96 protein-coding genes, 1 tRNA gene and 1 riboswitch (2 of these 98 running past the window's edge) are annotated in these 112,892 nt (G+C 71.8%); of the genes, 38 read left to right on the top strand and 59 right to left on the bottom strand.

What is annotated here, in order from left to right:
• Nucleotides 1–704 carry the 5' portion of an acyl-CoA dehydrogenase family protein gene (locus ACFYNU_RS09595; protein WP_356584533.1) on the bottom strand. Its footprint begins 469 nt before the window's first position, so the window shows 704 of its 1,173 coding nt (coding positions 1–704); it begins with the start codon at nucleotides 702–704; its stop codon lies off the left edge, out of view.
• A 218-nt stretch (nucleotides 705–922) separates the two neighbouring features.
• Between ACFYNU_RS09595 and ACFYNU_RS09590 the strand changes: the two genes are divergently transcribed.
• Nucleotides 923–2,269, top strand: coding sequence for a UDP-glucose/GDP-mannose dehydrogenase family protein (locus ACFYNU_RS09590; RefSeq protein ID WP_356584532.1), 1,347 nt, complete (start codon nucleotides 923–925; stop codon nucleotides 2,267–2,269).
• 15 nt (nucleotides 2,270–2,284) lie between these two features.
• On the opposite strand, the gene ACFYNU_RS09585 is transcribed toward ACFYNU_RS09590, so the two are convergent.
• The 4 genes from ACFYNU_RS09585 to ACFYNU_RS09570 form a co-directional block, all read right to left on the bottom strand.
• A complete protein-coding gene (locus ACFYNU_RS09585; protein ID WP_356584531.1) occupies nucleotides 2,285–3,478 on the bottom strand; it encodes a dipeptidase in 1,194 nt (397 codons plus the stop codon).
• Nucleotides 3,479–3,880: 402 nt separating this feature from the next.
• Nucleotides 3,881–5,083 carry a dipeptidase gene (locus ACFYNU_RS09580; RefSeq protein ID WP_356584530.1) on the bottom strand — a complete coding sequence of 401 codons (1,203 nt, stop codon included), beginning with the start codon at nucleotides 5,081–5,083 and terminating at the stop codon, nucleotides 3,881–3,883.
• Nucleotides 5,084–5,094: 11 nt separating this feature from the next.
• Nucleotides 5,095–5,619 carry a 5-(carboxyamino)imidazole ribonucleotide mutase gene (gene purE, locus ACFYNU_RS09575; protein WP_356584529.1) on the bottom strand — a complete coding sequence of 175 codons (525 nt, stop codon included), beginning with the start codon at nucleotides 5,617–5,619 and terminating at the stop codon, nucleotides 5,095–5,097.
• Entirely contained in the window at nucleotides 5,616–6,734 is a 1,119-nt protein-coding gene (locus tag ACFYNU_RS09570) for a 5-(carboxyamino)imidazole ribonucleotide synthase (RefSeq protein ID WP_388765721.1), read from the bottom strand. Before ACFYNU_RS09570 ends, purE begins: the two co-directional genes overlap by 4 nt.
• Before the next feature lie 172 nt (nucleotides 6,735–6,906).
• Between ACFYNU_RS09570 and ACFYNU_RS09565 the strand changes: the two genes are divergently transcribed.
• Complete coding sequence (locus ACFYNU_RS09565; RefSeq protein ID WP_356584527.1) at nucleotides 6,907–7,404, top strand: GtrA family protein; 498 nt, start codon at nucleotides 6,907–6,909, stop codon at nucleotides 7,402–7,404.
• A gap of 59 nt (nucleotides 7,405–7,463) precedes the next feature.
• On the opposite strand, the gene ACFYNU_RS09560 is transcribed toward ACFYNU_RS09565, so the two are convergent.
• Both ACFYNU_RS09560 and ACFYNU_RS09555 read right to left on the bottom strand, forming a co-directional pair.
• Nucleotides 7,464–8,729: an ATP-binding protein gene (locus ACFYNU_RS09560; RefSeq protein WP_356584526.1), complete on the bottom strand. Its 1,266-nt coding sequence runs from the start codon at nucleotides 8,727–8,729 to the stop codon at nucleotides 7,464–7,466.
• Nucleotides 8,730–8,785: 56 nt separating this feature from the next.
• Complete coding sequence (locus tag ACFYNU_RS09555) at nucleotides 8,786–9,463, bottom strand: response regulator transcription factor (RefSeq protein WP_189109494.1); 678 nt, start codon at nucleotides 9,461–9,463, stop codon at nucleotides 8,786–8,788.
• Between the two features lie 281 nt (nucleotides 9,464–9,744).
• Here ACFYNU_RS09555 and ACFYNU_RS09550 point away from each other — a divergent pair, with 281 nt between their 5' ends.
• Nucleotides 9,745–11,298 carry an oligopeptide:H+ symporter gene (locus ACFYNU_RS09550; RefSeq protein ID WP_356584525.1) on the top strand — a complete coding sequence of 518 codons (1,554 nt, stop codon included), beginning with the start codon at nucleotides 9,745–9,747 and terminating at the stop codon, nucleotides 11,296–11,298.
• Nucleotides 11,299–11,418: 120 nt separating this feature from the next.
• On the opposite strand, the gene ACFYNU_RS09545 is transcribed toward ACFYNU_RS09550, so the two are convergent.
• Together ACFYNU_RS09545 and ACFYNU_RS09540 are read right to left on the bottom strand one after the other, a co-directional pair.
• The gene (locus ACFYNU_RS09545) at nucleotides 11,419–11,910 is read right to left on the bottom strand and encodes an ATP-binding protein (RefSeq protein WP_356584524.1); all 492 of its coding nucleotides are present in this window, start codon (nucleotides 11,908–11,910) and stop codon (nucleotides 11,419–11,421) included.
• Between the two features lie 234 nt (nucleotides 11,911–12,144).
• The gene (locus tag ACFYNU_RS09540; protein WP_356584523.1) at nucleotides 12,145–12,513 is read right to left on the bottom strand and encodes an STAS domain-containing protein; all 369 of its coding nucleotides are present in this window, start codon (nucleotides 12,511–12,513) and stop codon (nucleotides 12,145–12,147) included.
• Nucleotides 12,514–12,855: 342 nt separating this feature from the next.
• Between ACFYNU_RS09540 and ACFYNU_RS09535 the strand changes: the two genes are divergently transcribed.
• A complete protein-coding gene (locus tag ACFYNU_RS09535) occupies nucleotides 12,856–13,761 on the top strand; it encodes an RNA polymerase sigma factor SigF (RefSeq protein ID WP_356584522.1) in 906 nt (301 codons plus the stop codon).
• Nucleotides 13,762–13,894: 133 nt separating this feature from the next.
• Here the strand turns inward: ACFYNU_RS09535 and ACFYNU_RS09530 are convergent, their stop codons facing one another.
• Both ACFYNU_RS09530 and ACFYNU_RS09525 read right to left on the bottom strand, forming a co-directional pair.
• Nucleotides 13,895–14,755, bottom strand: a complete 861-nt coding sequence (locus tag ACFYNU_RS09530; RefSeq protein ID WP_356584521.1) for an ABC transporter permease — start codon at nucleotides 14,753–14,755, stop codon at nucleotides 13,895–13,897.
• A complete protein-coding gene (locus tag ACFYNU_RS09525) occupies nucleotides 14,752–15,600 on the bottom strand; it encodes an ABC transporter ATP-binding protein (RefSeq protein ID WP_356584592.1) in 849 nt (282 codons plus the stop codon). Before ACFYNU_RS09525 ends, ACFYNU_RS09530 begins: the two co-directional genes overlap by 4 nt.
• A 236-nt stretch (nucleotides 15,601–15,836) precedes the next feature.
• On the opposite strand from ACFYNU_RS09525, the gene ACFYNU_RS09520 reads away from it, so the two are divergent.
• The 8 genes from ACFYNU_RS09520 (at nucleotide 15,837) to ACFYNU_RS09485 (ending at nucleotide 24,122) form a co-directional block, all read left to right on the top strand.
• Nucleotides 15,837–16,682, top strand: a complete 846-nt coding sequence (locus ACFYNU_RS09520; protein WP_356584520.1) for a helix-turn-helix domain-containing protein — start codon at nucleotides 15,837–15,839, stop codon at nucleotides 16,680–16,682.
• A 148-nt stretch (nucleotides 16,683–16,830) separates the two neighbouring features.
• A complete protein-coding gene (locus ACFYNU_RS09515) occupies nucleotides 16,831–17,976 on the top strand; it encodes a DegT/DnrJ/EryC1/StrS family aminotransferase (protein WP_356584591.1) in 1,146 nt (381 codons plus the stop codon).
• Between the two features lie 52 nt (nucleotides 17,977–18,028).
• Nucleotides 18,029–20,143, top strand: a complete 2,115-nt coding sequence (locus ACFYNU_RS09510; protein WP_356584590.1) for a lipopolysaccharide biosynthesis protein — start codon at nucleotides 18,029–18,031, stop codon at nucleotides 20,141–20,143.
• 76 nt (nucleotides 20,144–20,219) lie between these two features.
• On the top strand, nucleotides 20,220–20,396 hold the full coding sequence (locus ACFYNU_RS09505) for a hypothetical protein (protein WP_356584519.1): 177 nt from the start codon (nucleotides 20,220–20,222) through the stop codon (nucleotides 20,394–20,396).
• A gap of 12 nt (nucleotides 20,397–20,408) precedes the next feature.
• Nucleotides 20,409–21,101 (top strand): hypothetical protein, encoded by a 693-nt coding sequence (locus tag ACFYNU_RS09500; protein ID WP_356584518.1) that lies wholly within the window; start codon nucleotides 20,409–20,411, stop codon nucleotides 21,099–21,101.
• Nucleotides 21,098–22,087 carry a DUF6895 family protein gene (locus ACFYNU_RS09495; RefSeq protein WP_356584517.1) on the top strand — a complete coding sequence of 330 codons (990 nt, stop codon included), beginning with the start codon at nucleotides 21,098–21,100 and terminating at the stop codon, nucleotides 22,085–22,087. Before ACFYNU_RS09500 ends, ACFYNU_RS09495 begins: the two co-directional genes overlap by 4 nt.
• On the top strand, nucleotides 22,084–23,088 hold the full coding sequence (locus ACFYNU_RS09490) for a DUF6895 family protein (RefSeq protein ID WP_356584516.1): 1,005 nt from the start codon (nucleotides 22,084–22,086) through the stop codon (nucleotides 23,086–23,088). The genes ACFYNU_RS09495 and ACFYNU_RS09490 overlap by 4 nt, the downstream gene beginning before the upstream one ends.
• Nucleotides 23,085–24,122 (top strand): serine hydrolase domain-containing protein, encoded by a 1,038-nt coding sequence (locus ACFYNU_RS09485; RefSeq protein ID WP_388765677.1) that lies wholly within the window; start codon nucleotides 23,085–23,087, stop codon nucleotides 24,120–24,122. The genes ACFYNU_RS09490 and ACFYNU_RS09485 overlap by 4 nt, the downstream gene beginning before the upstream one ends.
• Before the next feature lie 35 nt (nucleotides 24,123–24,157).
• Here the strand turns inward: ACFYNU_RS09485 and ACFYNU_RS09480 are convergent, their stop codons facing one another.
• The 6 genes from ACFYNU_RS09480 to ACFYNU_RS09455 all read right to left on the bottom strand — a co-directional run bounded on the left by ACFYNU_RS09480 (nucleotide 24,158) and on the right by ACFYNU_RS09455 (nucleotide 30,970).
• Nucleotides 24,158–25,246: a glycosyl hydrolase gene (locus tag ACFYNU_RS09480; protein WP_356584515.1), complete on the bottom strand. Its 1,089-nt coding sequence runs from the start codon at nucleotides 25,244–25,246 to the stop codon at nucleotides 24,158–24,160.
• Nucleotides 25,246–25,626 (bottom strand): hypothetical protein, encoded by a 381-nt coding sequence (locus ACFYNU_RS09475; RefSeq protein ID WP_356584514.1) that lies wholly within the window; start codon nucleotides 25,624–25,626, stop codon nucleotides 25,246–25,248. Before ACFYNU_RS09475 ends, ACFYNU_RS09480 begins: the two co-directional genes overlap by 1 nt.
• Nucleotides 25,623–27,512, bottom strand: coding sequence for a hypothetical protein (locus tag ACFYNU_RS09470; protein WP_356584513.1), 1,890 nt, complete (start codon nucleotides 27,510–27,512; stop codon nucleotides 25,623–25,625). Before ACFYNU_RS09470 ends, ACFYNU_RS09475 begins: the two co-directional genes overlap by 4 nt.
• 167 nt (nucleotides 27,513–27,679) lie before the next feature.
• Nucleotides 27,680–28,489 carry a polysaccharide deacetylase family protein gene (locus tag ACFYNU_RS09465; RefSeq protein ID WP_356584512.1) on the bottom strand — a complete coding sequence of 270 codons (810 nt, stop codon included), beginning with the start codon at nucleotides 28,487–28,489 and terminating at the stop codon, nucleotides 27,680–27,682.
• Nucleotides 28,486–29,865, bottom strand: a complete 1,380-nt coding sequence (locus ACFYNU_RS09460; RefSeq protein ID WP_388765672.1) for a glycosyltransferase — start codon at nucleotides 29,863–29,865, stop codon at nucleotides 28,486–28,488. Before ACFYNU_RS09460 ends, ACFYNU_RS09465 begins: the two co-directional genes overlap by 4 nt.
• A gap of 31 nt (nucleotides 29,866–29,896) precedes the next feature.
• A complete protein-coding gene (locus tag ACFYNU_RS09455) occupies nucleotides 29,897–30,970 on the bottom strand; it encodes a GNAT family N-acetyltransferase (RefSeq protein WP_356584587.1) in 1,074 nt (357 codons plus the stop codon).
• 435 nt (nucleotides 30,971–31,405) lie between these two features.
• Here ACFYNU_RS09455 and ACFYNU_RS09450 point away from each other — a divergent pair, with 435 nt between their 5' ends.
• From ACFYNU_RS09450 to ACFYNU_RS09420, 7 genes are all read left to right on the top strand, one after another.
• Entirely contained in the window at nucleotides 31,406–32,905 is a 1,500-nt protein-coding gene (locus tag ACFYNU_RS09450; protein ID WP_388765669.1) for an ATP-binding protein, read from the top strand.
• A gap of 8 nt (nucleotides 32,906–32,913) precedes the next feature.
• Complete coding sequence (locus tag ACFYNU_RS09445; RefSeq protein ID WP_356584585.1) at nucleotides 32,914–33,360, top strand: roadblock/LC7 domain-containing protein; 447 nt, start codon at nucleotides 32,914–32,916, stop codon at nucleotides 33,358–33,360.
• Complete coding sequence (locus tag ACFYNU_RS09440; RefSeq protein WP_356584511.1) at nucleotides 33,357–33,716, top strand: DUF742 domain-containing protein; 360 nt, start codon at nucleotides 33,357–33,359, stop codon at nucleotides 33,714–33,716. Before ACFYNU_RS09445 ends, ACFYNU_RS09440 begins: the two co-directional genes overlap by 4 nt.
• Nucleotides 33,694–34,296 carry an ATP/GTP-binding protein gene (locus tag ACFYNU_RS09435; RefSeq protein WP_356584510.1) on the top strand — a complete coding sequence of 201 codons (603 nt, stop codon included), beginning with the start codon at nucleotides 33,694–33,696 and terminating at the stop codon, nucleotides 34,294–34,296. The genes ACFYNU_RS09440 and ACFYNU_RS09435 overlap by 23 nt, the downstream gene beginning before the upstream one ends.
• A gap of 16 nt (nucleotides 34,297–34,312) precedes the next feature.
• Entirely contained in the window at nucleotides 34,313–35,575 is a 1,263-nt protein-coding gene (locus tag ACFYNU_RS09430) for a cytochrome P450 (protein WP_356584509.1), read from the top strand.
• Nucleotides 35,576–35,694: 119 nt separating this feature from the next.
• Complete coding sequence (locus ACFYNU_RS09425) at nucleotides 35,695–36,915, top strand: cytochrome P450 (RefSeq protein ID WP_356584584.1); 1,221 nt, start codon at nucleotides 35,695–35,697, stop codon at nucleotides 36,913–36,915.
• Between the two features lie 193 nt (nucleotides 36,916–37,108).
• Nucleotides 37,109–38,380 (top strand): family 16 glycosylhydrolase, encoded by a 1,272-nt coding sequence (locus ACFYNU_RS09420; RefSeq protein ID WP_356584508.1) that lies wholly within the window; start codon nucleotides 37,109–37,111, stop codon nucleotides 38,378–38,380.
• Nucleotides 38,381–38,462: 82 nt separating this feature from the next.
• Here ACFYNU_RS09420 and hutI read toward each other — a convergent pair whose 3' ends face one another.
• The 4 genes from hutI to hutU all read right to left on the bottom strand — a co-directional run bounded on the left by hutI (nucleotide 38,463) and on the right by hutU (nucleotide 44,579).
• Entirely contained in the window at nucleotides 38,463–39,728 is a 1,266-nt protein-coding gene (gene hutI, locus ACFYNU_RS09415) for an imidazolonepropionase (protein WP_356584507.1), read from the bottom strand.
• Nucleotides 39,729–39,742: 14 nt separating this feature from the next.
• A complete protein-coding gene (locus ACFYNU_RS09410; RefSeq protein ID WP_356584583.1) occupies nucleotides 39,743–41,098 on the bottom strand; it encodes a formimidoylglutamate deiminase in 1,356 nt (451 codons plus the stop codon).
• A 2-nt stretch (nucleotides 41,099–41,100) separates the two neighbouring features.
• On the bottom strand, nucleotides 41,101–42,291 hold the full coding sequence (locus tag ACFYNU_RS09405) for an allantoate amidohydrolase (protein WP_356584506.1): 1,191 nt from the start codon (nucleotides 42,289–42,291) through the stop codon (nucleotides 41,101–41,103).
• 614 nt (nucleotides 42,292–42,905) lie between these two features.
• On the bottom strand, nucleotides 42,906–44,579 hold the full coding sequence (hutU, locus tag ACFYNU_RS09400; RefSeq protein ID WP_356584505.1) for a urocanate hydratase: 1,674 nt from the start codon (nucleotides 44,577–44,579) through the stop codon (nucleotides 42,906–42,908).
• Nucleotides 44,580–44,695: 116 nt separating this feature from the next.
• Between hutU and ACFYNU_RS09395 the strand changes: the two genes are divergently transcribed.
• From ACFYNU_RS09395 to ACFYNU_RS09370, 6 genes are all read left to right on the top strand, one after another.
• Nucleotides 44,696–46,066, top strand: coding sequence for a diaminopimelate decarboxylase (locus ACFYNU_RS09395; protein WP_356584504.1), 1,371 nt, complete (start codon nucleotides 44,696–44,698; stop codon nucleotides 46,064–46,066).
• Between the two features lie 87 nt (nucleotides 46,067–46,153).
• Nucleotides 46,154–47,554: an APC family permease gene (locus ACFYNU_RS09390; RefSeq protein WP_356584503.1), complete on the top strand. Its 1,401-nt coding sequence runs from the start codon at nucleotides 46,154–46,156 to the stop codon at nucleotides 47,552–47,554.
• A 322-nt stretch (nucleotides 47,555–47,876) separates the two neighbouring features.
• Nucleotides 47,877–48,266: a hypothetical protein gene (locus ACFYNU_RS09385; protein ID WP_356584502.1), complete on the top strand. Its 390-nt coding sequence runs from the start codon at nucleotides 47,877–47,879 to the stop codon at nucleotides 48,264–48,266.
• Nucleotides 48,263–49,087, top strand: coding sequence for a transcriptional regulator (locus ACFYNU_RS09380; protein ID WP_388765661.1), 825 nt, complete (start codon nucleotides 48,263–48,265; stop codon nucleotides 49,085–49,087). The genes ACFYNU_RS09385 and ACFYNU_RS09380 overlap by 4 nt, the downstream gene beginning before the upstream one ends.
• A complete protein-coding gene (locus ACFYNU_RS09375) occupies nucleotides 49,084–49,530 on the top strand; it encodes a roadblock/LC7 domain-containing protein (protein ID WP_356584501.1) in 447 nt (148 codons plus the stop codon). The genes ACFYNU_RS09380 and ACFYNU_RS09375 overlap by 4 nt, the downstream gene beginning before the upstream one ends.
• Nucleotides 49,531–49,596: 66 nt before the next feature.
• Nucleotides 49,597–49,971, top strand: a complete 375-nt coding sequence (locus ACFYNU_RS09370) for a hypothetical protein (protein ID WP_356584500.1) — start codon at nucleotides 49,597–49,599, stop codon at nucleotides 49,969–49,971.
• Here ACFYNU_RS09370 and ACFYNU_RS09365 read toward each other — a convergent pair.
• From ACFYNU_RS09365 to ACFYNU_RS09355, 3 genes are all read right to left on the bottom strand, one after another.
• A complete protein-coding gene (locus ACFYNU_RS09365; RefSeq protein WP_356584499.1) occupies nucleotides 49,940–50,587 on the bottom strand; it encodes a hypothetical protein in 648 nt (215 codons plus the stop codon). The genes ACFYNU_RS09370 and ACFYNU_RS09365 overlap by 32 nt on opposite strands.
• Before the next feature lie 140 nt (nucleotides 50,588–50,727).
• A complete protein-coding gene (locus ACFYNU_RS09360; RefSeq protein ID WP_356584498.1) occupies nucleotides 50,728–51,564 on the bottom strand; it encodes a MurR/RpiR family transcriptional regulator in 837 nt (278 codons plus the stop codon).
• Nucleotides 51,561–53,243, bottom strand: a complete 1,683-nt coding sequence (locus ACFYNU_RS09355; RefSeq protein WP_388765656.1) for an aromatic amino acid ammonia-lyase — start codon at nucleotides 53,241–53,243, stop codon at nucleotides 51,561–51,563. The genes ACFYNU_RS09360 and ACFYNU_RS09355 overlap by 4 nt, the downstream gene beginning before the upstream one ends.
• A gap of 171 nt (nucleotides 53,244–53,414) precedes the next feature.
• Between ACFYNU_RS09355 and ACFYNU_RS09350 the strand changes: the two genes are divergently transcribed.
• A complete protein-coding gene (locus tag ACFYNU_RS09350) occupies nucleotides 53,415–53,840 on the top strand; it encodes a hypothetical protein (protein WP_356584496.1) in 426 nt (141 codons plus the stop codon).
• Between the two features lie 343 nt (nucleotides 53,841–54,183).
• Here ACFYNU_RS09350 and ACFYNU_RS09345 read toward each other — a convergent pair whose 3' ends face one another.
• Nucleotides 54,184–55,587 (bottom strand): cystathionine beta-synthase, encoded by a 1,404-nt coding sequence (locus tag ACFYNU_RS09345; RefSeq protein ID WP_356584495.1) that lies wholly within the window; start codon nucleotides 55,585–55,587, stop codon nucleotides 54,184–54,186.
• 172 nt (nucleotides 55,588–55,759) lie between these two features.
• On the opposite strand from ACFYNU_RS09345, the gene ACFYNU_RS09340 reads away from it, so the two are divergent.
• The 3 genes from ACFYNU_RS09340 (at nucleotide 55,760) to ACFYNU_RS09330 (ending at nucleotide 59,502) form a co-directional block, all read left to right on the top strand.
• Entirely contained in the window at nucleotides 55,760–56,770 is a 1,011-nt protein-coding gene (locus ACFYNU_RS09340; RefSeq protein ID WP_356584581.1) for an SGNH/GDSL hydrolase family protein, read from the top strand.
• A gap of 158 nt (nucleotides 56,771–56,928) precedes the next feature.
• Nucleotides 56,929–58,149 (top strand): acetyl-CoA C-acetyltransferase, encoded by a 1,221-nt coding sequence (locus ACFYNU_RS09335; RefSeq protein ID WP_356584494.1) that lies wholly within the window; start codon nucleotides 56,929–56,931, stop codon nucleotides 58,147–58,149.
• Between the two features lie 273 nt (nucleotides 58,150–58,422).
• Nucleotides 58,423–59,502: a hypothetical protein gene (locus tag ACFYNU_RS09330; protein ID WP_356584493.1), complete on the top strand. Its 1,080-nt coding sequence runs from the start codon at nucleotides 58,423–58,425 to the stop codon at nucleotides 59,500–59,502.
• Here ACFYNU_RS09330 and ACFYNU_RS09325 read toward each other — a convergent pair.
• Nucleotides 59,486–59,818, bottom strand: coding sequence for a hypothetical protein (locus tag ACFYNU_RS09325; protein WP_356584492.1), 333 nt, complete (start codon nucleotides 59,816–59,818; stop codon nucleotides 59,486–59,488). The genes ACFYNU_RS09330 and ACFYNU_RS09325 overlap by 17 nt on opposite strands.
• Before the next feature lie 126 nt (nucleotides 59,819–59,944).
• On the opposite strand from ACFYNU_RS09325, the gene ACFYNU_RS09320 reads away from it, so the two are divergent.
• On the top strand, nucleotides 59,945–60,175 hold the full coding sequence (locus tag ACFYNU_RS09320) for a DUF4287 domain-containing protein (protein ID WP_356584580.1): 231 nt from the start codon (nucleotides 59,945–59,947) through the stop codon (nucleotides 60,173–60,175).
• A 124-nt stretch (nucleotides 60,176–60,299) separates the two neighbouring features.
• On the opposite strand, the gene ACFYNU_RS09315 is transcribed toward ACFYNU_RS09320, so the two are convergent.
• Both ACFYNU_RS09315 and ACFYNU_RS09310 read right to left on the bottom strand, forming a co-directional pair.
• The gene (locus ACFYNU_RS09315) at nucleotides 60,300–61,184 is read right to left on the bottom strand and encodes a Bax inhibitor-1/YccA family protein (RefSeq protein ID WP_356584491.1); all 885 of its coding nucleotides are present in this window, start codon (nucleotides 61,182–61,184) and stop codon (nucleotides 60,300–60,302) included.
• 424 nt (nucleotides 61,185–61,608) lie between these two features.
• Nucleotides 61,609–61,692 (bottom strand) — tRNA-Leu (locus ACFYNU_RS09310).
• Nucleotides 61,693–62,149: 457 nt separating this feature from the next.
• Here ACFYNU_RS09310 and ACFYNU_RS09305 point away from each other — a divergent pair.
• Together ACFYNU_RS09305 and ACFYNU_RS09300 are read left to right on the top strand one after the other, a co-directional pair.
• Nucleotides 62,150–62,911 carry an ABC transporter ATP-binding protein gene (locus ACFYNU_RS09305; RefSeq protein WP_388765715.1) on the top strand — a complete coding sequence of 254 codons (762 nt, stop codon included), beginning with the start codon at nucleotides 62,150–62,152 and terminating at the stop codon, nucleotides 62,909–62,911.
• 208 nt (nucleotides 62,912–63,119) lie between these two features.
• On the top strand, nucleotides 63,120–65,663 hold the full coding sequence (locus ACFYNU_RS09300) for an FtsX-like permease family protein (RefSeq protein WP_356584489.1): 2,544 nt from the start codon (nucleotides 63,120–63,122) through the stop codon (nucleotides 65,661–65,663).
• Nucleotides 65,664–65,766: 103 nt separating this feature from the next.
• Here ACFYNU_RS09300 and ACFYNU_RS09295 read toward each other — a convergent pair whose 3' ends face one another.
• The 11 genes from ACFYNU_RS09295 to ACFYNU_RS09245 all read right to left on the bottom strand — a co-directional run bounded on the left by ACFYNU_RS09295 (nucleotide 65,767) and on the right by ACFYNU_RS09245 (nucleotide 78,347).
• Entirely contained in the window at nucleotides 65,767–67,059 is a 1,293-nt protein-coding gene (locus ACFYNU_RS09295; protein WP_356584488.1) for a cyclopropane-fatty-acyl-phospholipid synthase family protein, read from the bottom strand.
• Between the two features lie 273 nt (nucleotides 67,060–67,332).
• On the bottom strand, nucleotides 67,333–68,769 hold the full coding sequence (locus ACFYNU_RS09290) for an NAD(P)/FAD-dependent oxidoreductase (RefSeq protein ID WP_356584487.1): 1,437 nt from the start codon (nucleotides 68,767–68,769) through the stop codon (nucleotides 67,333–67,335).
• A 387-nt stretch (nucleotides 68,770–69,156) separates the two neighbouring features.
• The gene (locus ACFYNU_RS09285; RefSeq protein WP_356584486.1) at nucleotides 69,157–70,083 is read right to left on the bottom strand and encodes a Ppx/GppA phosphatase family protein; all 927 of its coding nucleotides are present in this window, start codon (nucleotides 70,081–70,083) and stop codon (nucleotides 69,157–69,159) included.
• Nucleotides 70,080–70,628, bottom strand: a complete 549-nt coding sequence (locus ACFYNU_RS09280; RefSeq protein ID WP_356584485.1) for a DUF501 domain-containing protein — start codon at nucleotides 70,626–70,628, stop codon at nucleotides 70,080–70,082. The genes ACFYNU_RS09285 and ACFYNU_RS09280 overlap by 4 nt, the downstream gene beginning before the upstream one ends.
• Nucleotides 70,629–70,651: 23 nt before the next feature.
• Complete coding sequence (locus ACFYNU_RS09275; protein ID WP_356584484.1) at nucleotides 70,652–71,125, bottom strand: septum formation initiator family protein; 474 nt, start codon at nucleotides 71,123–71,125, stop codon at nucleotides 70,652–70,654.
• Between the two features lie 158 nt (nucleotides 71,126–71,283).
• The gene (gene eno, locus ACFYNU_RS09270) at nucleotides 71,284–72,570 is read right to left on the bottom strand and encodes a phosphopyruvate hydratase (protein WP_356584483.1); all 1,287 of its coding nucleotides are present in this window, start codon (nucleotides 72,568–72,570) and stop codon (nucleotides 71,284–71,286) included.
• Nucleotides 72,571–72,844: 274 nt separating this feature from the next.
• Nucleotides 72,845–73,522 (bottom strand): transglycosylase family protein, encoded by a 678-nt coding sequence (locus ACFYNU_RS09265; RefSeq protein ID WP_356584482.1) that lies wholly within the window; start codon nucleotides 73,520–73,522, stop codon nucleotides 72,845–72,847.
• 3 nt (nucleotides 73,523–73,525) lie between these two features.
• Nucleotides 73,526–73,700: riboswitch (cyclic di-AMP (ydaO/yuaA leader) on the bottom strand.
• A 264-nt stretch (nucleotides 73,701–73,964) separates the two neighbouring features.
• A complete protein-coding gene (locus ACFYNU_RS09260) occupies nucleotides 73,965–74,909 on the bottom strand; it encodes a transglycosylase family protein (RefSeq protein ID WP_356584481.1) in 945 nt (314 codons plus the stop codon).
• 141 nt (nucleotides 74,910–75,050) lie between these two features.
• A complete protein-coding gene (locus tag ACFYNU_RS09255; protein ID WP_356584480.1) occupies nucleotides 75,051–76,307 on the bottom strand; it encodes a cytochrome P450 in 1,257 nt (418 codons plus the stop codon).
• A 135-nt stretch (nucleotides 76,308–76,442) separates the two neighbouring features.
• Entirely contained in the window at nucleotides 76,443–77,465 is a 1,023-nt protein-coding gene (locus tag ACFYNU_RS09250; RefSeq protein ID WP_356584479.1) for an ArsR family transcriptional regulator, read from the bottom strand.
• A gap of 204 nt (nucleotides 77,466–77,669) precedes the next feature.
• Nucleotides 77,670–78,347, bottom strand: a complete 678-nt coding sequence (locus tag ACFYNU_RS09245) for a TetR/AcrR family transcriptional regulator (RefSeq protein ID WP_388765646.1) — start codon at nucleotides 78,345–78,347, stop codon at nucleotides 77,670–77,672.
• A 130-nt stretch (nucleotides 78,348–78,477) separates the two neighbouring features.
• Between ACFYNU_RS09245 and ACFYNU_RS09240 the strand changes: the two genes are divergently transcribed.
• The gene (locus ACFYNU_RS09240) at nucleotides 78,478–79,014 is read left to right on the top strand and encodes a hypothetical protein (protein ID WP_356584477.1); all 537 of its coding nucleotides are present in this window, start codon (nucleotides 78,478–78,480) and stop codon (nucleotides 79,012–79,014) included.
• Nucleotides 79,015–79,048: 34 nt separating this feature from the next.
• On the opposite strand, the gene ACFYNU_RS09235 is transcribed toward ACFYNU_RS09240, so the two are convergent.
• A complete protein-coding gene (locus tag ACFYNU_RS09235; protein WP_356584476.1) occupies nucleotides 79,049–80,035 on the bottom strand; it encodes a nucleoside triphosphate pyrophosphohydrolase in 987 nt (328 codons plus the stop codon).
• A gap of 33 nt (nucleotides 80,036–80,068) precedes the next feature.
• The gene (locus tag ACFYNU_RS09230) at nucleotides 80,069–80,728 is read right to left on the bottom strand and encodes a SurA N-terminal domain-containing protein (RefSeq protein ID WP_356584475.1); all 660 of its coding nucleotides are present in this window, start codon (nucleotides 80,726–80,728) and stop codon (nucleotides 80,069–80,071) included.
• A gap of 188 nt (nucleotides 80,729–80,916) precedes the next feature.
• Here ACFYNU_RS09230 and ACFYNU_RS09225 point away from each other — a divergent pair, with 188 nt between their 5' ends.
• Nucleotides 80,917–81,318 carry a YciI family protein gene (locus ACFYNU_RS09225; protein ID WP_356584474.1) on the top strand — a complete coding sequence of 134 codons (402 nt, stop codon included), beginning with the start codon at nucleotides 80,917–80,919 and terminating at the stop codon, nucleotides 81,316–81,318.
• Between the two features lie 11 nt (nucleotides 81,319–81,329).
• Nucleotides 81,330–82,634, top strand: a complete 1,305-nt coding sequence (locus ACFYNU_RS09220) for a sigma-70 family RNA polymerase sigma factor (protein ID WP_356584473.1) — start codon at nucleotides 81,330–81,332, stop codon at nucleotides 82,632–82,634.
• On the opposite strand, the gene ACFYNU_RS09215 is transcribed toward ACFYNU_RS09220, so the two are convergent.
• Nucleotides 82,547–83,029 (bottom strand): GtrA family protein, encoded by a 483-nt coding sequence (locus ACFYNU_RS09215; protein ID WP_356584472.1) that lies wholly within the window; start codon nucleotides 83,027–83,029, stop codon nucleotides 82,547–82,549. The two genes, ACFYNU_RS09220 and ACFYNU_RS09215, sit on opposite strands and share 88 nt — an antisense overlap.
• A complete protein-coding gene (locus ACFYNU_RS09210) occupies nucleotides 83,026–84,030 on the bottom strand; it encodes a glycosyltransferase family 2 protein (RefSeq protein ID WP_356584471.1) in 1,005 nt (334 codons plus the stop codon). Before ACFYNU_RS09210 ends, ACFYNU_RS09215 begins: the two co-directional genes overlap by 4 nt.
• 124 nt (nucleotides 84,031–84,154) lie before the next feature.
• Here ACFYNU_RS09210 and ACFYNU_RS09205 point away from each other — a divergent pair, with 124 nt between their 5' ends.
• The gene (locus tag ACFYNU_RS09205; protein WP_356584470.1) at nucleotides 84,155–86,635 is read left to right on the top strand and encodes a YfhO family protein; all 2,481 of its coding nucleotides are present in this window, start codon (nucleotides 84,155–84,157) and stop codon (nucleotides 86,633–86,635) included.
• On the opposite strand, the gene ACFYNU_RS09200 is transcribed toward ACFYNU_RS09205, so the two are convergent.
• The 5 genes from ACFYNU_RS09200 to mfd form a co-directional block, all read right to left on the bottom strand.
• Entirely contained in the window at nucleotides 86,579–88,192 is a 1,614-nt protein-coding gene (locus ACFYNU_RS09200) for a serine/threonine-protein kinase (RefSeq protein ID WP_356584469.1), read from the bottom strand. The two genes, ACFYNU_RS09205 and ACFYNU_RS09200, sit on opposite strands and share 57 nt — an antisense overlap.
• Nucleotides 88,193–88,196: 4 nt before the next feature.
• Nucleotides 88,197–88,856 (bottom strand): hypothetical protein, encoded by a 660-nt coding sequence (locus tag ACFYNU_RS09195; protein WP_356584468.1) that lies wholly within the window; start codon nucleotides 88,854–88,856, stop codon nucleotides 88,197–88,199.
• 116 nt (nucleotides 88,857–88,972) lie between these two features.
• Complete coding sequence (locus ACFYNU_RS09190) at nucleotides 88,973–89,719, bottom strand: N-acetyltransferase (protein WP_356584467.1); 747 nt, start codon at nucleotides 89,717–89,719, stop codon at nucleotides 88,973–88,975.
• A 145-nt stretch (nucleotides 89,720–89,864) separates the two neighbouring features.
• A complete protein-coding gene (locus ACFYNU_RS09185) occupies nucleotides 89,865–90,680 on the bottom strand; it encodes an HNH endonuclease family protein (protein WP_388765636.1) in 816 nt (271 codons plus the stop codon).
• Nucleotides 90,677–94,228, bottom strand: a complete 3,552-nt coding sequence (mfd, locus tag ACFYNU_RS09180; protein ID WP_356584466.1) for a transcription-repair coupling factor — start codon at nucleotides 94,226–94,228, stop codon at nucleotides 90,677–90,679. The genes ACFYNU_RS09185 and mfd overlap by 4 nt, the downstream gene beginning before the upstream one ends.
• Nucleotides 94,229–94,839: 611 nt before the next feature.
• Here mfd and ACFYNU_RS09175 point away from each other — a divergent pair.
• Nucleotides 94,840–95,820, top strand: a complete 981-nt coding sequence (locus ACFYNU_RS09175) for a helix-turn-helix transcriptional regulator (protein WP_356584578.1) — start codon at nucleotides 94,840–94,842, stop codon at nucleotides 95,818–95,820.
• A gap of 22 nt (nucleotides 95,821–95,842) precedes the next feature.
• On the opposite strand, the gene ACFYNU_RS09170 is transcribed toward ACFYNU_RS09175, so the two are convergent.
• Both ACFYNU_RS09170 and ACFYNU_RS09165 read right to left on the bottom strand, forming a co-directional pair.
• A complete protein-coding gene (locus ACFYNU_RS09170) occupies nucleotides 95,843–96,136 on the bottom strand; it encodes a hypothetical protein (protein WP_356584465.1) in 294 nt (97 codons plus the stop codon).
• A complete protein-coding gene (locus ACFYNU_RS09165; RefSeq protein ID WP_356584464.1) occupies nucleotides 96,136–97,365 on the bottom strand; it encodes an amidohydrolase in 1,230 nt (409 codons plus the stop codon). The genes ACFYNU_RS09170 and ACFYNU_RS09165 overlap by 1 nt, the downstream gene beginning before the upstream one ends.
• Before the next feature lie 302 nt (nucleotides 97,366–97,667).
• Between ACFYNU_RS09165 and ACFYNU_RS09160 the strand changes: the two genes are divergently transcribed.
• Nucleotides 97,668–97,844, top strand: coding sequence for a thiazolylpeptide-type bacteriocin (locus ACFYNU_RS09160; RefSeq protein ID WP_069628355.1), 177 nt, complete (start codon nucleotides 97,668–97,670; stop codon nucleotides 97,842–97,844).
• Nucleotides 97,845–97,961: 117 nt separating this feature from the next.
• Here ACFYNU_RS09160 and ACFYNU_RS09155 read toward each other — a convergent pair whose 3' ends face one another.
• The 9 genes from ACFYNU_RS09155 to ACFYNU_RS09115 all read right to left on the bottom strand — a co-directional run.
• Entirely contained in the window at nucleotides 97,962–99,986 is a 2,025-nt protein-coding gene (locus ACFYNU_RS09155; protein ID WP_356584463.1) for a TOMM precursor leader peptide-binding protein, read from the bottom strand.
• Nucleotides 99,983–100,738 (bottom strand): ABC transporter permease, encoded by a 756-nt coding sequence (locus tag ACFYNU_RS09150; protein ID WP_356584577.1) that lies wholly within the window; start codon nucleotides 100,736–100,738, stop codon nucleotides 99,983–99,985. Before ACFYNU_RS09150 ends, ACFYNU_RS09155 begins: the two co-directional genes overlap by 4 nt.
• 130 nt (nucleotides 100,739–100,868) lie before the next feature.
• Nucleotides 100,869–101,810: an ABC transporter ATP-binding protein gene (locus tag ACFYNU_RS09145; RefSeq protein WP_356584462.1), complete on the bottom strand. Its 942-nt coding sequence runs from the start codon at nucleotides 101,808–101,810 to the stop codon at nucleotides 100,869–100,871.
• Between the two features lie 68 nt (nucleotides 101,811–101,878).
• Nucleotides 101,879–103,000 carry a M50 family metallopeptidase gene (locus ACFYNU_RS09140; protein WP_356584461.1) on the bottom strand — a complete coding sequence of 374 codons (1,122 nt, stop codon included), beginning with the start codon at nucleotides 102,998–103,000 and terminating at the stop codon, nucleotides 101,879–101,881.
• The gene (locus tag ACFYNU_RS09135) at nucleotides 102,997–104,115 is read right to left on the bottom strand and encodes a lantibiotic dehydratase C-terminal domain-containing protein (RefSeq protein ID WP_356584460.1); all 1,119 of its coding nucleotides are present in this window, start codon (nucleotides 104,113–104,115) and stop codon (nucleotides 102,997–102,999) included. The genes ACFYNU_RS09140 and ACFYNU_RS09135 overlap by 4 nt, the downstream gene beginning before the upstream one ends.
• The gene (locus tag ACFYNU_RS09130) at nucleotides 104,112–106,874 is read right to left on the bottom strand and encodes a lantibiotic dehydratase (RefSeq protein ID WP_356584576.1); all 2,763 of its coding nucleotides are present in this window, start codon (nucleotides 106,872–106,874) and stop codon (nucleotides 104,112–104,114) included. The genes ACFYNU_RS09135 and ACFYNU_RS09130 overlap by 4 nt, the downstream gene beginning before the upstream one ends.
• A 121-nt stretch (nucleotides 106,875–106,995) precedes the next feature.
• Nucleotides 106,996–108,633, bottom strand: coding sequence for a nitroreductase family protein (locus ACFYNU_RS09125; RefSeq protein WP_356584459.1), 1,638 nt, complete (start codon nucleotides 108,631–108,633; stop codon nucleotides 106,996–106,998).
• A 13-nt stretch (nucleotides 108,634–108,646) separates the two neighbouring features.
• Complete coding sequence (locus ACFYNU_RS09120) at nucleotides 108,647–110,647, bottom strand: TOMM precursor leader peptide-binding protein (RefSeq protein WP_356584458.1); 2,001 nt, start codon at nucleotides 110,645–110,647, stop codon at nucleotides 108,647–108,649.
• Nucleotides 110,637–112,892, bottom strand: partial view of a TOMM precursor leader peptide-binding protein gene (locus ACFYNU_RS09115; RefSeq protein WP_356584457.1) — the 3' portion only. The gene runs 246 nt beyond the window's last position; only the last 2,256 of its 2,502 coding nucleotides appear in the window; its start codon lies beyond the right edge, outside the window — the gene reads right to left on this strand; its stop codon occupies nucleotides 110,637–110,639. Before ACFYNU_RS09115 ends, ACFYNU_RS09120 begins: the two co-directional genes overlap by 11 nt.

The raw sequence follows: 112,892 nt of genomic DNA, 5'->3' as shown, positions 1-112,892 counted from the left end.
CCCTCGGCGCCGATCAGGCGGTCGGCCGGGATGCGGACGTTGTCGAGGTAGACCTCGCGGGTCGGGGAGCCCTTGATGCCGAGCTTCTTCTCCGGGGCGCCGAAGGAGACGCCCTCGTCGCCCTTCTCGACGACGAACGCCGAGATGCCCTTCGTACGGAGGTCGGGGTCGGTGACGGCCATCACCGTGTAGTACTCGGAGACGCCGGCGTTGGTGATCCAGCGCTTCACGCCGTTGAGCACGTAGCTGTCGCCGTCCCGTACGGCCTTGGTCTTCATGCCGCCGGCGTCCGAGCCCGCGTCCGGCTCGGAGAGGCAGTACGAGAACATCCCGTCGCCCTTGGCCAGCGGGCCGAGGTACTTCTTCTTGAGGTCCGCGCCGCCGGAGAGGATCACGGGCAGCGAGCCGAGCTTGTTCACGGCCGGGATCAGGGAGGACGAGGCGCAGACGCGGGCGACCTCCTCGATGACGATCACCGTGGCGAGGGCGTCGGCCCCGGCGCCGCCGTACTCCTCGGGGACATGGACCGCGTGCAGATCGGCGGCGACCAGCGCGTCGAGCGCCTCCTGCGGGAAGCGGGCCTCCTCGTCCACCTCGGCGGCGAACGGCGCGATCTTCGCCTCGGAGAGAGCGCGTACGGCGTCCCGGAGCATGTCGTGCTCCTCGGACGGGCGGTACAGGTCGAAATCAGCCGATCCGGCCACGGTCTTTCACTCCCCTGAATGCTAACTACCGTTAAGTAACCCTAATTTTAGAGGGCTGGAGCGCCGACGGCCTACGTGAGTTTGCCGACAGCTCCCGGGCCTTGCGGCACAGGCTCCCGAAAGGGCGTCCGGGGCGCGCGGCTATGCTCGGGCGCACTCTCGGCGCACTCGCGCGGAGAGTGCGCACCGCATCCCGACCGCGTCCCCCAGGAGCACCCATGGCCCTCAAGATCACCGTGATCGGCACCGGCTACCTCGGCGCCACCCACGCCGCGGCCATGGCTGAACTGGGCTTCGAGGTGCTGGGCCTCGACGTCGTCCCCGAGAAGATCGAGATGCTGACGGCGGGCAGGGCGCCGATGTACGAGCCCGGCCTCGAAGACCTGCTGCGCAAGCACGTCGCCGGCTTCGAGGGCTCGACCGGCCGGCTGCGCTTCACCTCCTCCTGGGAGGAGATCGGCGAGTTCGGCGACGTCCACTTCGTCTGCGTGAACACCCCGCAGAAGCACGGCGAGTACGCGTGCGACATGAGCTATGTGGACAGCGCCTTCGAGTCGCTGGCCCCGCAGCTGGGCCGGGCGGCGCTGGTGGTCGGCAAGTCGACCGTGCCCGTCGGCAGCGCGGAGCGCCTCGCGCGGCGGCTGACCGAGCTGGCGCCCGCGGGCGGGGACGTCGAGCTGGCCTGGAATCCGGAATTCCTGCGGGAGGGCTTCGCCGTACAGGACACGCTCCACCCGGACCGGATCGTCGTCGGTACGGAGAGCGAGCGTTCGGAGAAGCTGCTGCGCGAGGTGTACGCGACTCCTCTTGGGGAGGGGACACCGTTCGTCGTGACGGACTTCCCGACCGCCGAGCTGGTGAAGACGGCCGCGAACTCGTTCCTCGCCACCAAGATCTCCTTCATCAACGCGATGGCCGAGGTCTGCGAGGCGGCCGGCGGTGACGTCGTGAAGCTGGCGGAGGCCATCGGCTACGACGAGCGCATCGGGAAGAAGTTCCTGCGCGCCGGGATCGGCTTCGGCGGCGGCTGTCTGCCCAAGGACATCCGGGCGTTCATGGCGCGGGCGGGCGAGCTGGGCGCGGACCAGGCGCTGACCTTCCTGCGCGAGGTCGACTCGATCAACATGCGGCGGCGCGGGCACATGGTGGAGCTGGCGCGCGAGGCCGTCGGCGGCGACTCATCGTTCCTCGGCAAGCGGGTCGCGGTCCTGGGCGCGACGTTCAAGCCGGACTCGGACGACGTACGGGACTCCCCCGCGCTGAACGTCGCGGGCCAGATCCATCTCCAGGGCGGTCAGGTGACCGTGTACGACCCGAAGGGCATGGACAACGCGCGGCGGCTCTTCCCGACGCTCGGCTACGCGGAGTCCGCCCTGGAGGCGGTGCGCGGCGCCGACGTCGTCCTGCACCTCACCGAATGGCGCGAGTTCCGTGAGCTGGACCCGGCGGAGCTGGGCGCGGCCGTGACGCGGCGGCTGATCCTCGACGGGCGCAACGCGCTGGACCCGGCGGTGTGGCGCGGGGCGGGCTGGACGTACCGGGCGATGGGGCGGCCCAGGGCCTGACCCCCGGGCGCTCAACTACCGGCCGGCGCCGTCCAGTTCCTCGATCGTCGCCGTCGACGCGGCACGGCGCTGCTGGGCGGCGCGTGCGATGAACTCGGTGTCGCGCAGCACGCGGGCCGCGTTGCCCCAGGTGAGATCGGTGATCGCGGTGTCGTCCCAGCCCCGGTCGAGCAGCTCGGTGATCAACCGCGGGTAGCACGACGTGTCTTCGAGGCCGGTGGTGTGGGGGGCGTCGCTCTCGCGGCCGTACGTCCCCGACAGACCCACGCACTCCTGGCCCGCGACGTCCCGTACCCGCTCCACATGGTCCGCGACGGTGGACACGGACGGGGCGGCGCCGTCGCGGGTGGTCTGCTCGGGAGCGAAACTCACCATGCAGATACCGCTGTTGGCGCCGAGCAGGCTCAGGATCTCGTCGGGGACGTTGCCGTCGGCGGGGCGGTCGGTGAGGGCTCGGGCGGCGGAACGGGAGAACATCGCCGGGGCCTTGGTGACGGCGAAGGTGGCGCGCGCCGTCTCGTCGGACGCGCCGGACAGGTCGATGATCACGCCGAGGCGGTTCATCTCGCGTACGACCTCCTGACCGAAGCGGGTCAGACCGTCGTCGGCCCAGCGCGCGCCGGCGAGCGCGAGCGCGCGGACACCGAGGAAGTGGAACGCGCGGAGCGTGGCGAGCGAGTCGCCCATGGCGGGGCCCGAGACGGGCCCGAGGAGCGAGGCGACGCGCCCGCAGTTGCGGGCGTCGGCCAGGTCCCCGGCGCCGAGCGCCATGCGCAGATGCTCCGGGCTGGAGGCGACCAGATCCCTCGCCAGGTCGATCAGCTCCAGCGTGGTGCTCACCGCCCGGCCCTCGCGGACCGCGTCGGCATCCACATGGAGCGCCCAGAACTGCGCGCCGAGCGCGCCCGCCCTGATGCGCGGCATGTCGGTGTCGAGGAAGGTCTCGCCCTGGTCGAGATCGTGCGTGTGGTTGGCACCACGCCGGCGCAGCAGGGTGGGGGCAAGGCTGTTGTGGCCGTCGACGACGGGGTGCCCGGCCAGCAGCACACGGGCCCGCTCGGCGGACGACGCGGGGGGTTCGGCCACGGTGGGGACGGGTCCGGTGGCCGTCTCGGTGGCAGTGCGCGCGGGCGGCTCCGGCGGCGCGTCGAGATCGCCGACCGCGGCTGTCGAATCCGTGTCGTAGGGGTCGTCCTGAAGGTCGGCCATGACAAGGCTCCGTGGGGTGCGAAGGCAGTAGAGCCACCGTCCCACGGGCGCACGGAGGGGTCGCGGCGGGCGGGCCGTTCGGGGGTACGGGGGTATGGGCGACGGGGCAGCGGGGTGGCCCAAGGCCGGCGCCGCCTTTAGCCGCACGGCTCGCTCGACGTACGGCCGGGAACGGCCCAAAGCCGAGCCGATCAGCAGCGCCTCAGCCTTCGGCGCACCGCACGATCCACCCATGGCCGCGAACAGGCGAGCCACGCCGGGTACCCCGGCCGGTAGGCACGGGCATGCAGCCGAGAACAGGGCACCCCGCACCCGCTGGTGAGTGAGCGCCCCCGTACCCGCCCCTCCGACGACGCTCGCAAGCCCCTACCGGGCCAGGCCCCTCGCCCCGCGCCGACGGCCTCAGGCCTTGACGCCGTCCAGGTCCTCGATCGTCGCCGTCGACGGGCCACGCTCCGTGCGGAGTTCCCGGGCCACGTCCTCCGCCGCGCGCAGTGCCCGTACCGCGTTGTGCCACGTCAGCTTCGAGAGGTCCTCGGGGGACCAGCGGCGGGCGAAGAGTTCCGCGATCAGGTTCGGGTAGCCCGACACGTCGTCGAGGCCCTGCGGTGTGAACGCCGTGCCGTCGAAGTCGCCGCCGATGCCGATGTGGTCGATGCCCGCGACCTCGCGCATGTGGTCCAAGTGGTCGGCGACCGTCGCCGCCGTGGCCGCGGGGCGCGGGTTGGCCTCCTCGTACGCCCGCTGGATCCGCATCCCCGACTCGGTCGTGTCCAGCGGGTGCGCGCCGTGCGCGCGCATGTTCTCGTCGGCCGCCTTCGTCCAGGCGATCGCCTCGGGAAGGATGAACTTCGGTACGAAGGTGGCCATCGCCACACCGCCGTTGAGCGTCAGCAGCTCCAGCACGTCGTCCGGGACGTTGCGCGGGTGGTCGCAGACCGCACGCGCGGAGGAGTGCGAGAACAGGACCGGCGCCGCGCTCGTCGCGAGTGCGTCGCGCATCGTCGTGGCGGCGACGTGCGAGAGGTCGACCAGCATGCCGAGGCGGTTCATCTCGCGTACGACCTCGTGGCCGAAGGGCGACAGGCCGCCGACGCCCGGCTCGTCGGTCGCCGAGTCCGCCCACGCGAGGTTGTCGTTGTGCGTGAGTGTCATGTAGCGCACGCCGAGGGCGTACAGGGCGCGCAGCGTGGCGAGGGAGTTGTTGATGGAGTGGCCGCCCTCGGCGCCCATCAGCGAGGCGATCCGGCCCGTGCGGCGGGCGTTCTCCATGTCGTCGGCGGTGCGCGCGGCGGCGAGGTCGTCGGGGTAGCGGGTGATCATGCGCCCGACGACGTCGATCTGTTCCAGGGTCGCGCTGACGGCCGTGTCGCCGGCCATGTCGGAGCGTACGTACACCGACCAGAACTGCGCCCCCACACCACCCGCCCGCAGCCGCGGGATGTCGGTGTGCAGATGGGCCGACTGGTCGTCGGCGATGTCCCGGCGGTCGAGGTCGTAGCGGACCTGCTCGCGCAGCGCCCACGGGAGGTCGTTGTGCCCGTCGACCACGGGGAAGTCCTCGAGCAGCTCGCGGGCCTGCTCCAGATAGTCGTCGGCGCCCATGGTGGTCCCCCTCACTTTCCGAAGCCGAAGGAGTCGTGTCCGGCGACCTTCGTACGGAGGCGTTTGCCCTTGTCCGTGGCCTGTTCGTTGAGCTGCTGCTGGAAGTCCTTCATACGGACGAGCAGCTCCGGGTCGTGCAAGGCGAGGATCCGCGCGGCCAGCAGGCCGGCGTTCCGGGCTCCTCCTACGGAGACGGTGGCGACCGGCACGCCCGCGGGCATCTGGACGATCGACAGGAGCGAGTCCATGCCGTCCAGGTACTTCAGCGGTACGGGGACCCCGATGACCGGCAGCGGTGTGACGGAGGCCAGCATGCCCGGCAGGTGGGCCGCGCCGCCCGCGCCCGCGATGATCGCCCTGAGCCCGCGTCCGGCGGCCTGCTCGCCGTACGCGATCATCTCGCGCGGCATCCGGTGCGCGGAGACGACGTCGACCTCGTAGGCGATCTCGAACTCGTCCAGCGCCTGGGCGGCGGCCTCCATGACGGGCCAGTCGGAGTCCGAACCCATGACGACGCCGATGAGGGGAGAGCTCATGTGGTGATCGTTCCTCGGAGGTATCCGGCGGCGTGGCGGGCGCGCTCCAGCACGTCGGCCAGGTCGTCGCCGTAGGTGTTGACGTGGCCGACCTTACGGCCGGGCTTCACGTCCTTGCCGTACATGTGGATCTTGAGCTGCGGGTCGTGCGCCATGCAGTGCAGATACGCCGCGTACATGTCGGGGTAGTCGCCGCCCAGCACGTTGCACATGACCGTCCACGGGGCGCGCGGGCGCGGGTCGCCGAGCGGCAGGTCGAGCACGGCCCGCACATGGTTGGCGAACTGCGAGGTGATCGCGCCGTCCTGGGTCCAGTGGCCGGAGTTGTGCGGGCGCATGGCCAGCTCGTTGACGAGGATCCGGCCGTCGGCCGTCTCGAACAGCTCGACCGCGAGATGCCCCACGACGCCCAGCTCGGCGGCGATCCGCAGCGCGAGCTGCTGGGCCTGGCCGGACAGCTCCTCCGAGAGACCGGGCGCGGGCGCGATGACGGTGTCGCACACGCCGTCGACCTGGCGGGACTCCACGACGGGGTACGCGACGGCCTGGCCGTGCGGCGAGCGCACGATGTTCGCGGCCAGCTCCCGGACGAAGTCGACCTTCTCCTCGGCGAGGACGGGGACACCGGCGCGGAAGGGCTGCTCGGCGTCGTCCTCCGATCGGACGAACCAGACGCCCTTGCCGTCGTACCCGCCGCGCACCGTCTTGAGGATGACGGGGAAGCCGCCCACCTCGGCGGCGAAGGCCGACACGTCGGCCGCGTCGCTGACGATGCGGTGGCGCGGGGACGGCGCGCCCAGCTCGGTGAGCCTGGCGCGCATCACACCCTTGTCCTGCGCGTGCACGAGCGCGTCGGGGCCGGGGCGTACGGCGACACCGTCCGCCTCCAGCGCGCGCAGATGCTCGATCGGGACATGCTCGTGGTCGAAGGTGATCACGTCGCAGCCGCGTGCGAAGGCGCGCAGCGTCGCCAGATCGCGGTGGTCACCGACGACCACGTCGCCCACCACCTGCGCCGCGGAGTCCTGTGGGGTCTCGCTGAGGAGCTTGAATCTGAGGCCGAGGGGGATGCCCGCCTCGTGGGTCATACGGGCGAGCTGACCGCCGCCGACCATGCCGACTACCGGGAACGTCACACACCCAGGGTATCCGTCGCCGGGTCTGGGCCGGTCCGGTGGTTACAGTGGGTCGGTCGGCGCCGTCGTCGGGACGCCGGCCACTTCGGCGACGAGACTGCCTCGTCGACCGAGCACACCGCACTCCGACCGGACGGGGCTGAGCGACCAGATGACTGCCGCGCCTTCGCAGCGACAAGCCCTGCGGGAGCGGCTGTCCCTGCTCGCCCGTGAGATCGCCAAGTTCGGCGCGGTCGGCGGGGTGGGGCTGCTGGTCAATCTGTTGGTCTTCAACCTCGTACGGCACACCACCGAGCTGCCGGTGGTGCGGGCCAGCATCCTGGCGACCGTCGTCGCGATCGCCTGCAACTACGTGGGCTTCCGCTACTTCGCCTACCGGGACCGCGACAAGAGCCGCCGTACGAAGGAGCTGACGCTCTTCCTGCTGTTCAGCGCGGTCGGGCTGGTCATCGAGAATGGTGTGCTCTACACGGCGACGTACGGATTCGGCTGGGACGGGCCGCTCCAGAGCAACGTGTTCAAGTTCCTCGGGATCGGCGTGGCGACGCTCTTCCGCTTCTGGTCGTACCGCACCTGGGTGTTCCGCAGGCTTCAGCCCGAGGCGGTGCCCGCGCCCGAGCGGGTCCCGGAGCCCGGCCGGGTCAGCTGACGGTCTTCGTCAGCCGCCTGTCTTGATCCGCCGACCGCCTTCGTGAGCTGACGGCCTCGTCATCTGACCGTCTTCTTCGGCTCCTCGCGTACGCGCACCTCGCGGCTCAGGAACAGCGCGAACACCGGCGGCTGCTGCTGGAGCAGTTCGAGCCGCCCGCCGTCCGCCTCCGCCAGGTCGCGGGCGACCGCCAGGCCGATGCCCGTCGAGTTGTGCCCGCTGATGGCGCGCTCGAAGATCCGCGAACCGAGGTCCGCCGGTACGCCCGGCCCCTCGTCCGTCACCTCGATCACGGCCTGGTTCCCGGTGATACGGCTGCGCAGGGCGACCGTACCGCCGCCGTGCATCAGGGAGTTCTCGATCAGCGCGGCGAGGACCTGGGCGACGGCCCCGGGGGTGCCGACGGCCCGCATGTGCTGGGTGCCGGAGCAGACGATCGCGCGGCCGGCGCTGCGGTAGGCCGGGCGCCACTCCTCGATCTGCTGCTGCACGACGTCGTCGAGGTCGAAGACGATCGCCGAACCGGTGCGCGCGTCACGCGAGTTGGTGAGCAGCCGCTCCACCACGTCGGTCAGCCGCTCGACCTGCGTGAGCGCGATCGTGGCCTCCTCCTTGACGGTGTCCGGGTCGTCGGTGGTGGAGATCTCCTCCAGCCGCATGGAGAGCGCGGTGAGGGGCGTACGGAGCTGGTGCGACGCGTCGGCGGCCAGTCGGCGCTCGGCGGTCAGCATGCGCGCGATCCGTTCGGCGCTGGAGTCGAGCACGTCGGCGACCCGGTCCAGTTCGGGCACGCCGTACCGCCGGTGGCGGGGGCGCGGGTCACCGGAGCCGAGGCGTTCGGCGGTCTCGGCGAGGTCGGTGAGCGGGGAGGCGAGCTTGTCGGCCTGGCGTACGGCGAGCAGCACGGCGGCGATGACGGCGAGCAGCGCCACCGCGCCGATGATCATCAAGGTGTTGCCGAGTTCGCGGGTGACGGACGCGCGGGACTCCTCGATCGTGACCGTCTCGCCCTGTTCGCCCTCGGCCTTGCCCCGGAGGGCGCCGTCGTCGGGGCGGGTGCCGATCTCGACGGTCGGGCGGCCGGGGATCTCGACCTTGGCGTACCGCCCGTCGTCGATCTGCTCCCGCAGGATCGCCTCGGTGACGCGCTCGCCGCCGAGGAGCCGGCTGTCGACGATGCTGACCAGCCGTTGGGCCTCCAGGTCCACTCTCTCCTGGGCGCTGCTGGTGATCGTGCGGGTCTCGACGATGACGAGCGAGACCCCGAAGACGGCGATGACGACGAGCACCACGGCGAGCGTGGAGTTGATCAGACGACGGCGCACTGTGCCCTACTTCTGTTCGGCCGGACTTCTGTACGGCCGGCTCCGCTTCGCGCCGTTCAGCTCTTCTCGAAGCGGAAACCGACGCCCCGTACCGTCGCGATGTAGCGCGGGTTCGCCGCGTCGTCGCCCAGCTTCTTGCGCAGCCACGAGATGTGCATGTCCAGGGTCTTCGTGGAGGACCACCAGGTGGTGTCCCAGACCTCGCGCATCAGCTGGTCGCGGGTCACGACCCGGCCCGCGTCCCTGACCAGGACCCGCAGCAGGTCGAACTCCTTCGCGGTCAGCTGGAGCTCCTCCTCACCCATCCAGGCCCGGTGCGACTCGACGTCGATGCGGACGCCGTGGGTGGTGGGCGAGGCGGCCGGCTCGCTCGCGCCGCGCCGGAGCAGGGCCCGTACCCGGGCGAGCAGTTCGGCCAGCCGGAAGGGCTTGGTCACATAGTCGTCGGCGCCCGCGTCGAGGCCGACCACCGTGTCCACCTCGTCGGCGCGGGCCGTCAGCACGAGCAGCGGTACGGAGTGGCCCTCGGAGCGCAGCCTCCGGGCCACTTCGAGGCCGTCCATGCCGGGGAGTCCCAGGTCGAGTACGACCAGGTCCACGCCGCCCTGGAGGCCGGCTTCGAGCGCGGTGGGACCGTCTTCGCGTACCTCCACCTCGTAGCCCTCCCTGCGCAGGGCGCGGGCCAGCGGCTCCGAGATGGACGCGTCGTCCTCGGCGAGCAGTACACGGGTCATGAGGTGATGGTAGTCCGCGCGAGGGAGCGGCCGGGCAGTGATCGCCAATGCCTGTGGCTCTGGGATGCGATTGGGGCGACTGCCTTCGAATGTGGTCGGTGGTGTGGACACGAACCTGTGATTCACCCCTCACTTCCGTGCATATACCGCTCTGTCGTCCTCTATCTCACTCTGTCGTGCCGTAGGGTGGCGTCGCGCTTCGTAGGACCAATTGGGGATCTTTGGCAGCTTGAGGGCCGAAGGTCCCCTTTTCATGAACCCGACCGAGCAAGGATCCCCCCATGGCGTCCAGCCTCACCAAGGACTCCCCCGACCCGACCGGTGGCCGCCCCACAGGCCCCGGCCCCCACCACACCCCCGAGAAGACCTTCTTCGGCCACCCGCGCGGGCTGGCCACGCTCTTCATGACGGAGATGTGGGAGCGCTTCAGCTTCTACGGCATGAGGGCTCTGCTCACGATCTATCTGCTGTCCGGCGGGCCCGACGCCTCGAAGGGGCTCCAGGAGGGCGGTCTGGGGCTGACCCTGGCCACCACGACGGCGATCTACTCGATCTATCTGTCGATGGTCTATCTGCTGGCCATGCCCGGCGGCTGGCTCGGCGACCGGGTCTGGGGCCCGCGCAGGACCGTGACGATCGCCGCCTGCACGATCATGGTGGGCCATCTGACGCTCGCCCTGCCGGGCTCGGGCAGCTTCTTCGCCGGTCTGGCGCTCGTGGCGCTCGGCTCCGGTCTGCTGAAGTCCAACATCTCCACGATGGTCGGCCATCTCTACGACGGCCCCAACGACCCGCGCCGCGACGGCGGATTCACCATCTTCTACATGGGCATCAACATCGGTGCCTTCTTCGCGCCGCTGATCATCGGCACCGTCGGTGAGAAGTACAGCTGGCACCTCGGCTTCGCGCTCGCCGCCGTCGGCATGGGCATCGGACTGATCGTGTTCCTGCTCGGCACGAAGCATCTGTCGCCGCGGAGCAGCCGCGTCCCGACGCCGCTGTCGCGCGAGGAGCGGGCGAACTGGCTGACGAAGGGGCTGACCTGGCTGCTGATCGGCTCTGCCTTCTACGGAATCGTCGTCTTCACCGGTCATTTCACCCTGAACTGGGCGATGGTGCCGCTGACGCTCGCGGGCATCGTCATCCCCGCCGGGGTGCTGATCCGGATAAAGCGCGACAAGGATCTGACGGCGGCCGAGCAGACGAAGATGTCCGGGTACATCTGGTTCTTCGTCGCCGCCGCGGTGTTCTGGATGATCTACGACCAGGGCGGGTCGACGATCCAGGCGTTCGGTACGACGAAGGCCGCCGACCAGGTCTTCGGCATCGGCTTCCCGACGTCCTGGTACCAGTCGCTGAACCCCGTGTTCATCATGGCGCTGGCCCCGGTGATCGCCTGGCTCTGGCTCTGGCTGAACCGGCGCGGCAAGGAGCCGAGCACGGTGGTGAAGTTCGCCGCCGGCCTGGCCTTCGTCGGCGTCTCGTTCTTCTTCTTCCTGATCCCGCTGGTCCTGGCGGCGGACGGCACCCTGGTCAGTCCGGTGTGGCTGGTCGGCATCTATCTGATCCAGACCGTCGGCGAGCTGTGCGTCTCGCCGGTGGGACTGTCGGTGACGACGAAGATGGCGCCGACGAAGTACGCCAGTCAGATGATGGGCGTCTGGTTCCTCGCGGTCACGGCGGGCGACTCGGTGACGGGGATGCTCTCCATCGCCGGTGTCGATCTGAGCCGTACGGGGGTGGTCGCCCTGGAGGCGGCGCTGGCCACGCTCGCGGGCTTCGCGGTGTTCATGTACCGCAAGAAGGTGCGGGCTCTGATGGGCGACGTGCGCTGACAGGCGCGCCGTACGCCGGGGGGGCGGGCGTACGGCGAGGAGCGGGCGTACGCCGGGGGGCGTACGGCGAGGCGGGCGGGCGCCGACGGGGGGCGTGTCGGCGCGCGGCGCCCGGCCGGCTTACGCCGGAGGCGCCGCCAGGACCGCCCAGACCGTCTTGCCGGGCGCTCCCGGCGTACGGGACACGCCCCAGTCCAGGCAGAGCCGCTGCACGATGAACATCCCGTGCCCGCCGGGCCGGCCGGCGCGGTGCGGGGTGCGGGGCGCGGGCTGGCCGGTGCCCCGGTCGGTGACTTCGAGGCGCAGCGCCTTGGCGTCGGAGGAGACCCGCAACTGCTCGGGGCCCTCGGCGTGCAGACAGGCGTTGGTGACCAGTTCGGAGACGACGAGCAGGACGTCCTCGGCGGCGGCGCGGCGGTCCGCGCTCTCGGCCGGCAGCCAGCCCCAGTCGTAGAGCGCCTGACGGGTGAAGTCGCGTGCCATCGGAACGATGCCGCTGGCGTTGCCCAACGCCAGGGTGCGTACCCGGCTTTCAGGCCCGGCGTGGGTGGTACCCGCGCCGTCCGGCTCGGAGCCGAATTCGCCCGGCGGAAACTGCCGGGTGGTGCTCATCAGCGCTTCACCTCACCGATTCACCGCTTCGCCGTGTGGTCGATACGTCATACGTTGTGTCCTCGCGCGTCATGCCGCGCCACTTCTTCGATACAGAGAGTGCCCGGCCTGTCCCGAACGACCCGGGGTGTCTTCTGCCCGGCGTAATCGTGACAACACCCACAAGACCTACGCGGGTGACGTGACACTTGCAACATCTTGATCCCGCCGGGCCTTTTCGCAGGGCCCCCGGGGTCACTCGACAAGAGCCTCTTCCAGCGTTTCGTGCACGGTGAAGACCGCGTCGGCGCCGGTGATCTCGAAGACCCTGGCGACCACCGGGAGCATCGCGGCCAGATGGACCGCGCCACCCTCGGCCTCGGCCTTCAGCCGGGCTCCGAGCAGTACGTTCAGCCCGGTCGAGTCGCAGAACTCAAGCTGCGAGCAGTCGACCACGAGGCGTACCCGCCCCTGGTCGACCGCTTCTTCCAGCGGCACGCGCAACAGTTCGGCGGTGTGGTGATCCAGCTCACCCGCCACTGTCACGACCTCGCTTCGGCCCTCGGTCCGAACTTCGACCCGAAGCCGGCCCCGGTTCGCGCTGCCGACCGTCTGGCGGTCCATGCCCGTCTGTCCCTCTTCTGCCGTGTTGTGCGCCGTCATCAGATGATTCAGAACTTCCCGCCCGGGGCGCTGTGACCATGCCCGCGATGGCGTTCCTCGTCGCGTCACTCGCCGTTGACGTTCACCGAAACATTACGCCTTTCATGCGTTCTCCGGTAGCCAATCTCCCACGCAATACGGACATATGTACGAAATGACACTTGCACGTGTCCACGCTCAACCGATAGGGCTAGTACGGACACAACTCACCAGACCGAAAACGACCGGCCATGGAGGCGCCGCAAACCGCAGCAGCGCGTATTGGCATCGGCAGCCATATGCCGAGAACGTATGGAGGAGACCATGTCACCCCGGCTCGACGAACCGCGTACCCAGGACGCGGCGTCGACAATCCCGTCCCAACCTGACGAGACCGGCGCCACATCCGCGGCCGGTTTCCCGGGCCTCGATGACATGCCAGAGATCCCGCCCTTCGACGAGGTGGGCGCGGTGGATGCCCGGTCTCTGTCGAAGACCCTCTTCGGGCGCCTCGAGGGCCTGGAAGAAGGCACGCACGAGCATGCTTATGTACGGAACACCCTGGTCGAACTGAATCTCGCCCTGGTCAAGTTCGCCGCCTCCCGGTTCCGCTCCCGCAGCGAGCCGATGGAGGACATCATCCAGGTCGGCACGATCGGGCTGATCAAGGCGATCGACCGCTTCGAGCTCAGCAGGGGCGTCGAGTTTCCCACCTTCGCGATGCCGACGATCGTCGGCGAGATCAAGCGCTTCTTCCGCGACACGTCGTGGTCGGTGCGGGTGCCGCGCAGGCTTCAGGAACTCCGTCTCGAACTGGCCAAGGCCGGCGACGAGTTGTCCCAGCAGCTGGACCGCGCGCCGACGGTCGCCGAACTCGCCGACCGGCTCGGCATCACCAACGACGAGGTTGTCGAGGGGATGGCGGCGAGCAACGCGTACACGGCGAGTTCGCTGGACGCGCAGCCCGAGGACGACGACACCGAGGGGGCGCTGTCCGACCGCATCGGCTACGAGGACCACGGGCTCGAAGGCATCGAGTACGTCGAGTCGTTGAAGCCGCTGATCGCCGGGCTTCCGGCGCGGGACCGCACGATCCTGTCGCTGCGGTTCGTCGCCAACATGACGCAGTCGGAGATCGGTGAGGAACTCGGCATCTCGCAGATGCACGTGTCCCGGCTGCTGTCGCGCACGCTCGTCAGACTGCGGAAGGGCCTGACGCTGGAGGAGTGACGGCGACTCCTTCGAGGGCGCGTTCTCCGTCGCGGCCCGGTGACCGTTTCCGACGGTCACCGGGCCGTTGTCGTCGGTGGAATCCGCCGAGCAGCGGACTCCGGTCAGCGGCTGCGGAACGGCTCCACGGTGCTCAGCCGACGCGGCGCAGTGCCTTCTCGCGGCGTTCCGACACGCTCGAACCCGACTCGCGGCGGGCCATCCGGCGCAGTACGAGGGGGGCGAGCGCCAGGCCGAGTGCCGCCCAGAGACCGAGCACCCCGGCCGTCTCCCACGGCCGCCAGGACGCGCCGATCTCGACGGCGACCGCGGCGTCCGGGAGAAGGGCGGAGCGCATGCCCAGGCCGAGCCAGTAGATGGGGGTCGCCTGGCCAAGCCACTGCACCCACTCCGGCAGCGCGGTGAGCGGGTAGAAGATGCCGGAGATGGCGATCATGCCCAACACCGGGAGCTGGATGAGGCCTTGGCCGCGCGCGCTGGTGAAGACCGAGCCCAGGATCGCGCCGATGGGCAGGGTCGCCGCCATGCCGAGGAGCAGGACCCAGGTCACGGTGAGCCAGGAGCCGGCGCCGCCGGCGCGGAGGCCGTCGATGACGAGCAGGCCGGGGACCAGCAGGATCGCGAGGTCGGCGAGCAGGCCGCCACCGACGGTGACGACCTTGCCGATCAGATAGGCGGGCATGCCGTCGGGGGTCGCCTTGGCGCGCAGCAGGGTGCCGTCCTCGCGTTCGGCGGTGAGTGTCTGGCTCATGGCGACCATGCCCATCGCGGCGTTCATGCCGAGGATGCTCGGCAGGGCCAGGGTGCCGAGCATGAGCCCGCCGGAGCCGAAGGCCGTGTCCCGCAGGAAGTACATCACCGTGAGCATCAGGGTGGGCCAGAGCAGATGGGAGAGCAGTTCGGCGCGGTTGGTGAAGGACTGGCGCAGTTCGATCAGACCTCGGGAGCAGCCCACCCGTACCGTGCCGGGCGTCGGGGTCATGGTGGTGTTCATCGGGCCGCCGTCTCTTCCTGGCGTACGAGTGCCAGATAGGTGTCCTCCAACGAGGCCCGGCGGACCTCCAGTTGGCCTATCGCCGCCCCGTGCCGGGCGAAGAGTTCACGTACGAAGCCGGTCGAGTCGGCGGTCGTACGGGTGTGGTGATCCCCGTCGAGCGTCCAGCGCACCTCGTCCTCGCCGGCGACCTGGCGCGCCAGTTCGTCCTCCGTGCCGTCGGCGATGATCCGGCCGCCGACGAGGACCACGATGCGGTCGGCGAGCTTTCCGGCCTCGTCCAGGTCGTGGGTGGTGAGCAGGACGGTGGTCGCTTGGTCGCGGGCCAGCCGGTGGACGAGGTCGTGGAACTCGTTGCGGGCGCGCGGGTCGAAGCCGGCGGTCGGCTCGTCCAGGAAGAGGAGTTCGGGGCGGCCGACGATGCCGATCGCGACGTCGAGCCTGCGCCGCTGCCCGCCGGAGAGTGTCCTGATCTTCTTGGCCGCGTGCGCCGTGAGGCCGACCGCCTCGACCAACTCATCTGTTTCCCAGGGGCGTTGGATGTGGTCGGTCGTGTAGGGGGCGTAGTACGAGCCGAGATGGGCGAGCAGTTCGCGTACCCGCCAGTTGCCGTGGTCGCGCCAGGACTGGAGGACCACTCCGATCCTGGCCCGCCAGTGTTCGTCGCCGTGCGCCGGATCGGCGCCGAGTACGTCGACGCGGCCCGCCGACCGCATCCGGAAGCCCTCCAGGATCTCGATCGTGGTGGTCTTGCCCGCCCCGTTCGGCCCCAGCAGAGCCAGCACCTCCCCCTGGTGGGCCCGGAACCGCACATCGCGCAGGACGTCGTTCGCGCCGTACCGCATACGCAGTCCCTCGACGTCGAGCACGACTCCGCCGCTGGTCGTCACCTCGGACTCCCTTCGCCTTGGTTGTTCAACAATCTCGAAAGCTACGTTGCGTTTCATAAGTCGTCAAACACGATTGCAATGGTCATGACGGTGAATGCAACAGGAATCATCGACAGATCGTTGCAATGAGATGACGGTGAACGCATACTGGACCGACCATTCGCCAACGAGTTGTCAGGAGGCGGGCGCGGATGCCCGGAGGCAGGCTGACGCACGAGGAGCGCCGCAACATCGGCGCGGGGCTGGCCGAGGGGCTCGGATACGCGGAGATCGCCAGACGCCTCGGCAGGCCCACCTCCACCGTCAGCCGGGAGGTGGCGCGCAACGGCGGCAGCGACGGCTACCGGGCCGATCGCGCGCTGCGGGCCACCGAGCGCCGGGCCCGGCGGCGCGGGGCCGCACCCACGACGCCGCGCCCGGGGGACGGAGCCGACCGGGACGACGAACTCCGGCACTTCGCCGAGCAGTTCGTGGCGATGCTGGTGACGACCGGGCTGCCCCGCATGGCCTCCCGCGTCCTCGTCCGGCTGTTCCTCACCGACTCCGGCAGCCTCACCGCCGCCGACCTGGTGGGGCAGTTGCGCGTCAGCCCCGCGTCGGTCTCCAAGGCCGTCGGCTACCTCGAACGGCTGGAGGTGGTCCGGCGCGAGCGCGACCCCCGTGGGCGCCGCGAGCGGTACGTCGTGGACGACGACGTCTGGGTTCGGGCCTGGAAGCGCGACACGCGTTCCACCGAGAACTGGGCGGAGACCGCCCGGCGAGGCGCCGGTGTCGTCGGCGCCGAAAGTCCCGCCGGGGTCCGGCTGGAGCGCATGGGCGACTTCTTCGCGACCCTCGGCGCCGACATGGCGAGCGGACCCGCCGGTGTCGAGGACGCGCTGACGCTCCTCGCGGCGCTCGTGCACGCGAAGGCGCCGGCCGATGTGGAGCGGCTGGCCGCCGGGCTCGGCTGGTCCGTCGAGCGCGTCACCGGCGCCCTGCGGCACGCCGGGCCGGGACGGGTCACCCCGGCTCAACGGGCGGCCCTGGCACGGTGATCCGACGCGTCCGCCCGGCCCCGGGACCGTATTGACGGGAGCGTCCCCAAAGGCCACATTGATCCGGGGGCCGGGGGGAGACGGGATGGCTGTGGGGCAGGCTCTGGAGGCGGGCAGCCCGATGTCGTACGCCGCGCTGGAGTCGTTCATGGGGCGGCGTCTGGGCAGGGAGTGTCTGTACGTGCCGTCCTGCCGGCTCGGGCTCTATGTGGCGCTGCGCCACTGGTGCCCGCCCGGCGGCCGGGTGCTGATGTCGCCGGTCAACGACGACGTGATCATGTTCGTGGTGCTGGCGGCCGGACTGCGCCCCGTCCTGGCCCCGTTGAACGCGCTGGACGGCTCGATCGACCCGGCGGCCCTGCCCGAGTCCGACTGGCGGGGGCTGGCCGCCGTACTGACCACGAATCTGTACGGGAATCCCGATCCGGCGCCCGAACTGCGCGCCCGCTGCGACGCGTTGGGGATTCCGTTGATCGAGGACGCGGCCCACGCCATCGGCAGCGTGGTGGCGGGCCGGGCCGTCGGGACCTTCGGGGACGCCGCCGTGTTCAGCCTCTCCAAGCATGTGGGCGCCAGGACCGGCGGGTTCGTCGCCGTGGCCGACCCCGCGCTCCGTGACGAACTGGCGGCGGCCCGCGACGCGCTCCTCGCACCGGCCGGCCTCCGCGCCGAACTCGCCTACGCCCTGCGGCCGTACGCGGAGGCCGGGGTGCGCGGGCTGCGGCTGGTGCGCGCGGCGCGTGGTCTGCTGCGCGCGGTCGGCGCCGAGGAACGCCGGGGCATCCGGATGGAGTTGCGCCCGGGTGAGCTGAAGGAGGCGCTGGCCGACGGGCGGGGTCTGGACGGCTTCGACTCGTGGGTACGGGTGGACATGCACCCGTACCGCCGCACGCCCGGCCGGGTGCGGCTGCGCCGTACCGAACGGCTGCTGTCCGGGCTCGATCCGCTGCTCGCCGCCCACCGGGCGGGCACGGAACGGCTGTTGGCGAGCCCGTGGGCGGCGCCGGGGGGCGTGGTCCGGCCGCTGTTCCGGGTGCCGTTGCTGGTCGCCGACCGGGACGCCGCCGTCGCCGCGCTCGCCCGGCACCGGATCACCACCGGCTATCTGTACGACCCGCCGCTCGACGTGTACGCGGGCGATGTCTTCACCGACGCCTCGCCGCGCCCCGAGCCGGCCGCCTGGTTCGCGCGGCACGCCCTGCCCGCCGACCCGTTACGGGCCCGCCGAGTCATCGCCGTACTGGACGAGTCGGGGGCCGAGCCCGCCTTGCCTCCGGGGCACGGTGGTGACTGACACCGCGCGGCGTACGGCCACGAGAAAGGGTCGGCCGGACAGCGGCGAGTCGATGTTCCGCAACGCGTACGCGCTGATGCTCTCCACCGGCGTCTCCGCCGCCCTCGGACTCGGCTTCTGGCTGGTCGCCGCCCGCTACTACACCGAGGAGGCCGTCGGCCAGGGCTCCGCCGCCATCGCCGCCATGCGGCTGCTGGCCTCCCTCACCGCGACCACCATGATCGGCGCGGTGGTGCGCTACGTGCCCCGCGCCGGGCGGGCGACCGGAGCACTCGTCTGGCGCGCGTACGCGGTCAGTTCGGCCGTCGTGTGCGCCGCCTGTGTGGTCTTTCTGCTGACGCTCGACCTGTGGGGCCCCTCGTACGCGCCGCTCGACGGCGTCACCGCCGGGCTGCTCTTCACCGCCGCCTGCGTCGCCTGGGCGCTGCTCACCCTCCAGGACGGGGTGCTGACCGGGCTCCGCAGGGCCTTCTGGGTGCCGGTCGGCAACGCCGTCTTCTCGCTCGGCAAGCTGCTGCTGCTCGTCGTGTTCGCCACCGTCCTGCCGGTCCTCGGCGTCTTCGTGTCCTGGGCGGCGGCCATCGCGCTGTCCGTACTGCCGCTGGGCTGGCTGGTGTTCCGCCGGCTCATCCCCCGGCAGGCCGCCGACGACCGGGACCGTGAGCCGCCGCGTCCGGCCGACATCGGGCGGTTCCTGGCCGGTGACTCGGTGGGCGCGCTGTTCAGCCTGGCGATGATCAACCTGCTGCCGGTGATGGTCGCCGTCCGCTTCGACGCCGCGCACAACGCGTTCTTCTACACCGCCTACACCGTCGGCGGGACGATGGAGTTCATGGCCATCAACATGGCCTCCTCGCTGACCGCGCACGCCTCCCACTCCCCCGAGCGGCTGGCCGAGGGCGTACGCGGGGCGCTGCGCCGGATGACGGTGCTGCTGGTGCCCGTGGTGCTGGTGCTGGTGGTCTTCGCCCCGCAGCTCCTCGCCCCCTTCGGCGCCGACTACGCCGAGCACGGCTCGACGGTGCTGCGCCTGCTGGCCGCCGCCGCGCTGCCGCGCGTGGTCGTGGAGCTGTACATCGGGGTGCTGCGCGTCCAGGGACGTACGGGCATGCTCGCCGCCCTCCAGGGCGCCATGTGCGTGTCGGTCCTCGGCAGCGCGGTGTTTCTGCTCGGGCCCGCCGGGATCTCCGGCGCCGGGCTGGCGATGCTGCTGTCCATGACGCTGATCGCGCTGGTGGCGGCGCCGGGGCTGCGGTCGGCGCTGCGCAGGCACGGCGGCGGGGCGGCGGAGGGGTACGGGACGACCTGGGCGCGCGAGGCCGCCGAGCGGCGGCGGCTCGGGGGAGGCGGCCCGCTCGACGCGGCGGAGGAGGCCGCGTACCGGGCGGCGTGGGCGCGGCAGACCACCTATCCGCAGGGCGGGTACGACACGGCGACCCCGGCCTTCGGGCTGCCCGTGCACGTACCGAGGCCCGCGCCGCCCCGCAGGGCCGAGCCGGCGCCGCCACCGCCGCGCCCCCCGCGGGGGAATCTGTCGGCCACGGTGCTGTGGCTGCTGCTGGCCGGTGCCACCGGGCTGTTCTGGCTGCCGCTGCGGGACGCGGCCGGGTTCGGCACCGGCTCCGCGTCGGGGACCCAACTCCTCGCCGCGCTGCCGCCGTTGACCCTCGGCGCCGGAATCCTGCTGGTCGTCGTCCAGTGCGCGGCCGTGGCGCTCGTACGGTCGCGTCCGCTCCTGCTCACGGCGGGCGTGCTGGCCCTGTTCGGCGCGCTGCACGGCGTGCCGCCGCTCCTCGGGGTCCGGCCCGAGGCGGCGGCCGGCCCCTGGCACCGGCCGCTCGTCGACGCGACCGCCCGGCTGATGGACCTGGAACGGGCCGCGCAGATCCTGCCCGTCGCCCTGCAACTGCTCTGTCTGGGGCTGGCCGCCGTGGCGCTGCGCGCGTCGCGCGCGAACGGGTGGCTGGACGGGCGGATCGTCGCCGCGGCGGTCTGGGTGCTGGCGGTGGCGGGCTGGGCGGCGCAGCGCGTCTTCGCGGAGTTCGCGGTCCCGGTGTCCGGGGTGCTGCTGGCGATCTCGGTATTGGCCGTACTGGTGCGTACGGCCCGCCGTAGAGCCGATCGCGCGGCCCGCGCCTCCGGGGAAACACCCCGGTCAGGACGCTGAGCGTTTGCGGGTGTCCGATATGTACGTTCCACTGAGTGGGTACGTGGAATCAGTTTCCTTCTGAGGGGATGATGGTATGTCCAACGAGACCAACATCACGAGGGACTTGGACGTCGACATCGACGCGGTCCTGAGCCCGAGCGAGGCCGAAGGCACCTACCGCGACAGCCGCGAGTGCGCGTCGCTCGCCCTGATCGGTGGCGCGGGAGGGCTTCTGCTCTCGCCGCCGACCCCGCGCCCGAAGAAGGGCTGACGGGAGAATCGAATGGAGCAGTCAGGTACCCCTCCCCGCCTGGCGGGTGTGGTGCATGACCTCGCTTCAGAGGTGGTCTCCGTCCTTCGGGACGGAGGCCATTCCTCTGTTGTGGGCGGCACCGTCGGCGCACTCGCCGACGACCGGCTGGGCCTGGCCGCGGTGCGCGTGCTGGGCGCCGACGTGCTGCTGCCGAGCGTCCTCACCCGCCGCCGCCCGCTGCCGGACGACCTCGCGGTCTTCCAGCGCGCCGTCGTCGCCTTCGCCCCCGGCGCCACGTCGTCCGAGACGACGGTCTGGAGCCACTGGGCGATGACCCAGACACTGCACCGCCTCGACGCGCCCGCGACCGGCGCGGACTCCGGGCCCGACGCGTCGTGGCTCGACGCGCTGGACTGGCCGCGGCTGACCCATCAACTGTCCCTGCTCGGGGCGCTCGCCGTGCCCGGCGCCGATTCGGGGGTCGCCCGGGTGGCGGCCCGCCGCCCGGTGGACGTGGCACGGGGCTTCGTACGCGCCGTACGCCGCCGGGACTGGCTCCAGGCGGCCGGGGCCGGTCGCTGGCTGACCGTCATCGACGGCGTCCCCGACACGCTGGGGCTGGAGGCCGGTCTCGACTTCGTCGGGCAGATGGCCGGGGCCGACGCGCGGGTCGGTCTGCATCTGCACGCCGCGCGCCACATCCGCGCCGGGGTCATGGCATGAGCACGCCCCGGACCGCCGAGGTGCGGGAGACACCGGCCCCGGCGCGGGCGGCGCGTGAGTCATGGGCGTCCCATGTCTCACGCACCACCCTGGAGTGGGTGCGCGACCACCAGGACTCCTTCCGGCTGCCGGACGATGTGCTGGCCCCGCACACGAACGTCAACCTGACCCTGAAGCCGCTCGGCGAACTGGCCCAGCTCACCCACTCCGTACGGGAGCGGAGCAGCCCCGGGACGGAGCGCCACCGGCACGCCTCGGCACTGCTCGACTTCGCGTGGGAGCAGACCGGGCGGGGCCGGCTCTTCCTCGAACTGCTGCGCGGTGAGCCCTTCACCACGTATCCGCTGGAGATCTACGCGGCCTTCGCGTCGGCGGATCTGCGGCACCCGGGCTTCGAGGAGCTGGCGGCGACGGTGTGCGGCACCCGCGGCTGGGCGCGGATCGAGCAGGAGCCGAACCGGCGTCTCGGTGTGCTCAACTCCGAGCGCCGGGTGGGCTTCCCGCCGTCCGGGGAGCCGCCGACGGCGCTGGCGCGGACCTGGCTGGGCGGTCTGCCGGAGCCGTGGACGTTCGAGCGGACGGCGGGCTACGGGCTGACGCACGTCGTCTTCCATCTCACCGACTGGGGCAACGCCCCGCACCGGATGCCCGCCGAACTGGGCGGCTATCTGGCGGCCTGGCTGCCCGCCTGGCTGGACACCTGTCTGGAGGCGGAGCAGTGGGACCTGAGCTGCGAACTGCTCGCCGTCGCCGCGAGCATTCCCGACGCGGCGTCGTACGACGGGCTGCCCGGCGCCGCCGAGGCCGCCTTCGCCCGGATCGCCGAAGTCCAGGACGCGGGCGGCGGGTTCCCGGAGACCGGGACCGGGCGGCCGGGCGAGCCCGCGAGGGACTTCGCGCACTGCTACCACTCCACGCTGGTGGGCGCTTTCGCCGCCACGCTGGCCGACGTACGTCTGGCCGCCGCACAGGGAGGCGTCGCATGACGACCGACGACACCGGGACCGACGACACCGAGACCGGCCGCACCGGTACGGACACTGCCGGCACCGGCGGCACGACCGCCGACCGCACCCGGCTGATCCACCAGGTCGGCGCGCAGGCCATCGAGTGGCTGCACGCCAACCGCGCCGGATTCCGGCTCGAACCCGACGCGGACCCCGAAGTGGGCTATATGGAGCGGTTCAAGCCGATCGGCGAGGCCGCCATGATCTGCAAGATCCTCTTCCGGGAGGGGGTGGCGGGCTCACGGCAGGCGTCCCTCGCGCGGGGCCTGATGGACCATCTGTGGCGCGAGGCCCTCGACGGCGGCCGGAGTCTGGCACGCGGCCAGCGCCAGGAGCCGCTGTCCCCCATCCCCTTCGAGGTCTATCTGCCGTTCAAGGAGCTGGGCTACCAGGAGCCGGAGACCGAGCGCGCCGTCCACCTCAACCACCGGCTCGGCAGCTGGGCCGCCCTGGAGCTGCTGCCCGTCCGGCGCCTGGGCATCTCCGCGTACGAGCAGCGCTTCGGGCTGATGCCGAGCACACCCGTCGAGGACGCGACCGAGCGCACCTGGCTCGCCCGCACGCCCGAGCCGTGGACCGTGGAGGGCCACATCGGGTACGACATCACCCACACGGTCTTCCATCTCACCGACTGGGGCCAGCGACCGGCCGGGCTGCCGAAGCCCATCGCCGACTATCTCGCCCTGTGGCTGCCGGTCTGGCTGGACGACTGGCTGGACCTCCGGCGCTGGGACCTGCTCGCCGAACTGCTCGTCGTGGACGCCTGTCTGCCCGAGCCGACACTGGACGAGCGGGCGTGGCGCGGCCTCGCGGCGGCGCAGCAGCCCGACGGCGCGATGCCCGCCGTGCGCGAGATGCCGGAGGGGAGCTGGGACCAGATGTTCGACATCGTCTACCACTCGACGCTGGCCGCCGCCCTCGCCTCCGTACTCGCCACCTCGCGCGCGTTGGCTGGTCTGGCCGCGCCCGTGGCGTCATGAGCGAGCACGAGATCATGACGGTACGGGCGGACAGCGCGCGCGCCGCCCTCGCCGGTACGCCGCTCAGACGGCTCGACGCGGCCGTACGCGCGGTCGACGCCCCCGACGTCGTCTTCGCCATGTCGGTGCGGGGCCACCGCACGGTACGGGCATCGCCCGGCGCGGAGGGGCTGCGTTACGAGGCGGGCTCGGCGTCCAAGCCGTACACCGGTCTGCTGCTGGCCCAGCTCGCGCGGACCGGTCATGTCGCGTACGACGACTCGGCGGCGGCCTGCTTCGGAACCGCGCCGCCGCCGCTCGTCGCGCCGATCACCCTGCGGCATCTGATCACCCACACGTCCGGACTGCCGGCCCTGCCGCTCGACTTCTACCCGCAGGCGCTGTCCCGCTGGCGGACCAACCCGTTCGCCGGATATCCCGCGCACCGGGTGGTCGACGCGTTCCTGCGGGCGCGTCCGCGCCACCGGCCCGGCACCCGCTGGTCCTACTCCAACTTCGGTGTCTCCACGCTCGGGCACGCGCTGTCCGCCGCCACCCGCACCAGTTGGGAGACGCTGCTGGCGGAGCGGGTCCTGGGGCCGCTGGGGCTGTCCGCCACGACGACGCTCCCCGCCACCGGGACGGGCGACGCCGTCGGACACGGCGCGGACGGGGTGGGCGAGGTACCTCCGCTGCGTATCGGCGGTTTCGCGCCGGCCGGCGCGATCCGGGCGACCCCGCACGACATGCTCACCTTCCTGGAGGCGCATCTGTGGCCGGAGCGCACTCCGGCGCTGGCGGACGCGCTGCACGCGGTGCGGCGCCCCGTACTGCGCCGGGGGCTCGGCAAGGCCCACACGCACACCCTGACCTGGTTCCAGCATCCGACCGACCACGGGCCCGCGTATTTCCACTGCGGGGCGACGAGCGGACAGCAGGCTTTTCTCGGCTTCTGCCCGGGGACGGGGACGGCGGTGGCGGCGGTCTCCACGCGGCGCTTCCGGCGTGCGGACGCGTTCGTGCCGACGGCGTACGAGGTGCTGTTCGGCGCCTGAGACCGGGCACTTGAGGGCGGGCTCCTGAGGGCGGGCTACCTCGGGAGTGGCTGCCGGAAGTAGTCGTCGCGGCCCGCCTCGCGGTAACCGGTAAGCCCCGGGCCCTCGTTGACGGTCAGGTCGCAGTTCTCGCCGGGCACCGGCCTGTTCCACTGCACCAGCGCCTTCACTTGCGGCATCGTCCGCACGGCGGCGGGAATCCCGGTGTACCAGTCGCGCTGTCTGTCGCTGTCCGCCGGATCGGGAACGGTGCCGAACTCGGCCAGCATCAAGGGCTTGTCGGCCGACACATTGGCCCGCAGCCAGTCGTAGGTGGGGCGCTGGCTGCGGTCGAAGTCCTTCCAGTCGGTGGTGTCGTGGCAGAGGAAGTAGTTGTACTGGTCCATGCCGATCCAGTCGACATAGTCGTCACCCGGATACAGCGCCTTCATCTCGTCGGCGCTGCCCAGATAGCCGGAGACGGTCCACACCCACACCACGTTGTCGACGCCCAACTCTTCGAAGCGCTCGTGGAGATGGCGGTACGCGGCGACGTACTCGGCCGGGGTGCCCGCGCCCTCCTTGATCCGGGCGTCGACCTCCTGGTCGAAGGAGAGGAAGATCCGTTTGCCGGTCTCCTCGCCGTACTCCTTGATGCGGCGCGCCTGCGGATCGATGATCTCCTCGTCGTGGCGTCCGGAGGCGATGTTCGCCCAGCCCAGTTGGTCCTCGGTCCAGTTCTCGTGGTGCGGTTCGCGCCAGACCGTGGACTCCCAGGCCAGCATCAGCATCCGGTCCTCGCCCAACTCCCGCTCGTCGGGGGTGAGAAGCTGTCCGTCGAGTTCGGTGTCCGACATGTCGTGGTAGTTGTAGACGAGATCGAGCCTGCGGCCGATCTTCTTCTCGAAGGCGTACACGGCCCTGGTGAGCGAGCCCTCGGCCGGACCGTCCGTCGCGTACGGGACATACGCCCCCCACCAGGCCCCGCAGGGCGGCTCCAGCAGGTCGCTCGCCGCGCACCCGGCGTCGGGGCCGTCGGACTCGTCGGCCCGGACCCCGAGCCCGGCGATCAGCAGCAGCCCGACGGCGACCAGGGCGACCACGGTGTACACCTGCTTCTCCAACTGGCTGAGCCGCGCCGTCATCAGCGGCCACTCCGGCCGACCGCGCCGCGCGTCGCGGCGGGCAGCGGCAGTCCCGGCAGGGCGGCGGCGACGGTCGTCAGGGCCGCGAGAGTCACCAGGAAGGCCGTCGCCGAGAAGCCGCGCACGAGAAAGAGCGCGGTGGTGACGGTGACCGCGAGGGAGAGGCTGAGCGGCGCGGCGAGTGCGACCGCCTCGATCCGGGCGGCGGGGCGCAGTGTGCCGCGCTGCGGGTGGAGCAGCGCGAGGCCGGGTCCGAAGCAGACGAACAGCACCACCGGGATCCAGCGCAGTGGTGAACCACCGGGCAGCGCGGTCGCGGCGACCGCGCCCCAGCCGGCGAGGGCCAGCGGTACTCGGAGCCGTAAATGATCCAACGTCATGGACGGTCGCCTTCCATGGCGGGCCGGTAGTGCAGGACGATGCCGTACGGGTGCTCCTCCACGGTCCTGAACAGCGGCGACTCGGTCAGACGCGTGCGCAGGGTGGCGAAGCCGCCGGGTGGCAGGAGTCCTTCGCCGGCCGCGTAGACGTCCTGCGTGCGGGTGAGGACCACATACGCGTCGGTGCCCGGCGGGATGCCGTCGGCGAGATAGCGGGCGGGGTCGGCCAGCATCCGCTGGTTCTCGGGGAGTTCCTGCTCGGCGAAGAACCAGTGCTCGACCTGGTCGTAGCGGTGCAGCGCCTGCGGGAAGGAGCCGGTGGTGGCGAGGATCAGCGCGCCCTCGGGCGCCCGGTCGATCGCGCGGGTGACCAGCGCCGTCTCGGCGGGCGGGGTGTAGTACATCTTCTCCTTGCCGTAGTACGAGGGCAGGAAGCCGGCCAGCAGCACGAGGAGCGCGACGGGCAGTGCGCCGTGCAGCGTGAGAGCGGCGGCGCGTCTTCGCACTCCCCGCCGGGCGCTGCCCGCCGCCGGCACGAGCGTCGCCGCCGCGAAGAACGCGGCGCCCGGCAGCCCGAACAGATAGACGCGGAAGAGCATTTCGCCGCCGTAGTCGTTGACGACGAACAGCGGCACCGGGGCGAGCGACACCAGCAGCAGCGGCAGGGCCGCCCTGACCAGTCTGCGCCGCAGGAGCAGCGCGACGCCCGCCAGGGCGGCGACGGCGAGCACCATCAACACGTTGGCGCGTCCGGCGAGTTCGGGTCCGGGGCCGGTGAGTTCACCGGCGTATCCGGCGCGCGAGTTCCGCGTCAGCTGACCGAGCGAGTCGCGCAGCGTGCCCAGGGTCTCCAGGAAGAGCGGGCGGCCCATCGTCAGGTCCCACGCCAGCATGATCAGCGCGGCGACGGCCAGCAGCCCGTAGTTGCGGTAGCGGCGGGTGAGGGTCAGGGCGAACAGCGAGACGCAGAGCATCACCGGCGTCAGCTGGTGCGAGGCGTTGACGGCCAGGATCAGCGGCGCGAGGACGGCGACACCCACGGCCCGCTGCCGGGTCCCGGTGGGCGGTGGCACGGCGGCGGACGCCGGGTCCAGGAACGACCGGTCGCGCAGTCTGCCCGCCGATCCCGGCCGGACGAAGTGCCGCAGCACGACGGCGATCACGGACAGATGCAGCACATACGCGAAGCCCTGCGGCGACAGATAGTCCTGGCCCACCCAGTTGGCGAGCTGGAAGATCCAGACGGCCGTCCACACCAGCCGCCAGTCCTCGGTGAAGGTGCGGTAGATCAGCACGAGCACCGGCATCAGCAGCAGACCGAGCGCGATCGGGGCCCAGTTGAGGAACACGGCGGCGCTCTCCACGCCGAAGGCCCGCACCAGCCCGGCGGTGAGGGTGAAGAAGCCGGGCCACTGGTCGTAGGCGGACATGTTGCCCGACAGGGCGGCGTTCGGGCGCAGTTCGCCGCCGAGGAGGAGCTGGTTGACGACGGCGTCGTGCTTGGAGGCCCAGGGGTAGCGCACGGAGTCGTACAGCACGGCGGGTGGCGCCTTGAGCGCGACGAGAAGCGCGACGCAGTAGGTGGCGGGCCACCACGGCGCGGTTCCGGCGCGGCGGAGGGCGACGAGGAATCCACAGCTGAGGAGGGCGAGCGCCGCGTAGAACGGGGCGGGGAAGCGGTCGAGAAGCCCGTAGTCGCCCATGGAGCGGTAGCCGACGCGCGGCAGCGCGTACGTCCAGAGGGCGGCTGCGGTCAGCAAAGGCAGCCAGGAGAGCAGAAGTTGGGGCCGTACGAAGCGCGGGGCCGTGCGCCGTCGCGGGGGCGGGCGCGTCGGAGGCGGGGTCCGGGTCTCGGCCAGGTCCAGCGCGGGCGCGCGTGGTTGCACGGTGCGACTCCCCCCACCCCTGTGGTCGCGGCCGTCACGCCGCTGTCCCCGTCAGGGAATTATAGGAACTCTCTGCGCTTATGTGTGGCTCTCGTACATCTCTGTCGCTTCTTCGCCGGTCGGCCGGGCTATCGGTCTGTCGGTCTGTCGGTCGGCCGGGCTATCGGTCAGCCGGCGAATCGTGGTCCGCGCGCCGCCGCGCGGGCCTTGCGGTAGAGGCGCCAGCCCACCGTCGCCGCCGAGTCGGGGAACGGCGCGACCCGCGCGCCCTCCCCCGCCAGCCAAGCCGTCACGTCCGCCACCGTGTGGCTCCGGCGCAGGATGAGCCGCGCGATGCGGTACGGCTCGTCCGTCCCGGAGCTGAGGGCGTGGCGTACGGCGACGGCGGAGGCGTATCCGGCGCGGCGGGCGGCCCGGCGTACGGCGCGGTTGTTGTAGCCGTGCGGATAGGCGAGATGCGCCACCTCGTGGCCGAGTACGTCCTCCAGCGCCGCCTTCGACTCCCGTAGCTCACGGTCGAGTTGGGGCGCGCGGAGGGTGTCGAGCTGCGGGTGTGTGACGGTGTGCGCGCCGATCTCCACCCCGAGCCGCTCCAGCGCCGGGGCCTGCGCGAGCGTCATCATCGGGGCGGGCGGCAGCAGACTGCCGAGGCCCGGGGTGATGGCGCCGGTCGTGAGATAGGCGGTGGCGGGCAGACCACGTTCGGCGAGCGCTTCGGCGGTCGGGCCCGGCAGATCGGCGAATCCGTCGTCGAAGGTCAGGACCACGGGGCGCGGTGGCAGCGGAGCCCCGCCCGTCAGCCGCGCGGCGAGCGCGCCGACCGGGACCGCGGTCCGCCCGGCGGCCGTGACCGCGTCGAGTTGGGCGGTGAACTGCCTTGGTGTGACGGTGAATTCGGCGATCCAGGCGGGCGGGTCGTCCATCACCGCGTGGTAGAGCAGCACGGGGATACGGGCGGACTTCGGCAGGCGCGTCATCGCCGCCCCCAGCGGGCCCTGGCGTAACCCAGCGGGCCGTACAGCATCCCTCGGCGCTCCAGCCGGGACAGGGTGCGCGGCCACGGGTGGCGATACGTCCCGTGCGCGCCGGGCACTCCGGCCGCGTCGGCCTCCCGGTGGGCGGTGATGGCGCGGGCGTGGGCGAGGCCGCGCGGGAGCTTCGCGAGCAGCGCGGGCAGGAGGGCGGGGTGGCGGCAGAGGAGGGCGGTGAGATACGCGGTGAGGCCGGCGCCGTAGCCGTACGCCTGGTTCCGCAGGTCCTGCCAGGTTTCGCGGTGGTGGTGCCAGACGAGCGCGTCGGGTGTGTAGCGCAGCCGGTGCCCGGCGGCCAGGATCCGGACGAACGCGTAGAGGTCGTCGCCGCCCCTTGCCGCTGTGCCGGTGCCGGTGGCGGGGTCGAAGCCGCCGACGGCGCGCAGGGCGGACACCCGGAACGCCATGTTGGCGCCGGAGCCGAAACTGCCCGCCGTGAACGGGAAGAGCGGCTGGTCGGAGGGGGGCGCCGCCGGGTCGTACAGCCGTGGGGCGAAGCCCTTCGCGAAGCCGCCGTGGCTCTCCAGGAGGACCTGGGCGGGGGTGGTGAGGCGGGCCGGGAGGATCAGGCCCGTGACGCAGCCGGTGCGGGGGTCGGCCGCGAACGGCGCGGTGAGCGCGGAGAGCCAGTGCGGGTCGGCGATGACGTCGTCGTCCGTGAAGGCGACGACGGGGGTGTCGGCGGCGGCGACGCCTCGGTTGTGGGCGGTGGCCAGTCCGGGGACCGGCTCGTGGAGGTAGGTGACGCCGTCCGCGTAGTGGTGGGCGATCAGGTCGCGGGTGGCGGTCGTGACGGGCGCGTTGTCGACGACCACGACGCGGAAGTCCGGGTGGTCCTGTGCGAGGAGCGAGTCGAGCGCCCGGCCGAGCCGGTCCGCCCGCTCGCGGGTGGCGACGACGACGGTCGTACGGGGCGGCGGTGCGCCACCGCTCACGCGCACGCTCACGGAGGGCTCATGCGCGGCGTACTGGGCGCGGAAGGCCGTGGTGAGTACGCGGGCGGGGTCGGCGCCGTCCGGGACCGTGGTGAGGACGGTGGCGACGGGGCGGCCCCGGAGCCGTACGAGTGCGTAGACGGCGCCCGCGCGGACGGGCGGGCCGCCGGGGGCGGGGGTCAGCGACAGCACGGCCCCGTCCGTCCCGTCCTCGCCGACACCGTCCTGATCGAGGTCCAGGTCCTGGTGGAGGTCCAGGTCCAGGTCGGCGACGGCGACGTCACGCAGCGGGGATCGCGACGCCGGCCCTGATCCCGGCCCTGATTCCGGCCCTGATCCCGGCCGCGCGGGCGTGCCCGAAGCGGGCGTGTTCACGATCCGCGTCATCATGCCTCCGCTCGTACGGCGTTGGGCCGGATCACCGGTCCCGCAGCCGGCCCACCTGGTTGAGTGCGCGTTGCGCGTATCCGGCGAGCTTGGGCCGGTTCCGTACGAAGCTGTGCGCGCGGCGGGCGGGCTCCCGGCCGAGCCGGTACACGGCCGCCCGTGGCCCGCGCCGTACCGACGCCCCCTCGTACACGCGCAGTTCACCGGTCTTCAGCGCGTCCTTGTACTCGGCGGCGCCCCGGCCCAGATCGAGCAGGCCGATCCCGGCGCCCGCCGCCGCCTCGGCCATCCGCAGATGGAGGATGAGGCCGGGTGAGTACTTGGCGAAGTCGGTGTCGTACGCGGGGAACCAGCAGGACAGGACCGTGCGCGAGCGGAGGCCGAAGTGCGCGGCGACCGGGCGGTCCGCGACGTACAGCACGGACAGGACACCGGAGCAGCCGGGCGCGTTGTCGGGCCGGTCGGCCGCCAACTGCCGTACCAGCGCGCTGATCCACTTCTTGGCGAACCGGTCGCGGCGGCCCGTTCTGCGGTACTGCGCCGACTTCCACTCCATGAGCGTGCGCAGCGCGGCGGGATCGCGCTCGTCGAAGACGAACCGGACCTCGCCGGCCTGCCGGGCGAGCCTGCGTTCCTTGGCCGTCGTCGTACGGAAGAACTTGGGCGATCCGGCGCGCAGGACCGCCTCGTACGCCTCGTAGCCCTGTCCGACGTCGATGACCGGGGAGTCGAACCCCTCGGCGGCGTCGGAGCTGAACAGCCCCTGTCCCGCTTCGAGGTTGTCGAACTCCCAGCTGGTGAGCGAGCAGCCGCGCAGCAACTCCCCTGCCGTGAGGGTGTGTTCGGGGCCGAGCACCGGCCCCTGACTGTCGGACACCCCGAACCCGATCGCGCGTCCCTGCCCCAACGGGCCTCTCTCGTACGGGAAGAAGCCGGCGGGCGCGCCGCTCCCGCCTCCGACGACGGCCACGCGCGCGCCCGGCCGGACGCGGCCGACGGCCAGGGTGAACTCCGGCTCCATGAACGGATTCGCGGGCGCGCCGGACCGCGCCCGTAACTCCCGCCAGCGCTCGATCTCCCCCGCGCCCAGCTCCCCCGGCCGCATCACACGGATGCGGGCGGCGGCGGCAGCACCCCGTACGCGTACGTCGCTCAACTCGACCCCCCGGTCGCTCGCCCCGCGCCGAACAGGACGGTACCGGCCCAAATCCCTCCGGTACAGGGCCAGTCGGCCATGTCATGACGGATACGGAACGCGACCGACACGGCAGGTGAACCTGTACATGGGTCTGTTGGTGACGGGGGTGAAGGTGTGCGGGGTGGGTTCATGCGGTGCGGCCAGCCCGTATGTCCCGCGACCCGCCGCGTACACGTGTGCGGATGGTGCGCGACCGGTGCCGCCGAGTGACCGGAGTTGGCCAACTCCCGCCCGAATCCCTTGCATTACTCGTAGGATCTGCATGCTCGCGATCACCCCATCGGGAGCCCGACGTGTCCGACGAGTTCTGGAAGGAACCCGGTCTCCGTGTTGAGCCGTCCGGTGAACAGACCTCGTGTACGGGCGGTGTGGTGGCTCGGGGTCCTCGTGGTCGCCGCCGTCGTCGCCCTGCTGATCGGCCAGGTGTCCGCCGCGGAGTGGCGGCAGGCACTCGCGGCCGGCTGCGCGGCCCTGGTGGTGCTGCTCACCGCCTGCGTGCTGGCCCTGCGCCGGCGGCTGGGCGTGGAGCGCGCCGAACACGACCGGGAGCGGCGGACGGCCGCCGCACGCGGCGCCGAGGTGGCCCATCTGGCCACCGTACGTGTCCCCGCCATCGCCGAACGGGTGCGCGCGGGACGGCGGTTGGACGGTGTCCCGGGTCCGGTCGCAGCCGAGAGCGACACCGGTGAGGACTTCGCACAGGCGCTGGCCGCCGTGGTCACGGCCCTCGGCTCGGACGAGGCGGTACGGCGCGAGCGCGGGCTGCGCGACTCGGTCCAGACGGCCTTCGAGTCGGTCGCCCGCAACATGCACGCGATGGCGACGGTGCAGCAGCAGGTACTCGACCACGTGGAGCGCGCCATCGACGACCCGCGCCTGATGGCGGACGTGATGAAGGCCGACCACGCGGCCTCGCAGATGACCCGTAAGGCCCAGACGCTGCTGGTGATGTGCGGGATCTGGCCGGCCAGGCGCGAGTCGCAGCCGGTCTCGCTGTACGACTGCGTGCGCGGCGCGCAGTCGCGCATCGTGGAGTTCGGGCGGGTGGAGGTGCACGGCGGTCAGACGCTGTACGTGGTGCCGCCGGCCGTCGAAGGGCTGATGCACGCCATCGCCGAACTCCTGGAGAACGCGACCGTGTTCTCGCCCTCCCGCACCCAGGTCGTCGTGACGATCCGGGAGGTGGGCGCGGGAGCCGTCGTGGAGATCGACGACGCGGGGCTCGGGATGCCGCCGGACGTGCTGCACCTGGCGATGTCGCAGCTCAGGGACGAGCTGGATCTGACCCGGCTCGGGGCCGTGCCCCGGCTGGGGCTGGCGTGCGTGGGGCGCTGGAGCCGGGAGATGGGCTTCAACGTGGAGCTGACGGGGGCGTCGGCGTACGGCGGGACCCGGGCCGTCACCTTCGTACCGCACCGTCTGCTGACCGAACCGCTGTCGCACTTTCCGTCGGACTCGGCGCCGGAGCCGGTGGCGGTACCGGAGCCGGTGGCGGCGCGGGAGCACGAGCGGCCGGCCGCCGACGCCGCCGCACACCCACGGGACACACCCGCCACTCCCCCCGACACGCTGCCGCGCCGCCGCAGCCGTCGACGGGACCCCGCCACGGCGACGGGCCGGGACCAGGCACGGGACCGGGACCGGGCACGAGGACAGGAACCGGATCAGGAACAGGCACCACAGGTGTCGCAGCCCCCGCAGCACGCGCAGCCCGACCCGGCCTGGACCCCCGAGGCGGCACGCGCGTCGATCACCAGCGTGGTGTCCGGCTCGCGTCGTGGCCGCGCGGCGGCCGTCCAGGACACCGAAGTGCCCGACCAACACGACGGAGGCCGGCAGTGACCGGAAGAGTGACCGGAACGATCTCCCGACTTCCCGATCTCGGGTGGATGCTCCGCCCGCTGACCGACATCCCGGGCGTCCGGCACGCCGTGGTCGTCTCGGAGGACGGCCTGCGGCTCGGCCACGCGTCCGCCGAGAACCTGAAGGGCCCGGTGGCCGAACTGAGCGTGGCCGAGGCCGAATCGCTCGCCGCCGCGTCCGCCGCGCTGACCATGACGGGCCGGTCCACGGCGGGGCTGCTGTTCGGCGGCGCCGCCGGCGTACGGCAGTTGATGCTGGAGTCCGACCAGGGCTTCATCCTCTTCACCTCGGCCGGTGTGGGCGCCCAGTTGGGCGCGGCGACCGAGACCGACGCCGATGTGGGCCTGGTGGCCCAGCAGATGCAGCTGCTGGTCGTGAAGATCGGCAGCCACCTGAGCAGCCACCCCCGGGATCCGGTGAGCCCGTCGTCATGACGGAACGCCCCGACGACCGGACCACGTCGGCGGTACGCCCGTACGTGATCACCGGTGGGAGGGCGGACGCCGGAGTCGAACCGCTCTCCTGGGAATCGCTCGTGATGGCCGCGGAAACGGTCCCGCCGGCGACCCTCCAGCCGGAGCACCGCGCCATTCTGACGCACTGTCAGGGACTGCTGTCGGTGGCCGAGGTGTCGGCCCATCTCGGCCAACCGCCCTCCGTGGTGCAGGTGTTGCTCGCCGATCTGATCGGCTGGGGACTGATCGTGACCCGCCCACCCATACCGCCGGCCGAACGAGCCGATGTGACCATGCTGAGAAAGGTCCTCCATGGCCTCGAAAGCCGCCTCTGAGGCCGCGCCCGCCGGCAAGTACGTCAGGTCCAGCGTCGCCGGCGCGGCGAAGATCATGGTCGTGGGGCCGCTGGGCGTCGGCAAGACGACGTTCATCGGTACGGTCTCCGAGATCAAGCCGCTCAGCACCGAGGCCGTGATGACCCAAGCCGGCGCCTCGGTCGACGTCACCGTCGACCGGGCCAAGGCCACCACCACCGTCGCCCTGGACTTCGGCCGGATGACGCTCGACGGCGAGCTGGTCCTCTATCTCTTCGGTACGCCGGGGCAGCAGCGCTTCCTCCCCGCCTGGCGCGATCTGGCCCGGGGCGCGCTCGGCGCGCTCGCCCTGGTGGACACCCGCGACCTGACCTCGTCCTTCGACGCGCTCGGCCATCTGGAGGACCTGGGGCTGCCGTTCGCCGTCGCCGTCAACGTCTTCCCGGGCAGCCCCGTGCACAGCGACGGCGAGCTGCGCGCGGCGCTCGACCTGCTGCCCGAGACACCGCTGGTGTCCTGCGACGCGCGGGACGAACGGTCCTCCGTCCGGGCTCTGATCGCCCTCGTACGCCATCTCCTCCTCGCCGCCGAGTCCTCATGACGCCGGAGTCCACGACATGACCACACCCACCCCCGCGCCCGCCACGGCCCCCACGCCCGCGACACCCATCTACGGGGAACAGCTCGACGGCGACCGGATGCCGCTCCTGTACGAGCAACTGCGCGCCGAGCACGGGCCGGTGGCCCGGGTCAGCGTCGCGCCCGGTATCAGCGCCTGGCTGGTCCTCGGCCACCGCGAACTGCTGCGGCTGGCCCGTGAGGAGCAGGACTTCTCCCACGACCCGCGCCGCTGGGGCCAGTTGCGCGAGGGCCGGGTGCCCGCGGACTCGCCGATCCTGCCGATGGTGGGCTGGCGGCCCGCGCTGCTGTTCGCCGACGGGCAGCAGCACCGCCGGATGCGCGCGGCCGTGTCGGACGCGCTCGCCCGGATCAACGGGCACGAACTGCGGCGCGGCGTACGGGCGACGGCCGAGCGGCTGATCGCCGAGTTCGCCGACGGCAAGCGGGCGGACCTGGTGTCGGACTACGCGCGCAAGCTGCCGCTGATGGTGATCACCGGCCTCCTCGGGCTCGACGAGCCGACGGGGCGTGAGCTGGTGACGGCCATCGCGGGGCTGGTCGTGGCGAACGCCGACTCCGCCGACGCGAGCAGGCGGATGGGCGCGATCCTGCTCGCCCTGATCGAGGAGAAACGGCACCGGCCCGGCAACGACGTCACCTCCGCGCTGCTGCACCACCCGGCGGGGCTGACGGACGAGGAAGTGCTGCACAACCTGGTGGTGATGTTCGTCGCCGGCAACCAGACCACGGTGAACTGGATCGCCACCACGCTGCGCATCCTGCTCTGCGACCCGGCCTTCCGCTCCTCGCTCAGCGGCGGTCATCTGAGCGTGGACGACGCGCTGGACCTGGTGCTGTGGCGCTTCCCGCCGACGCAGAACTTCCCCGCCCGGTACGCCACTCGTGACCTGCGGTTCGGCGGCCAGGAGATCCGGGCCGGGGACATGCTGATCCTCGGTCTGGCGGCGGCGAACGCCGACCCCGACATCCTGCCGGCGGACGGAGTCCCCGTCGTCGGCAACCGCTCACACCTGGCGTTCGGGGCCGGGCCGCACACCTGCCCGGCCCAGGACCCGGCCAGGCTGATCACCCGTACCGCGGTCGACACGATCAGGCACCGGCTGCCGGACCTCGAACTGGCCGTGCCGGAGACCGAGTTGGCCTGGATCAAGTCGCCCTGGAGCAAGGGCCTGGCGGCCCTTCCCGTCCGCTTCACCGAACCGCAGTTGCCGCGCGGAGCGCGCGCGACGCGGAGTTGAGGAGAGCCCTGTTGAGCCCCGAGCCGAACACACCCGTCAGCCCGACCGCTTCCGTCGACCCGTCGACCCCCGACGGCACGTCCGCGACCGACGGCACGTCCGCGCCCGCCCCGCACCGGATGGATCCGGCCGGCGGCTGCCCGCACGCCGCCAACGCGCGCATGCTCGCGCGGGGCGCGGTGGCCCCCGTCGTACTCCCCGGTGAGGTCGAGGCGATGGCGGTCCTCGGGCACGACGCGCTGAAGGAGTTCCTGTCGCATCCCGATGTCGCGAAGGGCGCCGCGCACTTCACGGCGCTGCGGGAGGGGCGGATCCCCGACGGGTGGCCGCTGAAGACGTTCGCGACCGTGCAGGGCATGACGACGGCGGACGGCGACGACCACCGGCGGCTGCGCTCGCTGGTGAGCAAGGCGTTCACGACACGGCGGGTGGAGGCGCTGCGCGGGCGGGTGGAGGAGGTGACGGTGGAGCTGCTGGACAATCTGGCGGCGGCCGGCCGGCCGGGCCCGGACGGGCGCCACGTCGTCGATCTCCGCGCGCACTTCGCGCTGCCGCTGCCGATGGGTGTCATCTGTGAACTGCTGGGCGTGGACCCGGAGTTCCACGACCAGCTGCATCACCTTTCGAACCAGATCGTCGCGACGGACATCGCCCCCGAGGACGCGATGGCCGCCAACCGGGACATCGTGGCCGTACTGGGCGCGGTGGCCGCCTCCCGTACCGAGAACCCCGGGGAGGATCTGACCAGCGCGCTGATCGCGGCGCGCGAGGAGGACGGCGACCGGCTGAGCGGGCACGAACTCATCGGCACGCTGCTGCTGATGATCATCGCCGGGCACGAGACGACGCTGAATCTGATCACCAACGCGGTGCGCGCGCTGTGCCGTCACCGCGATCAGCTCGAACTCGCCCAGATGGGCAAGGCGAGCTGGTCGGACGTGGTGGACGAGACGCTGCGCTGGGACAGTCCGGTGAGTTTCTTCCCGTTCCGCTACCCGACCCGGGATCTGACGGTGGACGGCACGGTGATCCCACGGGGTACGCCGGTCCTGGCGGGCTACTCGGCGGCGGGCCGCGACAAGGCCGCGCACGGCGAGGACGCGGATGTCTTCGACCTCACCCGGTACGCCACGGGCTCGGCGACCCGTCATCTCTCGCTCGGGCACGGCGCGCACTTCTGTCTGGGGTCGTCGCTGGCGCGGCTGGAGGCGACGATCGCGCTGGAGAGGCTGTTCACCCGCTTCCCGGACCTGGACGTAGCGGTCACGGAGGCGGAACTGCCTCGCCACGCGAGCTTCGTGGGGAACAGCGTGCAGCAACTGCCGGTGACCTTGGGCTAGTTGGACAGACCGGCGCGGTGGTGGGCCGGGTGACGGGTCGTCAAGAACTTTGGTCCATACCAACTCCTTGACGGCCCCTCCCGCCCTCCCTTAAATCAAGTATTGAAATAACTGCTCCCCTTCTCCGCCGCACCATCGCTCCACCGCCCCGTATGTCATGTGCATGCCTCCACGAGAAGTGAAGTGATGACCTGTGCGAACCCCCCTGCGGCGTCGAGTGACGCTGTACGCCCTGGCTCTTCTCACCTGTACGACCATGGCGACGGCCGTGCCCGCCACAGCGGCGACGCCCTCCCCGGAGCCCCGTGTCGAGGCCGCGAGCGCCGCGCCCATGGCCGTGACGTTCGACGAGAACTTCGACGGACCCGCCGGATCGGCCGTCAACGGCGGCAGATGGCAGATCGAGACCGGCGACAACGTCAACAACCATGAACGGCAGTACTACACGGCGGGCAACAACAACGCCGCCCTCGACGGCCAGGGCAACCTCGTCATCACCGCCCGCAGGGACAACCCCGGCAACTACCAGTGCTGGTACGGCAGGTGCGAGTACACCTCCGCCCGGCTGAACACGGCCGGCAAGTTCACCGCGCAGTACGGCCGGGTCGAGGCCCGGATGAAGATCCCGCGCGGACAGGGCATGTGGCCCGCGTTCTGGATGCTCGGCAACGACATGGGCCAGGTGGGCTGGCCCAACAGCGGCGAGATCGACATCATGGAGAACGTCGGCTTCGAGCCCGGCACCGTGCACGGCACGCTGCACGGCCCCGGCTACTCGGGCTCGGGCGGCATCGGCGCCGGCTACAGCCTCCCCGGCGGCCAGGCGTTCGCCGACGCCTTCCACACCTTCGCGATCGACTGGTCGCCCAACTCCATCCGCTGGTCCGTCGACGGCAACGTCTTCCAGACCCGTACGCCCGCCGATCTCGGCGGCCGGCAGTGGGTGTTCAACAAGCCGTTCTTCCTGATCCTCAACCTCGCGGTCGGCGGCTACTGGCCCGGCGACCCCAACGGCAGCACGCCGTTCCCGAGCACGCTGACCGTCGACTACGTACGGGTCACCACCGACGGCGGCGGAGGCACCGGCGGTTCGATCACCGGTGTCGGCGGCAAGTGCCTGGACGTGGCGGGCGCGAGTTCCGCCAACGGGACGCCTGTTCAGCTCTACGACTGCAACGGCTCCGGCGCGCAGCAGTGGAGCCGGGGCGCCAACGACTCGCTGCGGGCGCTCGGCAAGTGCCTGGACGTGAAGGACAACAGCACCGCCGACGGCGCGCAGCTCCAGCTCTGGGACTGCGCCGGTTCGGGCAATCAGCGCTGGGCCGTGTCGGGCGCGAACGACGTCGTGAACATCCAGGCGAACAAGTGCATGGATGTGACCGGCGGCGCGTCGGTCAACGGGGCACGGGCGCAGATCTGGACGTGTACGGGCGCGGCCAACCAGAAGTGGTCGGTGAACGCGTAGCACCGTCGCTCAGTGCTCCACGGACCCCGGCGGCGTGGCAAGTCCCTTGCCCGCCACCGGGGTTCGTCGTTTCCCCCTCGGCTCAGTGCAGGCGTGTCCCGGAGCGCCAGACCGCCCAGGTCAGCGGCACCCCCGGCCGGTAGGCGAGATGCACATGGCTCGGGGCGTCGAGCAGGACGAGGTCGGCGCGGGCACCGGGCGTGAGGCGACCGACGTCCGTACGGCGCAGAGCGGCGGCGCCGCCCGCCGTGGCCGACCAGATCGCCTCGTCGGGCGTCATCCCCATGTCACGTACGGCGAGGGCGACGCAGAACGCCATCGACGAGGTGAAGGACGAGCCGGGGTTGCAGTCGGTGGACAGCGCGACGGTGGCGCCCGCGTCCAGCAGGCGCCGGGCGTCCGGCCAGGTGGCGCGGGTGGAGAACTCGGCGCCGGGCAGCAGGGTCGCGACCGTACGCGAGTGGGCGAGCGCGTCGACGTCCGCGTCGGTGAGGTGGGTGCAGTGGTCGGCGGACGCCGCGTCCAGCTCGACGGCGAGCCGCACACCGGAGCCGTACGACAACTGGTTGGCGTGGACGCGGGGTTGGAGGCCCTTCGCCATGCCCGCGGTGAGGATCGCGCGCGCCTGGTCGCCGTCGAAGGCGCCCTTCTCGCAGAAGACGTCGATCCAACGGGCATGCGGGGCACAGGCGTCGAGCATGGCGCCGGTGACGAGATCGACGTACGCGGCGGGATCGTCGGCGAGTTCGGGCGCGACGATATGGGCGCCGAGGTAGGTGACCTCGTCGGTGTGCTCGGCCGCGACGCGCAGCGCGCGTGCCTCGTCGGCGACGGTGAGGCCGTAGCCGGACTTGGTCTCCTGGGTGGTGGTGCCCTGGCGGAGTCCTTCGGCGAGATACTTCGCGACGTTGGCGCTCAGCTCGGCGTCGGTGGCGGCGCGGGTGGCGGCGACGGTGGTGCGGATGCCGCCGGCGGAGTAGGGGCGGCCCGACATGCGGGCGTTGAACTCCTGGGTGCGGTCGCCGGCGAAGACGAGGTGGGAGTGGGAGTCGACGAAGCCGGGGACGGCGGCCCGGCCGCCGGCGTCGACCACATTGTCAGTGGCGGGTGCTTTGCTTGATTCACCGACCCAGACGACGCGGTCGCCGTCCATGACGACGGCCGCGTGCTGGATCAGACCGATGGGGGATCCGTCACCGAGGGAGGGATCGTTGGTGACCAGAGCGGCGATGTTGGTGACGGCAGTGGTGGTGACGGCGTTGGTGGCGGTGGTAGCGGTGGCGTCGGCGGCGGTGGCGTCGGTGGCGGTGGCGTCGGCGGTATCGGGTGCCGGGGTCCGGGCGTTCATGGGGGCGCTCTCCTTCAGCCGCGTACGGCCGCGATCGACCGGGCAAGGGCTTCGGGCACATCGGGGATCAGGGTGTGCGCGCCGTCGCGTACGAGATGGCGACCGCCCACGATCGTGTGGCGCACATCGGCGGCTGTCGCGGCGAATACGGCGATCTCGGCGCCCAGTCTTGGTACCTGCCCCACTGTTCTGACCGAGTCCAGGGCGATCGTGACGAGGTCGGCGAGCGCGCCCCGCTCGATCCGGCCCGCCTCGGGCCTGCCGAGGGCCGCGTGGCCGTCGGCCGTGGCGGCGGTGATGAGCGCGGCGGCCGTCCAGTGGCCCCGGGTGCGGGTGCGCAGCCGCTCGTTCAGTTCCAGGGCGCGGGCCTCTTCGAGGATGTCGATCACGGCGTGGCTGTCGCTGCCCAGGGACAGGGGCGAGCCGGCGTGCTGGAGCCGCGCGGCGGGGCCGATGCCGTCGGCGAGGTCGCGCTCGGTGGTGGGACACATGCAGGTGCCGGTGCGGGTGGAGCCCAGCAGGGCGATGTCGTCGTCCGTGAGATGGGTGCTGTGGACGGCGGTGGTACGGGGGCCGAGGACGCCGTGGTCGGCGAGCAGACGGGCGGGGGTGCGGTCGTGGGTGGCGAGGCAGGCGTCGTTCTCGGCGGTCTGTTCGGAGAGATGGACATGGAGCGGGGCCTGCCGGGCCTCCGCCCATTCGGCGACGGTCGACAGCTGCTCGGCGGGCACGGCGCGTACGGAGTGGATGGCGGCGCCGATCCGTACGTGCTCGTCGTCCTTGGCGTAGCGGGCCGCGAGGGCGGTCACGCGCTCCGCCCAGGCGTGCGCGGTGCCGTCGGAGAAGCGGACCTGGTGGCGGTCCGGGGGCTTGCCGCCACGGCGCTTGGAGATGCCGGAGGAGAGATAGGCGGTGTCCAGGAGGGTGATGCGGATTCCCGCGTCGTCGGCGGCGGCGATCAGCGCCTCGCCCATCGCGTTGGGATTGTCGTAGGGCGTTCCGCCAGGAGCGTGGTGCATGTAGTGGAACTCACCGACGGAGGTGATGCCGGCCAGCGCCATCTCGGCGTACACGGCGCGGGCGAGCGCGTGGTAGTTGTCCGGGGTGAGCCGGGCGGCGGCCCGGTACATCATCTCGCGCCAGGTCCAGAAGGTGCCGGAGCCGACCTGGACCTTGCCGCGCAGGGCGCGGTGGAAGGCGTGCGAGTGGGTGTTGGCCAGGCCGGGGAGCGTGAGCCCGCGCAGCACCGTGGCGCCGGGCGGTGGGGTGTCGGCCTCGGTACGGACGTCGGTGATGCGGCCGTCGGCGACGGTCACGGTCACCCCCGGTTCGACGTGGGTGTCGAGCCAGGCGTGCTCCAGCCAGTACATGGTCACGTGCACGCCAGCCCTTCCAGTACGTCGGCGAGTGCGAGGACCCCGGCCACGCAGTCGTCCTCGGCGGCGAACTCGGCCGGGGAGTGCGAGACGCCGGTGGGGTTCCGTACGAACAGCATGGCGGTCGGAATGGATCCGGACAAAATACCCGCGTCGTGCCCGGCGCCCGTGCCGAGCACCGGGAGCCGGCCACCGAGGATCCGGCCGACCTCGTCGCGCAGGGTGTGGGCGAACTCGACCACGGGTGTGAAGGACTCCCGTACGACCCGCAGATCGATGCCCGCGCGCTCGGCATGCTCGTGGGCCGCCGCCTCGATCGCGGTGACGACGGTGTCCAGGGTGGCCTGGTCGGCGGCGCGGGAGTCGAGCCAGCCGCGTACGAGGGAGGGGATGGCGTTGACGCCGTTGGGCTCGACGGCGACCTTGCCGAAGGTGGCGAGCGCGCCGGCGAGTGCCGCCTCGCGGCGGGCGGCGAGGACGGTCTCGGCGTAGCTGAGCATCGGGTCGCGGCGGTCGGCGAGGCGGGTGGTGCCCGCGTGGTTGGCCTCGCCGTGGAAGTCGAAGCGCCAGCGGCCGTGCGGCCAGATGGAGGAGGCGATACCGACGGGGTCACCGGTCAGGTCGAGCGCGCGGCCCTGCTCGACGTGCAGCTCGACGAACGCGCCGATCCGGGCGAGGCGTTCGGGGTCGGCGCCGATGGTGTCCGGGTCGTACCCGGCCGTCTCCATGGCGCGCGGCAGCGGGATGCCGTCCCCGTCGCGCAGGGCGTGCGCCTGCTCGACGGAGAGCTGCCCGGCGGCGAGCCGGGACCCGACACAGGCGAGCCCGAACCGGGCGCCCTCCTCGTCACCGAAGTTGGTGACGGCGACCGGCCGGGTGAACTCCGCTCCCCTGCGCCGGAGTTCGTCGAGCGCGGCGAAGGACGACACGACACCGAGCGGCCCGTCGAAGGCGCCGCCGTCGGGCACGGAGTCCAGATGCGACCCGACGACGACGGCGTCCCCGGCGCCCGGATCCCCGTCCCACGCCCACTGGTTCCCGTTCCGGTCGACCTCGTACACCAACCCACGCGCCCCGACCTGCGCCCGGAACCAGTCCCGGCACTCCAGATCGGCGGCACTCCAGGCGTACCGCCGGTATCCCCGACTGCCTGCGTCCCGCCCGATGGGCGCGAGGTCACGCCACATCTCCTGGAAAGACGCCGCGGGGTCGCCTGCCCCGACACCCGGCCGCGTCCGCGCGCCCGCCCGGGACACGGCCCGCCCGACGGCGCCGCCGTCCCCGGCGGGGGCTTCGCGCGAACCGCCACCCGCGCTCGGGCGGGCTTCCGCGCCGGAACGCGGCGTGAGGGGCCCGGTGGGCTCCCGCACCCCGTCGGTCCCACGCGGCGCGGCGGCGGGAGTCCGCCCCGAACCACCACCCGCGCTCGGGCGCGACTCCGCACCCGAACGCGGCGCCGCCGACCCCGCCGACTCCCGCACACCGTCGGCCTCACCCGCCGCAGCGGCGGGAGTCCGCCCCGAACCGCCACCCGCGCTCGGGCGCGACTCCGCACCCGAACGCGGCGCCGCCGACCCCGCCGGCTCCCGCACACCGTCGGCCTCACCCGCCGCAGCGGCGGGAGTCCGCCCCGAACCGCCACCCGCGCTCGGGCGCGACTCCGCGCCCGAACGCGGCGCCGCCGACCCCGCCGGCTCCCGCGCCCCGCCGGTGCCACCCGGCGCGGCGGGAGGCCGGCCCGAAGCGCCGTCCGTGGCCGAGGGCGCGTTCCGTCCGTCTTCCGGGGCGGGGGCCGCCGGTGTCACTCGCTCTCCCGCATCGGGATGCGCACGTCGCGTTCCGTGGCGATCGCGTCCGCCGTCTCGTAACCCGCGTCGACATGGCGGATGACGCCCATGCCCGGGTCGTTCGTCAGGACGCGGCGGATCTTCTCGCCCGCCAGTTCCGTGCCGTCGGCGACCGTCACCTGGCCCGCGTGGATCGAGCGGCCCATGCCGACGCCGCCGCCGTGGTGGATGGAGACCCAGGTCGCGCCGGAGGCGACGTTCACCATGGCGTTCAGCAGCGGCCAGTCGGCGATCGCGTCGGAGCCGTCGAGCATCGCCTCGGTCTCGCGGTACGGGGACGCGACCGAGCCGGCGTCCAGGTGGTCGCGGCCGATGACGACCGGCGCGGCGAGTTCACCGCTCGCGACCATGTCGTTGAAGCGCTCGCCCGCCCTGTCGCGCTCGCCGTAGCCGAGCCAGCAGATACGCGCGGGCAGACCCTGGAAGTGGACGCGTTCGCCCGCCATCTTGATCCAGCGGTGCAGCGACGCGTTGTGCGCCGACTCGTCCTCGGGGAACAGCTCCAGGATCGCCTTGTCCGTCTTGTGGATGTCCGACGCCTCGCCGGACAGCGCCGCCCACCGGAACGGACCCCGGCCCTCGCAGAACAGCGGCCTGATGTACGCCGGCACGAAGCCGGGGAAGGCGAACGCCCGTTCGTAGCCCGCCAGTTGGGCCTCGCCCCGGATCGAGTTGCCGTAGTCGAAGACCTCCGCGCCCGCGTCCATGAAGCCGACCATCGCCTCCACGTGCCGCGCCATCGACTCGCGGGCGCGCAGCGTGAAGTCGGCCGGCTTCTCGGCGGCGTACGACGCCATGTCGTCGAAGTCGACGCCGATCGGCAGATAAGCCAGCGGGTCGTGCGCCGACGTCTGGTCGGTGACGATGTCGATCGGCGCGCCTTCGGCGAGCATCCGGGGCAGCAGCTCCGCCGCGTTGCCGAGCAGCCCGATCGACAGGGGCCGGCGCGCGTCACGGGCCTCGGTGGCGAGCTGGAGCGCGTGCTCCAGGGAGTCGGCGCGGACGTCCAGATAGCGGTGCTCGATCCGGCGGTCGATGGCGCGCGGGTCGCAGTCGACACAGATCACGACCCCATCGTTCATGGTCACGGCCAGCGGCTGCGCGCCGCCCATCCCGCCGAGTCCGGCGGTGAGGGTGATCGTCCCGGCGAGCGTGCCGCCGAACCTCTTCGCGGCGACGGCGGCGAACGTCTCGTACGTGCCCTGGAGGATGCCCTGGGTGCCGATGTAGATCCAGGAGCCGGCGGTCATCTGGCCGTACATGGTGAGCCCGAGCTGCTCCAGCCGGCGGAACTCCTCCCAGTTGGCCCAGTCGCCGACCAGGTTGGAGTTGGCGATCAGTACGCGCGGCGCCCACTCGTGGGTCCGCATGACGCCCACCGGCCGGCCGGACTGGACGAGCATCGTCTCGTCCTGCTTGAGCGTGCGCAGGGTGCGCGTCATCGCGTCGAACGAGCGCCAGTCGCGGGCCGCCTTGCCCGTGCCGCCGTAGACGACGAGCTGGTCGGGGTGTTCGGCGACCTCGGGGTCGAGGTTGTTCTGGAGCATGCGGAGGGCGGCTTCCTGCTGCCATCCCAGGGCGCTCAGTTCCGTACCGCGCGGTGACCGTACGGGTCGGGGTCCTGACATGGCGGGTGCCTCCTCCGTCACTGCTCCACTGTTGGTCAAACTATTCACATACTCTCCAGCTGAATAGTTGTAGTCAACAGTGGAGCGACCGGCGGCCGGATGATTGGCTGACACGCATGGTCGAGGACACCGGAACGGTCAACAAGACAGACACCGAGGCACGGGACAGCGCCGACCGGCGCGATCTCGCCGTACGCGCCGCCGTCGGACAGGGACTGCTCACCGAGGCGGACCCCGTCGTCGCCCTGCTCGACGTGGCGGGCATCCGCGCCTCCGCCGCCGCGCTGCACGCGGCGTTCGACGCCGTCACCACCCCGGACACCCGCGTACTGCACGCCTTCGCCGTGAAGGCCGCCCCCCTCGTACCCGTCCTGCGTCTGCTGCGCGACGCGGGCGTCGGCGCCGAGGTCGCGAGCCCCGGCGAGCTGGGCCTGGCGCGCGCCGCCGGGATCGCGCCGGACCGCACCGTCCTCGACTCCCCCGCCAAGACCCCCGCCGAACTGCGCGAGGCCCTGGCCCTCGGCATCGCCGTCAACGCCGACAACCCGCAGGAGCTGACCCGCCTCGACGCCCTCCTGCGCTCGGCGCCCACCCACTCCCCGATCGGCCTACGGGTCAACCCGCAGACCGGCGGCGGCTCCATCGGCGCCCTCTCCACGGCGACGGCGACGTCCAAGTTCGGCGTCGCGCTGCGCGACGAGGGCGCCCGCGCCTGGGTGGTGCGGGCCTTCCTGGACCGGCCCTGGCTGACCCGGCTGCACACCCACTCCGGCTCCCAGGGTGTGCCGCTCGCCCTGATGGCGGAGGGCGTACGGACGGTCCACGAACTGGCCGAGGAGATCAACGCGGCGGCCGGGCGGCAGCAGATCGACACCATCGACATCGGCGGCGGCCTGCCGGTCAACTTCTCCTCCGACGAGCAGACCCCGACCTACGCCGAGTACGCGCGGCTGCTGAAGAGCACCGTCCCGGGGCTGTTCGACGGCGGCTACGGGCTGGTCACCGAGTTCGGCCGTTCGCTGCTGGCCAAGCACGGCACGGTCCTGGCCCGGGTCGAGTACGCGAAGTCCGCCGGCGGCCGGCCCATCGCCGTGACCCACGCGGGCGTCCAGATCGCCACCCGTACCGTCTACAACCCCGAGTCGTGGCCGCTGCGCATCGCCGCGTACGACGCCGACGGCCGGCCCAAGCAGGGACCGGACGTCGCGCAGGACATCGCGGGCCCGGCCTGCTTCGCGGGCGACCTCCTGGCCACCGGACGGCCCCTGCCGCTACTGGCGCAGGGCGACGTCGTCGCGGCGCTGGACACCGGCGCGTACTACTTCGCCAACCACTACGCGTACAACAGCCTGGCCCGGCCGGGCGTCTACGGCTTCACCCGGTCGGGGGACTCGACACGCTTCGCCACCGTGCGCGCGCCGCAGACCGTCGCGGAGATCGTCGCCGAGTCGGGCGGCGGTGACCCGGACGCGCTCGTCCGGGACTGACGACCGGAACCGGACGCGACCGGCAGGAATCAGCGGCGTCGCACCGGGCAGAACACCTCCCACCATCGAACCGGGGGAGGCCATCTCATGCCCGCGTCCCACACACCGACAGCGACGGACACACCGGGACCGCCCGACGGCGCGCCCGAACTCAAACGCGCGCTCGGCCCCAAACTGCTGATCCTCTTCGTCATCGGCGACATCCTGGGCACCGGCATCTACGCCACCACGGGCCAGGTCGCGGGCCGGGTCGGCGGCGCGCTCTGGGTGCCGTTCGCGATCGGCTTCGTCGTCGCGATCCTGACGGCCGCCTCGTACGTCGAACTCGTCGGCAAGTACCCGAAGGCGGCCGGCGCGGCGCTCTACACCCAGAAGGCGTTCAAGGTCCCGTTCCTGACCTTCATCGTCGCCTTCATGGTGATGTGCTCGGGCCTGTCGTCGGCGAGCGCGGCGGCGCGCGCGTTCAGCGGCGACTACCTGGCGGAGTTCACGGACGCCGTGCCGCCGACCCTGGTCGCGATCCTGTTCATCGTCGCGCTCGCCACGCTGAATCTGCGCGGCGTCTCGGAGTCCGTGAAGACCAACGTGGTCCTGACCCTGGTCGAGTTGAGCGGTCTGGCGATCATCCTCGGCATCGGCGCGTACGCGGTCCTCACCGGCGACGGCGAGCCCTCGCGCCTCACCGACTTCGAGGCGAGCGGCACCGGCTTCTCCCTGATGACCGGTGTGCTGGGCGCGACGGCGCTCGCGTTCTTCGCCTTCGTCGGCTTCGAGGACTCGGTCAACATGGCGGAGGAGACCAAGGATCCGAGCCGGACCTTCCCGCGCGCGATCTTCATCGGCGTCGCGGTCACCGGCACCATCTACATCCTGGTCGCGCTCGTCTCGTCACTCCTGGTGGACTACAAGACCCTGGAGGGCTCCAGTGGCCCGCTGCTGGAGGTCGTGAAGGCCGGCGGTGTCGACTTCCCGCCGAAGCTCTTCGCCCTGATCGCGCTCTTCGCCGTCACCAACTCCGCGCTGATCAACATCATGATGGCCTCGCGGCTCTGCTACGGCATGGCCAACGAACGCATCCTGCCCAAGGCCATGGGCCGGGTGCTCCCCACCCGCCGTACACCGGTCGTGGGCATCGTCTTCGTGTCGCTGCTCGCCATCGGACTGGTGTCGACCGGCGAGATCCAGGGGCTCGGCGACACCACGGCGTTCCTGCTGCTGTGCGTGTTCTTCGTGGTCAACGTCGCCGTGCTCGTCCTGCGCCGCGACGCCGTCGGGCACCAGCACTTCCGCGCGCCGACGATCGTGCCCGTGCTGGGCGCGATCACCGCGCTGATCCTGGCCAGTCCGCTCGCCGACCGGGCCGCCGACGTGTACATCCGGGCCGGGGTGCTGGTGGCGATCGGGATCGCGCTGTGGGCCGTCAACAAGCTGGTGATGAAGGCGCGTTCGGAGGAGCACGCGAAGACCGGCGGTGACGTGTCGAAGTAGCACGCGGCACGGAGCGCCCGGGCGGAGCGCCGGACCTGGGCGAAGTGCCGGACCTCGGCGGAGCGTAGAAACCCCCGGCGGGGCGCAGAACCTCGCACGGGACGCCGGGACGCCGGGACGCCGGGACGGCACGGGACGGCACGGCACGGCACGGGGCGACCACGGGAGGGCCCCGGGCCGTTCCGTGCGCCGACCCTATCCCCGCTGGGCATGTTCCGATGGAAAATGCCCGAAACCCCTTCCCCCGTACGTACGTTGCGTAATCTCACCGTCACTGCCGCACGACGGTGCCTACGCACGACCGGCTGGGAGGGAAGTCCGCGTGCCCGGAATCGACGCATGTCTGCACGAGATCATGGCCCTGCCCGGCGCCCGTGGAGCGGCGATCGTCGACTGGACGAGCGGTCTCGCGCTCGGTACGGCGGGCGAGTCGCCGAACGGTGACCACGAGACGACCGCGACCGAGACCGCCGAACTGGCGCGGGCCGCCGCCGAGTACCCCGCCTTCGCGCCGGCCGCCGGGCAGCCGAAGGGCCCGCCCGTCGAGGACGTGATCGTCACCACCCGTACCGGCTACCACGTTCTGCGTTTCGTCGAGACGACCTTCGACAGCAGCGTCTTCCTCCATCTGTGGCTCGACCGCGACACCGGGAATCTCGCCCTCGCCCGGCTGCGGCTCCAACAGCTCGCCGAACGGCTGGTACTGGCATGAACGCCACCACAGCGATATCCGCGGCCTCGCCCGGCTCCCCCGTCTCGTCTGTCTCCCCCGTCTCGCCCATGCTCGTCCGGCTGGCGGACGAGCGTGCCACCGGCGCACTCCTGCGCGACCACGGCACGCTCTATCTCTCCGAAGGCCGTGTCGTGCACGCCGAGAGCCCCGTCGCGCCCGGTATCGACACCCTCCTGACCACCGGCGGCCGGCTGCCGCGCGACGGCTGGCAGCGCGCCGTCGACGAGGCCGGAGCGCGCCGCGAGGTCGGGCGCTTCCTCGTCGACAGCGGCCGAATAGGCGGCGGGGAACTGGAGATCTGCCATCTGGGCGCGCTGTACGACGCCGCGTTCTTCGCCCTGGCGCCGGGCAGCGGCCCCACCCGGTTCCGGTACGGCGTCGCGCACTGGATCGGCCCGGTGCGCCCCGTCTCGGCGGCAGCCGTGGAACGCGAGACGCTGCGGCGCCGGGAACTGCTCGACCAGGTCTGGCCGTACCCCGCCGTCGACACCGCGCCGGTGACGCCCCGCGCCCCGGCGCCCGGCCAGTCGGTCACCCGCCGCCAGCGCGCGCTGCTTGAGCTGGCCGACGGCGTACGGACCCCGGCGGCCATCGCCTGGGCGCTGGGCCGTCCCGCGTTCCACACCCTCCTTGAGGTACGTCGCCTGGCGGCGGCCGGACTGGTCGACACCCCTCCCGAACCACCGCCGGGCACCGGCACGGCCCGCCCGGTCCTCCCCGCCTGGATCGGGGAGATCGCGGCCGACCCCGACATCGCACTGCTCCGCCGGCTCCGTGACGCGTTGGAGGCAAGCCTGTGAGACGCGCCCTGCGGCTGCGCGGCGAGAGGAGACAGCTGATGACGGTGGAGGCCGAAGTCCTCGGGGAGCTACGGCGCCTGCGGGTGCGGGTCCCCCAGCTCACCGGCGCGCTGGCCGCGAGCACCGACGGTCTCGTCCTCGCCGACGAGCTGTCGGGAGGCGCCGCGGACGTCGAGCCGGAGGGCATCGCCGCCCTGACCGCCGCCGCGCTCGGAGTCTCCCTGCGGCTGACGGACAGCACCGGCCGGGGCGGTTTCCGCGAACTGCTGATCAGGGGCGAGCACGGCTACGTCGCCACGTACGCCGCCGGCGGCTCCGCCGTCCTCACCGTGCTCGCCGAGCCGCGCATCAATGTCGGCCGGCTCCATCTGGAGGCCCGCCGCTCCGGCGCCCGGATCGGCGAACTCGTGGACGCCGCCCTCGAACGACCGGAGAACGCCTGACCCATGACCTCAAGCAGAACACCGTCAGCCCCAACGACCCAGCGACGTAAAGGAAGTGCGACCTCCATGGCCAACACCGAAGCGGCCCTCAAAGAAGCCACCACCTCCATCGAGGGCGCCATCGGGGCCGCCCTCGTCGACTACGGCAGCGGCATGGCCCTCGGCACCCTGGGCGGCGGCAAGGACCTCGATCTGACGGTCGCCGCCGCCGGGAACACCGACGTGGTGCGGGCCAAGGTGCGCACGATGGAGATGCTGGGCCTCAAGGACGAGATCGAGGACATCCTGATCACCCTCGGCGGCCAGTACCACCTGATCCGGCTGCTCAAGGGCCGGGGCACCGGCGGACTGTTCCTCTATGTGGCGCTGGACAAGCAGCGGGCGAATCTGGCGATGGCCAGACACCAGCTCAAGAAGATCGAGAACGAACTGGAGGTGTGACCGCGGCCCGCTCCCCCTTGGCCCTCGTGGCCGCCGCGGTCTTCCTGGCGCGGGGGCGCCGCGCCCCACCGGGCGCGGCGTCCCCGGCTTCGAGCCCGGTCGTACGGAAGCCTTTGACCTTCTTGCCGACGGGGCTGCCGCGCCCGGCCCAGTCGGTACGTACCCACAGCAACTCCTCGCCCGCGCGCTCACCGCGGCCCAGCAGCACGGCCTTGAGCCACAGCCCGGCGCCGGCCCCGGCGAGCGCCGCGCCGCCCGCGATCGGTACGGCGAACGAGACGCCCACCGCCGCCACGAACGCGCCCACCAGCCACCACACATGGGCCCGCCGCCAGACCCGCAGCGTCACCGCGCGGTCCTGGAGGTAGTCGAACTTCCCCGCGCGTGAGGCGGCTTCGGCCCACCCGCCGTACCGCCGTCGCCGTACGAGCGCGACGGCCGCCGCGCACAGGACGAACAACGCCGCCCCGGCGTACAGCCCGACCCAGCGGCCGGTCAGTCCGGGGATCAGCACCCCGATCGCGGCGGCCAGGACGCCGAGCCACCACATCGGGGCCGCACCGGCCCTTACGATCACCGTCACCCGCGCCAGCGACTGCTGCCCTCCGCGCCCCACGGCCACCGCCTCCTCTTCCCCTGCACCGGATTCACCGAAGTTTTGGCGGGCAGATTAATGCGGTTTCCTGAGCTTTTCCTGAGAACGGCGAAGCCGGTGGCGGCCGGATCACGCCAGAGCCGCCAGAGCCCGCCGAGTCCCTACTCGGCGAACAGACCCCGGGCCGCGGCCCGCCCGTCGAACTCCTCCAGGCGTGCCTGCGCGTCCGGCAGGTTGTCGCACATCGCCTCCAGCAGCACCCGCCCCAGGAGCATCGGGGCGCACGCCGTGTCGAAGGCGAGGCCGGTGCCGACGGCCGCCGGGATCAGCAGATCGCTGTGGGCGGCGACGGGCGCGAAGGCCGAGTCGGCGACCGTGACCACGAACAGCCCGGCCTCGCGCGCGTGGTCGAGCGCCTCCACGACCTCCTTGGGATGGCGCGGCAGCGCGAAGCAGAGCAGCGCGCTCGCGCCCGCGCGCCGTGCCGCGTCGACCCGGTCGACGAGCATCGTGCCGCCCTCGTCGAGGAGCCGGATGTCGGGGTGGACCTTGGCGGCGAAGTAGGCGAAGCCCTTGGCCTGGGCGGACGCGGCTCGCAGTCCGAGGACGAGGAGCGGGGTGGAGGCGGCGAGTACGCGGCCCGCGCGCTCGACCGGGGCGGGGTCGGCGAGCAGATCGGCCAGCTGCCGCAGATTCTCCAACTCGGCGTGCACGGCCTGCTGGTACTCGTTGTACTCGGACGTGCCCGTGTCCTGGCCGGTGGGCGCGACCTCGCGCAGGTGCTTGCGCAGCGCGGGGTAGCCGTCGAAGCCGAGCGCGACGGCGAAGCGGGTCACCGACGGCTGGCTGACCCCGGCGAGTTCCGCCAGCTCCACGCTGGACAGGAACGGCGCGTCGACGGCCCGGCGCACCATGCTGTGCGCGATACGCCGCTGGGTGGGGGTGAGCCGGTGGCCCTCGAAGAGCTGCTGAAGCCGGGCGGCCGGGCTGTCGCTCACGCGATCCCTCTCGTCGTACCTGTCATGCCGGTCATGCCAGTCGTCTCGGTCCGGCCGGTCCTGCCGGTCCCGCCGGTCCGGTCCATGTCGTCGGCCGCGGAGGCGAGTTGGTCGAGCAGCCGCGCCGCCGCCGTCACATCGTCGGTCAGCGGCCGGTCGGCGACCTCCGGGGCGAGTACGGACTCGGCCAGGGCGAAGGCCCGGCCCACGGGCAGTCCCGCCTCGGGCCGGAGATCCCGCTGGCGCAACGCCCGTACGGCGGCGACGAGTTCGCAGCCGACGACCAGACGGTACGCCGCGCAGGCGCGCAGCGTCTGGCGCGCGGCCAGCGAGGCGAAGCTGGCCTGTTCCTCCACGCCACGGGACAGTACCGCGTGGCCGAGCGAGGCCGGCGCCGAGAAGGCGCGCAGGTCACCGAGGGCGGCCCCGGCCGCGTACTCCAGGATCATCACGCCGGAGCTGGCGGGCTCGGCGTCGGCGAGGAAGGGCCGCAGCCGGGTGAAGCCGGGTTCGTTCAGGGCGGAGAGACGGGAACTGGAAAGGCGTGCGGTCTGGACGACGGCGAGCCTGAAGTGGTCCAGCGCCAGGGCGAGTTGGGCGAGGTAGAAACCGCCGTGGTGGTACGCGGCGGGCGCCAGGTCGTCGTCCGAGCCCGGACAGATCAGCGGGTTCTCGGCGGCGGAGTTGATCTCGACGGCGAGCGCCCGCTCCAGCGCGTCGGCGGCGTCCCGCGCCGGTCCGTGGACCTGCGGCAGACAGCGGAAGCCGTACGGGTCCTGGATACGGCCGAGCGGCGGGGTGGGGCGTTCGGGGGCGCCGAGTATGTGCCGCATCCGGGTGGCCACGGCGTACGAGCCGGGGTGCGGGCGCGCGGCGTGGACCGGTTCGGCGTACGCCTCGTAGCTGCCGTCGACGGCGAGCAGCGAGAGCCCGGCGACGAGTTCGGTGGCGGCGATGAGCCGGCCCAACTCGTCCAGCGCGAGCGCGGCCTGACCGAGCGTCAGGGCGTTGCTGCTGATGAGGGCGAGGGCGTCGTTGTTGTCCAGGGGCTGCGCCTCGGGCGGCCGGCCGCCCTGCCAAGGGTGTTCGCCGACGAGGGCGAGGCCCAGCTGGGAGAGGGCGGCGATGTCGCCGGTGCCGACCGAGCCGAACTCGTTGACGACCGGGTGGGCGCCGGCGGTCAGGGCGTCGCAGAGCGCGGTGACGACGGTGGGGCGCAGTCCGGCGCCGCCGGCGAGGAGCTGGTTGGCCCGGACGGCGAGCATGGCGCGGACCTCGCGGGCGGGCAGCGGGTGGCCCACCGCGCCGGCGTGGCTGCGCAGCAGGCGCAGTCCGTGATCGGCGGCGGTGCCGGAGGGAACGGCCTCGGTACGGTTGGCGCCGACGCCGGTGGAGCGGCCGTATACGCGCCCGGAGGCGGCGAGTTCACGGGCGGTGTGCCAGGACCGCTCGACACGCCTCATGGCATCGGTGCCGGGCACGGGGCGGGCGGTCCCGTCGGCCAGCCGGACGATGTCGGCGACGGGGAGGCTCTGACCGTCGAGAACGACGAGGGCGGGGCGTACGGGGGCTGCGGGGTGCGCCGGGTCTGCGGAGGTCAAGGGGGCGGGGCTTACGGGGGCGGGGTGTACGGGGGCGGCTCGACCGTCCGGCACAGGGGGCACCGCCCTTCGGGGCATTCGGCGATCTATTCAGTCAACGAGCACTCTGCATGACTATATGCAGCCCCGGCAAGGAGCGCGCGGCCCCCGCATCGGGCGGGCCGACCGGCGGCCCTGAGGTACCCCGCAGGTAAAGAGGGGGGATAGCCCCACTGTTCCGGGGGCCTCCGGCTTCGTACCGTTGTGGCCATGGAAGCCCGCGACCCTGAGCTCAAGAAGGAGCTCGACGCCACCCTTCAGGCCCGCCGAGAGCTGGGGCCCGAGTACGAGTCCGCGCTCATCGAGTCGTTCCTGGAGAAACTCGATCAGCGCCTCGACAGCACGACCGACCGTCGTGTCCGGCGTCAGCTCGCCGAACAGCAGATGGTCGTCGCCCGCGGCACCCGGCCGCCCAGCACCGGGGATTCGTTCGGTGACCGCTACGGCTTCGCCATCATCTCGCTGGTGCTGGCCATCCCGCTCTCGGCGATAGCCGTGGTGCAGGCGGACTTCGCCGGGCTCTGTGTGGCCTGGCTCGGCATCGTCGGGGTGAACGCGGCGCACGCGGCCGGGGGTGTGCCCTGGGCTCGCCGCCCCAAGGGTGAGTCGAAGCAGTCGTCCGACTGGGAGGACTGACGCCCCCTCGGGTGAACGGCCGGCGCACGGGGGGCCGGCCGCTCCGACGACCGAAGGCCAGGCACCGGAAACGGGAATGTCGCGGGGACCGCCGCACCCCCGTTTCCGGAGGGCGGGACGACGGCGGTCCCCGCGAGGGACAGGGAGCCGGGTCAGTACCGGCACCGTGTCCAGGTGGCGTCCATGGGTCCGGGAGCCGCTCCGGAGATCATTGACGCCGACAACAACTACTGTGGCCGAGCCGTGTTAAGTGCGTGCTGCGCGTAGATGTCGCGCTGGTACCACTTTCACGAAGCCGGGGACCCTGCCCCGCTCGACCCCGCCACGGGGCCCCGACCCGGGCCTACTTGACGTCCTTCGCGTCCTTCGCGAGGAACGCCAGCAGGTCCTGCCGGCTGACCACACCCGTCGGCTTGCCCTCCACCAGCACGATCGCGGCGGTGGCGTTGTTGCCGCTGAGCGCCGCCATCAGGTCGGCCACCGGCTCGCCCGAGCCGACCTGCGGGAGCGGTCCCGACATGTGCTTCTCCAGCGGGTCGTTGAGCGAGGCGCGACGCCCGAAGAGGGCGTCGAGCAGTTCGCGCTCCACGACCGAGCCGATCACCTCGGCCGCCATGACGTCCGGGTGGCCGGCGCCGGGCTTCACGATCGGCATCTGCGAGACGCCGTACTCGCGCAGGACCTCGATCGCGTCCCCGACCGTCTCCTCGGGGTGCATGTGAACGAGCGAGGGAAGGGCGCCGCCCTCCTTGTACCGCAGCACGTCACCGACCCGGGGGGTGTCTCCGCCCTGCTCCAGGAAGCCGTAGTCGTTCATCCACTCGTCGTTGAAGATCTTGCTGAGGTAGCCCCGGCCGCTGTCGGGGAGCAGCACCACCACCACGTCGTCCGGGCCGAGCCGCTCGGCGACCCGCAGCGCCGCCACGACCGCCATGCCGCAGGAGCCGCCGACCAGCAGGCCCTCCTCCTTGGCGAGGCGTCGCGTCATCTGGAAGGAGTCCTTGTCGGACACGGCGACGATCTCGTCCGTGACGGTCCGGTCGTACGCGCTCGGCCAGAAGTCCTCGCCGACGCCCTCGACCAGATACGGGCGGCCGGAGCCGCCGGAGTAGACGGACCCCTCGGGGTCGGCGCCGACGACCTTGACGCGCCCGTCGCTGACCTCCTTCAGATAGCGGCCGGTGCCGGTGATCGTGCCGCCGGTGCCGATGCCGGTGACGAAGTGGGTGATGCGCCCGTCCGTCTGGTCCCACAGCTCGGGGCCGGTGGTCTCGTAGTGCGAGCGCGGGTTGTTCGGGTTGCTGTACTGGTCGGGCTTCCAGGCGCCCGGCGTCTCGTTCACCAGCCGGTCCGAGACGTTGTAGTACGAGTCCGGGTGGTCCGGGTCGACGGCCGTGGGGCAGACGACGACGTCGGCGCCGTACGCCCGCAGCACATTGATCTTGTCCGTGGAGACTTTGTCGGGGCACACGAAAATGCAGTGGTAGCCCTTCTGCTGGGCCACGATCGCCAGTCCGACGCCGGTGTTGCCGCTCGTGGGTTCGACGATCGTGCCGCCGGGCTTGAGCTCGCCGCTCTCCTCCGCCGCCTCGATCATGCGCAGGGCGATCCGGTCCTTCACCGAACCGCCGGGATTGAAGTATTCGACCTTGGCCAGGACGGTCGCCTGAATGCCCGAGGTCACATTGCCCAGCTTCAGCAGCGGGGTATTGCCAACCAGACTGATCATCGAGTCGTGGAATTGCACCGTAGTCTCCGGGGTCTCCGTGATGGTCCGGCCAGCGTATGCGTAGGCGTAAGCGATTGGGCCACGGCCGTTACGGGGCAATTACCTCTTGCTGGTCTTATGGGCAGTGTCTGAACAGCTACAGGGCGCGTACGGCTACAGGGAGGTGACCCGGACTGTGTCGAGAGCGAGGGTGGCACGGCGGATCGCGGCGGGCGCCGCCTTCGGCGGCGGGAGTGTCGGTCTGATCGGAGCGGCCGGGGTGGGACTCCTGCTGGCCGAGGTCCAGCTGGCGAAGCGGTCGGTCGGGGGTGGTACGGCGCCGATCCCGCCCAAGGGCAACGGCTGGTACGGGCTGGCGTACGGCCATACCGAGCCCCTGCGGATGGGCATCCTCGGCGACTCCACGGCGGCCGGCCAGGGCGTGCGGCGGGCGGGCCAGACACCGGGGGCGCTGCTCGCCTCGGGCCTCGCGGCGGTGGCGGAGCGCCCGGTGGACCTGCGGAACGTGGCGCAGCCGGGCGCGCAGTCCGACGATCTGGAACGCCAGGTGACGCTGCTGCTCGCGGACGCGTTCCGGACCCCGGACGTCTGCGTGATCATGATCGGCGCGAACGATGTCACGCACCGGATGTCGGCCACCGCCTCGGTGCGGTATCTCGCGGCGGCGGTACGGCGGCTGCGGACGGCGGGCGCGGAGGTCGTCGTCGGCACCTGCCCGGACCTGGGGACGATCGAGCCGGTCTACCAGCCGCTGCGCTGGCTGGCCCGCCGGGTGAGCAGACAGCTGGCGGCGGCCCAGACGATCGTGGCGGTCGAGCAGGGCAGCCGTACGGTCTCGCTCGGCGACCTGCTGGGGCCGGAGTTCGAGGCCAACCCCCGCGAGATGTTCGGCGCCGACAACTACCACCCGTCGGCGGAGGGGTACGCGACGGCCGCGATGGCCGTCCTGCCCACGCTCTGCGCGGTGCTCGGCCTGTGGCCCGAGACGGACCATCTGGACTCCGCCCGCGACGAGGACATGCTGACGGTGGCGAAGGCCGCGTCGGCGGCTGCGGCCGAGGCGGGCACCGAGGTCACTGGCGCGCGGGCGCCCTGGGCCCTGCTCAAGCACCGCCGCCGCCGTCGTCTCCCGGCCCCGGAACCCACCCAGACGGAGCCGGCCCCGCCGCCGCCCCCGAAGGAGGAGGCCAACCGCACCTGACCCGGCCGGGGCCGGCCGGCACCCCGCACCCCGCACCCCCGGCGGGAGCCCCACTGCGGTCCGCGTCACACGTCCGGCCCGGTGACCCGAGCCGTACGTGCGGGTAACTTCGCAGGACGGCACTCCCGCCGTACCGCACTCGCCCCTCTGGAGCCGTGATGCCCGAAGCCGTGATCGTCTCTGCCGCCCGCTCCCCCATCGGCCGGGCCTTCAAGGGCTCCCTCAAGGAGCTGCGGCCCGACGACCTGACCGCCACCATCATCGGGGCCGCGCTCGCGAAGATTCCCGAGCTGGACCCGCGCGACATCGACGACCTGATGCTCGGCTGCGGGCTCCCCGGCGGCGAGCAGGGCCACAATCTGGGGCGGATCGTCGCCGTGCAGATGGGGATGGACCATCTCCCCGGCTGCACGATCACCCGTTACTGTTCGTCGTCGCTCCAGACCTCGCGGATGGCGCTGCACGCCATCAAGGCCGGCGAGGGCGACGTCTTCATCTCGGCCGGTGTCGAGATGGTGTCCCGCTCCGTCAACGGCTCCAGCGACGGCATGCCCGGCACCCACAACCCGGTCTTCGCCGACGCGGAGGCCCGTACCGCCACCGTCGCGGCCTCCGAGGGCGCCGACTGGCACGACCCCCGCGAGGACGGCCTGCTGCCCGACGCGTACATCGCGATGGGCCAGACCGCCGAGAATCTGGCCCGGCTCAAGGGCATCACGCGGCGCGACATGGACGAGTTCGGCGTGCGGTCGCAGAATCTCGCCGAGGAAGCCATCAAGAACGGCTTCTGGGAGCGCGAGATCACCCCCGTCACCACCCCCGACGGCACCGTGGTCGCCAAGGACGACGGCCCCCGTGCCGGCGTCACCCTGGAGGGCACCCAGGGCCTCAAGCCCGTCTTCCGCCCGGACGGACTGGTCACGGCCGGCAACTGCTGCCCGCTCAACGACGGCGCCGCCGCCCTCGTGATCATGTCGGACACCAAGGCGCGTGAGCTGGGCCTGACCCCGCTGGCCCGGATCGTCTCCACCGGCGTCTCCGCGCTCTCGCCGGAGATCATGGGGTACGGCCCGGTCGAGGCCAGCAAGCAGGCCCTGCGCCGCGCGGGCCTGGGCATCGGCGACATCGACCTGGTGGAGATCAACGAGGCGTTCGCCGCCCAGGTCATCCCCTCCTACCGGGACCTCGGCGTCGACCTCGACAAGCTGAACGTGAACGGCGGCGCGATCGCCGTCGGCCACCCCTTCGGCATGACGGGCGCCCGTATCACCGGCACGCTCATCAACGGGCTCCAGTTCCACGACAAGCAGTTCGGCCTGGAGACCATGTGCGTCGGCGGCGGCCAGGGCATGGCCATGGTCGTCGAGCGCCTGAGCTGAGCCGGAGCACAGGGCGGCCGAGCGAGGAGGCGGAGGAGGCCGCACGGCCGAACCGCTTCGAGCCCCAGTCGTGACTCAATCTCCCCCAGGATGTGACCTCACTCCTGGGGGAGCCCCATTTACCCTGGTCACGGCAGTAATGGGGCCGGCCGTAAGGCCGAAAGACCTGTCCAATTCATGACGTAATGCACTGCCGACGTGTGCGCCCCCCGAGACAAGCTGATGTAGGAAGTCGGGGGACCATTGAAGACCGGGAGTAAGTCAGTGAGCGCCATGTCTATTGCCCTGCTGCTCACCACGGCCGCCGCCACGGCCGTGGGCGTCGCCGCTCTGCACGCCGCTCATGGGCTGCGGCGCGAGGTCACGGCCCTGCGCGGCGAACTGTCCCTGGCGAATCCGGGCGGCCACGCCGCCGTACCGCACGCACGTGTCCCCGGTGCCGCGCCGGCCCCTGCCACGTCCACCGAGGACATACGTCTCGCGGTGGCCGAGGCCCTGGCCGAGGAGCGCGAGCGGGAGCTGGCCGAGGCGCGTGCCTTCTGGGCCGCGCAGGAGGCCCGCGACGCCGGCGACGCGCCGTCGCTGCTGGGCGGCTTCGGCGGTCCCGGCACCGAGGACGGCCCGTTCTACGTGCCGCGCCAGGCCGACTTCGTGGGTCTGGAGGCGCTGGACCTCGACGCGCTCGACCGCGCCGACCGCGCCCGCCGTGCCACCCAGGACGAGTACGACGACCTCGCGGAGCTGGCGGAACTCGCCGAGCTGCGCGACCGGCCGGACACCGCCGATCCCGCCGAGTTCGACGAACTGGGCAGCCTCGCGGAGTACGACGACTTCGACGGGCTGCCCGAGCTGAGCGAGGTCAGTGAGGTCAGCGAGATCGGTGAGTTCGCCGAGGACTCCCCGGAGCTGGCCGCCGCCCGCCGCAGGCACCCCTCGCACCCCGACTTCGTCCCGGTCCGTACGCCGGTCGTCACCGACCACGAGCGCACGGTCGCGCGGCTCGAAGAGCTGGCCGACGCCCGTACGGCGCTCGCCGACGTCCGCCCCGGCCCGCTGGGCACGCTCGACGTGTACGTCTTCACGGACGGTACGACGCTCTGCATGACGCCCGGCCACCGCGAGACCGCGGAACGCCTCGCGGGCGCGCTGCGCGACGGTGGTACGCCGTTCCTGCTGGGCGGCTCGGGTGTCTCGGGGGCGTACGCCCTCACGTTCTCCTGCGGCGCGTCCGCCGGCGCGGCCGACAGCGGCACTGGCACCGGCGCCCCGGGGAACACGGGTACGACGGGTGAGAACGCCTCCGCCGAGGACCACATCTACATCCTCGCGGACCGGGTCATAGCTTCGCTCTAGCCACGGCCCGCTCCACCGCCCGCACGGCCTCGTCCAGCTCCGCCACGGACGGGGCCGTTCGCAGTGCCTCGGCCAAGTCACCCGCCGCGACGGTCAGTTGATCGGCGACGACGAAGACACCGACGTCCGGCATGATTCTCGGCGGCGTCGGCGGGGCGCCGTCCCGGGCTTCGAGGCGCTGGGCGGTCGCGGACAATTCCCTGGCCAGGGCCAGCCCTTCGGCCGCGGCCCCGCGCTGCAACCTGCTCTGCGGGGCTGCCCGCAGCCGGTCGGCGAATCGGTCCACGGCGGCGGTCAGGCGCGTCGTATCAAGCACGCCGCGACCCTACGCGCCCCGGGGAGCGTCCGGTGGATCAGGCCCCCGCACTGTTGCCAACCGGCGAACGCTCAGGCACGGTGACGTGAAGGACCAGTAAGCGTGAAGCAGCGTCCGGAGGCGCCGATGTCCCTTGTTTTCTCCGAAGAGACCCATCGCAACCTGCTGTCCCGTATTCCCCACTGCACCGGCCGCGAGATCTCCGACTGGCTCCGCACGGTCGACGACGGTCCCGCCCTCGTCCGGTTCGACGAGAAGGTCGCCTGGCTCCGCGGCGAGTACGACCTCGCGTACGGGCACGCCAAGGCCATCATCCACGAGTACGACCTGAGGCGGGCCGCCCGCCGGCTGGGCTGACCGGCGCGGGCCCCCAAACCCCACAGACCCCCGTACACGACGACAGAAGGGGTCCCCGGGCTGCTGCCCGGGGACCCCTTCGTCACGCCGCCGTCGCCGGCGCCGCTACCGTCGGCCGTTGCCGCTAGTCGTTACCGCTCAGGATCGAGAAGAGCCGCAGCATCTCCAGGTAGATCCAGACGAGCGTCATGGTGAGGCCGAAGGCCGCCATCCAGGACTCCTCGCGCGGCGCGCCGTACGTGACGCCGTCCTCGACCTGCTTGAAGTCGAGCGCCAGGAAGCAGGCGCCGAGGATGATGCCGATGACACCGAAGAGGATGCCGAGGCCGCCGCTGCGGAAGCCGAGGCCGTCACCGCCGCCGAAGACGCTGAACAGCAGGTTGGCGACCATGAGGAGCACGAAGCCCATCGCGGCGGCCATCACGAAGCCGTAGAAGCGGCGCGTGACGCGGATCCAGCGCATCTTGTAGGCGAACAGCACACCGGCGAAGACCGCCATCGTGCCCATCACCGCCTGGACGACCACACCCGGCGAGAGGTAGGTGCTGACCGCGCTGCTGATGACGCCCAGGAAGACGCCCTCGAACGCCGCGTACGCCAGGATCAGCGCCGGGACGGGCTTGCGCTTGAAGGACTGCACCAGGGCCAGCACGAGGGCCACCAGGGCCGCGCCGATGGCGATGCCGTACGACTTGCCGAGGTTGTCCTGGTCCACCGGGAGCAGGACCCAGGCGAGGACCGCGGTGAGCACGACCGTGCCGAGCGTGGACGCGGTGCGCGTCACGACGTCGTCGATCGTCATGACCCCGGAGCGGGCGGGCGCCTGCGGTCCGGCGCCGCCGTGCTGGGGGTCCGTCTGGGCGTAAGGGTTGGTGGCGTACGGGTTCGTCGCGTACGGGTTCTGCGTTCCGACGGCGGGGCCCCCGGCCTGCGGCGCCGCGTTGAAGCCCGCTTGGCCGTTGTCGCGACTGAAGCCCCGTCGCGAGAAGACCGGGTTGCTGCTCCTCATCTCACTCCTCCATGGCGGCCACCCTGCGCGGCCTTGGCACAAGAGTAATAGGGGAGCAAAGGGAACACCCTAGTGCCCTGGGAGGATCTTTCCTCGATCGTGACGCGTCGGGTTCCGGCCCTGGGTCGCCGGGCCGTCCGGGAGGGCCCTCCGAGGGCGCTCCCGCACCCCTCCCGGGGCCCTTCGGCCCCCTCGCTCCGGAGCCGGGGAAAATCGCGGATTGACGCGCACTCGACAAGATGATCAAGGCCCCTGAGCTGCGGGTTCGTCGACCCGTGTAGCTGACTCTGCGTCAAGAGCTTTACATTTCAATCGAGTTGGCCGATCGTAGCGATCCGCAGGCACGTTTCAGCAGCGCTGTGCCTCAGAGGCAAAATTTCGGGGGTGGAGCGATCTTCGCAGGTCAGCACACGTTCAGAGAGTGTGCCCGGAACCGGACTTGAACCGGTACGCCCCATTTGGGGCAGCGAGGTTTAAGCTCGCCGTGTCTGCATTCCACCATCCGGGCGTACGCGGCTCCGCGTTGGCTCACGAGCCTATCCGGGAGGACCCCTCGGACAGCCGAGTACTTGGGCGATCCTGTCTGATTTTATTGGCACCTGAGGGTGTGTCAGCCCTGGTAACACGCCATCGGCACATGCCGGAAGCAGGACGAAGGTCTTGATACGGACCTCGGGATATGACGGAAACTCGCCGCTCTCTGTCTACTATTCGCCACTCCCCGCACACGGATTGCACACAGGCGTCGCCTGCATGACAAGACGGTGACGAGGTGACGGAGTCAGGGTCCGTGTCATACCGGAGGGGCGGGGTGGGCGTCATCCCCGAGGAGGACGGAGGCCTCTCCCGGTCCGACCCGAGAAGGCCACAGGAACGGGCATGAGGGGTGACGACCCGGGGCCGGACGGCGGAGAGGATGAAGTCAATCCGCCAGAACCCCTGAAGGAGTCCCACCCGTGACGACCATGCCTCTCCTCCACCGCGCCAGCGCCGTGGCCGCCCACGCCTCCGGCTTGTCCAAGGTCTACGGGCAGGGCGAGACGCAGGTGGTCGCCCTCGACCAGGTCACCGTCGACTTCCGGCAGGGTGAGTTCACCGCGATCATGGGCCCGTCCGGGTCCGGCAAGTCGACCCTGATGCACTGCGTGGCCGGCCTCGACAGCTTCAGCAGCGGTTCGGTACGGATCGGGGACACCGAGCTGGGATCGCTGAAGGACAAGCAGCTCACCCAGCTCCGCCGGGACAAGATCGGCTTCATCTTCCAGGCGTTCAACCTGCTGCCGACGCTGACGGCCCTGGAGAACATCACCCTCCCGATGGACATCGCCGGCCGTAAGCCCGACAAGCAGTGGCTGGACAACGTGATCACGATGATCGGTCTCAAGGACCGGCTCAACCACCGTCCCACCGCGCTCTCCGGCGGCCAGCAGCAGCGCGTGGCCGTCGCCCGCGCGCTGGCCTCCCGCCCGGAGATCATCTTCGGTGACGAGCCGACCGGAAACCTGGACTCACGGGCCGGCGCCGAGGTGCTGGGCTTCATGCGCAACTCCGTGCGGGAGCTGGGCCAGACCGTCGTCATGGTGACCCACGACCCGGTGGCCGCCTCCTACGCGGACCGGGTGATCTTCCTCGCCGACGGCCGGATCGTCGACGAGATGCTGCACCCCTCCGCCGACGGTGTGCTCGACCGGATGAAGGCGTTCGACTCCAAGGGCCGTACGAGCTGACGCCCCGCCACCCCGGCGCCGCCGAGTGATCCGCCCGGCGTACGCCGCCCGGCGACTCTGAGCCATCCGCCGGCGCACGCCGCCCCGCGCCGCCGAGCCACCCGCCGGCGCACGCCGGTCGGCGCCCACACCGAGACCCGGCCGCGCGGCCGACCTCCCTCCGGCCGCGCGGCCATTCCGCCCTGCCCACTTCACCTGGACTGCCACCATGTTCCGTACCGCCCTGCGCACCGTGCTCGCGCACAAGGCCAGGCTGTTGATGACCGTGCTCGCCGTGATGCTCGGCGTGGCGTTCGTCTCCGGCACGCTGGTCTTCACCGACACCCTCGGCAACGCCTTCAACAAGCAGTCGGCCAAGAGCTACAAGGACGTCGCCGTCTCCGTCACCACCTATGCCTCCGACGAGAGGGGGCCCGACGGGAAGGAGCAGGAGCCCGGACTCAGCTCCGAGGTCCTCGACAAGATGGCCGCCGTCGACGGTGTCGCCACCGTCACCCCCCGGGTCGACGGCTTCGCGGGGGTGGCCGACCCCGACGGCAAGCTGATCGGCAACGGCTGGTCCAACACCGGTACCAACTTCGCCCCCGGCGAGAACGGCCAGGACCCCGCGTACGACTTCACCAAGGGCAGCGGCCCCGCCGAGCCCGGCCAGATCGCGCTCGACAAGTCCACCGCTTCGAGGGGTGAGTACAAGGTCGGCGGGCCGGTACGGGTCGCCACCAACGGGCCGGTGAAGGAGTACACGCTCTCCGGCATCTTCACCACCGAGGACGGCGCCGTGAACGCGGGCGGCAGCCTGGTCCTCTTCGACACCTCGGTCGCCCAGAAGCTCTATCTGAAGCCGGGCTACTTCCAGATGGCGAACGTCACCGCGTCGCCGGGCGCCTCCGACACGAAGATCCGCGGCGAGATCGAATCGCTGCTGCCCGACGACGCCGAGGTCCAGACCGGCAAGCAGCTGGCCGACCAGCAGGCCGCGGACATCGAGAGGGAGCTGAGCGGTATCAACCAGATGCTGCTCGCCTTCGCCGCCATCGCGCTCTTCGTCGGAATCTTCCTGATCTCCAACACCTTCACCATGCTGGTCGCCCAGCGCACCAAGGAGCTGGCGCTGCTGCGCGCCGTCGGCGCCTCGCGCCGCCAGGTCAAGCGCTCGGTGATGGCCGAGGCGCTGATCGTGGGCCTCGTCGCCTCCGCCGTCGGCTTCGTCCTCGGTGTCGGTCTCGCCGTCGGACTGCGGGCGGCCATGGGCTCGTTCGGCGCGAAGGTGCCCGCCGGCCCGCTGATGATCACGCCGGTCGCCGTCGCCGCCGCCTTCGGTGTCGGCGTGGTGATCACCCTGATCGCCGCCTGGCTGCCCGCCCGCCGGGCCGCGAAGATCCCGCCGGTCGCCGCGATGAGCAGTGTGCACGCCGTGGCCACCGTCAAGTCGCTCGTCCTGCGCAACTCCATCGGCGCCGTACTCACACTCATCGGCGCCGCGGGCATCGTCGCGGGCGCCGGGGTCGGGAAGGACGGCAAGCTGCTCATCGGCGCCGGTGCCTTCTTCGCGCTCGTCGGCGTCATCGTGCTCATCCCGCTGCTGTCGCGCCCGATCATCGCGCTCGTCCAGCCGCTGCTGAACCGGCTTTACGGCGTCGCGGGCAAGCTGGCCGGGCAGAACGCGGTGCGCAACCCGCGCCGTACGGGCGCCACCGCGTCCGCGCTCGCCATCGGCCTCACCCTGGTCACCGGTCTCACGACCGTCGGCGTCACGCTGGGCACCGCCATCGACAAGATGACGACGGACAACATCAAGGCCGACTACATGATCACGATGGCCGGCGGTGGCGGCGGTCTCGACGACTCGGCGGTCGAGGCGCTGGAGAAGGCACCGGGCGTCAGCGCGGTCTCCCCGCAGCGGTCCGCGTACCTGGAGATCAAGGGCAAGCACACCTCCGCGTCGGGCGTGACTCCGGGGGACGTCCAGCGGCTCCTCGCGCTGAAGACGGAGAGCGGTTCGCTGGACTCGCTGAAGGGCGACGCCATCGCGATGGCCTCGGACACCGCGAAGTCCCGGGGTCTGAAGACCGGCGACACCGTCACGGTGAAGTACCAGGACGACAAGACCACGCGGCTGACGATCGGTGCCACGTACGAGTCCAACGAGTTCGTCTCACCGGTCCTGATCTCGACGGATCTGGTGACGCCGCACGAGGAGGACGCGTACACGCCCGAGGTGTACGTGGCGATGGACGGCGGTGCGACCGAGGCCAACGAGCTGGCCCTGGTGGACGCGCTGGGCGACAACCCCGCGATCAGCGTCGCCGACCGCCAGGACATCAGGAACCAGTTCGGCGGCCTGATCAACACCGCGCTGAACATCATGTACGGCCTGCTGGCGATGGCCCTGATCATCGCGGTGCTCGGCGTCGTCAACACCCTCGCGATGTCCGTCTTCGAGCGTCAGCAGGAGATCGGCATGCTGCGGGCGATCGGTCTGGACCGCCGCAGGGTCAAGCGCATGATCCGGCTTGAGGCCGTCGTCATCTCGGTCTTCGGCGCGCTGGTCGGTGTCGGGCTCGGTACGTTCCTGGCCTGGGCGATCGGCGAGGCGATCCGCGGCTCGATCCCCGGCTATGTGCTGGTCCTGCCGTGGGAGCGGATCGGGATCTTCCTCGTCCTCGCGGGGCTGGTGGGTGTGCTGGCGGCGCTCTGGCCGGCGCGCAGCGCGGCGAAGCTCAACATGCTGACGGCCATCAAGACCGAGTGACATCCGTCCCTCACCGGCCGAAGGGCCCCGCATCCCCCCGGGTGCGGGGCCCTTCGCCGTGCCGATGCCGCCCGTGCGACCACCGGGACGGCTGTGACTCGTGTCAGTGCCAGGTACGGGCGCGCAGCGGGAGGGACGAGTCGCCCGACTCCCTCGGCCGCACGGCCAGGATCTGGTTGACGCCGATCCTGTTGTGCTCGAAGGAGAGCGCGGAGGCGGCCATGTAGAGGCGCCAGACGCGGGCCCGGCCGGGTGAGGTGGCCCGTACCGCCTCCGGCCAGTGCTTCTCCAGATTCCGCACCCAGTGACGGAGCGTCAGTGCGTAGTGCTCACGCAGGGATTCGACGTCCCGGGCTTCGAAGCCGGCTTCCTCCAGGGTGGCGAGCGTGCGGCCGAGCGGGGCCAGTTCGCCGTCGGGGAAGACGTACGCGTCGATGAAGTCGTCGATGTGGTACTGGGACTCGTCCTTCTCGGGGCGGCGCGCGATCTGGTGGTTGAGCAGCCGGCCGCCCGGCTTGAGGAGGGCGAAGAGGTCGTCGGCGTACTCGCGGTAGCGGACCGAGCCGACGTGTTCGGCCATCCCGATGGACGAGATGGCGTCGTACGGACCGTCCCTGACGTCCCGGTAGTCCTGCACCCGGATCTCGATCCGGTCGGTGAGGCCGGCCTCGGCGATGCGCTTGCGCGCATAGGCGGCCTGTTCGCGGGAGAGCGTGACTCCGGTGACCTGGGCGCCGTACTCACGCGCCGCGTGTATGGCCATCGAGCCCCAGCCGCAGCCGACGTCGAGCAGCCGCTCGCCCTCCTTGAGGCCGAGCTTGCGGCAGACGAGGTCGAGCTTGTCGCGCTGCGCGTCCTCCAGCGTGGCGCCGGGCTCCTCGAAGTAGGCGCACGAGTAGACCATGGACGGTCCGAGGACCATCGCGTAGAAGTCGTTGCCCACGTCGTAGTGGTGGCTGATCGCGGCTCTGTCCCGGTGCTTGGTGTGCAGCGCCCCGGTCCGGCGCCGGACCTCCTCGGCGGGCGGCGGGGGCGGCGGCCAGGGGCCGGCGATCTCCACAAGGCCCTTCGCGGCGGCGCGCATCCGGGGGTCGCGCAGCGGATGGACCGGGTCCTTGGCGTCGGCGCCGCGCTCCCAGAGGAGCCCGGCAACCTGGTCGAGGGCGGCGTACAGATCACCGTCGATGTCGATCTCGCCGGCCACCCAGGCGCGGGCGAGTCCCAGCTCGCCCGGCTTCCAGAGCAGTCGGCGCAGGGCCCGGCGGTGCCGGACGACGAATGTCGGCGTGCCGGGGGGACCCGACTCGCTGCCGTCCCAGGCGCGGATACGTACGGGGAGCGGGGCTCCCAGCAGTTCCTCGGCAAGAGTGCTCAGCCGCAGTGCGGCGTCGGCCATGGCGCACACCTCCGTGATGGTGGATCCCAGGAATGCTCAACACATACGTAAACACCGCCGGGATGGTGTGGCAGTCCCGACAGCACGCAATGGGCGGGCAAAAATAGCTGCACCAGCCACATAATTTGTGACCAAATCTGCCGATGCGCACCCTTGCCTGCCATGTCGTACCCAACTTCGGCGCCGGGCGCACGCGAAAGGGCCGCCCGCACCACGGATGGCGGGCGGCCCTTTCGGGTCGTCACAAGCGCTGCGCGCGCGTCGGCGCGAGGGTCAGGAAGCCTTGACCCTGGTCGCGCCGGCCTCGGCCTTGACCTGCTCCGAGTCCTGCTCCGAGCCGGACTCCGGCTTCGGGGCGGTGGTCTGGCGCGCCGGGGCGGGCTTGGCCGCCTCGTAGAACTCCTCGCGCGGTGTCTCCATCGCGCCGAGCGAGACGACCTCGCGCTTGAGGAACGCCGAGAGCGTCCAGTCGGCGAAGACGCGGATCTTGCGGTTCCAGGTCGGCATCGCCATGCCGTGATAGCCGCGGTGCATGTACCAGGCAAGCCGGCCACGGAACTTGATCTTCATCTTGCCGACGACGATCATCGCGACACCCTTGTGCATGCCGAGACCCGCGACCGCGCCCTTGTTGGCGTGGCTGTACTCCTTCTGCGGGAAGCCCCGCAGCGCGGAGATCACGTTGTCGCCGAGGACCTTCGACTGACGCAGCGCGTGCTGGGCGTTCGGCGGGCACCAGGCGTTCTCGACACCGGCCTTGCGGGCGGCCATGTCCGGGACCTGGGCGTTGTCGCCGGCGGCCCAGATGTAGTCGGTGCCCTGCACCTGGAGCTTGGCGTCGGTGTCGACGTGACCACGCGGGCCGAGCGGCAGACCGTAACGGGCCAGCGCCGGGTTGGGCTTGACGCCCGCGGTCCACACGATCGTGTTGGAGTCGACCTCAAGGCCGTTGCCCAGCACGACGCGGCCGTCGACGCAGGACTCCATGCCGGTCTTGAGATAGACCTCGACGCCGCGGCTCTCCAGGTGCTCCTTGCCCCAACTGCCCAGCTTGGGGCCGACCTCGGGCAGGATCTTGTCGGCGACGTCGACCAGCAGGAAGCGCATGTCCTCGCGCTTGACGCTGGTGTAGTACTTCGCGGCGTCGCGCGCCAGGTCCTCGACCTCACCGACGGTCTCGGCACCGGCGAAGCCCCCGCCGACGAAGACGAAGGTCAACGCCTTGCGGCGGACGTCCTCGTCGGTCGTCGAGTCGGCCTTGTCGAGCTGTTCGAGCACGTGGTTACGGAGACCGATCGCTTCCTCGATGCCCTTCATACCGATGCCCTGCTCGGCGAGGCCAGGGATCGGGAAGGTGCGGGAGACGGCGCCGAGCGCGACGATCAGGTAGTCGAAGGGCAGCTCGTAGGCCTCACCGACGAGCGGCGAGACCGTGGCGACCTTGCGGTCCTGGTCGATGGTCGTGACTCGGCCGGTGAGCACCTCAGCCTTGGGCAGCACGCGTCGCAGCGGTACGACGACGTGTCGAGGCGAGATGTTCCCGGCGGCGGCTTCGGGGAGGAAGGGCTGGTACGTCATGTACGAGCGGGGGTCGACGACAGTGACCGTCGCCTCCCCGTAGCGCATCTTCTTCAGAATGCGACGAGCTGCGTACAGGCCTACGTACCCTCCGCCTACAACAAGGATCCTGGGACGCTCCGTGGTGCTCATGCCATCGAGTATCCACCTGCCTCGGAGGGGGTGCTCGTGAGCCCCTTCACAAGCACCCCCCACACCTCTGCTACACTTCGCGGCCCTCGTGATCCACTTCATCCGGGGGCGGTGGAACCACCCGGTCCCCGTGGACGTTCCGCACCCCTCGTGAGCTGGCCCTTGAGACCTTTCCCCGGGGTGGACCACCGGATGGTTCACACGCCCGCAATGCCGTCGGAACGGTCCGTTGACCGGCTGTACAGAGGCGCCGGGGCGGCGCCGGGGGTCCCCGGGGAGTGATGTGCGCCCAACCCGGCGGTTTCTCTTGTGAAGAACTTCACGAACTTCGTTCCGGGGCGGTGCGCAGAGACCCCGTAAGACCCCCGTAAAGGCGCTCGATCCGGCTCAGGCGATCGACCAGCCGATGCCGTCGAGGATGTCGTGCTCGCTCACGACGACCTCCTCCGCACCGGTCCGCTCCATGATCGTGAGCAGGATCAGCGCGCCCGTCACGATCACGTCGACCCGTCCCGGATGCATCACCGGGATCGTCGCGCGTTCGGCGTGGGTGGAGGCCAGCAGCGTCGTGGTGATCTCCCGGACCATCTCGAAGGGGATGCGCGAGTGGTGGATGGCCGCCGAGTCGTACGTCGTCAGACCCAGCGCGATGGCCGCGACCGTGGTGACGGAGCCGGCCAGTCCGACGAGGGTGCGGGCCTCACCGAGCGGGACGTCCCGCGCCGCCGTGTCGAGCGCGGCGGAGATGTCCGCGCGCAGGGCGGTGATGTCGGCGTGGGTGGCCGGGTCGGCCGGGCGGTGCCGTTCGGTCAGCCGTACGCAGCCGATGTCCACCGACCGTGCCGCGGTGACCCGTTCACCGCCGACGACGAACTCGGTGGAGCCGCCGCCGATGTCCACGACCAGGTACGGCTTCGCCAGGTCGGTCCGGCCGGTCAGCTCCTTGGTGGCGCCGGTGAAGGAGAACTCCGCCTCCTGGTCGCCGGTGATCACCTCGGGTTCGACGCCCAGGATGTCGAGGACACCGGTGACGAACTCGTCCCGGTTCGCCGCGTCGCGGGAGGCGGAGGTGGCCACGAAACGGGTCCGGTCCACGCCGTGTTCCTTGATGACCCCGGCGTACTCGCGGCAGGCCGCGAAGGTGCGCGCCAGCGCCTCGGGCGCGAGCCGGCCCGTCCGGTCGACGTCCTGGCCGAGCCGCACGATCGTCATCCGCCGGTCGAGGTCGACGAGTTGGCCGGTGGCGGGGTCGGCGTCGGCGACGAGCAGCCGGATGGAGTTCGTACCGCAGTCGACGGCGGCGATCCTGGTCATACGGTGTCTCCCTCGACGGGCCCATCGTTTGTGAACGGGATCACACAAGGTCCCTTGCGCCACCACTCGGGCAGCATCGCCAGCGCCTCGTCCCCCAGCGGGTTCACGCCCGGTCCCGCCGCGAGTGAGTGGCCGACCAGCACGTGCAGGCACTTCACCCGGTCCGGCATACCGCCCGCGCTCGGGAAGCCCGCCAGCACCTCGACGGCGTCGCGGCGCGTGAGGTAGTCCTCGTGCGCCTTGCGGTACGCGGCGGCCAACTCCGGGTCGGTGGCGAGGCGTTCGGTCATCTCCTTCATGACGCCGTTCGCCTCCAGCGTGCCGATGGCCGAGGCCGCGCGCGGGCAAGTCAGGTAGTAGAGCGTCGGGAACGGCGTACCGTCCGGGAGGCGCGGGGCGGTCTCCACCACATCGGGCTGCCCGCAGGGGCAGCGGTGCGCGATGGCGCGCAGACCGCGCGGGGGCCGGCCGAGCTGCTGCCTGAACGCGTCGACGTCCGCCTCGGTGGGTTCGGTGCGCGGCGTCTGCGGAGGGGGCGTTTGCATACCTGCGTCGGTTTCCTTGATGTCTATCTGTCCGTCCGGTCGGCGGTGTCGACGCCGTCCAGGAGATTGGAGTACCAGGGCCGGTCGGCCGCGCCCTGGTCGGTGCGGCGCTCCTCGGCCGCCCGGGGGTCGGTCATGATGTAGCCGGTCTCCCCCGGCATCACGTAGTGCAGATGCTCGCGCGCCAGACGCTGGACGTACGCGTCGTCCTGGAGGCGGGCCCGCTCGTCCCGCAGCTCCTCGACCCGCTTCGCGGCCTCGCGCGTCAACTGCTCCTGCTCCGCGATGTCACCGCGCTGCGCCACGTACTGCCGCATCGGGTAGGCGAGCGCCACGATCAGCGAGCAGACGACGAGCACCAGGAAGGCCGCGCGGCCGGTGAGCCGGGAGCGGCGGGCCTGCCTGCGGGTCTGCGAGCGGTAGACGCGCGCGGCCGTCTGCTCGCCCAGGATCCTGATCTTGGTCGCGGTGGAGAACCGGTCCCTGTTCGCGGCCATGGTCCCGCCTCCCTCAGAGGTCGAACTCAGAGGTTGAGCCGGTCTCGTACCTCTGTGCTGCCGTACAGCCTCTGTACGCGCGTACGTCCCCGGACACGGTACGGGACCGTGGCCGGGGACGGCCGTAGGACGGGCGCTGCGATCGGTGGTCGAAGCCGTCAGTCCTTGAAGCGGGGGAACGCGCTGCGGCCCGCGTACACCGCCGCGTCGTCGAGGATCTCCTCGATACGCAGCAGCTGGTTGTACTTGGCGACGCGCTCGGAGCGGGCCGGGGCACCGGTCTTGATCTGGCCGCAGTTGGTGGCGACGGCCAGGTCGGCGATGGTGACGTCCTCGGTCTCGCCCGAGCGGTGCGACATCATGCACTTGAAGCCGCTGCGCTGCGCCAGCTCGACGGCGTCCAGGGTCTCGGTCAGCGAACCGATCTGGTTGACCTTGACGAGCAGGGCGTTGGCCGAGCCCTCCTCGATACCGCGGGCGAGGCGCTCGGGGTTGGTGACGAAGAGGTCGTCGCCGACGATCTGGACCTTGGTGCCCAGCTTGTCGTTGAGGACCTTCCAGCCGGCCCAGTCGTCCTCGAAGAGCGGGTCCTCGATGGAGACCAGCGGGTACGAGGCCACCAGCTCCTCGTAGTACTCGGTCATCTCGGCGGCCGAGCGGGACTTGCCCTCGAACGCGTAACTGCCGTCCTTGTAGAACTCGGAGGCCGCCACGTCGAGCGCGAGCGCGATGTCCTTGCCCGGGACGTAGCCGGCTTCCTTGATGGCCACGAGGATCAGGTCGAGCGCGGCGCGGTTGGACTCCAGGTTCGGCGCGAAGCCGCCCTCGTCGCCGAGGCCCGTGGAGAGCCCCTTCTCCTTCAGGACCTGCTTCAGCGTGTGGTAGACCTCGGCGCCCCAGCGCAGCGCCTCGGAGAACGACTCGGCGCCGATCGGCGCGATCATGAACTCCTGGATGTCCACGTTGGAGTCGGCGTGCGAACCGCCGTTGAGGATGTTCATCATCGGCACGGGCAGCAGGTGCGCGTTCGGGCCGCCGAGGTAGCGGAACAGCGGCAGGTCCGAGGCCTCGGACGCGGCGTGCGCCACGGCCAGGGAGACACCGAGGATGGCGTTGGCGCCGAGCGAGGACTTGTCGGGCGTGGCGTCCAGGTCGAACATCGCCTGGTCGATCAGACGCTGCTCGGTGGCGTCGTAGCCCACCAGCTCCGGGCCGATCTGCTCGATGACGGCGAGGACCGCCTTCTCGACACCCTTGCCCTGGTAGCGGTTCTGGTCACCGTCGCGGAGCTCAAGGGCCTCGAACGCACCGGTGGAGGCACCGGAGGGGACAGCAGCACGGCCGGTGCTGCCGTCGTCGAGGCCGACCTCGACCTCGACCGTGGGGTTGCCTCGGGAGTCAAGGATTTCCCGGGCTACGACGACGTCGATGGACGGCACGAGCATCTCCTTCTGGGATGTGACGCGTGGAGTGCAGGGCCTCATTGGCCTTGCGGCAAGAGCCTAACCGGCTCCCGGTCGGCGGTCGGCAGATGCCCGCCCGCTGGGACGAAAAGAGTCCTCAATGCCCGTTCGGCCACGAATGTCCTGAGGTCACCGGTGAGCGGAGGGACCTGCGGGACACCGGAGGCCGGACGGGCCCGGGCCCCGGCCCGGCGCGTCCGGGGGGAGTGAGACGCGCCGGACCGGGGCCCGGTGGGGGGTGAGCCCGGGGAGAGGGTCAGCTCAGGTGGAGCTGCTGACCCGGGAAGATCTCGTCGGCGTTCTCGACGATGTCCTTGTTCAGGTCGAAGAGCTTCGCCCAGCCGCCGTCGACCTTCTTGGCCTCGGCGATCTTGGAGAGCGTGTCGCCGGCCTTGACCTTGTACTCGCCGTCGCCCTTCTTGACCGGACCGCGCGTCTCACTACGCGAGGCGGGCTGCTCCTGCGCGGCGCGCGGCGCGGACTCCTGCTTCGGGGCGGCCTTCGGGGCCTGCTGCTTCGGCGCCTGCTGCTGGGTGGAGCCGGCGTCGTTCTTGGCGTTGGACAGGCCCACGCCACAGCTCGGCCAGGCACCCTTGCCCTGGCCCGCCAGGACCTTCTCGGCGATCTGTATCTGCTGGGCCTTCGACGCCTGGTCGGCGCTGGACGCGAAGGCGGTGCCGCCGTACGCGGCCCAGGTGGAGGGCGAGAACTGGAGGCCGCCGGAGTAGCCGTTACCGGTGTTGATCGACCAGTTGCCGCCGGACTCGCACTGGGCGACGGCGTCCCACTCGGAGGTGGTCGCGGCGGAGGCTGAGGTGGTGGCGATCAGCGGGGCCGCGACAGCGGCACCGGTGACACCGGCGAGCGTGGCGTAGCGGACGGCCTTGGACGGACGGCGGTGCTTGCCCTTGCCGGACTTGCTGGAAAACAGCATGCGAGATCTCCTCACCGACGCCTACGAGGTGAGCTGTCGGGTTCGGGCCAAGTGAGTTGCCCGGCCGTGCGGCGCGGGAACGTCTTCACGTCCCCTCGCACACGGCTGCACCCCGAGCCGGCCGTACTGACCGGCACTTACCTGGGTCCCCCGCTCCTGCCTTCGGCGCTTGACGCGACGAGTACTCCCCCCGACCGACGGCAGGATTCGGCGTGACGGTCGACGGTGCCCGCGGTGCGAGCGGTTCAGACCGTAAACACAGACATCCCGGATGTTCAAAGAAGGAACATCCGGGATGATTCGCCCATCCCGCCCCAGGGAAACCTCTGTTTACGCAGGTCGGGCGGGAAGCGAGGGGACTTTCCGGTCAGCTCGCGTCAGTTGGGGCGAAGAGACCCTTGTCTCACTTGCGCAGATCCGGACATAGCCCGCTTAACTGCCCCTACTTCGCGGTCAGATCGAGGCTCTGGCCGGGCAGGATGAGGTCGGCGTCGGAGCCCACGACCTCGCGGTTCGCCTCGTAGAGCGCGGGCCAGCCGCCCTCCACCCGCTGCTCCTCGGCGATGGCCCACAGGTTGTCGCCGGCGCGGACGGTGTACGAGCCGTCGGCGGCGGCGTCGCGTGCCGAACCGTCACCCCGCGAGGCATGACGGCCGCTTTCGCGCTTGTCGCCCGGCTTGCCCGCTTCGGTCGATCCGGCCTCGGGGCCCGCCGACGTGCCGGGCTCGGCGGTCGGGTCCTCCTCGGGGGCCGCCTCGCCGCGGTGCTTGCCCTGGCCGCTGCCGGGCTTCGCGCTCGGTTCCGTGCTCGCCTCCGTACGCGCGTCCGTGCCCGGCTCCTCGCCGCCGGCGGCGGAGTCACGGCCGAACTGCCCGGACGAGGGCGTCGACTCCGGAGCGGGAGGCAGCTCGGCCTCCTCGCTCGCATCGGGCGCGGGCTCGGTGGACTCCTTCGGCGTCTTCGGCGTCTCGGTGGCGTCGCCGGAGGGCTCGCCGTCGGGAGCCGCGTCGTCGTCCGCCGTGAGTCCGGCGACCAGCGCGCAGGTCGGCCACGCGCTCGGCCCCTGCCCGGCGAGGATCTTCTCCGCCACGGCTATCTGCTGGCTGCGGCTGGCCTGGTCGGGGGTGGGCGCGTACGCCGTACCGCCGAAGTCGGCCCAGGTCTCCTGGGTGATCTGGAGCCCGCCGAAAGCCCTGTTGCCGAGATCGGCACTCCACATGCCGCCGCTCTCGCACTCGGCGACGCGGTCCCAGGTGGCGGCGTCGGCCGCACTGGCCCCGCTCGCGCCGAGCAGCGGGATGGCGATCGCCGAGCCTGTCACCCCTGCCGCGACGACGAGGGCGGGGGCTTGACGGGGCCGACGGTGCCGGCCGTTCCCGGAGCGCATGCGGTTGCCTTCCGTGAGACTGCTGAAACGTGAATCCCGGACACGTGACTGCTGAGACGGTCGTGAACGTAGCCGTACTCCAAGGGCTGTCACAAGTCGATGCAGCGGAGATCACGTGAAAGTCACAGTGTTGAGGTTCCGTCAGTCACGCACCGCTGTGAACTGCACCGGGAGCGTGCGCAGTCCACGCATGATGAGGCCGCCACGCCACCGCAAATCGGATGGATCGACCGCAAGTCGCAAGTCGGGCAAGCGGGTCAGCAGCGTGCCGATCGCGGCCCGCCCCTCCAGCCGGGCGAGCGGTGCGCCGAGACAGTAGTGGATGCCGTGGCCGTAGCCGAGGTGTTTGTTGTCACTTCGCGAGAGGTCGAGCCGGTCCGGGTCGTCGAACCGCTCGGGGTCGCGGTCGGCGGCGGCGAGTACGACCAGAACGGGGTCGCCCACCGCGACGCTCTGCCCGCCGAGCCGGACGGGCTCGGTGGCGTAACGCCAGGTGGCCAGCTCCACCGGCCCGTCGTAGCGCAGCAGTTCCTCGACCCCGGTCGCGAGGAGCCCGCTCTCGCCCGCGTCGAGGGAGCGTTGCAGCCGTGCCCGCTGCTCGGGGTGCCGAAGCAGGGCGTACACCCCGTTGCCGACCAGATTCACGGTGGTCTCGAACCCCGCGAACAGCAGGATGAAGGCCATCGCGGCGGCCTCGTTCTCGGTGAGGTGTTCGCCGTCGTCGCTGGCCCGGATCAGACCGGAGATCAGGTCGTCGCCGAGGTCGTCCCGCTTGCGGTGGATGAGTTCGGCGAGATACCCGCGCATCTTCTTCACCGACCGGCCGACCCCGCCCCGCGGCCCGCCGCCGTGCCGGATCATCATCCCGGCCCAGTCCCGGAAGTCGTCCTGGTCCTCGCGCGGGACGCCGAGCAGATCGCAGATCGCGTAGATGGGCAGCGGGAAGGCGAAGTCATGGATCAGATCGGCCTCCCCGTCCGCCGCGAAGGCGTCGATCAGCCCGTCCGTCAACTCCTGCACGCGCGGCGCGAATTCGGCCACCCGCCGGGGCGTGAACGCCTGCGACACCAGCCGGCGCAGCCGGGTGTGGTCGGGCGGATCGATGTTCAGCAGATGCGTCATCAACTCCGCGCCGCGCTCCCCCGGAATCCCCGTCCTGCCCTTCGCGTGCGCATGCGCGGCGTGGTGCACGGGATTCTTGGAGAGCCGGGGGTCGGCGAGGGCCCGCTTGGCATCCGCGTACCGGGTGACGAGCCACGCCTCGACCCCGCTCGGCAGCGTGGTCCGGTGCACGGGCGCGTGCTCGCGGAGCCAGGCGTAGGCGGGGTAGGGGTCGGTGGCGAACTCCCAGGTGAAGAGTTCGGGAGCGGGGGGTGTGCTGGACGGCAGGTCGCGCATGGCCCCGACAGTAACGGCCGCGTACGGGCCGCCCGGCGTCGGCGGTCGCGAGGGCGTACGGAGCGGGAGCGGGTGCGGGTGCCGGGCCTGCGGGTGCGGGTGCCGGTGCCGGTGTCGGTGTCGGGCCCCGTCGGCTCAGACCGCGGTGCCCCCGGCGTCGTCCTCGGCCTCGCGCAGGGCGGCGCGCAGCACGGACGCGCCCGTGGGGGTGAGGGTGTGCAGCACGGAAGGGCCGTTGCGGACCGTGGTGGTCAGTCCGGCGTCACGTAACACGGTGGCGTGTCTGCTGGCGGCGGAGGCCGAGACTCCGGCGGCGCGGGCGATCTCGCCGGTCGTGGCGCCGCTGGACGCGGTGTGCAGGGCGATCGCGCGGGCGCGGCCGAGCAGTTGGGTCAGTGACCGCCCGGGGTCGTCGCCCAGGGGGCGGGCTTCGGGCTCGTGCAGCAGGGAGTACCAGACCACGGGCGGCAGTCCCGGGTCGGCGAAGGCGACCGACTCGCCCCAGTTGAAGTAGGAGGGGACGAGGGTCAGTCCACGGCCGTCCAGATGGAGGTCCCGGTCCGCCGCCTGTCTGGGGTAGGCGACCTCCAGTACGGGCGGGCGCCAGCGCAGCATGGGCCCGAGTCCCGCGAGCATGCCCTCCACCCCGCCGTCGAGGAGCCCGCGGCAGCGCGCCGCCCGTTCGGCCTCGATACGCGCCCGCACCTGTTCCCGGTGGGGGACGACGACGGCGTTGTAGTACGCGCGCAGGATCCCCGCGAACTCCTCGCGCGTGTCCCGTCCGGCCAGTTGGCGTGCCCACGGGGGCGCTCCGAGGACCCGGTCGAGGGTGGATATCTCGGCCGTGACCCGTTTCGGAGGCGTCGCCAGAATCGACTCCAGTCCGGCGTCGAGGCCCTCCACCGCGTCGACCGGGGTGAGAAAGTCCGGGAAGTACGCGGCTCTTGGGTACAGGGGCAGCAGAACGCTCCGCAGGGCCCGCTCCAGCCCCGCCGCGCGCAACTCCTCGCGTGCGCTGCGGTACCAGCCGGCGTACGCCCACCGTCCCCTGCGTGACTGGAACCGGTGCAGACTCGCGGCGATCTCGAAAAGCGGATCGGGAGCGGAGGCGAGTCGGGTCCTGGCGAGATCCACGTCGGTGAAGTGAATGCGGAGCATGTCGTCCCCCCGTTGAGAGCCCGGATCTCGCTCTCGCTCTACAGCGCGCCGGGATGCCGGTCCGGCGCGGGTCCGTCGAACGACCCTAGAAAGCCGCGATCAGGATGCGATAAACGGGGGTTGAACGGACATGCGGTGCGGACGGCCGGCGGACGGGGCCGCCTCCGTCCTGCCCGGTCGGACGGAGGCGGCGGCCGGTCGCGGTCAGACTGCCGGCGGTGAGCAGTCGATGTCGGTGACCGGCGCGGGCGTGGCGACGGGGCGTTCCTCGGGCGCGCGGGCGCTGTGGATGCGGAGCAGTCCGTCGATGCCGCGCAGCAGGGTCTCACCGGCGAGGACGGGGTCGCCGAGGTAGCCGGCGCTCATCGCGCCGTCGCGGAGCATGACGAAGTGACGTCCGGCGTGCTCGGCCTGGTCGGTGGTGATCTCGGCGAACAGGCCGGTGATCGTCCGCAGGAACCAGTCGCGGTGCCGCACGACGGCACGGTGGACCGGGTGGTCGGGGTCGGGGAATTCCGCCGCCGCGTTGAGGAAGGCGCAGCCGCGGTAGCCGGGTGAGCGGATCTGCTCGACCAGGGACGCGCCGATGCCCCGCAGGACGGCGTCGGTCGGTACGTCCGTGGCCGTCAGGGTGTCGAGCTGGGTGCGGATCGCCTGGTCGACGCTGCCGATGTAGGCGACGGCCAGCTCGTCCTTGCCGCGGAAGTGGCGGTAGAAGGTGGCGTTGGTGACCTTCGACTCGGCGACCAGCCGGTCGACGCCGACCGTGTGGATGCCCTCCGCGTAGAAGAGCCGGCCGGCGGTCCTCAGCAGTCGCTCCCGGGCCTCGGAGACCCGCCTGCCGGTGCCCGCACCGGCTTCCTTCTGTGTCATGCCGTCCATTGTAGAGGGAGAACGCTCTCTCTTGTTTTTCGGCAGAGCCGTGTGCCACACTCGCCCCATCGAGAGGGAGAACGTTCTCTCTACTTCACGCCTCCATGGCACACCGCTACGTCACACACGGGAGAACCCCATGGCATCCACCGCCCTGCGCCGGCTGTACGTCGTTCGCTTCGCCTTCGCCGCCGCGTGGGCCGCGCTCCTGCTGCTGTCCGGCTCGGACCTCAGCACCGGGGCCAGACTGCTGCTGTTCCTCTATCCGGCCTTCGACGTGGCCGCGGCCGTCGTCGATGCGAGGTCGGCGCGTACCGACGGGACCGGCGGGCCGGTCAAGGGGCTGTACGCCAACATCGCCATCAGCTCGCTCGCCGCCGCCGGCCTGGCGGTCGCCGGCGGCTCGGGTGTCGCGGACGTCCTGCGCGTCTGGGGCGCGTGGGCGATCGTCTCCGGTCTCGTCCAGCTGGGGGTGGGCGTCGCGCGCCGGCCGATGGGCGGCCAGTGGGCCATGATCGCCAGCGGTGGTATCTCGGTGCTGGCCGGTGCGTCCTTCATCGGCAGCGCCGCGCAGGACGAGCCCACGCTGAGCGCGCTCGCCGGCTACGCCGTGCTCGGCGGGATCTTCTTCCTCGTCTCGGCGATCCGGCTGTCCCGCGCGCCTCAGCGGGCCTGACGGGCGGCTCCCCCTCGGCGGGCCTGACCGGCGGCTACCCGGCGGCGTCGCGCTCCTTCGCCTCCGCCGTCAGAATCGCGTCCCGGTACGCGCGGGCCGCCGCGCGCAGCGCCGCCTCCGGGTCGACGCCCCCGGCGTCCGCGCGGGCCGCCAGGGCGAGGAGTTCGTAGCCGACGGACTCGCCCCGCGGCAGCGGGACATCCAGGGGTGAGGCCGCGACGCGGGAGATGAGTTTGGCCGCGAGGGCGAGGGCCGGCTGGGCCTGCGGCACGCCGTCGGTGATCGAGTCGCGCTGTTTCTCCGCCGCCTTGGTGCGCAGCCAGTGGGCCTTGACCTCGTCCGGGGTCTCGGCGCTCTCGTCGCCGAAGACATGGGGGTGACGGTGGATCAGCTTCTCGACGATCGTCGCCGCGACGTCGTCGATCGAGAAGGGTTCGTCCTCCTCCTCCGCGATACGGGCGTGGAAGACCACCTGGAGCAGCACATCGCCCAGTTCCTCGCGGAGTTCACCCCGGTCGCCGCTCTCGATCGCCTCGACCAGTTCGTACGCCTCCTCGATGGCGTACTTGGCAAGGCCCTCGTGCGTCCGGGTCGAGGACCACGGGCACTCGGCGCGGATACGGTCCATGACCTGGACGAGGTCGAGCAGCCGGGCGCCCGGCAGGTCGTACGAGCCGGGGAGCAGTTCCAGGTCGGGCATCTGGACGCGGCCCGAACCCGCCAGCCGGGAAAGGCCGTCGGTCAGGGCCTGGTCGCCCTCGCCGGAGGGCAGGACCACGACCGTACGGCCGCCGGCGCAGGCGTCGACCAGCTCCCGCGCGGTGGGCGCGGCGCGTTCGACGGTGACGCCGGCCTCACGCAGATACGGCAGTTGCGGGTGTCCGGCGTCCGCGCACAGGACCTGGTCGGCCTCGCGCAGTGTCTGCCAGGCGGGCCAGGACAGCACGCCCGGCGCGACCCGGTGGCTGACGGTGAGCAGGACGATACGGCCGGGGCCGGAAGCGGCGGGTTCTTCGGTCACCGAAGCAACCTACCTCCGGGCCCCGGTCCCGCCTCACGCGCCCGTCGGAGCCTGCTCCGGCGGGGCCTCCTTGGTGACCTGGGTGAGCCACGGCGTCTTCGCCTCGCCCAGCCTGACCTGCTTGGTGTCCCACGCTCCGTAGCGCGGGTTGACGTCGATGCCCAGCTCCTCGGACGTCTTGACCAGCACGGCGAGGACCTGCTGCTGGCCCTCCGGTGTGGTGGTGTTGGCGCCGAGCGACTGGGCCAGCTTCGACATCAGCACCTCGCGGCGGATCGCGGTGTCGATCTGGTCCGGGGTGAGCGCGCCCTGCTGGAGCAGCATCGTCGCCAACTGGTCCTCGCCGCCGGACTGCTGGGCCGCCGCCTGGCGGGTGGTCTGGATGTCCTTGCGGGACGCCTTCACACCCGCGTCGTCGGCCGCCTTCTGGAGAATCTCGTCGAAGATCATGCTGTTGAGCTTGACCTGGTTGAGCTGACCGGTGTTCTTGATCAGCTCGGCCGCCTGCGGGGACGCCTGCTGCGCGTCGCGTACGTCCCGGACCTGGGCCTGGAGCGAGGACACGTCGATGCGCTCGCCGCCGACGACGGCCGCCGCGCCGGGGTGGGCGTCGTTGCCGCAGGCGGTGAGGAGCGGGGCCGCTGCGAGGAGCGCGGCGGAGAGGGTGAGCGCTGTGCGACGGCGGCGGTGCAAGGGTGCCTCCTGGATCGTGACAACGACCGTGCGTTGATCGATGTTAGGCAGTGGCGGCGGATCCGATCCAGTCAGCCCGACTTTTTTCGAAAACTTCGCCGAACGGTCGGCCAGGGTGTCGAAATCGCCGCCGTGGCTTCTACCAGTCTGTGAGGGCACCACCGGACAACCGCGCACAGGAGCGAGCCATGAAGTACATGCTGTTGATGCAGTTCAGCGCAGAGAACGCCGGATTCCCGGATCTCTCGACCTGGACCCCCGAGGAGATCCGGGCGCACATCGCCTTCATGGGCGAGACGAACACGATGCTCCAGGACGCCGGCGAATTCGTGGACGCCCAGGGCCTCGCGGGAGTGGACACGGCACGGATCGTCCGCGCCGGGAGCGGCGGCGCGCCCGTCGTCACGGAGGGGCCGTTCCCCGAGACGAAGGAGTTCCTGGCCGGGTTCTGGATCGTCGACTGCGAGAGCGCCGAGCGGGCGGACGAGATCGCCGCGCACATCTCGGCGGCCCCCGGCCCCGGCGGCAAGCCGCTGAACATGGCGATCGAGGCCCGTCAGATCATGGCCGGCCCGCCAGACGAGTTCTAGGAGAGCCGGCGTTGAGCCCTGGCACTTTCCACGACGAGGACCTGCTGCGCACACTCGCGCCGCAGGTCGTCGGCGTGCTCACCCGGCGCTTCGGGGACTTCGCGACCGCCGAGGACGCCGTGCAGGAGGCGTTGCTGGCGGCGGCGACACAGTGGCCCGAGGAAGGGGTGCCCGGCAATCCGCGCGGCTGGCTGATCCAGGTCGCGGGCCGCCGGATGACCGAATCGGTCCGTGCCGAGCGGGCGCGGCGGCGCCGCGAGGATCTGGTGGCGGAGCGCGAGCCGGCCGACCGGCGGGTGGCCCCGCCCGCCGACGCGGACGAACCGGCCGACCGGGACGACTCGTTGACCGTGCTGTTCCTGTGCTGCCATCCGGCGCTGTCGCCGGCCGCCGCCGTCGCGCTGACGCTGCGGTGCGTGGGTGGTCTCGGTACGGCGGAGATCGCCCGCGCCTTCCTGGTGCCCGAGGCGACGATGGGCCAACGCATCAGCCGGGCGAAGCAGCGGATCAGGGCGTCCGGGGTGCCGTTCCGGCTGCCGGGCCCGGACGAGGAGGACCGGGAGCGGCGGCTCGGGGCCGTACTGCATGTGCTGTATCTGATCTTCAGCGAGGGATACGCGACGAGTGCCGGGCCGGATCTTCAGCGGGTCGAGCTGTCCCACGAGGCGATCCGGCTGACCCGCGCCGTCCGTGAACTGCTGCCGGACGACAGCGAGATCACCGGGCTGCTGGCGCTGATGCTGCTCACCCAGGCGCGCAGCGCGGCCCGCACCGGGCCGGGCGGTGAGCTGATCCCGCTGGCCGAGCAGGACCGGGGGCGGTGGGACGGCGCGCTGATCGCCGAGGGCGTCGCGCTGATCACGGCGGCGCTGCCGTACGGCCCGGTGGGCCCGTATCAGGTGCAGGCGGCGATCGCGGCCGTGCACGACGAGGCGGGCTCGGCCGAGGAGACGGACTGGCCGCAGATCCTGGCCCTGTACGGGGTGCTCGACGCGCTCGTCGACAATCCGGTGGTCTCGCTGAACCGGGCCGTCGCGCTGGCGATGGTGCGCGGCCCGGCCGCCGGTCTCGCCGCCGTCGACGCGCTCGACACGGCGGGGCGCCTCGCGGGGCACCACCGCCTGTACGTCGTCAGGGCGCATCTGCTGGAGATGGCGGGCGAGCGGGCGGCGGCCGTCGAGAACTTCCGGGCCGCCGCCGCGCGTACGACGAGCACGCCCGAGTACCGCTACTTGTCGATACGGGCCGCGCGGCTCGGGACGGAGGCGGCGGGCGCTGCGGGTGCGGCCGACGCGGCGGGCGACGGTTCGGAGTAGGCGGCCGGCTCCGGGTCCTTCGCGTCGTCCGGGCGCAGCATGATCGTGCGCGAGACCACGAACGTGATCGGGATCGCCGCCGCCGCGGCGATCAGCGGCGCGTACGTCCGGCTGAACTCCAGCACGTCCACCAGCAGATACACACCGCAGGTGGTGATGGTGAAGTTCGCCGCGTTGGTGAGCGGGAAGAGCAGGAACTTCCGCCAGGTCGGCCGGGTCCGGTAGGTGAAGTACGAGTTGAGGAAGAACGAGCCGATCATGCTGAGCACGAAGGCGGCGACGTGCGCCGCGACGTACGGCAGCCAGGTCAGCAGCACCAGATAACAGCCGTAGTACGAACCGGTGTTGACGACCCCGACGAGCGCGAATCTGATCAGCTGGCCCCGGACCGTCATGTGCCCACAAGCTCCTGGTCCGTCGTCCGGTCCGACGTCCGGTCGGTCGTCGTACGTGCCCCGCGCGGGCGGTCCACGTCGGTCGCCGCCACCAGATAGTGCGGGCGCCGCTTCACCTCGTAGTAGATGCGGCCGACATACTCGCCGACGACTCCCACCATCACCATCTGTACGCCCGACAGGGCCGTGACAGCCACCAGAAGTGTGACATAGCCCGGGGAGTCGACCCCGTTGACCATGGCCGCGACGACGATCCACGCCGCGTACAGGGAGGCGACCGACACCAGCAGCAGTCCGAGGTAGAGCGCGGCACGCAGGGGCTTGTTGTTGAAGGAGAGCATGCCGTCGAGCCCGTAGTTGAGCAGCTTTCCGAAGCTCCATTTGGAACGGCCCTGCTCACGGACCGCGTTCTCGTACTCGAAGGTGGTCGAGCGGAATCCGACCCAGGCGAAGATCCCCTTGGAGAAGCGGTTGTACTCGGCGAGGCCGAGCACCGCGTCGACCGCGCGGCGGGAGAGCAGCCGGAAGTCCCCGACGCCGTCGACCAGTTCCACATCGATCAGGCGGTTGATCAGCCGGTAGTAGGCGCGGGCCGCCAGGGTGCGGGTGACGCGGTCGCCCTTGCGGGTACGGCGGGCGATGACCTGCTCGTAACCCTCCTCATGGAGGGCGAGCATGCGGCGGACCAGCTCCGGCGGGTGCTGGAGGTCCGCGTCCATGATGACGACGGCGTCGCCCTTCGCGTACTGGAGGCCGGCGAGCATCGCGGCCTCCTTGCCGAAGTTGCGGCTGAAGGAGACGTAACGGGCGCGGGGGTCGGCCGCGGCGAGGTGGTCCAATCGCTCCAGAGTCCCGTCGCGGCTTCCGTCGTCCACGTAGACCAGCTCGAATTCATGCCCGAGTTCCCCTTCGAGCAGCGCGAGTTCATCGGTCACACGGTCGTGGAAGCGGTCGACGATCTCCTGTTCGTTGAAGCACGGGACCACTATTGAGATCAGCACGGTAGAACGACATCCCACCGCAATGTCACGGATGGATTGGCTGAATGAATTACAGGCGGCCATCGTGTGAACTGGATCGCCAAGGACCCTTTTGTCGGGATCCACGCTGACATATTCGATCACTATGCCGATCCTGGAATCCGTCCGCGGCCGGGCAGCCGCGTTCGCCGCCCTGATCACCGTGACCGCCGTCTGCGCGGGGGACGCCGTCGCCCGCAGCTTCCCGTTCGGGTCGGACACGCGGAGCGTCAACGACCTGGGCAATCAGTTCGTCCCCTTCCACGCCAAGCTGTGGGACCTGCTTCACGGGCGCGGGGACGGCGGGCTGCTGCTCAACTGGCAGTCCGGGTACGGCACCGCGTTCCTGCCCGACCTCGGGACGTATCTGACGAGTCCGTTCGCGCTGCTCGTCGGGGTCTTCCCACGGGACCGGATCGATCTCGCCGTGTATGTCATCACGGTGCTCAAGATGGCGGCGGCGGGCGCGGCGATGGCCTGGCTGCTGCTGGCGATGGCGAGGAAGCGGTCCGGTTCGGGGGCGGCACCGGCTTCGGCGTCGGGGTCGGCCTCGTGGTGGGTCGCCGGGGTGCTCGGCGCCACGTACGCGCTCTGCGGCTGGTCCGTCATCGAGGCGTCGTACAACCCGATGTGGCTCGACGGGCTCATCGCCTTCCCGCTGCTCTGTCTGGTCGGCGAGTGGGTACGGGCGGGGCGCCGGCCGGTCCTCGGCCCGCTCGTCGTCGCCCTCGCGTGGATCGCCAACTTCTACACCGCGTACATGGCGACCCTCGGTGCCGTGCTGGTGCTCTGCGTCCAACTCCTCCTCCATGGCGGGGTGTCACGGGAGCGGGTACGGGTCCTGGTGCGCGGCGCCGGCACGGTGCTCCTCGGGATCGGGCTCGCCACGCCCGTGCTGCTGCCGGTCGTGATGGGGACGGGGCACGCGTTTCCCGGCTGGACGCGGCAGTTCGAACCGGCCGGCTGGAGCCAGTCCCTCGCGCGGACGCTGCCCGCGACGTACAGCTTCTTCACGCCCGCCGTCTTCCTGGGCGGCGGCGCGCTGCTGCTCGCCGTCGTGCTGCCGTTCAACCGGCAGGTCCCCGGCCGGGAGCGGCTGGCGTGGGCCGGGCTCGCGGGCGGCGTCGCGCTGTCCTTGCAGTGGGAGCCGACGCATCTGCTCTGGCACGCCTTCGCGACGCCCAACGGCAGCCCGTTCCGCCAGACGTTCGTGCTGTCCGGGCTGCTGGTGATCGCGGCCTGGCAGTGCCTCGCGTACGGCTGGCCGGGCCGCCGCCCGCTGCTCGTCGGCACCGGACTGCTCGTCGCGGTCGGCGCCGTCGCCGCCACCGACGAGATGACCGGCAAGCGGGCCCTCGCGCTCTTCGTGTGCGGGCTCGCGGCGGCCGTGGCCGCGCTGCTGCTGGTACGGCTCCCCCGGCGCCGGTACGCGGCGCTTGCCGCGCTGCTGCTGGCGGGCGGCCTCGCGGGGCAGGCGGCGGCGACCACCGCGTACACCGACCGGGCCCGGCTCCACCGGCTCGACGACTACCCGGCCTGGGGCACCGCGCACGACGAGCGCGCCGACGCCGTCGCGGACGTCGACGGGTGGCCGCGCTACCGCACCGACCCGGGGCGCACCCAGATCACCGGCAACGACCCGCTGCTGCTGGGCGGTCAGGGCGCCTCCTACTACAGCAGTCACACACCCGAGGTGCTGACACGTACGCTCGGCGCGCTGGGCGCCGGCTGGACGTCGAACGGGCGGGCGGTGCAGAGCCTGGACAGCCCGGTCGTGGACGCCGTGTTCGCGGTGGGCGCCCGCTTCCGTACGGAGGACGGCGAGCCGCCGGCGCTGAGCCGGGCCGAGGTACCGCCGCTGGTGACCGTACGGCCGCCGGAGAAGACCCGCCCGCACTACGGGCGTTCGCCCTTCCGCAATCAGGAGGCGCTGCTCGGCTCGCGCGTCTACTCCGCCCCGGTGGCGGGGTCCTGCCCCGTCGGCCGCGAGGTCTTCCTCTTCGCGCCCGACTACACCGGCACCGCCCGGCTCGGCGACGCCACCCCGGTCGAGCTGCGGGGCGGACAGCCCCGCCGACGCGCGGCCGTGACCTCGCTCGGCGTCGCCGAACGCGCCGGTGAGCGCGTCACGTTCGACGGCAAGGCGCCGAAGGGGCGGACGGTGGCCTGTCTGGACCGGGCGCGTCTCGACGCCGCCGTGGAGCGGATGCAGAAGACCGGGGCCGTCTCGGTGCGGGTCTCCGACCACGGTGTACGGGCCGAACTGCCGCCCGGCAGCAGGGGAACGGCCGTCCTCGCCGCGCCCCGGATCGCGGGCTGGAGCTGCGCGGGGAAGCCCGCCGACTCGTCCCTCGGGCTGGTCGCCGTGCCGCTGGACCCGGACGGCACGACCACCTCCGTCGACTGCTCGTTCCGGCCGCCGGGGCTGCGCTCGGGCGCCGCGCTGGGAGGTGCCTCGCTGCTCGTGCTGGTGGGCGTCGGCGTGCTCTCCGTACGGAGGCGGCGTCGCGAGGGACCGGGGGCGGCGGAACTACCGGCCCCGGGTGGTGCCCCGGAACTGCTGCCGGCGGTCGAGCCCGCGCCGTAGCTCTATCGGCAGCGGGTGGTAGGGGCCGTACGCCCGCTCCGCGTCGTACAGCAGGTACTGCAACTGCTGCTGCGCCGAGGAGTGGTCGCCGACCGCGAGCAGCAGATGCCCGATGCGGTGCCGGATGTCGAAGGCCCGCGACTGGTCGGCGCCCGGCTGCCCGGCGCTTTCGTAGTAGGGCAGCACCGCGCGGTACTCCGCCAGCGCCGCGCCCGCCTCACCGAGCTGTTCGAGGCACTGCGCGGCGTCGTACCGGAACTGGAGCGTCTGCGGATCGCCCGGTCCGGCCTCGGCCGCGCGGTCGTCGGCGAGCCGGCGCAGCTCGGGCAGGGCGCGGCGGTACTGGCCGTCGTCCATCAGCGTCGTCGCGTACTGCTTGCGCAGGATACGGACGACCGGTGAGCGTTCGCCGTGCTCGGCCGCCGCCGCCGGGAGGATCCCGCCGAGGATGTCGACGGCCTGCGTGATGCTGCCCTCGCCGAGGAGACGCTTCGCCTCGTCGACGGCGGCGGCGACGTCGGGGCGCTGGGCGCGGACATGCCCGCGGGCTCCCGGTGTTCCCGGTGTCCCATGTGTTCCCGGATTCGGCACGGTCGGCGGGAGCGGCGCGGGCGGCGGGGCGGTGGCCCGGTCGGGCCAGGGCGCGTGCGGGCGCAGGAACGGGCGGGACGGGTCGAGCGGTGTGCCCGCCTGGCCGGAGAGCGGCGCGCCGACCACCCCACGGGTGGGGAGCAGCGGGGCCAGTGCCTCGTACACCTCCTGCGCGCCGGCCGGCCGGTGCTGCGGGTCCTTGGCGAGCAGCCGCAGGACGAGCGCCTCCAGCGCCTCGGGGATCTCCGGGCGGATCCGGCGGACCGGGACGGGCGGTTCGTACAGATGGCGGTGCAGGACGCCGAGGGCGGTCGTGCCGGGGAACGGGACGCCGCCGCTGAGGAGTTCGTGCAGGACCACGCCGAGCGCGTAGAGGTCGGTGTACGGGCCGACGGCGCCGCCCATCACCTGCTCGGGGGCCATGTAGGCGGGGCTGCCGATGACCGAGCCGGTGTGGGTGAGGCGGGTGGTGTCCGTGTCGATGACGGAGGCGACGCCGAGGTCGAGCACGAGGACGGTGCCGTCGGGCTTGACCATCACGTTCCGCGGCTTGAGGTCGCGGTGCACGATCGGCACCGCGTGTACGGCGGCGAGGACGCCGCACAACTGGGCGGCGACGGAGGCCGCCCACTGCCAGGGGTAGGGCGCGTGGCTCGTGAAGTGGGCCGCGAGGTCGGTGCCTTCGACGTACTGCATGACCAGGAAGAGTTCGTCGCCGTCACTGCCCGCGTCGTGCACGGTGACCAGGCCGGGGTGGTTGACCTGGGCGGTGACCCGGCATTCGCGGATGAACCGGCGGCGCAGATCCTCGGCGGCGGTCTCGGCGGCCATCTTGTCGGGGCGCAGCAGTTTGACGGCGACGCGGCGGCCGAGGCGCTGGTCGTAGGCCGTCCAGACCTGGCCCATGCCGCCCTGCCCGATGAGGCCGGCCATCTCGTAACGGCCCGCGACGACGCGGGCGTTCACCGCTTCACCGCTTGTCGCTGTCGCCGCTGTTCCGGCCGCCGTCGCCGCTGTTGCCGCTGTTGGCGCCGTTGCCATTGCCGCCGCTGTTGCCGCTGTCCAGGTGGTCGCGGCGCAGGAGATCGCTCAGTTCGTCCAGTTCGGCGCGCACCTGGTCGATCCGGGGCTGCTGCTGCGGCGGCCGGGACCGCGGCTGTGGCGGTTGCGGCTGCGGGGTGGCCACGGGCCCGGTGGGACCGCCGTAGCCGTAACCGCCGTTGGCGGGCGGCCGGTAGCCGTGCTGCGGGCCCGGCGGCGGGTAGGAGCCCGCGTACGCGCCCACCGGTGCCCGGTAGTGCTTGAAGTCCGCGTAGAGGAAGTAGGCGATGGCGGCGGCGCCGGTCGACAGCATGCCGATCATGCCGATGTTGCCCTCGGGACTGCTGAAGTCGTCGGTGTTGTCCTGGGCGAGATAGACGATCCACATGATGCTGAGGACCACGTTCCCGATGAACAGCCACCAGTTCAGGACGGACCGGGTCACGATCGCCACCCGCAGCGTCGCCGCCCAGGAGAGGAAACCGCAGGTCAGCAGCGGCAATGCCACGAAGAGCACCCTCAGGAGGGCGAGCACCCCCGGTGTGGGTGTGCCGTGCGGCTGCGGGTGCGCTATTCCGGGGCCGTGCATGCTGCTCCTGACAGGCCAGGGGGACGTCTGCGAAAGCGTATCGAGGGTATACAGCGGCACCGCCCGCCGAACCCCGTCGCGTGGATTCCCCCCGCCCCCGCACCTGTCCCCAACGCTCAGATCCGGTGACGCACCCACACATTGGGTTCGACGTAGACACCGTAGCCGCGTGTGGCCTCGCAGTGCACGGGCATGAGGGCTCCGGGTACGACGACGGGCCCGTCGGTGTCGAACGGGAGACCCGTCCACCCGCGCCACTGGGCGACCGACCCGGTGACCGTCATGGACGCGGGCGCCACCGAGTCGATGACACCGCCCGCGCGGACGTGGACGCGGAGCCAGGGGTCGTACGGCAGTCCGTCCTCGTCCCGTACGCGGTGGGCGTACTCGTCCATCGTGGTGTGCGGCTCCCGGTGCTTGGCGCTGGGCCGTACCGGGGCGACCAGTTCGGCGAAGCCGCGGCCGGCCGCGTTGTCGCGCATCGCCGCCAGCATCGTGCCGGACAGGCCCTGCCCCTGCCGGTCGGTGGCGATCGTGATCTCGACGGCGCCGACGGTGTCGGGCTTCCTGCCGTGCCGCAGATCGGAGAACGCCCACAGCAGCTCCTGGTCCCAGCCGGTGGCGGGCAGCGTCTCGCGCCCCTCGGCCCGGAGCCGGAACGGGACGCTGAAGGCGCGCGCCACGACCGTCCCCGCCTCGTCGGTGCCCACGAGCACGTACTCGGGCAGCTCGGCGACGATCCGCCCGATGTTCGCCCAGCCGACGAAGTCGTGCAGCATGAACTCCGGCCAGGTGTCGGCCATCCGCCACATCGGGTCGATGAGGTGGGGCCGCTCGGCGAGGGTCGTGACGGTCAGTTCCATACGGGCACGCTAACCGCGCCCGACCAGGTCTTCCCACTGCTTTTCGCACCGGCGGAGGGGCCGGCGGGCGGGCCCGGCCCGGAAGCGGTGGCCCGGCCCGGGAGCGGTGGCGCGGCGCGGTTCTTGGCCGGGGCCACGGGCGGTGTCAGCCGCCGCACTGGGCCAGCATCGCCTTCCTGTCCGCGCCGGTCACCGGGAGTTCGTACTTGACCGCGACCTGCGCGAACCGCACCACGTACGCGCACCGCACCTGCTTGTTCGGCGGCAGCCAGGAGGCGGGACCCGAGTCGCTCTTGCCGCTGTTGGTGGGGCCGTCGACGGGCAGCAGGTTCAGCGGATCGTTCGCGAGTCGCCGCCGCTTGTCCTCGTTCCAGCGGGCGGCGCCCAGCTGCCAGCTGTAGGAGAGGGGCACCATGTGGTCTATCTGGACGGCCGTCGCCCGCTTCTTCTTCCAGGCGATGTCCTTGCCGGTGTACGGGTCGTGCAGCGTCATCGAGACGATCACGCAGTCGGAGCCGGACCTGAACTCGACCTTCTGGCCGTCCCGTTTCAGCAGGTCGTTACGCGTGTCACAGCCGTTGCCCGCGAACGCGACGCCGTCGGCCGAGTCCATCCAGGCGTAGCCGAACTTGTCCCGTTCATAACCGGTCTTGGGGCCGCGCCCCTTCACCGCCAGCCCGTCGATCAGCTTCCGCGCCGCCGCCAGGTCCGCGTCCGAGGTGAGGGGCGCGAGACCCGGCGCGGTGCCGTCGGGATTCTTCAGCGGGCTGGTCGCCCGCCCGTCGGGGGCGCTGCCGTCGGCCTCACCGGAGCCGGCGGAAGTGCCCGGGTCGACGGAGTCGACGGCGTCGCACCCCGCGAGCAGTGGCAGAGCGCAGGCGACCACGAGCAGAAGCGTCACGGGACGCGCGGCCGGGCGCGGGCGGGCGGTACGCGGAGTCGTACATCTGGAGGCGTTCACGACCCCAGGATCGTCGTCAGGAACTCTCCCGTCCACGACAGCAGTTCGCGGCCGACCACCGGCTTGCCACCGATCTTGCCCGCCGTCGGGCGCGGCACCAGGATCTGATGGGCCGTCGGCTTGATCACCGTACGGGGATGGAGGCGCTTGAGCCGCAGCTCCTGCGACTCCCTCAACTCCACCGGCGCGAAGCGGATGTTGTTCCCCTGGAGGACGATCTCGCCGACCCCGCACGCCCGCGCGAGCATCCGCAGGCCCGCCACCAGCAGCAGATTCTCCACCGGTTCGGGCAGCTTGCCGTAGCGGTCCGTCAACTCCTCGCGTACGGCGGTGATGTCGGCCTCAGAGTTGGCGGAGGCGATCGCGCGGTACGCCTGGAGGCGCAGCCGCTCGCCGGGCGCGTAGTCGTGCGGGACGTGCGCGTCGACCGGCAGCTCGATCTTGACCTCCAGCGGCGCCTCCTCCTGCACGCTGCCGTCGACGGCCGCGCGGTAGTCCGCGACGGCCTCGCCGACCATGCGCACGTACAGGTCGAAGCCGACGCCCGCGATGTGCCCGGACTGCTCGCCGCCGAGCAGATTGCCCGCGCCGCGGATCTCCAGGTCCTTCATCGCGACATACATGCCGGCGCCCATCTCGGTGTGCTGGGCGATCGTCGCGAGGCGTTCGTGCGCGGTCTCGGTGAGCGGCTTCTCCGGCGGGTAGAGGAAGTACGCGTAGCCGCGCTCGCGGCCACGGCCCACCCGCCCGCGCAGCTGGTGGAGCTGGGAGAGGCCGAAGTTGTCGCCGCGCTCCACCACCAGGGTGTTGGCGTTGGCGATGTCGATGCCGGACTCCACGATCGTGGTGGAGACGAGGACGTCGAACTTCTTCTCCCAGAAGTCCACCACCACCTGCTCCAGGGCCTGTTCGGACATCTGGCCGTGGGCGGTCGCGATCCGCGCCTCCGGGACGATCTGGCGCAGCCGGGCGGTGGCGCGGTCGATCGACTCGACGCGGTTGTGGATGTAGAAGACCTGGCCCTCGCGCAGCAGTTCACGGCGGATGGCCGCGCCGATCTGCTTCTCCTCGTACGGGCCGACGAACGTCAGGACCGGGTGCCGCTCCTCCGGCGGGGTGGTGATGGTCGACATCTCGCGGATGCCGGTCACCGCCATCTCCAGGGTGCGCGGGATCGGGGTGGCGGACATGGTCAGCACGTCGACGTTGGCGCGGAGCTTCTTCAGCTGCTCCTTGTGCTCGACGCCGAAGCGCTGCTCCTCGTCGACGATGACCAGACCCAGGTCCTTGAACTTCGTCTCGGACGAGAAGAGGCGGTGCGTGCCGATGACGATGTCGACCGAGCCCTCGCGCAGCCCTTCGAGGGTCGCCTTGGCCTCGCTGTCGCTCTGGAAGCGGGAGAGGGCGCGGACGACCACGGGAAACTGCGCGTACCGCTCGGAGAAGGTGCCGAAGTGCTGCTGCACCAGCAGCGTCGTGGGCACGAGGACGGCGACCTGCTTGCCGTCCTGGACGGCCTTGAAGGCGGCGCGCACCGCGATCTCCGTCTTGCCGTAGCCGACGTCGCCGCAGATCAGCCGGTCCATCGGGACCGTCTTCTCCATGTCCTCCTTGACCTCGGCGATGGTGGAGAGCTGGTCGGGCGTCTCCACGTACGGGAACGCGTCCTCCAGCTCCCGCTGCCAGGGGGTGTCCGAGCCGAAGGCGTGGCCGGGCGCCGCCATGCGCGCCGAGTAGAGCTTGATGAGGTCGGCGGCGATCTCCTTGACGGCCTTCTTGGCGCGCTGCTTGGTCTTCGTCCAGTCCGCGCCGCCGAGCCGGTGCAGGGTGGGGGCCTCGCCGCCCACGTACTTGGTGACCTGTTCGAGCTGGTCGGTGGGGATGTAGAGGCGGTCGCCGGGCTGGCCGCGCTTGGCGGGGGCGTACTCGACGAGCAGATACTCGCGCGTCGCGCCCTGCACGGTGCGCTGCACCATTTCCACGTACCGGCCGACGCCGTGCTGCTCGTGGACGATGTAGTCGCCCTGCTCCAGGGTGAGCGGGTCGATCGTCTTGCGGCGCTTGGTCGGCATCCGGACGCCGTCCTTGCCCGCCGCCTTCTGGCCGGAGAGGTCGGTCTCGGTGAGGACGGCGAGCCCCAGGCCCGGGTCCACGAAGCCGTAGTCGATCGAGCCGCACGCCACATGCACCAGCGAGGGCGTGATCTCACCCAGGCCCTTGCCGCCGTGCGCCTCGGGGGTGTCGAGACGGGCGGGGATCCCCTCGCCGCCCAGCACCTCGACCGTACGCGCGGCGGTGCCGTGACCCTCCGTGACATAGACGGTGCGCCAGCCGTCGGCGAGCCAGCCCTTGGTGTCGGCGAGGGCGCGGGCGGTGTCGCCGCGGTACGTCTCCGGGGCGCGCATGCCGAGCTTCAGGGTGTCCTCGGACAGCTCCTCGTCGGCGGCGAACGGCGCCACGGACCACCACGGCATGCCCAGCTCACGCGCCCGGTCGCGGACGTCCGCGATGCCCCACAGCGAGGCCGCGCCGACATCGATGGGCGCCTCGCCGCCGCCGGCCCCGGCCGCCCAGGACGCCTGGAGGAACTCCTGGCTGGTCGCGACCAGGTCGGAGGCGCGGGTACGCACCCGCTCGGGGTCGCAGACCAGCGCCATCGAGCCCTTGGGCAGTACGTCGAGCAGCAGCTCCATGTCGTCGACGAGGACCGGGGCCAAGGCCTCCATGCCCTCCACCGCGATGCCCTCCGCGATCTTGCCGAGCATGTCGGCCAGCTCCGGGTGCACCTCGGCGAGGGCGGCGGCCCGCTCCCGTACCTGCGGGGTGAGCAGCAGCTCACGGCAGGGCGGCGCCCACAGCCCGTGCTCGGCGACTTCGAGCGAGCGCTGGTCGGCGACCTTGAAGTAGCGGATCTCCTCGATGTCGTCGCCCCAGAACTCCACGCGCAGCGGGTGTTCCTCGGTGGGCGGGAAGACATCGAGGATGCCGCCGCGTACGGCGAACTCACCGCGCTTCTCGACCAGTTCGACACGGGAGTACGCGGCGGCGGCGAGCGCCTGCGTCACCGTCCCCAGATCCGCGCTCCCGCCGCCGCGCAGCGAGACGGGCTCCAGATCGCCGAGGCCCTTGACCTGCGGCTGGAGCACGGAACGGATGGGCGCGACGACGACGCTGACCGGCCCGGCGCCGGGGTCGTCGGCGCGGGGGTGCGCGAGCCGGCGCAGCACGGCGAGCCGCCGGCCGACGGTGTCGCTGCGGGGCGACAGCCGCTCGTGCGGCAGCGTCTCCCAGGACGGGAACTCCGCGACGGAGTCCGCGGGCAGCAGGGACCGCAGCGCGGCGGCCAGATCCTCCGCCTCCCGCCCGGTCGCGGTGACGGCCAGCACCGTGCGCCCGGCGTCGCGTGCGAGGGCGGCGACCGCGAAGGGCCGGGCGGCGGGCGGCCCGACCAGATCGACATACATCCGCCGCCCGTCGGCGGCGGCACCGACCGCTTCGGCGAGCGCCGGGTCTCGTACAACGGCGTCGAGCAGACCGTGCAGGCTCATGAAGGGTGTTTCCGTCCGGTTCCGGGGCTGGTGGTGCGGGGTGACGACCGACGCGAGGGTGCTGTACGAGCAACGCGAAGGACCCGACACGTCTCACGGGCCGGGGGACCACCAGCGTACGACTCCGGACGGACAGCCGTCGCGCGGGACGGCCGGGGAGGGGGCGACGGCCGGTGCGGGGCCCGGGGATGTCGGCGAGAAGCCGCCGGGCCCGCGTCGCTCCGCGTAAGGCAGCCGGGGGTGGACAAGTTCCGCCCGTGCGCGCCTTGCGCCGTGTAGGTCGCGGTGACCACGGGGAGACTGCCCGGAGACCACTCACGGGGAGACTGGGACCGAGTCCGCCGGGCATTGCGCAAACCGGCGCGCCGGGCGGGCTTCGGGCAGGTGGGACATGTTCGGTTCACTCATATCTACGGCACAGTTCCTCGCAAGATCAGTTACAGAGTCATGGCATTGCCTTTACTCTCTCCAGGGTCCACCACGCCGTGCCACGAGCCCGGCGGACCCCGCACCACCGGCACCACCGGCACCAGCAGAGGCACCGGCAAACCCACCCCGTCCTCGGCGTGAACTGATCAAGTAGCGGAGGCCAAGTCTTGGGCGACAACGAGATGTCCGTCTTCGGCGTCTCTCCGACCGAGGAAGAGATCTACCGGCACTTTCTCCGCAATCCGGATACGTCGGCGGACGACATCCATCTGCTGGTGCACACCGAACAGGACGACGCCAGGCGCAGTCTCGACCGGCTGCGGACACTGGGGCTGCTGCATCCCGACAGCAGTCATGAGCGGGTCTCCCCCGCCGATCCCGGGGTGGCCATCGCCCGGCTGACGGACGCGCGGCTCAACGCGCTGCACGAGGAGTTGCGGCTGGTCATGCAGGCCCGGGATCTGGTCGACGGGCTGCGCGCCGAGCAGGGGTCGCGGCTGCCGCCGGTGCAGGGCATCGAGCAGTTGGAGGGTCTGACGGAGATACGGAACCGGATCGACGACCTCGCGTTCTTCGCGCGCGACGAGATCCTGTCCGTGGAGCCGTACACGAAGCTCTCGGCCGAGAACATCGAACGGTCCCGTCCGCTGGATCTGCGATGTCTGCGGCGCGGGGTGCGCATCCGCAATGTGGTGCTCGCCGCCGCGCTGGACGACATGCCGACCCGTGAGTATCTGCGCGAGCTCGTCAAGCGCGGGGCGCAGATCCGGGTCGCCGAGAACATCACGGAGCGGATCCTGGTGTACGACGGCCGTACGGCCCTGGTGCCGGTGGACCCGCAGAACACCGCGCGCGGGGCGCTGCTGGCGCACAAGAGCGGGCTCGTCGCCAACATCATCGCCCTGTTCGAAAAGATCTGGACGGAGGCGGACGATCTGCACACCGTCACGAAGGAGAGCGCCGACGCGGTGGGCGGGCTCAGTGAGATCGAGCAGCAGGTGCTGATCTCGATGTGCACGGCGGGCAAGGACGAGGCGGGCGCCCGGGACCTGGGGATCTCGGTCCGTACGTACCGAAGACACGTGGCCGATCTGCTTCAGGCGCTCGGTGCCGCGAGCCGTGCGCAGGGCGCGCTGCTGGCCCGCGAACGGGGCTGGATCTGACGGTGCTCCGGCAAGGGGCCGGTCAGCGCTGTTCCGCCCAGCCCCACAGCGCCGCGTCCGCCAGGACGGCCCGGACCGCGCGGTGGATGTCGGTGTCGGTCGTCGCGACGTCCCGCGCGATCCACAGCCTCACCCGGTCCCCGGCGACCTCCGCGACCTCCGGGACGCATCTCAAGTGCCGTGGCAGCAGCCCCAGCAGCCGGATGACCGTCGTCTCGGCGGACGGGGCGGCGCTGTCCTCGCGGACCGTCACCACCTCCACATATCCGGGGGCGTTCCCGATGTCCGCGCACCCCTGCCACTGGGCCGTCATCATCAACGTGTCTCCTTGAACAGCTGCCTGGCGGCCGTCGCCATGGCCGCGATCCCCGTCGGCAGGGCGGTCCGTACGTCGGGGGCGAATTCCGCCGAGTGGTTGGGCGGCACGGGCCGGCCGGTCTCGCGTGCGGCGCGCCACTGACGCGGCGACGCCGTACCGACCATCCAGTATGCCGTCCGCACACCGTCGACGGCGAAGCGGGGGAAGTCCTCGGTGGCCATCGACACCGGCCAGTCCAGCACCCGTTGTCTGCCGAACTCCCGCTCGTGGGCGGCCCGTACCACCGCCGTCGCCGCCGGGTCGGGCAGCAGGGCCGGGGAGCGGGAGAGACATGTGATGTCGGGGTCCCGGGGGCAGTCCGACGCCGCGCACTCGGCTCGTACGATCCGTGTCACCGCCGTCACGGCCCGCTCCAGGGCCTGATCGGTCGCCGCGCGGACGGTGACGCCCAACTCGGCGTCGTCCGGGACGACATTGCCGAGGCGGCCCGCGCGCAGGGAGCCGACGGTGAGGACGACCTGGTCGGACGGCGCCGTCTCGCGCGAGACGACCGTCTGGAGGCGCATGACGGTCGCGGCGGCGGTCACGACGGGATCGACGGTGAGCTGCGGGGTGCCGGCGTGGCCGCCGTACCCGTGGATCACGACGCCGAGCGTGGCGCTCGCCGCCATCATCGGGCCCCGGCCGTGCGCGAGTGACCCGGCCGGCAGCGGCGCGCCGTGCTGGGCGAGCACGACGTCGGGGGTGCCGAACCGCTCGTAGAGACCGTCGGCGAGCAGCGCGCCCGCCCCCTCCAGGGTCTCCTCCGCCGGCTGGCCGACGACCAGGAGCGTGCCGGCCCAGCCGGCGGCCGACTCCGCGAGGAGGGTGAACGCGCCTGCCACGGAGGCGAGATGGAGGTCGTGACCGCAGGCGTGCATGGTGCCGGGGACAGTACTCGCGTACGCCAGGCCGGTGCGTTCCTCGACGGGCAGGGCGTCCAGTTCGGCGCGCAGCATCAGGGTGGGGCCGGCGCCGTTGCGCAGGACGCCGACGACGCCGTGGCCGCCGACGCCCCGGGTGACGGCGGCACCCTTCAGATGCGCGGCGAAGCGTTCGGCGGTACGGGACTCGGCGCCGGACAGCTCCGGGTGGGCGTGCAGTTCGAGATACAGCTCAAGGGCGTCCCGCAGGGTCTCGCGCGGTACGGCGGCCCGGTGTGTTTCCTCGGTCAGCGCGTCGGTCATCCGCGCTCACCTCCCTTGCTTCGGCGTCGTTCCTTCGCGTCTGGGCATTACCTGTCGCACTGCCTGTCGCATTACCTGTTCGAGCATCACTTGTCCGAGCACTACTTGTTTGAGCATTACTTGAGGGTTCGAGGGTGCGGCAGGGCACGCGCACCGGACACACGTTCCGCTGACACCGGGTGTCAGCGGTGTGACAGCGAAAGCCGGGCCCAACTGACAGCGCCCACCGGTGCAATGGGGCCACCCCCTGGGAGCGCCGCCGGACTGGCCGGTGAAGCCCCGGTTACCGAAGGAGAACCCCCATGGCCCCGAAGACCGGTCTCGCCACCCTCGCCGACGAGATCCTGGAGCTGGAGTCGGAGACCTTCGAGATCTCGGACTACTCGGACGCGTCCGAGGTCGTTCTCGCCGGTTCCACGTCGTGCTCCTCGACGTCCACCTGCTCCAGCACCACCAGCACCACCTCCTGCTCCGCCTGATCCGGCGTCGCGGACAGCGCAGGACCGCCGGCCCCTCCCCCGTGGGTACCACCCGCCAGGGGCGGGGCCGTCGGCCTTCGTGCACGACGTGCCCGCCGTGCCCCGGCGAGCGTGGCGTTACGGGAACGGATGCGGGACCGCCTTGATCGCGGACTCCGGCAGATCGTCCGTACGCCGCCCGGCGACCCGCAGCGCCGTCCGCAGCCGGGGCATCAGCAGGGCCCGCTGCCGCGTCCACCCGAAGTCCAGCGGCAGCAGACCGGGCACCAGCGTGCTCACGGTGTGCAGTCCCATCCGCCGCTGCTCCGGTGTCGTCTGGTCGACGGCGATCACGTCGTACCCCGCGCCCGCCAACTCGTCGCGCAGCAGCCGCAGATCGTCCAGCAGATCGCCGGTGCGCGGCCGGAGCGGCGCCCAGTCGGCGTACGTCTCCGCCAGTGGGCGTACGGCCGTCGGCTCCAGGTACTCCCGGGCGTGGCGCGCCATCTCCGGCAGGCCGTACAGCTGCGCGTGGTCCTTGAGGTGCAGGACCTTGCGGTAGTCGCCCGCCATCTCCCGCAGCTCGCCCTCGCGTTCGGCGACCTGGTAGGGCAAGTGGGGTATGTAGGTGAGGACTTCGGAGAGAGCGGCGTCGACCGTGCCTTCCGGGTCGAAGCCCGCGGCGGCGCTGAAGGAGAGCGTGCCGAGGCCGCCGTCGCGGCGCACGGCGAGTGCCGTGACGACGGGTACGGCGAGGTCCATCCGGGTGTCGAAGGCGTGCACGTCGTAGCCGTGCAGCGCGGCCCGGTCGAGCATCGTGCGGATCGCGCCGCCCGTGCACGAGCCGAGGTCGATCTCGGTGAGCCGGGCGCGGCCGTACCAGGCGAGCAGGAACGCGTCGCGTTCGATCAGCTCCAGCAGCCCGAAGAGGATCGCCTCCTCCAGACTCCCGCCGGTGGCACAGCCGTTGGAGCACTCGAAGACGAAGTTGTCGGCGTCGACGCCGGCGCTGTAGTGCGCCAGCCGCGCGGGAACCAGGATCGGGCGCTCGTCGCGCAGCGAGTGGCCCCAGACCCAGGGGATCGGCCGGTCCGGGTCGAACGGGCTGACCAGATGGTCCTTCTCGTACGTCGCGTCCGCGTAGAAGCCGCGGTCCGCCGGGTTCAGCGCGTCGGGGCTGAGATTGTTGTACGAGTCGACGACCGGGGACGTGCCGCGGCGACGGTGGGTGCCCGCGTACCGCTCAAGTCCCTCCAGATAGGCCAGGGTCCGGCTGGTGGAGTAGCTGTTGGCCTGGCCGCTCCAGGTGACGTCGTTGAGTCCGGCGTAGCCGCGTACGAAGTTGGTGCCGGCGACGGGGGCGGTCGTGGTGGACGTCGGGTTGATCCAGGTGTCCGAACCGAGCGTCCCGCACACGGGGTTGGCGAGCGCGGCGGTCGGCAGCGGGTACGCGTCGAGCGGGCGCAGCCGGTAGCCGGCCGGGTCCGGCTTGGGCTGGGTGGTCAGCCGCATGCGCGCGGCGTCGGCGGTGTCGGGGCGCGGCGGGACGCAGGACGGGCAGAGCGGTTCGGGCAGCAGCGGGAAGGTCGCGGCGGCGAGGGTGCCGAGGTCGATCCGGGTGACCTGCGGCAGCGCGCGGTCCGGGGCGCCGGTGGCGGGCGGGGTCGACTCCCCCGTACGGACGGCGAGATACGCCGCCCAGACGGCGTCCACCGCGTAGTCGGTGAGCAGCGGCCAGTCGGCGGCGCCGTGCGGTTCGTGGCCCAGCTCCAGCGCCTCGCGCTCGGAGCGGCTGCGCAGCCGCTGCCAGCGCATGGCGAGGCACTGCCCGCAGGCGGCTTCGGTGTCGCCGCCCCAGGGGCCGACGAGGGCGGCGCGCGAGGTGAGCTGGACGTTGGCGCGGGGGCGCACGGCGGCGTACGGGTCGGGGCGCCCGAAGCCGAGGACGTCGGCGGCGCCGAGCGGCACCACGAGCGGGGCGGGCAGACCGGGCGGGACAGCGCCGTACGAGGCGGCGCGGGCCTCGAACCGTACGGTCAGGGCCTGTTGCAGGCGGGCCCGGCCGCGCTCCAGGGGCGAGCCGTCGGCGAGGACCACAGCCGCCCCCGCCTCCGTCCCCGTCCCCGTCCCCGTGGAGGCTGCCGGTCCGGTAGCTGTCGTCATGACTGGTCGCTCCAGCGGAAGGTCTTCAGCGCGATGGCGCCGAAGACGACGGCGAAGGCGGTGACGCCGCCGCAGGCCACCAGGATGTCGCCGCCGCCACCGTCACCCGTGATGGCGGCGGAGATGCCGTCGTTGAAGTAGCGCAGCGGCAGGACCAGCGACACGTCCCGCATCCACCCGGGCATCGCGTCGAGCGGGAAGAACGACCCGGACAGGAACGCCATCGGCACCATCAGGCAGTTGGCGACGGCCGCGACCGCCTCCGGCGTCCTCGCGAACGAGCCGACGATCACCCCGACCGCGAGGAACGCGGTGATGCCGAGGAACAGCACCGGCAGTGCCAGCGGCCAGCTCCCCGCCGGTTCGAGGCCGAAGAACGGCAGCATCGCGACGAGGACGAACATCGCGGCCTGCACGGTGCCGATGGCGAGCGCCAGGACATAGCGCGAACCGAGGATCGTGGGCAGCGGGGTCGGTGTCATCCGGATCAGCCGCAGGATGTCGTCGCGGCGCCACTGCATGATGACGAACCCGACGCCGAAGACGGCGGCGTTCGCGACGCCCCACGACAGGACGCCCGGGGCGATGTAGTTGATGTACGGGCGTCCGCTCTCCTCGACGGTCATGCCGTGGAAGATCAGCCCGAAGACGATCAGGAAGAGGAGGGGGAAGGCGAAGGTGAAGAAGAGAGTGGTCTTGTCGCGCGTGTACGCCTTGTAACCCGCCTTGCTCAGCGCGGAGTAGGCGCTCATGGCGCGGGGGCGCGGTGCGGGTGCGGGAGCGGGGGTGGCCGCGGGTGTGGGCGGGGGCGTCGTGGTGCTCATCGTCGTTGCTCCGTCTCTCGTGCTCGGTGCTCGGTGCTCGGTCGGGCGTCGCCCCCGGCTACGCCTGCGGGCTGCCGGTCAGTTCGAGGTACACGTCCTCCAGGCTGGCGGTCCGTGTCTGTACGCCGTGCAGTCCGGCGAGCGCGTCGACCGCGGACAGCACCGGCCCCGAGTCCTCGGTCTCCAGCACCACCGAGTCGCCGTCCACGGAGGCCCGCAGCACCCCGGGAATGGCCTGCGCGTCGGCGAGCGAGAGGCGGTCGGCGGGGACCAGCAGCCGGGTGAGCGTGCTGCTGGCGGCGACGAGGCGGCCGGGCGAGTCCAGCGCGACGATCCTGCCGTCGATGAGGATCGCGACACGGTCGCAGAGCGCTTCGGCCTCGTCCAGGTGGTGCGTGGTGTAGACGATGGTCCGCCCGGCGCCCTTGAGCGCGCGCAGCACGTCCCACAGCGCGCGGCGCGCCTGCGGGTCGAGCGCGGCCGTCGGCTCGTCCAGAAAGATCAGTTCGGGGTCGTGGACGAGCGCGGACGCGATGGCCAGGCGCTGGCGCTGACCGCCGGAGAGGTCGTCGACGCGGACGTCGCCCTGCTCGGTGAGGCCGACGGCGGCGAGGCCGCGTTCGGCCGCCTCCCCGTCGGCCCGGTAGAGCGCGGCGACCGTCGAGAGGTGCTCGCGGGCCGTGAGCCGTACGAAGAAGGCGGACGCCTGGGTCTGGACGCCGAGCCTGGGCAGCAGTTCGGGGTCGCGCGGCCAGGGGCGCCGGCCGAGGACGGTGACCGATCCGGAGTCGGGGCGGCGCAGCCCCTCCATGATCTCGACCAGGGTCGTCTTGCCCGCGCCGTTGGGGCCGAGCAGACCGAAGAACTCACCGCGCGGGACGGTCAGCGAGATGCCGTCGACCGCGTGCTTCTCCCCGTACCGCTTGTGGATCGTGTCGAGGACGACGGCGGGGCCGTCGGTCGTGCCGTCGGTCGAGTCGTCGGTGGGTGTGGGGGTCATGCGGTTCTCCCTGGGAGCGGATGGCGTGCGGGTAAGGCGAGTTGGGCGGCTTACACCGCTTGGGCGGCCTACGTGGTCAGGAGGTGGACGGCCAGCGCGACGACAGCCGCGACGATCCCGGCGAGGGCGAGCAGCGAGCCGAGCGTGTAGGCGAGATAGGCGGTACGGGCCCGGCGCGGATACGCCTTCGCCGCCGGGTCGCGCCGCACGGCGAGGCCCACGTACTCGCGGCTGGACGCGGCGAGCGCGGTCGCTCCGCACAGCTGCGCGGCGATCTTGTACCCGTCGAGCGGCGGCAGGGGTACGAGCATGGCGAGCGCCTGCACACTGCCGAGGAGCAGCATGCCGGCCAGCGCCTCGCCGGTGGCGTCGTCCACCGGGAGGAACAGCCACGCCGCGCAGAACGGCAGCAGGAAGGCCAGATTCATCACGGCGCCCGCGACGGCGGTCGCGATACGGTCCCGACGGGTGTGCAGATAGAGGTAGTTGTCGACCGTGCAGTACATGATCACGACGGGCAGGCGCCAGCGCAGTCCGATCTCGGCGACCTGTCCGCCGTAGCGTCTGGCCACCACCCCGTGGGCCAGCTCGTGCAGCGCCGTGCTGAACCAGAGCAGCGCGGCGACCCCGGCGAGTAGGACCGGGTTGGTGAAGAGCGCCACCGCCCCGTCGACGAGTTCGCCGAGGCGCGCCACGGCCACGGCCTCCATGGCGGCGATCAGCAGGAGCAGCGGGACCATGAAGGGCGCGGCGAGCAGGAAGCCGACGGCGCGGTGGAGGCGTTCGGCCGTCGCGTCGGCGTCGGCGACCAGGGGGAGGGTGCCGCGCAGCAGGGTGCGTACGGGCTTCGGTGTCTCTTCGGCGGGCGGCGCGGCGGGGCCGCCCGCCAGCAGTCCCCGGGCGCCGAGCATGGCCAGCAGCTGCTGCCAGTTGGCGTCGCCGAGGCGCTTGCCGTACTCCGCCGCGTACTCCGCGCCCAGCTCGTCCAGAGCGCGTGTGCCGTCCATGCGCGTCATCAGGAAGTGTTCCTTGACCCCGACCTCGTACGACTTGCCGCTCTGCGGGTTCTTGACGAGGTGCACGGTGCGGGGGCCGAGCAGCAGCGCGTCGCTGACCAGCACCTCGGGGCGCAGACACGGCCGGTACCGGTCGGTCGGGACCTGGTCCGCACGGTCTGCGGGGGCGGTCACGGCGTGGTCACCGCCTCCGCCACCGCCTGCTCCGCCGGTGCCCGCTCCGCCGGTGCCCGCTCCGTCGTCGGCTGCTCCGCCGGTGCGACCGATTCCCGGAGCGTCCGGCCCAGTACGTGCGAGAGATACGCCTCGTCGCGGATGGTGACGTGCAGCCGGTTGTTCGTCATATGCATGTACGGGGAGAGCAGCAGCGGCAGCGCGACCGCCGGGTCCGTCACCCGCTCGTCCCGCTCGCCGTCCCAGGACCGGAACACCAGATCGCCGTCGAGCGCCAACTTCCGTGCGCGCTCGTTCAGTTCGGCGCAGTGCTCGGCCCAGCCCGCGAGGAAGCCGGGCAGTCTGCCCGGCTCACCGGCCCCGACGGCGGCCCGGACGCGGGCGAAGTGGCTGGTGAGGCCGGGGGCCATCGCCGCGTAGTTCTTGTCGTACTCGTCGGTGCCGATGAAGCCGGTGCCCGGGAACGCCGTGTGCCAGAACTGGTAGTAGCTCTCCAGGTATTCGGTCAGCTCCCGGTCGCCCGGCAGGAATGTCCCCGACATGACCATCATCAGCTGCGCGGACGTACCGAGCAGCACCGTGCGCAGATGCAGGTTCTTGGTGCGCAGCGCCTCGATGACGAGATCGCTGGAGTGCCGGAAGTGCCACTCGGCCAGCTCGATCCCGGCGGGGCCGCCGTACTTGCCGTACTCCGGCTCGTACGGTTCGGCGCTGCGCGAGTTGTTGGGGCGCAGATTCATCCGGCCCTGGTCGTCCATGTAGTGGCCGCGCTCGCTGCCGGGGAACTCGATCTCGAACAGCGTGTTGTAGAAGTCGTTGAGGAAGCCGGAGTCGACCTCGTACAGCGCGGGGCGCTCGGCCAGGAAGGTGTCGACGGCCTGCTCGGTGCGGGCGCGCACCGCGGGGGCCACGGACTCGCTGACGGGCTTGAGGCGCAGCCGTATGTGCGGGCCCTCCAGCCAGTAGTTCATGAAGAAGTAGTTGTCGACGAGTCCTTCCGCCTCCAGCTCGGCGACGAGCGGGCGCACGCACTGGAGCAGGAAGGGGCGGGGGTTGGCGGCGTAGAAGACGTGCGTGGCCTGCCAGTTGCCGGGGACGGGCGCGGTGCCGGTCATGAGGCGTCCCTTCGTACGGAGTCGGCGGATACGGGTGCGGATACGGATACCGGCACGGGTGCGGACGCGGATACGGGAGAAGTGGTCGGGGCCGGGCGGCCCGCCAGGGTTTCCACGGCCAGCTCGGCGACATGGCGGCCACGCGCGGACACGGCGTGCAGCCCGTCCTCGTCCGGCAGCATCTCGCGGAACACGACCCGCGCCCCGTCCGTCTTGAGCAGCGCCTCGAACGCGGTGAGCGAGAGCGGGCTGTCGAAGTCCAGATACTGCGGCTTCGCGCCCGTCGCCCCGCGCGCCCCGCTGTCCGACACGGTCACGAAGACCCGGTCGGGCAGCCCGGTCGCGCGCCGGAACCGGTGCCAGCCGAGGAACCACTCGTCGTCACCGACCCCCGGGGCGAGCAGCGGCAGCGCGGCGGCGGGCGCGCTCCAGCTGCGCCTGCTCAGTACGACGCTGCCGTGCCGCACCCGCGGTCTGCGGGTGACACCGCCCACGGCCTCCCCCTCCGGCACCCCGCTCCACACGTTGAGCGGGGACATCGAGGTGGGCGACAGGAGCAGCAGGGTGCGGGGCAGTTCGGGCAGGGCGAGCGGCACGAGATAGCCGAGATAGACGGGGATGACCTCGCGGCCGAGCCGGGTCGAGCGCAGCACCAGCCGGTCGGCGGTCTCGTCGTGCTCGATGAACAGGTCGTCGAGATGGATGCGGTACGGCTCCGGCAGTGTGCCGCTCTCGCCGGGGCAGACGATCTCGTACTCGGTGAGCCGCCCGTGCAGATTGAGATTGCTGGTCACGGGCCCGCCGGTGACCTCGGCGAACACCGCGCCCGGCGGCTGCACCCGGGCCGCGCCGGCCAGCAGGTCGGTGTCGAGCCCTTCGAAGCACTGGGTGAAGCGGCTGAAGGGGAAGGACAGACCGCCGTACGAGCGGTTGAGGACGACCAGCGGGTCGTGCCGCCGGTCGGCGAGCTGGATGTGGTGGCTCATCGGTGCGAACGCCGGTGCGGCCGGGGCGAGTTCGGCCGCGACGTCGGCGAGGAGACCGGTGTCGAGGTCGATCTCGTCGCGGTCGCCGTCCGTGGACCAGAGCGCGCGCATCCGCTCGACGAACATCTGCCGCGCCGTGTCGATCGCCTTGAGCTGCGGCAGCCCGAGCCAGTTCACCTCGGGCACGTACCGCCCGTCGGCGTCGAAGGCCGTACGGCTCGCGGTGAAGGTCATGTACTGGTCGAAGAAGTCCTCGTGGAAGTCGTGCACCAGCTTGAGCAGATCGTCGCAGCGCCCGCCCTGTCCGTACCGGGCCAGGAAGTAGCCCTTGAACGTGACACGTTGGGGAAGCGTCAGATCGAAGGCGGGCAGCACGCTCTCCACCCGGCCGAGCGGCGCGGCCGTCAGCTCGCGCCAGGCGACGAGGTCCATCGTCGTCCCGCGGCCGGCCGCCGCGTCCTCGTACAGCAGGGTCTGCGGCACGCGGGCCTTCTCCGCGCCGAGTTCCGACTGGATGTCCTGGAGCGTGGTCCGGAGCGCGGCGATCACCTCGCGGCGCTCCGCGGGCTCCGCCCCGGCGAACCGGTCGGTCAGCGCGACCGCCTCGTCCAGCCGCGCGGCCAGCTCCATGGCCCACGGCCGGCCCAGCTCACGCAGCGACCGCTGGAAGGCGCGCAGCGGGTCGGTGTCGTGCACAGCCGTACGCAGCGCGGGGACCTGGACCATGCCCAGCTCCAGCAGGGCGGCGAGATACTGCTCCGCCTCCGCCGCGTCCGCCTGCGCGTCGTCGGCCAGCCAGGCCGCCAACTCGCCGTAGCGCAGGACCGGGTGCTCCTCGAAGAAGTCGAGCAGCCGCTCCAGGGTGCCGCTGCGGCGCAGGAAGAACAGCCGGTCCTTCACCGCGTCGAAGGTCACGGCCGTGTCGTCGTCACCGGTGGTGACCCAGCGGCGTACGTAACGCACCCGGTCGTCGTCCCTGCCCCAGCCGGAGGCGGGGGCGACGGGCAGATCCGCGCGGCGTACGGGGTCGGCGATCACGCACTCGGCGAGGCGGCCGAGCGCGACGACGTTGACCCGCGCGTGGCCGGTCCACCTCTCGTCGACATAGACCTCGAAGCCGTCCCCCACCTGCTCCTCTTCGAACTCACCGAGCGCGACCCCGGTGAACGTCGAGAACGGGCTGGTCTTGCAGACGGTGCGGTAGAGATACGACAGCAGTGACCGCTCGATCTTCCGGCGCCGCTTGTCGGGCTTGGTGTCGTGCCTGCCGTCCGCGCCCTGTCGCAGATACGCGTCGAGCTGCCCGTCGAGTGTCGGTGAGGCCAGCAGCAGCCCCTTGCGCAGCCGCTCCTCCCCCGCGATCCCACGGAGCGCGGCCCGCGCCTCGGCGCTCTCGCCCGCGAGCAACTCGGCGCCCTCGGACCGCAGTTCGGCCAGCTCCCGCCGGTCGAGCAGCCAGCGCGACAGGGCTTCGCCCGTCGCCGCGTCGCGCCCGGCGACCAGCGCGAGTGCGGCGCCGGGCCGTGCGGGCAGCCGGTTGTTGAAGACCTCGCGGCGCAGCTTCAGCAGCGCGCGCCGGTCGGCGGCCTCACCGGGCGCCGCGTCCGCGGCGTCGTCGGTGCGGCCGACGAGGTCGTGCAGCAGATCGCCGACGCGCTCCCCCGCCGCCCGCAGCCGCTCCTCCTCGGCGAGCACGGTCTGCGCCCAGCGGCGGCTCGCCGGGCAGCGCAGGGCGTGCACGGTCTCGATCGGCAGCCCGGCGACGCGCAGCATGAACGCGCGTCTCGGGTCCTGGTCGGGCGAGTGGTACGCCTGGGCGTGCGCCTGCGCGCGGTGCTCCTGCGAGTGCTGCGCCTGGTCCGGCATCCCTGTTCCCTTGGAGTAGTTCATCGGCTCAGGCGATCTCGTACCGGAAGTCGGCGGGGGCGGGCCGCTCGTTGCCGATCATCATGATCAGGAGTGGGGCCTCGCCGGTGGCGTCGAGCCCCAACTCCTCGATGTACGAGACGTTGTCGAAGCCGAGGGCGACGCCACAGCCCAGGTCGAGCGCGCTGCACGCGGTGTAGGCGGACTGCGCGACGGCGCCGATGGTGGCGTTGACGAGCCGGTAGCCGCGGTCGCCGACGGCGTCGAGGACGGCGGAGGTTCGGACGGTGGGGACCAGTACGGCGCCGGCCTGCTCCAGGTTGTAGTTGGAGAGGAAGTAGTTGCGCTGGAGGAACTCGCCGGGGCGGCCCGCCTTGACCAGCCGCAGCTCGTGGGCGTCGGGGTCGTACTCGTACGCGCCGGGCTCCAGGCCCTCGACGTGGTTGACGAACGCGTACAGCTTGGCGAGCCGTACGCCGTCCCCCGCACCCGGCCCCGTACCCGTGCCCGTGTCGCCGCCGAGGCGTGCGCCCGCGCAGGCCGCGGCGAGGCAGGCCGCCAGTTGCTCGCCGGTGACCGGCCGGCTCGCGTCGAAACGGCCGAAGCTGCTGCGACGGCGGCGCAGTACGGTCCGTACATCGCCGGGCATGGGCAGGGCGGCGGGCAGCGGTGCGCGGGGCAGGTCCGGGTTGGCCGGGGGCGCGGCGGCCGGGGCGAGCGCGCCGGGAGCGGGCCGCTCGGCGGCGTGCTCGGAGGTCGCCGCCTGCATCCTCAGCAGCGCGTCGAAGGTGAAGACCTCCCGTGAGCGCTCGATGTCCCGGTGGCGTACGGAGACGTTCCCCGGGCCCGGCCCGGCCGGTGAACCGGCACCCGCACCGGCACCCGAACCCGAACCGGCTTGCGCACCGGCCCACTTGAGCGGGACGACGGCGAACACGCCCTCCTCCTCGCCCCGTACGCCGAGCAGCTTCTGGAGCCGTGCCTCGTCGAACCACATCGCCGGTTCGACGGACAGCCCGCGCGCCCCCGCCCACATCCGCCATGTCTGCACGGCGGCGCCCAGATCCATGCTCACGGCGTGGAAGGAGAAGCTGTTGTACTTGAAGGAGTTCTGCCAGTACTTGATACCCAGGACCAGATACTGGTCGGTGTCCGCCCCGTATCCGCCCAGCGCTTCGCGCACCTCGCCGGAGACGTCGCCGGTGAGCAGGCGCTGCATGGTGTGGTGGCGGGTCGAGTAGTAGTGCACGCCGGGCGTGACGGGACCACCCGGCCCGGAGACCCAGTAGACGCTCACGGGGTAGAGGCCGCCGCCGGAGGCGGAGCCGCGCGACCAGTTGGCGAGCGGGTAGAAGGGCAGGGCGCTCAGGTCGGTGTTGGCCTGCACGCCGAGCCGCCGGCCCGTCAGTCCGTACGAGTCGAGGAGCATCCCGGAGAGCGAGGTGAGGTCGAACCCGCCCTCCGCCGTCACACCGGCGCCGCCGAAGGCGCGGTCCAGGCTCGCGTCCGCCGGATAGCCGGCGACGGGCAGCGGCAGGCTGTCGACCCCCGGGTAGTACTTCGCCTTGCGCGGCCCGTCGGACCAGTTCGGCACATAGTCGACCGGTGGCATCGGGACCCGGCCCCGCTGCATGATCGCGGCGGCGTAGTCATGGGCGTAGCCCACGGTGGTGCTCCTCTCAGGGGAACGGGTGCGGCGCGAGGTTCAGATCGGCGTCGGTCAGGTCGTGTTCGCGCAGGCCCGCCTCGCGCAGGGCGGTGCGCAGCCGGGGCATGCCGAGCGCGCGCTGCCGGGTCCAGCCGAAGTCGATGGGCAGTAGGCCGGGGACGATGACGGAGACCGTCGTCAGTCCGAGGTCGCGCTGTTCGGGCATGGTCTGGTCGACGACGACCACGTCGAATCCCTTGTCCGTCACCGCACTCACACACCGGGTGAGGTCGTCGCGCAGATCGTCGGAGACGGGCGGCAGCGACCCGTCGCCGTACGCCTCGGCCAGCGGGCGCTTGCGCGGCCGGGGGGCGCCCGGCTCGCCGATCAGGAAGTGGGCGTTGTTCCCCATCTCCGGGATGCCGTAGGCGAGCGGATGGTCGTGCAGCGCGGCGACCTTGTCGTAGTCGGTGGCCATGGCGCGCAGCCGGGCCTCGTCCCGCTCGGTGCGGCCCCGGAGGTTCACGGCGTCCGTGGCGATCTCGCAGAGCGCCCCGGACAGGGCGGACTCCGGGTCGAGCCCGGCGCCCGCGCCGAAGCACATCCGGCCGCTGCCGCCGTCGGGGCGGACGGCGACACCGGTGATGACGGGGATGGGGAAGCTGATCCGGGTGTCGAAGAAGCGGGCCTCGTACCCGTACATCTCCAGCCGGTCGACCATCTGCCGGGTGGCGGCGCGGGTGCTGGTGCGCGGGTCGAGTTCGGGGAGGGCGGCCTTGCCGTACCAGGTGAGCAGGAAGGCGTCGCGTTCCACGACCTCCATGAGGCCGAAGTACACGGCCTCCTCCATACAGCCGCCGGAGGCGCAGCCGTTGGAACTCTCCTGCACGAACCGGTTCTCCAGGCCCGGCGCGTGGTAGTACGTCAGCACTTCCGGGACGAGAACGGGCTGGTGGTCGCGGAGCGAGTAGCCCCAGACCCAGGGGAGTTCACGGTCGGGGTGGAAGGGCGTGACGCGCGGGTTGGCGCGGTGGAACTCCGCGGAGTACAGGCCGACCTCACGCGGGTCCAGGGTGCGTTCCCCGGCCGCCCGCAGCCCGTTGAGGGAGCCGTGCACGCCGGCCGTCTTGGCGCGCGAGCGCATCCCGGCGTACCGCTCAAGTCCCTCCAGCACACCGATGCGCACGCTCTGCGCGAAGGTGTCGGCGTGGCCGCCCCAGAACGTCTCACGCAGATAGTCGCCGGAGCGCATCGAGAAGCAGCCGATGGTCGCCGAGGTCGACGCGGAGGAGATGTCCTGTACGACGGACGGGCCGAGGGAGCCGCAGACCGGGTTGGCGTACGGCTCCACGGGCAGCTCGTACGCGCTGATGTCGCGGAGCCGGAAGCTGCCCGGCCTGTGCTTGGGCGCGGGGTTCAGGGTGAGGACCGCCGCCTCGGCGGTGTCCTCCTCGTCCCGCCCGCAGCGGGGGCACTCCGGGTCCGGCACGAGGGGGTAGTGCCGGACCCGGAGGGTTTCGAGGTCCACGAGGTGGACCGCCGGGAAGGAGCCGGTCCGCGGCCCCTGCCCGGCGAGTCTTGCCGCGACGATCCCGGCGAGGGCGTCGGCGGTGAACGGGGTGATGTACGGCGACTCCCCGGCGGCCCTGGTGCCGGAGCCCAGCTCCAGGGCCTCGCGCAGCGCGACGGAGCGCACGCCCTGCCAGCGGCGGGCGAGACAGCGGACGCAGGGGCGGTGGGGCTCGTCGCCGGGGAAGGGGCCGACGACGGCGTGCCGGCCGTAGAACCGTACGGGCACGGCGTCGCGTACGACCCGCGGGTCAGCCGGGTCAGCCGGGTCTTCCGCGTCCGCAGTGTCGCGCGTGTCCGACTTGCCCTCTGCGTTCGCCGTGTCCCGCGCGTCCGTGAACGCGTCACGGACGCCGAGGGGCGCGACATCGAGCGCGAGGGCGGGGGTCGCGTGCGTGTCGAGGGTGCGGCGTATCAGCGCGGCGAGGTCGGCGGCGGACCGCTCCCAGGGCTCAGCCCGCATCGGGCATACCCTCCGCTCCGGCGCGGCCCTTGGTGAGCAGGACGCGTGCGGTGCTGATGCCTCCGGCAGGCAGGTCGGCCGGGGTGGTGGCGACGTACAGCACATCGCGGCCGGCCGCGCGCAGCCGGTCGAGGACCGCGTCGAAGGTGGTGGCCGTCGCGTCGGCGGCCACCGGCTCGGCGGTCAACAGCACCGTGGCGGCGGCGAGTTCACCCATCAGCGGGTCGCCGGTGTCGACGGGATCGGCCGGGTCCTCGGCGGCGAGCTGCACCTGGCCGAGCAGATCGCGCAGCGCGGCGCAGGCGGCGGCGGTACGGGAGAGCCCGGCGGCGACGGCCCAGCGCCCGTGTCCTTCCATGCCCGCGCCCGTGGCCGTGCCGGAGCCGGCTCCCGCTGCCGCTCCTCCCGTGCCGCCGGTCTCGCGGGCCAGGACGACATGGGCGCCGGAGTGCTCCTGTTCGCCGAGGTCGACGAGTTCGGCCCGTATCCCCACGTTCGGGACGGACTTGAGCAGGAACACCAGCTCCGGGTCGGCGTCCGGCTCGCCCGCCGCCGGGGAGGTGACGAGCGCGCCGCGCGCCTCGCCGCGTACCGCACGCAGCAGCGCGCCGTGCGCGAGCGCCGACAGCAGACCGCGCCCCGCCGCCTCCTGTGGGCCGGGGCCCGCGCCCGCGCCCGCGGTGGTCGGCTGGTGGAGGCGTCCGGCGTTGTACGGGCCGAACGGCCGTACGGCGGCGGCCGGTACCCGCACGGGCTCCTTGGTGAGCAGCGACAGCGCGGTCACCCAGGCGCCGACCGTCTCGGCGCCCGCGCCGGTGCCGCTGCCCGTGGTCAGCCGGTCGGGGGCGAGCGCGGCGATGCCGTCGTCGTCCGGCGCCGGGGGCTCGGGGGTCACCGGCACGATGTGGTCGACGTAGGTCTCGGCCGCCGCGTACAGCGCCCGCAGCCTCGCGCCCGCCAGGTGGTGCACGTCGAAGGCGGCGATCCGCCGGCGCGGTCCGTGGCCGACGGCGAGTTCGACACGGCTGATCTTGAGGGGGGTCTGGGTCAGGCTCTCGTCGTCGTAGCGGCTGAAGACGCCGGTGAAGGGGCGCACCAGCGCCGTACTGATCCGGTTGAGCCCTTCGACCAGTGCTTCCGCCTCGCCCGCGCTCTCCACCGTCGGGGTGATGGGGAGGCTCAGTCCGCCGGGGAGGGCGGGGCGAGGGGTACTTGCGGCCGGCGCGCACAGCGCGCAGCGCGGGTGGGGCTGGACGGGCTCGGCCATGACGTCGAGCGATTCGAGGTCCTGGACGAGGACCTGTCCGTCGGTCTCGGCGGGCAGGACACCCGTGGTGAGGCGGAAGATCTCGTAACCGAGGAGATTGCCGGACATCGCGGCGACGGGGCCGGTCAGCGGGGAGACCCCGGCGGCGCGGGCGGTGGCTCCGCCCGCGACCTCGCTCCAGATGTCGGCGGCCGTGCCGGCGTCGGTGTTGCCGCCGAGGCGCAGCACCGCGCAGGACCAGCAGCCGGTCGAACCGGCCTTGCTGAGCGGCCCGGTGACCGACCTGCGGCCGAACGTCCAGGCGGGGATGACAGTGGTGCCGTCCGGTACGCCCGCCGACAGCAGGGCGTGGGTGCGGGCCGAGGCGTCGGCGCCGGTCACGACGACGATGTCGTAGCCGTCGAGCGCGGTCCAGCCGGGAGCGGCGGGGAGGCCGTCGACGGTCACCGGGCAGTCCTGGGCGGCCAGTTCGGCGATCTCGGCGAGCAGGGGCGGGTCGGTGCGGACGTCGCCTTCGACGGCGAGATGACCGCCGCCGTTGCGGACGAGGCTGAGCGCGCACCAGCGGGCGACCGGGCCGGTGCCGAGGATCGCGACGCGGGTGGTGCGGTAGCGGCGGAAGCGGGCGAGGGCGCCGTCGGCGTAGTGGTCGGCGTACGCGATCTGGGCGGCGAATCGCGTGGTGACCGCGTCGGTGAGGGGGATCGGGTCGGGGAGGGTGCCGGGGACGGGGGTGCGGGTGGCGCCGGGGGTGCCGGGGCCCGGGGAGGTGGTGGTCTCGTCGTCGGGGATGTCACGGGCGAAGCCGCGCTCGTACAGCGTCTTGACCAGTTCGGCGGCCATGGCCTGCTGCGCGGGGCCGAAACCCTGGCAGATGTCGGCGAGCCGGTGGTGGCCCGCGAGGTGCGGCACCATCAGCGAGGCGAAGCGGTACGCGGTGCGGCCGGTGAGGTGGAAACCGCCGTCGGCGTTGTGGAA

The sequence above is a fragment of the Streptomyces sp. NPDC006643 genome (assembly GCF_042870175.1).
Taxonomy (GTDB): domain Bacteria; phylum Actinomycetota; class Actinomycetes; order Streptomycetales; family Streptomycetaceae; genus Streptomyces.
Note: the sequence above shows the minus strand (reverse complement) of the source record. Positions and strands in the feature narration are given on the sequence as shown.

Excerpts from the sequence above, each read along its gene's own strand:
- ACFYNU_RS09590 (WP_356584532.1), top strand. The coding sequence starts at position 923 with ATGGCCCTCAAGATCACCGTGATCGGCACCGGCTACCTCGGCGCCACC.
- ACFYNU_RS09585 (WP_356584531.1), bottom strand. The coding sequence starts at position 3,478 with ATGGCCGACCTTCAGGACGACCCCTACGACACGGATTCGACAGCCGCG.
- ACFYNU_RS09580 (WP_356584530.1), bottom strand. The coding sequence starts at position 5,083 with ATGGGCGCCGACGACTATCTGGAGCAGGCCCGCGAGCTGCTCGAGGAC.
- purE (WP_356584529.1), bottom strand. The coding sequence starts at position 5,619 with ATGAGCTCTCCCCTCATCGGCGTCGTCATGGGTTCGGACTCCGACTGG.
- ACFYNU_RS09570 (WP_388765721.1), bottom strand. The coding sequence starts at position 6,734 with ATGGTCGGCGGCGGTCAGCTCGCCCGTATGACCCACGAGGCGGGCATC.
- ACFYNU_RS09565 (WP_356584527.1), top strand. The coding sequence starts at position 6,907 with ATGACTGCCGCGCCTTCGCAGCGACAAGCCCTGCGGGAGCGGCTGTCC.
- ACFYNU_RS09555 (WP_189109494.1), bottom strand. The coding sequence starts at position 9,463 with ATGACCCGTGTACTGCTCGCCGAGGACGACGCGTCCATCTCGGAGCCG.
- ACFYNU_RS09550 (WP_356584525.1), top strand. The coding sequence starts at position 9,745 with ATGGCGTCCAGCCTCACCAAGGACTCCCCCGACCCGACCGGTGGCCGC.
- ACFYNU_RS09545 (WP_356584524.1), bottom strand. The coding sequence starts at position 11,910 with ATGAGCACCACCCGGCAGTTTCCGCCGGGCGAATTCGGCTCCGAGCCG.
- ACFYNU_RS09540 (WP_356584523.1), bottom strand. The coding sequence starts at position 12,513 with ATGGACCGCCAGACGGTCGGCAGCGCGAACCGGGGCCGGCTTCGGGTC.
- ACFYNU_RS09535 (WP_356584522.1), top strand. The coding sequence starts at position 12,856 with ATGTCACCCCGGCTCGACGAACCGCGTACCCAGGACGCGGCGTCGACA.
- ACFYNU_RS09530 (WP_356584521.1), bottom strand. The coding sequence starts at position 14,755 with ATGAACACCACCATGACCCCGACGCCCGGCACGGTACGGGTGGGCTGC.
- ACFYNU_RS09525 (WP_356584592.1), bottom strand. The coding sequence starts at position 15,600 with ATGCGGTACGGCGCGAACGACGTCCTGCGCGATGTGCGGTTCCGGGCC.
- ACFYNU_RS09520 (WP_356584520.1), top strand. The coding sequence starts at position 15,837 with ATGCCCGGAGGCAGGCTGACGCACGAGGAGCGCCGCAACATCGGCGCG.
- ACFYNU_RS09515 (WP_356584591.1), top strand. The coding sequence starts at position 16,831 with ATGGGGCGGCGTCTGGGCAGGGAGTGTCTGTACGTGCCGTCCTGCCGG.
- ACFYNU_RS09510 (WP_356584590.1), top strand. The coding sequence starts at position 18,029 with ATGTTCCGCAACGCGTACGCGCTGATGCTCTCCACCGGCGTCTCCGCC.
- ACFYNU_RS09505 (WP_356584519.1), top strand. The coding sequence starts at position 20,220 with ATGTCCAACGAGACCAACATCACGAGGGACTTGGACGTCGACATCGAC.
- ACFYNU_RS09500 (WP_356584518.1), top strand. The coding sequence starts at position 20,409 with ATGGAGCAGTCAGGTACCCCTCCCCGCCTGGCGGGTGTGGTGCATGAC.
- ACFYNU_RS09495 (WP_356584517.1), top strand. The coding sequence starts at position 21,098 with ATGAGCACGCCCCGGACCGCCGAGGTGCGGGAGACACCGGCCCCGGCG.
- ACFYNU_RS09490 (WP_356584516.1), top strand. The coding sequence starts at position 22,084 with ATGACGACCGACGACACCGGGACCGACGACACCGAGACCGGCCGCACC.
- ACFYNU_RS09485 (WP_388765677.1), top strand. The coding sequence starts at position 23,085 with ATGAGCGAGCACGAGATCATGACGGTACGGGCGGACAGCGCGCGCGCC.
- ACFYNU_RS09480 (WP_356584515.1), bottom strand. The coding sequence starts at position 25,246 with ATGACGGCGCGGCTCAGCCAGTTGGAGAAGCAGGTGTACACCGTGGTC.
- ACFYNU_RS09475 (WP_356584514.1), bottom strand. The coding sequence starts at position 25,626 with ATGACGTTGGATCATTTACGGCTCCGAGTACCGCTGGCCCTCGCCGGC.
- ACFYNU_RS09465 (WP_356584512.1), bottom strand. The coding sequence starts at position 28,489 with ATGACGCGCCTGCCGAAGTCCGCCCGTATCCCCGTGCTGCTCTACCAC.
- ACFYNU_RS09460 (WP_388765672.1), bottom strand. The coding sequence starts at position 29,865 with ATGACGCGGATCGTGAACACGCCCGCTTCGGGCACGCCCGCGCGGCCG.
- ACFYNU_RS09455 (WP_356584587.1), bottom strand. The coding sequence starts at position 30,970 with ATGCGGCCGGGGGAGCTGGGCGCGGGGGAGATCGAGCGCTGGCGGGAG.
- ACFYNU_RS09440 (WP_356584511.1), top strand. The coding sequence starts at position 33,357 with ATGACGGAACGCCCCGACGACCGGACCACGTCGGCGGTACGCCCGTAC.
- ACFYNU_RS09435 (WP_356584510.1), top strand. The coding sequence starts at position 33,694 with ATGGCCTCGAAAGCCGCCTCTGAGGCCGCGCCCGCCGGCAAGTACGTC.
- ACFYNU_RS09430 (WP_356584509.1), top strand. The coding sequence starts at position 34,313 with ATGACCACACCCACCCCCGCGCCCGCCACGGCCCCCACGCCCGCGACA.
- ACFYNU_RS09425 (WP_356584584.1), top strand. The coding sequence starts at position 35,695 with ATGGATCCGGCCGGCGGCTGCCCGCACGCCGCCAACGCGCGCATGCTC.
- hutI (WP_356584507.1), bottom strand. The coding sequence starts at position 39,728 with ATGAACGCCCGGACCCCGGCACCCGATACCGCCGACGCCACCGCCACC.
- ACFYNU_RS09410 (WP_356584583.1), bottom strand. The coding sequence starts at position 41,098 with ATGTACTGGCTGGAGCACGCCTGGCTCGACACCCACGTCGAACCGGGG.
- ACFYNU_RS09405 (WP_356584506.1), bottom strand. The coding sequence starts at position 42,291 with ATGTGGCGTGACCTCGCGCCCATCGGGCGGGACGCAGGCAGTCGGGGA.
- hutU (WP_356584505.1), bottom strand. The coding sequence starts at position 44,579 with ATGTCAGGACCCCGACCCGTACGGTCACCGCGCGGTACGGAACTGAGC.
- ACFYNU_RS09395 (WP_356584504.1), top strand. The coding sequence starts at position 44,696 with ATGGTCGAGGACACCGGAACGGTCAACAAGACAGACACCGAGGCACGG.
- ACFYNU_RS09390 (WP_356584503.1), top strand. The coding sequence starts at position 46,154 with ATGCCCGCGTCCCACACACCGACAGCGACGGACACACCGGGACCGCCC.
- ACFYNU_RS09380 (WP_388765661.1), top strand. The coding sequence starts at position 48,263 with ATGAACGCCACCACAGCGATATCCGCGGCCTCGCCCGGCTCCCCCGTC.
- ACFYNU_RS09370 (WP_356584500.1), top strand. The coding sequence starts at position 49,597 with ATGGCCAACACCGAAGCGGCCCTCAAAGAAGCCACCACCTCCATCGAG.
- ACFYNU_RS09355 (WP_388765656.1), bottom strand. The coding sequence starts at position 53,243 with ATGCCCCGAAGGGCGGTGCCCCCTGTGCCGGACGGTCGAGCCGCCCCC.
- ACFYNU_RS09350 (WP_356584496.1), top strand. The coding sequence starts at position 53,415 with ATGGAAGCCCGCGACCCTGAGCTCAAGAAGGAGCTCGACGCCACCCTT.
- ACFYNU_RS09335 (WP_356584494.1), top strand. The coding sequence starts at position 56,929 with ATGCCCGAAGCCGTGATCGTCTCTGCCGCCCGCTCCCCCATCGGCCGG.
- ACFYNU_RS09330 (WP_356584493.1), top strand. The coding sequence starts at position 58,423 with ATGTCTATTGCCCTGCTGCTCACCACGGCCGCCGCCACGGCCGTGGGC.
- ACFYNU_RS09320 (WP_356584580.1), top strand. The coding sequence starts at position 59,945 with ATGTCCCTTGTTTTCTCCGAAGAGACCCATCGCAACCTGCTGTCCCGT.
- ACFYNU_RS09315 (WP_356584491.1), bottom strand. The coding sequence starts at position 61,184 with ATGAGGAGCAGCAACCCGGTCTTCTCGCGACGGGGCTTCAGTCGCGAC.
- ACFYNU_RS09305 (WP_388765715.1), top strand. The coding sequence starts at position 62,150 with ATGCCTCTCCTCCACCGCGCCAGCGCCGTGGCCGCCCACGCCTCCGGC.
- ACFYNU_RS09300 (WP_356584489.1), top strand. The coding sequence starts at position 63,120 with ATGTTCCGTACCGCCCTGCGCACCGTGCTCGCGCACAAGGCCAGGCTG.
- ACFYNU_RS09295 (WP_356584488.1), bottom strand. The coding sequence starts at position 67,059 with ATGGCCGACGCCGCACTGCGGCTGAGCACTCTTGCCGAGGAACTGCTG.
- ACFYNU_RS09290 (WP_356584487.1), bottom strand. The coding sequence starts at position 68,769 with ATGAGCACCACGGAGCGTCCCAGGATCCTTGTTGTAGGCGGAGGGTAC.
- ACFYNU_RS09285 (WP_356584486.1), bottom strand. The coding sequence starts at position 70,083 with ATGACCAGGATCGCCGCCGTCGACTGCGGTACGAACTCCATCCGGCTG.
- ACFYNU_RS09280 (WP_356584485.1), bottom strand. The coding sequence starts at position 70,628 with ATGCAAACGCCCCCTCCGCAGACGCCGCGCACCGAACCCACCGAGGCG.
- ACFYNU_RS09275 (WP_356584484.1), bottom strand. The coding sequence starts at position 71,125 with ATGGCCGCGAACAGGGACCGGTTCTCCACCGCGACCAAGATCAGGATC.
- eno (WP_356584483.1), bottom strand. The coding sequence starts at position 72,570 with ATGCTCGTGCCGTCCATCGACGTCGTCGTAGCCCGGGAAATCCTTGAC.
- ACFYNU_RS09265 (WP_356584482.1), bottom strand. The coding sequence starts at position 73,522 with ATGCTGTTTTCCAGCAAGTCCGGCAAGGGCAAGCACCGCCGTCCGTCC.
- ACFYNU_RS09260 (WP_356584481.1), bottom strand. The coding sequence starts at position 74,909 with ATGCGCTCCGGGAACGGCCGGCACCGTCGGCCCCGTCAAGCCCCCGCC.
- ACFYNU_RS09255 (WP_356584480.1), bottom strand. The coding sequence starts at position 76,307 with ATGCGCGACCTGCCGTCCAGCACACCCCCCGCTCCCGAACTCTTCACC.
- ACFYNU_RS09250 (WP_356584479.1), bottom strand. The coding sequence starts at position 77,465 with ATGCTCCGCATTCACTTCACCGACGTGGATCTCGCCAGGACCCGACTC.
- ACFYNU_RS09245 (WP_388765646.1), bottom strand. The coding sequence starts at position 78,347 with ATGGACGGCATGACACAGAAGGAAGCCGGTGCGGGCACCGGCAGGCGG.
- ACFYNU_RS09240 (WP_356584477.1), top strand. The coding sequence starts at position 78,478 with ATGGCATCCACCGCCCTGCGCCGGCTGTACGTCGTTCGCTTCGCCTTC.
- ACFYNU_RS09225 (WP_356584474.1), top strand. The coding sequence starts at position 80,917 with ATGAAGTACATGCTGTTGATGCAGTTCAGCGCAGAGAACGCCGGATTC.
- ACFYNU_RS09215 (WP_356584472.1), bottom strand. The coding sequence starts at position 83,029 with ATGACGGTCCGGGGCCAGCTGATCAGATTCGCGCTCGTCGGGGTCGTC.
- ACFYNU_RS09205 (WP_356584470.1), top strand. The coding sequence starts at position 84,155 with ATGCCGATCCTGGAATCCGTCCGCGGCCGGGCAGCCGCGTTCGCCGCC.
- ACFYNU_RS09195 (WP_356584468.1), bottom strand. The coding sequence starts at position 88,856 with ATGCACGGCCCCGGAATAGCGCACCCGCAGCCGCACGGCACACCCACA.
- ACFYNU_RS09190 (WP_356584467.1), bottom strand. The coding sequence starts at position 89,719 with ATGGAACTGACCGTCACGACCCTCGCCGAGCGGCCCCACCTCATCGAC.
- mfd (WP_356584466.1), bottom strand. The coding sequence starts at position 94,228 with ATGAGCCTGCACGGTCTGCTCGACGCCGTTGTACGAGACCCGGCGCTC.
- ACFYNU_RS09175 (WP_356584578.1), top strand. The coding sequence starts at position 94,840 with ATGTCCGTCTTCGGCGTCTCTCCGACCGAGGAAGAGATCTACCGGCAC.
- ACFYNU_RS09170 (WP_356584465.1), bottom strand. The coding sequence starts at position 96,136 with ATGATGACGGCCCAGTGGCAGGGGTGCGCGGACATCGGGAACGCCCCC.
- ACFYNU_RS09165 (WP_356584464.1), bottom strand. The coding sequence starts at position 97,365 with ATGACCGACGCGCTGACCGAGGAAACACACCGGGCCGCCGTACCGCGC.
- ACFYNU_RS09160 (WP_069628355.1), top strand. The coding sequence starts at position 97,668 with ATGGCCCCGAAGACCGGTCTCGCCACCCTCGCCGACGAGATCCTGGAG.
- ACFYNU_RS09155 (WP_356584463.1), bottom strand. The coding sequence starts at position 99,986 with ATGACGACAGCTACCGGACCGGCAGCCTCCACGGGGACGGGGACGGGG.
- ACFYNU_RS09150 (WP_356584577.1), bottom strand. The coding sequence starts at position 100,738 with ATGAGCGCCTACTCCGCGCTGAGCAAGGCGGGTTACAAGGCGTACACG.
- ACFYNU_RS09145 (WP_356584462.1), bottom strand. The coding sequence starts at position 101,810 with ATGACCCCCACACCCACCGACGACTCGACCGACGGCACGACCGACGGC.
- ACFYNU_RS09135 (WP_356584460.1), bottom strand. The coding sequence starts at position 104,115 with ATGACCGGCACCGCGCCCGTCCCCGGCAACTGGCAGGCCACGCACGTC.
- ACFYNU_RS09130 (WP_356584576.1), bottom strand. The coding sequence starts at position 106,874 with ATGCTGCGCGTCGCCGGGCTGCCGATCGAGACCGTGCACGCCCTGCGC.
- ACFYNU_RS09120 (WP_356584458.1), bottom strand. The coding sequence starts at position 110,647 with ATGCGGGCTGAGCCCTGGGAGCGGTCCGCCGCCGACCTCGCCGCGCTG.